This window comes from Nocardia sp. NPDC004340 (assembly GCF_053602575.1).
Window position 1 is genome coordinate 112,874 of sequence record NZ_JBSGDW010000006.1, and the last position, 113,565, is coordinate 226,438.

Annotated in this window: 104 protein-coding genes, 3 tRNA genes and 1 pseudogene (2 of these 108 only partly in view); 42 read left to right on the forward strand and 66 right to left on the reverse strand. The window is 68.9% G+C overall.

Features of this window, described 5'->3' with window-relative positions; all coding sequences use genetic code 11:
• Positions 1 to 339: the start of a YegS/Rv2252/BmrU family lipid kinase gene (locus ACWEOI_RS24465; RefSeq protein WP_433671716.1), read on the reverse strand. 588 nt of this gene lie to the left of the window's left edge; the window shows 339 of its 927 coding nt (coding positions 1-339); the start codon lies at positions 337 to 339; the stop codon falls past the left edge of the window.
• Positions 336 to 1,904, reverse strand: a complete 1,569-nt coding sequence (locus ACWEOI_RS24470; RefSeq protein WP_452361231.1) for an FAD-binding oxidoreductase — start codon at positions 1,902 to 1,904, stop codon at positions 336 to 338. The genes ACWEOI_RS24465 and ACWEOI_RS24470 overlap by 4 nt, the downstream gene beginning before the upstream one ends.
• Before the next feature lie 128 nt (positions 1,905 to 2,032).
• Here ACWEOI_RS24470 and ACWEOI_RS24475 point away from each other — a divergent pair, with 128 nt between their 5' ends.
• Positions 2,033 to 2,635: a TetR family transcriptional regulator gene (locus ACWEOI_RS24475; protein ID WP_433671715.1), complete on the forward strand. Its 603-nt coding sequence runs from the start codon at positions 2,033 to 2,035 to the stop codon at positions 2,633 to 2,635.
• A 38-nt stretch (positions 2,636 to 2,673) separates the two neighbouring features.
• Positions 2,674 to 4,212, forward strand: coding sequence for an FAD-dependent oxidoreductase (locus tag ACWEOI_RS24480; RefSeq protein WP_433671714.1), 1,539 nt, complete (start codon positions 2,674 to 2,676; stop codon positions 4,210 to 4,212).
• Positions 4,213 to 4,314: 102 nt separating this feature from the next.
• Here the strand turns inward: ACWEOI_RS24480 and ACWEOI_RS24485 are convergent, their stop codons facing one another.
• Positions 4,315 to 4,725, reverse strand: coding sequence for a hypothetical protein (locus ACWEOI_RS24485; protein ID WP_433671713.1), 411 nt, complete (start codon positions 4,723 to 4,725; stop codon positions 4,315 to 4,317).
• Positions 4,726 to 4,967: 242 nt separating this feature from the next.
• Between ACWEOI_RS24485 and ACWEOI_RS24490 the strand changes: the two genes are divergently transcribed.
• Complete coding sequence (locus ACWEOI_RS24490; protein ID WP_433671711.1) at positions 4,968 to 6,383, forward strand: FHA domain-containing protein; 1,416 nt, start codon at positions 4,968 to 4,970, stop codon at positions 6,381 to 6,383.
• 3 nt (positions 6,384 to 6,386) lie between these two features.
• Here ACWEOI_RS24490 and ACWEOI_RS24495 read toward each other — a convergent pair whose 3' ends face one another.
• From ACWEOI_RS24495 to ACWEOI_RS24515, 5 genes are all read right to left on the reverse strand, one after another.
• Positions 6,387 to 9,479 (reverse strand): FAD-dependent oxidoreductase, encoded by a 3,093-nt coding sequence (locus tag ACWEOI_RS24495; protein WP_452361125.1) that lies wholly within the window; start codon positions 9,477 to 9,479, stop codon positions 6,387 to 6,389.
• 131 nt (positions 9,480 to 9,610) lie between these two features.
• Positions 9,611 to 11,776 carry a protein kinase domain-containing protein gene (locus ACWEOI_RS24500; protein WP_452361126.1) on the reverse strand — a complete coding sequence of 722 codons (2,166 nt, stop codon included), beginning with the start codon at positions 11,774 to 11,776 and terminating at the stop codon, positions 9,611 to 9,613.
• The gene (locus ACWEOI_RS24505) at positions 11,773 to 13,401 is read right to left on the reverse strand and encodes a hypothetical protein (RefSeq protein ID WP_452361127.1); all 1,629 of its coding nucleotides are present in this window, start codon (positions 13,399 to 13,401) and stop codon (positions 11,773 to 11,775) included. Before ACWEOI_RS24505 ends, ACWEOI_RS24500 begins: the two co-directional genes overlap by 4 nt.
• Complete coding sequence (locus tag ACWEOI_RS24510) at positions 13,398 to 13,847, reverse strand: hypothetical protein (RefSeq protein WP_452361128.1); 450 nt, start codon at positions 13,845 to 13,847, stop codon at positions 13,398 to 13,400. The genes ACWEOI_RS24505 and ACWEOI_RS24510 overlap by 4 nt, the downstream gene beginning before the upstream one ends.
• 163 nt (positions 13,848 to 14,010) lie before the next feature.
• The gene (locus tag ACWEOI_RS24515) at positions 14,011 to 14,202 is read right to left on the reverse strand and encodes a hypothetical protein (protein ID WP_452361129.1); all 192 of its coding nucleotides are present in this window, start codon (positions 14,200 to 14,202) and stop codon (positions 14,011 to 14,013) included.
• 717 nt (positions 14,203 to 14,919) lie between these two features.
• Here ACWEOI_RS24515 and ACWEOI_RS24520 point away from each other — a divergent pair.
• The 4 genes from ACWEOI_RS24520 (at position 14,920) to ACWEOI_RS24535 (ending at position 19,138) form a co-directional block, all read left to right on the forward strand.
• A complete protein-coding gene (locus tag ACWEOI_RS24520; RefSeq protein WP_452361130.1) occupies positions 14,920 to 17,223 on the forward strand; it encodes an FdhF/YdeP family oxidoreductase in 2,304 nt (767 codons plus the stop codon).
• A gap of 13 nt (positions 17,224 to 17,236) precedes the next feature.
• The gene (fdhD, locus tag ACWEOI_RS24525) at positions 17,237 to 18,049 is read left to right on the forward strand and encodes a formate dehydrogenase accessory sulfurtransferase FdhD (protein ID WP_452361131.1); all 813 of its coding nucleotides are present in this window, start codon (positions 17,237 to 17,239) and stop codon (positions 18,047 to 18,049) included.
• Between the two features lie 102 nt (positions 18,050 to 18,151).
• Positions 18,152 to 18,523: a nuclear transport factor 2 family protein gene (locus tag ACWEOI_RS24530; protein ID WP_357090235.1), complete on the forward strand. Its 372-nt coding sequence runs from the start codon at positions 18,152 to 18,154 to the stop codon at positions 18,521 to 18,523.
• Between the two features lie 72 nt (positions 18,524 to 18,595).
• On the forward strand, positions 18,596 to 19,138 hold the full coding sequence (locus ACWEOI_RS24535) for a hypothetical protein (protein ID WP_433671698.1): 543 nt from the start codon (positions 18,596 to 18,598) through the stop codon (positions 19,136 to 19,138).
• Between the two features lie 336 nt (positions 19,139 to 19,474).
• Here the strand turns inward: ACWEOI_RS24535 and clpX are convergent, their stop codons facing one another.
• The 6 genes from clpX to ACWEOI_RS24565 form a co-directional block, all read right to left on the reverse strand.
• Entirely contained in the window at positions 19,475 to 20,755 is a 1,281-nt protein-coding gene (gene clpX / locus ACWEOI_RS24540) for an ATP-dependent Clp protease ATP-binding subunit ClpX (RefSeq protein WP_357090239.1), read from the reverse strand.
• A gap of 309 nt (positions 20,756 to 21,064) precedes the next feature.
• Positions 21,065 to 21,739 carry an ATP-dependent Clp protease proteolytic subunit gene (locus tag ACWEOI_RS24545; protein WP_357090241.1) on the reverse strand — a complete coding sequence of 225 codons (675 nt, stop codon included), beginning with the start codon at positions 21,737 to 21,739 and terminating at the stop codon, positions 21,065 to 21,067.
• Positions 21,740 to 21,776: 37 nt separating this feature from the next.
• Positions 21,777 to 22,367 carry an ATP-dependent Clp protease proteolytic subunit gene (locus ACWEOI_RS24550; protein ID WP_357090243.1) on the reverse strand — a complete coding sequence of 197 codons (591 nt, stop codon included), beginning with the start codon at positions 22,365 to 22,367 and terminating at the stop codon, positions 21,777 to 21,779.
• Between the two features lie 236 nt (positions 22,368 to 22,603).
• The gene (gene tig / locus ACWEOI_RS24555) at positions 22,604 to 24,013 is read right to left on the reverse strand and encodes a trigger factor (RefSeq protein ID WP_433671696.1); all 1,410 of its coding nucleotides are present in this window, start codon (positions 24,011 to 24,013) and stop codon (positions 22,604 to 22,606) included.
• Between the two features lie 184 nt (positions 24,014 to 24,197).
• A complete protein-coding gene (locus ACWEOI_RS24560; protein WP_379270731.1) occupies positions 24,198 to 24,773 on the reverse strand; it encodes an FKBP-type peptidyl-prolyl cis-trans isomerase in 576 nt (191 codons plus the stop codon).
• 126 nt (positions 24,774 to 24,899) lie between these two features.
• Complete coding sequence (locus tag ACWEOI_RS24565; RefSeq protein ID WP_452361132.1) at positions 24,900 to 26,114, reverse strand: DUF7373 family lipoprotein; 1,215 nt, start codon at positions 26,112 to 26,114, stop codon at positions 24,900 to 24,902.
• 187 nt (positions 26,115 to 26,301) lie between these two features.
• On the opposite strand from ACWEOI_RS24565, the gene ACWEOI_RS24570 reads away from it, so the two are divergent.
• Both ACWEOI_RS24570 and ACWEOI_RS24575 read left to right on the forward strand, forming a co-directional pair.
• Positions 26,302 to 27,831: a 3' terminal RNA ribose 2'-O-methyltransferase Hen1 gene (locus tag ACWEOI_RS24570; RefSeq protein ID WP_452361133.1), complete on the forward strand. Its 1,530-nt coding sequence runs from the start codon at positions 26,302 to 26,304 to the stop codon at positions 27,829 to 27,831.
• Positions 27,831 to 30,410, forward strand: a complete 2,580-nt coding sequence (locus ACWEOI_RS24575) for a polynucleotide kinase-phosphatase (RefSeq protein WP_452361134.1) — start codon at positions 27,831 to 27,833, stop codon at positions 30,408 to 30,410. Before ACWEOI_RS24570 ends, ACWEOI_RS24575 begins: the two co-directional genes overlap by 1 nt.
• Before the next feature lie 41 nt (positions 30,411 to 30,451).
• Here ACWEOI_RS24575 and ACWEOI_RS24580 read toward each other — a convergent pair whose 3' ends face one another.
• Positions 30,452 to 30,925, reverse strand: a complete 474-nt coding sequence (locus tag ACWEOI_RS24580; protein ID WP_452361135.1) for an NUDIX domain-containing protein — start codon at positions 30,923 to 30,925, stop codon at positions 30,452 to 30,454.
• A 213-nt stretch (positions 30,926 to 31,138) separates the two neighbouring features.
• On the opposite strand from ACWEOI_RS24580, the gene ACWEOI_RS24585 reads away from it, so the two are divergent.
• Entirely contained in the window at positions 31,139 to 31,843 is a 705-nt protein-coding gene (locus tag ACWEOI_RS24585; RefSeq protein WP_452361136.1) for a hypothetical protein, read from the forward strand.
• Positions 31,844 to 31,875: 32 nt separating this feature from the next.
• Here ACWEOI_RS24585 and ACWEOI_RS24590 read toward each other — a convergent pair whose 3' ends face one another.
• Both ACWEOI_RS24590 and ACWEOI_RS24595 read right to left on the reverse strand, forming a co-directional pair.
• Complete coding sequence (locus ACWEOI_RS24590) at positions 31,876 to 32,571, reverse strand: GAF domain-containing protein (RefSeq protein ID WP_452361137.1); 696 nt, start codon at positions 32,569 to 32,571, stop codon at positions 31,876 to 31,878.
• A gap of 111 nt (positions 32,572 to 32,682) precedes the next feature.
• Positions 32,683 to 33,276: a TetR family transcriptional regulator gene (locus tag ACWEOI_RS24595; protein ID WP_433671682.1), complete on the reverse strand. Its 594-nt coding sequence runs from the start codon at positions 33,274 to 33,276 to the stop codon at positions 32,683 to 32,685.
• Between the two features lie 114 nt (positions 33,277 to 33,390).
• Between ACWEOI_RS24595 and ACWEOI_RS24600 the strand changes: the two genes are divergently transcribed.
• Positions 33,391 to 34,332 carry an alpha/beta fold hydrolase gene (locus ACWEOI_RS24600; RefSeq protein ID WP_433671680.1) on the forward strand — a complete coding sequence of 314 codons (942 nt, stop codon included), beginning with the start codon at positions 33,391 to 33,393 and terminating at the stop codon, positions 34,330 to 34,332.
• On the opposite strand, the gene ACWEOI_RS24605 is transcribed toward ACWEOI_RS24600, so the two are convergent.
• Positions 34,269 to 35,105 carry a DUF1542 domain-containing protein gene (locus tag ACWEOI_RS24605; RefSeq protein WP_452361138.1) on the reverse strand — a complete coding sequence of 279 codons (837 nt, stop codon included), beginning with the start codon at positions 35,103 to 35,105 and terminating at the stop codon, positions 34,269 to 34,271. The genes ACWEOI_RS24600 and ACWEOI_RS24605 overlap by 64 nt on opposite strands.
• Before the next feature lie 68 nt (positions 35,106 to 35,173).
• On the reverse strand, positions 35,174 to 36,187 hold the full coding sequence (locus tag ACWEOI_RS24610; RefSeq protein WP_433671678.1) for a diguanylate cyclase domain-containing protein: 1,014 nt from the start codon (positions 36,185 to 36,187) through the stop codon (positions 35,174 to 35,176).
• A 393-nt stretch (positions 36,188 to 36,580) separates the two neighbouring features.
• Between ACWEOI_RS24610 and ACWEOI_RS24615 the strand changes: the two genes are divergently transcribed.
• The 4 genes from ACWEOI_RS24615 to ACWEOI_RS24630 all read left to right on the forward strand — a co-directional run bounded on the left by ACWEOI_RS24615 (position 36,581) and on the right by ACWEOI_RS24630 (position 39,653).
• Positions 36,581 to 36,651: transfer RNA gene (locus tag ACWEOI_RS24615), tRNA-Gly, on the forward strand.
• Positions 36,652 to 36,688: 37 nt separating this feature from the next.
• Positions 36,689 to 36,765, forward strand: a tRNA-Pro gene (locus tag ACWEOI_RS24620).
• 219 nt (positions 36,766 to 36,984) lie between these two features.
• Positions 36,985 to 38,307: a phosphatase PAP2 family protein gene (locus ACWEOI_RS24625; protein ID WP_452361232.1), complete on the forward strand. Its 1,323-nt coding sequence runs from the start codon at positions 36,985 to 36,987 to the stop codon at positions 38,305 to 38,307.
• Positions 38,308 to 38,369: 62 nt separating this feature from the next.
• A complete protein-coding gene (locus ACWEOI_RS24630) occupies positions 38,370 to 39,653 on the forward strand; it encodes a glycosyltransferase family 87 protein (RefSeq protein WP_452361139.1) in 1,284 nt (427 codons plus the stop codon).
• Between the two features lie 46 nt (positions 39,654 to 39,699).
• Here the strand turns inward: ACWEOI_RS24630 and ACWEOI_RS24635 are convergent, their stop codons facing one another.
• Complete coding sequence (locus tag ACWEOI_RS24635) at positions 39,700 to 40,299, reverse strand: dihydrofolate reductase family protein (protein WP_452361140.1); 600 nt, start codon at positions 40,297 to 40,299, stop codon at positions 39,700 to 39,702.
• 154 nt (positions 40,300 to 40,453) lie between these two features.
• Here ACWEOI_RS24635 and ACWEOI_RS24640 point away from each other — a divergent pair, with 154 nt between their 5' ends.
• Complete coding sequence (locus tag ACWEOI_RS24640) at positions 40,454 to 41,452, forward strand: sigma-70 family RNA polymerase sigma factor (RefSeq protein WP_452361141.1); 999 nt, start codon at positions 40,454 to 40,456, stop codon at positions 41,450 to 41,452.
• Between the two features lie 13 nt (positions 41,453 to 41,465).
• Here ACWEOI_RS24640 and ACWEOI_RS24645 read toward each other — a convergent pair whose 3' ends face one another.
• The 7 genes and pseudogenes from ACWEOI_RS24645 to ACWEOI_RS24675 all read right to left on the reverse strand — a co-directional run bounded on the left by ACWEOI_RS24645 (position 41,466) and on the right by ACWEOI_RS24675 (position 47,974).
• On the reverse strand, positions 41,466 to 41,963 hold the full coding sequence (locus ACWEOI_RS24645; protein WP_452361142.1) for a hypothetical protein: 498 nt from the start codon (positions 41,961 to 41,963) through the stop codon (positions 41,466 to 41,468).
• Between the two features lie 82 nt (positions 41,964 to 42,045).
• A pseudogene (locus ACWEOI_RS24650) lies at positions 42,046 to 42,123 on the reverse strand (zinc finger domain-containing protein); the annotation flags it as partial.
• Between the two features lie 24 nt (positions 42,124 to 42,147).
• Positions 42,148 to 43,440, reverse strand: coding sequence for a DUF1254 domain-containing protein (locus tag ACWEOI_RS24655; RefSeq protein WP_433671669.1), 1,293 nt, complete (start codon positions 43,438 to 43,440; stop codon positions 42,148 to 42,150).
• Between the two features lie 247 nt (positions 43,441 to 43,687).
• Positions 43,688 to 44,521: a DUF389 domain-containing protein gene (locus ACWEOI_RS24660; RefSeq protein WP_433671667.1), complete on the reverse strand. Its 834-nt coding sequence runs from the start codon at positions 44,519 to 44,521 to the stop codon at positions 43,688 to 43,690.
• Between the two features lie 258 nt (positions 44,522 to 44,779).
• Positions 44,780 to 46,450, reverse strand: coding sequence for a hypothetical protein (locus ACWEOI_RS24665; RefSeq protein WP_452361143.1), 1,671 nt, complete (start codon positions 46,448 to 46,450; stop codon positions 44,780 to 44,782).
• A 237-nt stretch (positions 46,451 to 46,687) separates the two neighbouring features.
• A complete protein-coding gene (locus ACWEOI_RS24670; protein WP_452361144.1) occupies positions 46,688 to 47,500 on the reverse strand; it encodes an Fpg/Nei family DNA glycosylase in 813 nt (270 codons plus the stop codon).
• A gap of 3 nt (positions 47,501 to 47,503) precedes the next feature.
• Positions 47,504 to 47,974: a ribose-5-phosphate isomerase gene (locus tag ACWEOI_RS24675; RefSeq protein ID WP_379167202.1), complete on the reverse strand. Its 471-nt coding sequence runs from the start codon at positions 47,972 to 47,974 to the stop codon at positions 47,504 to 47,506.
• Positions 47,975 to 48,298: 324 nt separating this feature from the next.
• Between ACWEOI_RS24675 and ACWEOI_RS24680 the strand changes: the two genes are divergently transcribed.
• A complete protein-coding gene (locus tag ACWEOI_RS24680) occupies positions 48,299 to 49,300 on the forward strand; it encodes a M48 family metalloprotease (RefSeq protein WP_433673268.1) in 1,002 nt (333 codons plus the stop codon).
• Positions 49,301 to 49,373: 73 nt separating this feature from the next.
• Here ACWEOI_RS24680 and ACWEOI_RS24685 read toward each other — a convergent pair whose 3' ends face one another.
• On the reverse strand, positions 49,374 to 50,018 hold the full coding sequence (locus ACWEOI_RS24685) for a mycothiol-dependent nitroreductase Rv2466c family protein (protein WP_357090284.1): 645 nt from the start codon (positions 50,016 to 50,018) through the stop codon (positions 49,374 to 49,376).
• A 183-nt stretch (positions 50,019 to 50,201) separates the two neighbouring features.
• Here ACWEOI_RS24685 and ACWEOI_RS24690 point away from each other — a divergent pair, with 183 nt between their 5' ends.
• From ACWEOI_RS24690 to ACWEOI_RS24700, 3 genes are all read left to right on the forward strand, one after another.
• Entirely contained in the window at positions 50,202 to 51,398 is a 1,197-nt protein-coding gene (locus tag ACWEOI_RS24690; protein ID WP_404204497.1) for an NAD(P)/FAD-dependent oxidoreductase, read from the forward strand.
• 103 nt (positions 51,399 to 51,501) lie between these two features.
• Positions 51,502 to 51,903: a YciI family protein gene (locus tag ACWEOI_RS24695; protein ID WP_433671660.1), complete on the forward strand. Its 402-nt coding sequence runs from the start codon at positions 51,502 to 51,504 to the stop codon at positions 51,901 to 51,903.
• A complete protein-coding gene (locus ACWEOI_RS24700; protein ID WP_452361145.1) occupies positions 51,903 to 53,303 on the forward strand; it encodes an RNA polymerase sigma factor in 1,401 nt (466 codons plus the stop codon). The genes ACWEOI_RS24695 and ACWEOI_RS24700 overlap by 1 nt, the downstream gene beginning before the upstream one ends.
• A 9-nt stretch (positions 53,304 to 53,312) precedes the next feature.
• Here ACWEOI_RS24700 and ACWEOI_RS24705 read toward each other — a convergent pair whose 3' ends face one another.
• Entirely contained in the window at positions 53,313 to 54,263 is a 951-nt protein-coding gene (locus ACWEOI_RS24705; protein WP_452361146.1) for an AraC family transcriptional regulator, read from the reverse strand.
• 118 nt (positions 54,264 to 54,381) lie between these two features.
• Between ACWEOI_RS24705 and ACWEOI_RS24710 the strand changes: the two genes are divergently transcribed.
• A complete protein-coding gene (locus ACWEOI_RS24710) occupies positions 54,382 to 55,068 on the forward strand; it encodes an NAD(P)H oxidoreductase (RefSeq protein ID WP_452361147.1) in 687 nt (228 codons plus the stop codon).
• Here the strand turns inward: ACWEOI_RS24710 and ACWEOI_RS24715 are convergent.
• On the reverse strand, positions 55,065 to 55,895 hold the full coding sequence (locus tag ACWEOI_RS24715; RefSeq protein WP_433593268.1) for a phosphoribosylaminoimidazolesuccinocarboxamide synthase: 831 nt from the start codon (positions 55,893 to 55,895) through the stop codon (positions 55,065 to 55,067). The genes ACWEOI_RS24710 and ACWEOI_RS24715 overlap by 4 nt on opposite strands.
• A 142-nt stretch (positions 55,896 to 56,037) precedes the next feature.
• On the opposite strand from ACWEOI_RS24715, the gene pepN reads away from it, so the two are divergent.
• From pepN to ACWEOI_RS24730, 3 genes are all read left to right on the forward strand, one after another.
• Complete coding sequence (pepN, locus tag ACWEOI_RS24720) at positions 56,038 to 58,629, forward strand: aminopeptidase N (RefSeq protein ID WP_452361148.1); 2,592 nt, start codon at positions 56,038 to 56,040, stop codon at positions 58,627 to 58,629.
• 159 nt (positions 58,630 to 58,788) lie between these two features.
• The gene (locus tag ACWEOI_RS24725) at positions 58,789 to 59,391 is read left to right on the forward strand and encodes an ATP-dependent Clp protease proteolytic subunit (protein ID WP_433671652.1); all 603 of its coding nucleotides are present in this window, start codon (positions 58,789 to 58,791) and stop codon (positions 59,389 to 59,391) included.
• Entirely contained in the window at positions 59,388 to 59,975 is a 588-nt protein-coding gene (locus ACWEOI_RS24730; RefSeq protein ID WP_379270767.1) for a ClpP family protease, read from the forward strand. The genes ACWEOI_RS24725 and ACWEOI_RS24730 overlap by 4 nt, the downstream gene beginning before the upstream one ends.
• Positions 59,976 to 60,042: 67 nt before the next feature.
• Here ACWEOI_RS24730 and ACWEOI_RS24735 read toward each other — a convergent pair whose 3' ends face one another.
• From ACWEOI_RS24735 to ACWEOI_RS24755, 5 genes are all read right to left on the reverse strand, one after another.
• On the reverse strand, positions 60,043 to 60,456 hold the full coding sequence (locus ACWEOI_RS24735; RefSeq protein WP_452361149.1) for a helix-turn-helix domain-containing protein: 414 nt from the start codon (positions 60,454 to 60,456) through the stop codon (positions 60,043 to 60,045).
• Between the two features lie 142 nt (positions 60,457 to 60,598).
• Entirely contained in the window at positions 60,599 to 61,066 is a 468-nt protein-coding gene (locus ACWEOI_RS24740) for a DUF5130 domain-containing protein (RefSeq protein ID WP_433671648.1), read from the reverse strand.
• Positions 61,053 to 61,331 (reverse strand): aa3-type cytochrome oxidase subunit CtaJ, encoded by a 279-nt coding sequence (ctaJ, locus tag ACWEOI_RS24745; protein ID WP_357090307.1) that lies wholly within the window; start codon positions 61,329 to 61,331, stop codon positions 61,053 to 61,055. Before ctaJ ends, ACWEOI_RS24740 begins: the two co-directional genes overlap by 14 nt.
• A 101-nt stretch (positions 61,332 to 61,432) precedes the next feature.
• Positions 61,433 to 63,010 carry a glycoside hydrolase family 13 protein gene (locus tag ACWEOI_RS24750; protein ID WP_452361150.1) on the reverse strand — a complete coding sequence of 526 codons (1,578 nt, stop codon included), beginning with the start codon at positions 63,008 to 63,010 and terminating at the stop codon, positions 61,433 to 61,435.
• A 133-nt stretch (positions 63,011 to 63,143) separates the two neighbouring features.
• Entirely contained in the window at positions 63,144 to 63,548 is a 405-nt protein-coding gene (locus ACWEOI_RS24755; RefSeq protein ID WP_213557400.1) for a globin, read from the reverse strand.
• Positions 63,549 to 63,808: 260 nt separating this feature from the next.
• On the opposite strand from ACWEOI_RS24755, the gene ACWEOI_RS24760 reads away from it, so the two are divergent.
• On the forward strand, positions 63,809 to 64,537 hold the full coding sequence (locus ACWEOI_RS24760; protein WP_357279914.1) for an HNH endonuclease: 729 nt from the start codon (positions 63,809 to 63,811) through the stop codon (positions 64,535 to 64,537).
• Between the two features lie 3 nt (positions 64,538 to 64,540).
• Here the strand turns inward: ACWEOI_RS24760 and ACWEOI_RS24765 are convergent, their stop codons facing one another.
• The gene (locus tag ACWEOI_RS24765) at positions 64,541 to 64,996 is read right to left on the reverse strand and encodes a MarR family transcriptional regulator (RefSeq protein WP_433671644.1); all 456 of its coding nucleotides are present in this window, start codon (positions 64,994 to 64,996) and stop codon (positions 64,541 to 64,543) included.
• A 52-nt stretch (positions 64,997 to 65,048) separates the two neighbouring features.
• On the opposite strand from ACWEOI_RS24765, the gene ACWEOI_RS24770 reads away from it, so the two are divergent.
• Positions 65,049 to 65,420 (forward strand): hypothetical protein, encoded by a 372-nt coding sequence (locus ACWEOI_RS24770; protein WP_452361151.1) that lies wholly within the window; start codon positions 65,049 to 65,051, stop codon positions 65,418 to 65,420.
• Positions 65,421 to 65,450: 30 nt separating this feature from the next.
• Here the strand turns inward: ACWEOI_RS24770 and ACWEOI_RS24775 are convergent, their stop codons facing one another.
• Positions 65,451 to 66,071: a helix-turn-helix domain-containing protein gene (locus ACWEOI_RS24775; protein ID WP_433671640.1), complete on the reverse strand. Its 621-nt coding sequence runs from the start codon at positions 66,069 to 66,071 to the stop codon at positions 65,451 to 65,453.
• A gap of 93 nt (positions 66,072 to 66,164) precedes the next feature.
• Between ACWEOI_RS24775 and ACWEOI_RS24780 the strand changes: the two genes are divergently transcribed.
• Together ACWEOI_RS24780 and ACWEOI_RS24785 are read left to right on the forward strand one after the other, a co-directional pair.
• On the forward strand, positions 66,165 to 66,875 hold the full coding sequence (locus tag ACWEOI_RS24780; protein WP_452361152.1) for an AzlC family ABC transporter permease: 711 nt from the start codon (positions 66,165 to 66,167) through the stop codon (positions 66,873 to 66,875).
• A complete protein-coding gene (locus ACWEOI_RS24785; RefSeq protein WP_433671636.1) occupies positions 66,872 to 67,189 on the forward strand; it encodes an AzlD domain-containing protein in 318 nt (105 codons plus the stop codon). Before ACWEOI_RS24780 ends, ACWEOI_RS24785 begins: the two co-directional genes overlap by 4 nt.
• Positions 67,190 to 67,225: 36 nt before the next feature.
• On the opposite strand, the gene ACWEOI_RS24790 is transcribed toward ACWEOI_RS24785, so the two are convergent.
• The 8 genes from ACWEOI_RS24790 to ACWEOI_RS24825 form a co-directional block, all read right to left on the reverse strand.
• Positions 67,226 to 67,957 (reverse strand): dienelactone hydrolase family protein, encoded by a 732-nt coding sequence (locus tag ACWEOI_RS24790; RefSeq protein ID WP_452361153.1) that lies wholly within the window; start codon positions 67,955 to 67,957, stop codon positions 67,226 to 67,228.
• Between the two features lie 105 nt (positions 67,958 to 68,062).
• Positions 68,063 to 68,737: a hypothetical protein gene (locus ACWEOI_RS24795; protein WP_452361154.1), complete on the reverse strand. Its 675-nt coding sequence runs from the start codon at positions 68,735 to 68,737 to the stop codon at positions 68,063 to 68,065.
• Positions 68,738 to 68,750: 13 nt separating this feature from the next.
• Entirely contained in the window at positions 68,751 to 69,185 is a 435-nt protein-coding gene (locus ACWEOI_RS24800) for a thioesterase family protein (protein WP_433673267.1), read from the reverse strand.
• A 38-nt stretch (positions 69,186 to 69,223) separates the two neighbouring features.
• The gene (locus ACWEOI_RS24805) at positions 69,224 to 74,125 is read right to left on the reverse strand and encodes an NAD-glutamate dehydrogenase (protein WP_452361155.1); all 4,902 of its coding nucleotides are present in this window, start codon (positions 74,123 to 74,125) and stop codon (positions 69,224 to 69,226) included.
• A gap of 456 nt (positions 74,126 to 74,581) precedes the next feature.
• Positions 74,582 to 76,258, reverse strand: a complete 1,677-nt coding sequence (gene ettA, locus ACWEOI_RS24810) for an energy-dependent translational throttle protein EttA (protein WP_433671628.1) — start codon at positions 76,256 to 76,258, stop codon at positions 74,582 to 74,584.
• A 10-nt stretch (positions 76,259 to 76,268) separates the two neighbouring features.
• Complete coding sequence (locus ACWEOI_RS24815; RefSeq protein ID WP_433671626.1) at positions 76,269 to 76,718, reverse strand: single-stranded DNA-binding protein; 450 nt, start codon at positions 76,716 to 76,718, stop codon at positions 76,269 to 76,271.
• 146 nt (positions 76,719 to 76,864) lie between these two features.
• Positions 76,865 to 77,809, reverse strand: a complete 945-nt coding sequence (locus tag ACWEOI_RS24820; RefSeq protein WP_357090332.1) for a threonine/serine dehydratase — start codon at positions 77,807 to 77,809, stop codon at positions 76,865 to 76,867.
• Positions 77,810 to 77,820: 11 nt separating this feature from the next.
• Complete coding sequence (locus ACWEOI_RS24825; protein ID WP_433671623.1) at positions 77,821 to 79,887, reverse strand: cytochrome c oxidase assembly protein; 2,067 nt, start codon at positions 79,885 to 79,887, stop codon at positions 77,821 to 77,823.
• 176 nt (positions 79,888 to 80,063) lie between these two features.
• Here ACWEOI_RS24825 and ACWEOI_RS24830 point away from each other — a divergent pair.
• Positions 80,064 to 80,137 (forward strand) — tRNA-Arg (locus ACWEOI_RS24830).
• A gap of 150 nt (positions 80,138 to 80,287) precedes the next feature.
• Here ACWEOI_RS24830 and ACWEOI_RS24835 read toward each other — a convergent pair.
• From ACWEOI_RS24835 to ACWEOI_RS24850, 4 genes are read right to left on the reverse strand one after another with little or no spacing between them, the layout of a single operon-like run.
• Positions 80,288 to 81,538, reverse strand: a complete 1,251-nt coding sequence (locus ACWEOI_RS24835) for an HAD family hydrolase (protein WP_452361156.1) — start codon at positions 81,536 to 81,538, stop codon at positions 80,288 to 80,290.
• Positions 81,539 to 81,569: 31 nt separating this feature from the next.
• Positions 81,570 to 83,087 carry an APC family permease gene (locus tag ACWEOI_RS24840; protein ID WP_452361157.1) on the reverse strand — a complete coding sequence of 506 codons (1,518 nt, stop codon included), beginning with the start codon at positions 83,085 to 83,087 and terminating at the stop codon, positions 81,570 to 81,572.
• A 16-nt stretch (positions 83,088 to 83,103) separates the two neighbouring features.
• A complete protein-coding gene (eutC, locus tag ACWEOI_RS24845) occupies positions 83,104 to 83,940 on the reverse strand; it encodes an ethanolamine ammonia-lyase subunit EutC (RefSeq protein WP_452361158.1) in 837 nt (278 codons plus the stop codon).
• A complete protein-coding gene (locus ACWEOI_RS24850; protein WP_452361159.1) occupies positions 83,937 to 85,346 on the reverse strand; it encodes an ethanolamine ammonia-lyase subunit EutB in 1,410 nt (469 codons plus the stop codon). Before ACWEOI_RS24850 ends, eutC begins: the two co-directional genes overlap by 4 nt.
• Positions 85,347 to 85,596: 250 nt before the next feature.
• Between ACWEOI_RS24850 and ACWEOI_RS24855 the strand changes: the two genes are divergently transcribed.
• The 3 genes from ACWEOI_RS24855 to ACWEOI_RS24865 all read left to right on the forward strand — a co-directional run bounded on the left by ACWEOI_RS24855 (position 85,597) and on the right by ACWEOI_RS24865 (position 88,793).
• On the forward strand, positions 85,597 to 87,054 hold the full coding sequence (locus ACWEOI_RS24855; RefSeq protein ID WP_452361160.1) for an APC family permease: 1,458 nt from the start codon (positions 85,597 to 85,599) through the stop codon (positions 87,052 to 87,054).
• A gap of 3 nt (positions 87,055 to 87,057) precedes the next feature.
• Positions 87,058 to 87,780, forward strand: coding sequence for an IclR family transcriptional regulator (locus ACWEOI_RS24860; protein ID WP_452361161.1), 723 nt, complete (start codon positions 87,058 to 87,060; stop codon positions 87,778 to 87,780).
• Between the two features lie 116 nt (positions 87,781 to 87,896).
• Positions 87,897 to 88,793, forward strand: coding sequence for a D-alanyl-D-alanine carboxypeptidase family protein (locus ACWEOI_RS24865; protein ID WP_452361162.1), 897 nt, complete (start codon positions 87,897 to 87,899; stop codon positions 88,791 to 88,793).
• Here ACWEOI_RS24865 and ACWEOI_RS24870 read toward each other — a convergent pair.
• From ACWEOI_RS24870 to ACWEOI_RS24880, 3 genes are all read right to left on the reverse strand, one after another.
• The gene (locus tag ACWEOI_RS24870; RefSeq protein ID WP_452361163.1) at positions 88,790 to 89,863 is read right to left on the reverse strand and encodes a glycoside hydrolase family 43 protein; all 1,074 of its coding nucleotides are present in this window, start codon (positions 89,861 to 89,863) and stop codon (positions 88,790 to 88,792) included. The two genes, ACWEOI_RS24865 and ACWEOI_RS24870, sit on opposite strands and share 4 nt — an antisense overlap.
• A 105-nt stretch (positions 89,864 to 89,968) precedes the next feature.
• Positions 89,969 to 90,601: a glyoxalase gene (locus ACWEOI_RS24875; RefSeq protein ID WP_452361164.1), complete on the reverse strand. Its 633-nt coding sequence runs from the start codon at positions 90,599 to 90,601 to the stop codon at positions 89,969 to 89,971.
• A gap of 80 nt (positions 90,602 to 90,681) precedes the next feature.
• Positions 90,682 to 90,927: a hypothetical protein gene (locus ACWEOI_RS24880; protein ID WP_452361165.1), complete on the reverse strand. Its 246-nt coding sequence runs from the start codon at positions 90,925 to 90,927 to the stop codon at positions 90,682 to 90,684.
• 250 nt (positions 90,928 to 91,177) lie between these two features.
• On the opposite strand from ACWEOI_RS24880, the gene ACWEOI_RS24885 reads away from it, so the two are divergent.
• Positions 91,178 to 91,546: a hypothetical protein gene (locus ACWEOI_RS24885; protein ID WP_452361166.1), complete on the forward strand. Its 369-nt coding sequence runs from the start codon at positions 91,178 to 91,180 to the stop codon at positions 91,544 to 91,546.
• Positions 91,547 to 91,587: 41 nt separating this feature from the next.
• On the opposite strand, the gene ACWEOI_RS24890 is transcribed toward ACWEOI_RS24885, so the two are convergent.
• From ACWEOI_RS24890 to ACWEOI_RS24905, 4 genes are all read right to left on the reverse strand, one after another.
• Positions 91,588 to 92,313 (reverse strand): hypothetical protein, encoded by a 726-nt coding sequence (locus ACWEOI_RS24890; protein ID WP_452361167.1) that lies wholly within the window; start codon positions 92,311 to 92,313, stop codon positions 91,588 to 91,590.
• Between the two features lie 309 nt (positions 92,314 to 92,622).
• Positions 92,623 to 92,898, reverse strand: a complete 276-nt coding sequence (locus ACWEOI_RS24895) for a hypothetical protein (protein ID WP_433671598.1) — start codon at positions 92,896 to 92,898, stop codon at positions 92,623 to 92,625.
• Positions 92,899 to 93,124: 226 nt separating this feature from the next.
• The gene (locus ACWEOI_RS24900) at positions 93,125 to 94,033 is read right to left on the reverse strand and encodes a LysR family transcriptional regulator (RefSeq protein WP_452361168.1); all 909 of its coding nucleotides are present in this window, start codon (positions 94,031 to 94,033) and stop codon (positions 93,125 to 93,127) included.
• 63 nt (positions 94,034 to 94,096) lie between these two features.
• Positions 94,097 to 94,660 (reverse strand): HD domain-containing protein, encoded by a 564-nt coding sequence (locus tag ACWEOI_RS24905; RefSeq protein WP_452361169.1) that lies wholly within the window; start codon positions 94,658 to 94,660, stop codon positions 94,097 to 94,099.
• A 299-nt stretch (positions 94,661 to 94,959) separates the two neighbouring features.
• On the opposite strand from ACWEOI_RS24905, the gene ACWEOI_RS24910 reads away from it, so the two are divergent.
• The gene (locus ACWEOI_RS24910) at positions 94,960 to 95,727 is read left to right on the forward strand and encodes a glucose 1-dehydrogenase (protein ID WP_452361170.1); all 768 of its coding nucleotides are present in this window, start codon (positions 94,960 to 94,962) and stop codon (positions 95,725 to 95,727) included.
• Positions 95,728 to 95,736: 9 nt separating this feature from the next.
• On the opposite strand, the gene ACWEOI_RS24915 is transcribed toward ACWEOI_RS24910, so the two are convergent.
• From ACWEOI_RS24915 to ectB, 6 genes are all read right to left on the reverse strand, one after another.
• Positions 95,737 to 97,416, reverse strand: coding sequence for a bifunctional metallophosphatase/5'-nucleotidase (locus ACWEOI_RS24915; protein WP_452361171.1), 1,680 nt, complete (start codon positions 97,414 to 97,416; stop codon positions 95,737 to 95,739).
• 125 nt (positions 97,417 to 97,541) lie between these two features.
• Entirely contained in the window at positions 97,542 to 98,687 is a 1,146-nt protein-coding gene (locus ACWEOI_RS24920; protein ID WP_433671593.1) for an LLM class flavin-dependent oxidoreductase, read from the reverse strand.
• Between the two features lie 10 nt (positions 98,688 to 98,697).
• Positions 98,698 to 99,693: an ABC transporter substrate-binding protein gene (locus tag ACWEOI_RS24925; RefSeq protein WP_452361172.1), complete on the reverse strand. Its 996-nt coding sequence runs from the start codon at positions 99,691 to 99,693 to the stop codon at positions 98,698 to 98,700.
• On the reverse strand, positions 99,690 to 100,514 hold the full coding sequence (locus tag ACWEOI_RS24930) for an ABC transporter ATP-binding protein (protein WP_452361173.1): 825 nt from the start codon (positions 100,512 to 100,514) through the stop codon (positions 99,690 to 99,692). Before ACWEOI_RS24930 ends, ACWEOI_RS24925 begins: the two co-directional genes overlap by 4 nt.
• On the reverse strand, positions 100,487 to 101,299 hold the full coding sequence (locus tag ACWEOI_RS24935) for an ABC transporter permease (RefSeq protein ID WP_452361174.1): 813 nt from the start codon (positions 101,297 to 101,299) through the stop codon (positions 100,487 to 100,489). Before ACWEOI_RS24935 ends, ACWEOI_RS24930 begins: the two co-directional genes overlap by 28 nt.
• Positions 101,300 to 101,546: 247 nt before the next feature.
• Positions 101,547 to 102,809 carry a diaminobutyrate--2-oxoglutarate transaminase gene (gene ectB / locus ACWEOI_RS24940; RefSeq protein WP_452361175.1) on the reverse strand — a complete coding sequence of 421 codons (1,263 nt, stop codon included), beginning with the start codon at positions 102,807 to 102,809 and terminating at the stop codon, positions 101,547 to 101,549.
• A 192-nt stretch (positions 102,810 to 103,001) separates the two neighbouring features.
• Here ectB and ACWEOI_RS24945 point away from each other — a divergent pair, with 192 nt between their 5' ends.
• From ACWEOI_RS24945 to ACWEOI_RS24955, 3 genes are read left to right on the forward strand one after another with little or no spacing between them, the layout of a single operon-like run.
• Positions 103,002 to 103,805, forward strand: coding sequence for an ABC transporter permease (locus tag ACWEOI_RS24945; protein ID WP_452361176.1), 804 nt, complete (start codon positions 103,002 to 103,004; stop codon positions 103,803 to 103,805).
• Complete coding sequence (locus ACWEOI_RS24950) at positions 103,798 to 104,613, forward strand: ABC transporter permease (RefSeq protein WP_452361177.1); 816 nt, start codon at positions 103,798 to 103,800, stop codon at positions 104,611 to 104,613. The genes ACWEOI_RS24945 and ACWEOI_RS24950 overlap by 8 nt, the downstream gene beginning before the upstream one ends.
• A complete protein-coding gene (locus ACWEOI_RS24955; RefSeq protein WP_452361178.1) occupies positions 104,610 to 105,617 on the forward strand; it encodes an ABC transporter ATP-binding protein in 1,008 nt (335 codons plus the stop codon). Before ACWEOI_RS24950 ends, ACWEOI_RS24955 begins: the two co-directional genes overlap by 4 nt.
• Here ACWEOI_RS24955 and ACWEOI_RS24960 read toward each other — a convergent pair.
• Positions 105,581 to 106,222, reverse strand: a complete 642-nt coding sequence (locus tag ACWEOI_RS24960; protein WP_452361233.1) for a DUF4389 domain-containing protein — start codon at positions 106,220 to 106,222, stop codon at positions 105,581 to 105,583. The genes ACWEOI_RS24955 and ACWEOI_RS24960 overlap by 37 nt on opposite strands.
• A 281-nt stretch (positions 106,223 to 106,503) precedes the next feature.
• Between ACWEOI_RS24960 and ACWEOI_RS24965 the strand changes: the two genes are divergently transcribed.
• The 4 genes from ACWEOI_RS24965 to ACWEOI_RS24980 are packed head-to-tail and all read left to right on the forward strand — an operon-like array spanning position 106,504 to position 110,759.
• On the forward strand, positions 106,504 to 109,302 hold the full coding sequence (locus ACWEOI_RS24965) for a nitrate- and nitrite sensing domain-containing protein (RefSeq protein ID WP_452361179.1): 2,799 nt from the start codon (positions 106,504 to 106,506) through the stop codon (positions 109,300 to 109,302).
• A gap of 11 nt (positions 109,303 to 109,313) precedes the next feature.
• A complete protein-coding gene (locus ACWEOI_RS24970) occupies positions 109,314 to 109,742 on the forward strand; it encodes a roadblock/LC7 domain-containing protein (protein ID WP_357090392.1) in 429 nt (142 codons plus the stop codon).
• Entirely contained in the window at positions 109,739 to 110,176 is a 438-nt protein-coding gene (locus ACWEOI_RS24975; RefSeq protein WP_452361180.1) for a DUF742 domain-containing protein, read from the forward strand. Before ACWEOI_RS24970 ends, ACWEOI_RS24975 begins: the two co-directional genes overlap by 4 nt.
• A gap of 22 nt (positions 110,177 to 110,198) precedes the next feature.
• Complete coding sequence (locus ACWEOI_RS24980; protein ID WP_379270903.1) at positions 110,199 to 110,759, forward strand: GTP-binding protein; 561 nt, start codon at positions 110,199 to 110,201, stop codon at positions 110,757 to 110,759.
• Positions 110,760 to 111,116: 357 nt separating this feature from the next.
• Here the strand turns inward: ACWEOI_RS24980 and ACWEOI_RS24985 are convergent, their stop codons facing one another.
• Positions 111,117 to 111,437, reverse strand: coding sequence for a hypothetical protein (locus ACWEOI_RS24985; protein ID WP_433671583.1), 321 nt, complete (start codon positions 111,435 to 111,437; stop codon positions 111,117 to 111,119).
• Between the two features lie 463 nt (positions 111,438 to 111,900).
• On the opposite strand from ACWEOI_RS24985, the gene ACWEOI_RS24990 reads away from it, so the two are divergent.
• Positions 111,901 to 112,506, forward strand: coding sequence for a DUF4254 domain-containing protein (locus tag ACWEOI_RS24990; protein ID WP_404204666.1), 606 nt, complete (start codon positions 111,901 to 111,903; stop codon positions 112,504 to 112,506).
• A gap of 9 nt (positions 112,507 to 112,515) precedes the next feature.
• On the opposite strand, the gene ACWEOI_RS24995 is transcribed toward ACWEOI_RS24990, so the two are convergent.
• Both ACWEOI_RS24995 and ACWEOI_RS25000 read right to left on the reverse strand, forming a co-directional pair.
• Positions 112,516 to 112,863 carry a hypothetical protein gene (locus ACWEOI_RS24995; protein WP_452361181.1) on the reverse strand — a complete coding sequence of 116 codons (348 nt, stop codon included), beginning with the start codon at positions 112,861 to 112,863 and terminating at the stop codon, positions 112,516 to 112,518.
• Positions 112,864 to 113,565 carry the 3' portion of a fatty acid desaturase gene (locus ACWEOI_RS25000; protein WP_433671581.1) on the reverse strand. 447 nt of this gene lie beyond the right edge of the window, so 702 of the gene's 1,149 nt are visible here — the last part of the coding sequence; the start codon falls outside the window, past its right edge; the stop codon is at positions 112,864 to 112,866.

Sequence of the window (113,565 nt, forward strand, 5' to 3'; positions counted from 1 at the left end):
GGCGGCGGTGTCGTCGGGGACGCCGAGTTCGCGGGCCAGGTCGTTGCCGGTGCCGCCCGGGATCAGGCCCAGCGGGATGCCGGTGCCGACCAGGGCCTGCAGCACGACGCCGACCAGGCCGTCGCCGCCCGCGGCGACGACGGCGTCGGGGCGGGCGTCCGGGTCGGCCAGGGCCTTGCGGACCAGCCGCTCGCTGTCGGCGGCGGAGTCGCCGAGGATCTCGGTGACCTGGACGCCGAACTCGGCGAACCGGTTGGCCGCCTCGACGGCGACCATGGCGCCCTTGCCGTGCCCGGACAGCGGGTTGGTCACCAGGGCGATGGAGCGGATGGTTCTCACGGAATCAGCTTCCCAGGGTTGAGGATTCCGGTGGGGTCGACGGCGTTCTTCACCGCGCGCAGCACCTGGACGCCCAGGTCACCGATCTCGTCGGTCATCCACGGGCGGTGATCCGCGCCGATGGCGTGATGGTGGGTGATGGTGCCGCCGGCGGCCACGATGGCGTCGCCCGCGGCCTTCTTGGCCACGGCCCAGCCCGCGATCGGGTCCTCGGCCTGCTTGGCGACGATGGTGAAGTACAGCGACGCGCCGGTCGGGTAGGTGTGCGAGATGTGGCACATGACCAGGGCCGGCTGGCCGAGCGCCTCGACCAGCGCCGCGGTCACCCGCTCCTTCAGGTTGGCGAGATTGCTCCAGGTGGTGGCGGTTTCCAGGGTCTCGCACAGCACGCCCACGTCCAGCAGCGCGTCCCGCAGATAGGGGGCGGCGAAGCGGCCGTGCTCCCATTCCTTGGCCGGGCCCTCGCCCAGCGCGGTGCCGCCGGCGGCGGCCAGCAGGGCGGCGGCCTCGGCGCTGCGGGCGGTCACGTGCGCGGCGGTGCCCTCGAAGGTGGTGACGGCGAGGCAGCCGCCGACGGCCGCGCCGCCGATGTCCCCGGCGCGAGCCAGGTTCAGGCCGGTCTCGGCCTCGTCGGACAGCCGCATGACGGTCGGGGCGGCCCCGCCCTGGATGACCGCGCGCAGGGCGTTGGCGCCGGTGGCGAAGTCGGGGAAGGACCAGGCCTGGTAGCCGGTGGTCTCGGGGACCGGGTGCACGCGCAGGGTGACCTCGGTGATGATGCCGAGCGCGCCCTCGGAGCCGGAGAACAGTTCGCGCAGATCGGGTCCGGCGGCGGAGGCGGGGGCGCGGCCCAGGTCGAGATCGCCCGCGGGGGTGGCGATCCGGAAGCGCTGGATCATGTCGTCGAAGCGCCCGTACCCGGCGGAGGCCTGGCCCGAGGACCGGGTGGCCGCGAAGCCGCCGATGGTGGCGTATTCGAAGCTCTGCGGGAAGTGGCCGAGCGACAGGCCGTGGCGGGCGAGCAGTTCCTCGGCCTGCGGACCTGACAGGCCCGCGCCGAGGGTGGCGGTGCCGCTGATCGGGTCGACATCGGTGAGGGTGTCGAGGCGGCGCAGGTCGAGCGCGAGGACGGCGCCGAAGCCGCCGCGCGCGGGGTCGAGGCCGCCGACGACGCTGGTGCCGCCGCCGAAGGGGACGACCGCGATGGCGTTGGCGGCGCAGTACTTCAGGACCGCGAGGACCTGGTCGTGATCGGCGGGGAAGACGACGGCGTCGGGCGCGTCCTGTTCCCCGTCGGCGCGGCGGCGCAGCAGGTCGGGGGTGGATTTGCCGCCGGCGCGGAGCAGCCGGTCGCGGTGGTCGATGGAGAGGTGCTCGGCTCCGACCACCGCGACGAGCCCGGCGTGCTGGTCCGGGGTGAGTGCGGAGGCGCGCAGCGGCACGTCGCCCTCATCGCGACGGGTCACCGGCTCGCCGGACACCCCGAAAACCTGCGTGAGCAGTCCCCGGATCTGCTCGGACAGTGGTTTGTGTCCGGCCGGGGAGCCCCAGGCGTCCCACACCATACTCGGGCGGACCTGCGGCTCGCCCGGGTTCGCAATGGATGCGGAAGCTGCTTGTGTGTCGACCATGCGTTACAGTGTGACATAGAATGTCAAGCAGTAACGGCAACTACTCTCCCATGGTGGCAACCATGAGCTCTACCGAACCATCTTCCGCCGTCGACCGGGCGATCCTGGACGCGGCGCGCGCCTGCGTGGCCGAATTCGGCGTCCGGCGCACCACCCTGACCGAGGTGGCCCGCCGCGCGGGCGTCAGCCGGCCCACCGTGTACCGGCGCTGGCCCGACACCGGTTCCCTGGTGGCCGACCTGCTGGTGCGGGAACTGCGCGAGATCGTCGCCGACACCGCCCCCAGCACCGGCACCGCCCGGGAACGCCTGGTCGGCGCGATCGTCGGCGGCGGCTCCATGATCCGGCGGAACCCGCTGTTCGCCAAGATCTTCCGCGCCGACGCCGACGTCATGCAGACCTACGTCTTCGAACGCCTGGGCCGCAACCAGCGCGCCCTCATCGACCTGTTCGCCGGAGGCATCCGGGAAGGCCAGGCCGACAACTCGATTCGCGACGGCGATCCGGCACACCTGGCCGCCATGCTCCTGCTCATCGCCCAATCCGCGGTCCAGTCCGCGTCCGCCTTCGCCGTGGTGGTCGACAGCGACCACCTCGACGCCGAACTGACCCACGCCCTGCACGGCTACCTCGCACCCGCCCCCGGCGACTCCGGACCGCGATAACGCGTCCGGCGATCGACACCGCACCGAAAGGCCCTGACATGACCAGCAATCCGGCTCCGTCCCATTCCGCGCTCAATCGCGAGCGGCGGCAGCGGGAGCTGACCGCGCTGGGCGACGGGTCCGCGATCGACATGCTGGTGATCGGCGGTGGCATCACCGGTGTCGGTGTGGCCCTGGACGCGGCCGCGCGCGGGCTGCGCACGGTCCTGGTGGAGAAGCACGACTTCGCGTTCGGCACCAGCCGCTGGAGCTCCAAGCTGGTGCACGGCGGGCTGCGGTACCTGGCCAGCGGCGGCGTCGGGATCGCGCACGAGAGCGCGGTCGAACGCGACATCCTGCTCACCCGCACCGCCCCGCACCTGACCCGCGCCCTGCCGCAGGTGGTGCCGCTGCTGCCGAGCATCGGCACGGCGCAGAAACTGCTGGTGCGCACCGGATTCCTGGCCGGTGACGTGCTGCGCCGGACCGCCGGGACCCCGGCCTCGGTGCTGCCGCGCTCGCGACGGGTGGCGGCCGCGGAGGCGCTGCGGCTGGCCCCGACGGTGCGGCGGTCCGGGCTGCGCGGCGGATTGCTGGCCTGGGACGGGCAACTGGTCGACGACGCGCGACTGGTGGTGGCCATCGCCCGCACCGCGGCACGGGAGGGCGCGACGGTGCTGACCCGGGTCGAGGCCGTCGACGTCACCGGCACCTCGGCCACGCTGCGGGACACGCTGACCGGTGAAACCCTGTCCGTGACAGCGCGTTCGGTGGTGAACGCCACCGGCGTGTGGGCCGATCAGGTGGATCCGAGCATCGAGTTGCGGCCCTCGCGCGGCACCCACCTGGTGTTCGACGCGGCCGCGTTCGGCGGCCTGACCGCCTCACTGACCGTGCCGATCCCCGGCAGCACCAGCCGTTTCATCTTCGCGTTCCCGGCCGCGCACAACCGCGTGTACCTGGGCCTCACCGACGAGGAGGCGCCCGGCCCGGTGCCGGACGTCCCGCACGCCACCGACGGCGAGATCGACTTCCTGCTCGACACCGTCAACACCGTGCTGCGGGAGCCGTTGCGCCGCAGCGATATCCGCGGCAGCTTCGCTGGCCTGCGGCCGCTGCTGCGCACCGGCGACGACAGCACCGCCGACATCTCCCGCGAGCACGCGGTGCTGACCTCCCCCACCGGCGTGATCACCGTGGTCGGCGGCAAGCTCACCACCTACCGGAAGATGGCCGAGGACGCGGTGGACGCGGCCGTCGGGCACGCGCGGCTCGCCGCCGCGCCGTGCCGCACTCGCGCGCTGCCGCTGGTGGGCGCGGTCTCCGGTGCGGAACGCGACGCCATCGAGGCCCCGCCGCGGCTGGTCGAGCGCTACGGCAGCGAGGCGGCCGCGGTGCTGGAATTGTCGCGCCGGCATCCGACGCTGGCGGCGGAGGTCGCCCCCGGCATGGATGTCACCGGGGCCGAATTCGCTTACGCGGTCAGCCATGAGGGCGCGCTGGACGAATCCGATCTGCTCGACCGCCGGACCCGGATCGGCCTGGTCGACACCGACCGCAAGGCCGCCGAACCGGCCGCGCTGGCCGCCTTCCTGTAATCCAGAGCCGCCGTCCGGCACGTCTCCGCTGTCCGCCCATACGAGGCGTTTCTCTTGGACGTGCCGCATGGGCGCGAGCAGCAGGCAGGCACAGCGCGGCGATCAGCCGGTGACAGCGCAGCCCGAGCCCGTCGGCAGTCCGGTGCCCACCTGGATGTCGACGTAGGGGAACACATCCGGGGAATCGGCATGGCGCTGCCAGATCTGGAGGCGGTGCGGTCCGGGCGTGGTGGGCGTCCAGCGGGCCTGTGCCAGCGAGCCGGAGGGGTTGGCGACGGCGAAGGGAACGCTGTTGTCGTAGAACACGACCGGGGTGACCGGGTCGTCGACGATCCCGTCGATGTCATAGGAGCAACCGGTCCCGTAGTTGGTGGCGGGGCCGAAGCTGATGCCCGGATCGATGCCGACCCGGGTGCCGGTGGCCTCGGCGGGAGCGGCCAGTGCGGCGAGCGCGGCGACGGTGGCGAGGGTGGCCGCCGAGGCGGTGGTGGTCCTGATGATCGAGCCCGTCATGGTTCGGTCCTCATCGGGTGCCGCCGGAGCCGAATGCCCCGGCACGATGCCTCGATCCTGGCCCCCGGATTGCCGCTTCGTGCCGCATTGTCGCAATCCGCCGATCACGTGTCGCCGCGATCGGCTTGTGGACCTGCCGGATACGCGGCTGTGGTCCGGCCATATGCACGAGTGTGGAACGGTCATATGCTTGGCTGCGATGTTCCGAGCGCGGGGAGAGGCGCGGGCAGAGGGAGGCGCGGATGGGTCGGATTCCGACGACGGTCGGGGTGATACCTGGGGCCGGGCTGGTCGCCCGGTTCGGAAACGTGGTGATCGTCCTGCACGGCGAGAGCCCGTCCACGGACCGCATCCTCGGCGCGGCCGAGACCGCCGCGAACGCGGCCGACCCCGGCATGGCCATCGCCCAGCGCCTGGCCGCCACCGTCTTCACCAGCAGCACCGCCCAGCCCCCGGCCTTCGGGGTGGTCGCCCCCACCGCGGGCGGCATCCTGATCCTGCTGCGCGGCTCGGTCAGCGCCACCGTCGACGGCCCCGAGGGCCACCGCGTCCTCTCCGGTCAACGGGCCATGACCTGGGCCGACGAGATCATTCAGGACCCGATCCGCCGTCTCACCCTGTCCGCCGACCGCGCGACCGGCGAGACCCCGCACAGCGACCTGCGCGCGGGCGTCGTGCCCGGCGGCGGCGTAGTCCTGCACGCGCCCATCTCCGGACTTCCTTCCCAGCGCGGCGGCGACTCACCCGCGAAGGCGGCGCACGCTCCCGCACAGGACTCCGCTCCCCCGCAGAACCGCGCCCCCGATCAGCGGCCCCTGGCCAAATCCGGCCCGGCGACACAACACCCGTCAGGTCCGGTCGTCGCGTCCGGTCCCGCCTCGGCGTCGAGCCCTGCCATCCAGCGCGGGTCCACACCGCCTCCCACCCAGCACGCCGCCGCGCCACCCACCCCGCACGCGCAGGGGCCAGGTTCCGAGGCGAATGCGGAGGTGACCCGACGGGTCACACCCACGCAGTCGCAGACCGGCTTCACCCCCGCCCCATCGGCGGGCGCGGAAGCCGATCGCGGACAGGCGGTTTCCCCGTCGGCGGCCGATTCGATGCCCAAGGCCGGGCCGGTGCATCCCCGGAACGCGGCGACGACTCCGCGGGCCGGTGGCCCGGATATGACGAAGAAGCCCGCGGCCCCGTCGCAGCCCGCCGAGCGGCGGGACGATCGGCCGGATCCGGAGGATCAGCCGCCGACGGCCGCCTATGTCTCGGAGCCCGAGGTCGCCGAGACGCGGGCGGCGGGCACTCCGCCGTCCACGTCCACGCTGGCGGGTCCGGGCGCGTCGCTCACGAGCGCGGAGGGTGAGACCTATCCGCTGGATCGCCCGTATGTGATCGGGCGCGACCCGATGATCGACGAGGCAGTGCGGCGGGCGGTGGCCTCGCCCATCGTGATCGCGCGCGATCGCCACGTGTCCCGGGTGCACGCGCGCGTGTTCGTCGAGAAGGGCCAGGTGTTCGTGCGGGACGCGGGCACACCGGGCGGCACCTACGTGGCGGCGCCGGGTGCGGCGGACTGGGTTCGGGTGGGTCAGCAGCCGATGGAGTTGAAGGCGGGCTGGAGCCTGCGGATCGGCGAGCGGGTGCTCACCTACCGCACGGCGTGAATCTCATTGCAGCGCTGACCAGTCCCCGCGTTGGAGGGCGTCGCGCGCGTTCGGCGGGATCGTGAGGCGGGCGCGGACGGCCTGCTGGGCGGCGGCCACATCGGTCGGGTGGTGGCCGAGGACGATCGCGCCGACCACCCGGCCCTGGGACAGGATCAGGCGCCGGTAGGAGGGCCGCGGCGACCCGTCGACGACGATCACCTCGTCGTGCTGCTCGGGTTCGACCCGGCCGATGCCGAACAGTTCCAAGCCGACGCCCTTGAGGATGGTGGCGGGTGTCTCCGCGGTGAGCACCTGCTGTCCGCCGAGCGCGTTGACGGCGGCGGCCTGCGCCTGTTCGGCCGCGATGGGCCACAGGCCGAGAACGCGGTCACGGTGTTCGGCGACGTCGCCGGCGGCGTACACGTTGGGCGCGGCGGTACGCATCCGGTCGTCCACGAGAATGCCACGACGGCAAGGGATTCCGGCGCGCACGGCCAGGTCGGTGTTGGGTTTGATGCCGGTGGCGGTGAGGAAGACCTCGCAGGGCAGCACGGTGCCGTCTTTCAGAACGACACCGCGAACCGGGTCCGCCCGGTGCCGGTCGGCCGCGGATCCACCCGGGCCGCCGGGACCGGAATCGCCTGTCAGCGCGGCTGTTTCGGCCCGGTACCGGACTTCGATCCGCGCCCGGGTGAGGTGGTCGGCGACCATGGCGGAGGCGCGCGCGTCGAGCTGCTTGCTCAGCAGCCGGGAACCGCGCTCCAGCACGGTGACCCGTAAACCCAGCTGATGCAGCGCGTACGCGGCCTCGAGCCCGAGCAGGCCGCCGCCCGCGACCACGGCACGGGTGCAGGACCGCTGCTGGGCATAGGCCCGAATGTCGAGCGCGTCCCCGGCTTCCCGAAGCACGAAGCTGCCCGGCCGGTGCAGGCCCTCGATCTCGGGCAGCGCGGCGGACGCGCCGGTGGCGAGGATCAGCCGGTCGTAGGGCAGCACATCGCCGGTGCCGAGGTGCACTCGTTGTGCACGCGGATCCAGGTGTGTGACAAGAGTATTCAGCCACGGCGTGATCCGGTGGTCCTCGTACCACTGCTCGGGTTGCAGATAAAGCCCCTGCATGGCGGAGCGGCCGGGGATGAGCCGGGAGATGCCCATGCGGTTGTAGAAGTCGTGGGATTCCCGCCCGATCAGGTGGATCTCGCAGTCGGGGTGGCCGCGGCGCAGGAAGTCGGCGGCGGTGACGCCCGCGATGCCGGTGCCGATGACGACCAGGCTCACCAGGGAGCGGTCGAAGTGGGCGGGCCGGTCGCCGGTGGCGCGACCGGGCTGCGGGGTGAGCGAGACGCGCACACCGCCTTCGTTGATCCGCGCGCAGCAGGCCATGCGGGTGTTGTCGGCGAATCCCAGTCGGCGCAGGGTGTTCTGCTCGTCGCCGGTCGGTGCGCACAGTTTCTCGCCGCCCTCGAGGATGGCGACCGGGTCCGCGCCGCAGACGCCCATGCGGCAGCCCGACTCCAGCGGCAGGTTCGCCTTCTCGGCCAGGTCGAGCAGGCTGACACCGATCTCGGCGGCCACGGTGCGGCCGTCGAACTCCACCGAAGCGCCGGGAGCCGTTGCCTTCTCGGCCTCGCGCGGGCGCGGGAACGGCAGCAGCACGGGTTCGGTGCGCGCCCCGGTGGTGAGCGCGTACTGGAGTTCGCTGACCCGGGTACGCGCCAGGAACAGCAACGTCGCCGCCAGGACGAACAGACTGATCGGCCACCGCAGCCAGGCCACTCCCCCGGCACCGGTGACGGTGGTGAACGCCCCGAGCAGCACCGGCCCCGCGAACCAGTAGAAGCCGTTCAACGCGATGGCCGCGTACACCGCCGACAGCACGGCCGCGCTCACCCCGGTCAGCGCCTCGACCGCGAAGTAGACGCCCACCGCGACCAGCACGGCCGCCCCCAGCGCCAGATACCGTTGCGGCACAGCGACACCCGGATACCCGGCCAGCACCATGAATCCGAGGACGAATCCGGGCAGCGCGGCGGCGAACAGTTTGCGCGGCGCGCTCCAGCCGGGATCCGGGTCGGCCATATCGGCTTGGTAGGCGGCGCGCGGTTTGAAGTCGAAGCAGTTCTTGGCGCAGCCCAGGCACGGCTGACAGTGATTGTTGGCGATGGTGACGAACGGCGTCTGCCCGTAGGCGCGCTGCAACGGGAACAGCGGGCAGATGCTGGAGCACCACCCGCTCTTGCCCTTGAACGCGATGCCACCGGTGAACGCGGCCAGCAGCACCGTGGAAAGCACTATGCCCGTGGCGATTCCGCTGCGATCGAGTCCGGCCACCCGGGATCCGGCGATGCCGAAGAACAGGGCGACCGCGATCAGATACCCGCGCTGCTGCAACCAGGCCGGTGCGGTGGCCCCGCGGGTGAAGCGCAGCAGCCGGGGCAGCTGATTGGTGGCCGCGAGCGGACAGGTGTTGCGCCACAACCCCGGTGCGATCAGGAACAGCCCGGGCAGCAGCGGCACCACGATCTTGAAGAAGACGAACAGCCCGCCCGCCGGCCGCACGAACAGCGTGACGATCAAGGCCAGGTACGCGGTGATGCTCAGCACGCGCACGCCCTGCCAGACCCGCAGCGGGATCCGGCTGGGCAGTTCGGTGAAGGCGGGGAACAGGTTCCGCTGTCCGGTCGGGTCGAGGCCGAGGACCCGGTTGGCGACCGCCACCCAGCCGGGCGGCGGGGTGGGTTCCGCGCCGGGTGGCCGGGGAATCACGCCGGAGGGCCCGAGTACGGTCTCGGATCCGTCGAAGCCGTCGGGTTCGGCGGTGGGCATGTGCAGCACCAGGATCTCGCAGCGTCCCAGCCGCACCACGTCGCCGGTCATCAGTTCGCGCCGCCCGGTCAACGCCACCCCGTTGACGGTGGTGCCGTTGCGGCTCCCCAGGTCGACCACGGACAGCGCGGTCGGTGTGGGCACCAGCCGCAGGTGCTGCCGGGACACCCCGCCGTCGGCGAGCACCTCGTGGCTGCCGTCGCGTCCGAACACGATGGGCCCGTCCAGCATGCGCCGCCGCGCGGGCCGTCCCCATTCACGGATCTCGATGACCGGCCGACCAGCCATGCTCCCACCCCTTCCCCTGCGCGGCCGCCGATCGCGCCGCGCTCGTGCTTATATCGCCGATTTCCAGGCTCACCATTACCGTCGAGGCGCGGTGTCCCGCATCCGAACCTGTTCGCGGCGAACCGCGATTTTCAGGCGCGCTCCCGTAGTCGCTGCACCCGCACGTAGCGGTACCGTTTCCCGACCCGTCTGCACCCGGTCGCGAGCGCCAGTCCCGTCACCGCACCGCCTGCGGCACAGGCGATCACGCCGAGCGGGGTGGGTTCCCGCCCGAGCAGCACCCACGCCGCGCCGACGGCGGTCACCCCCAGCAGTCCCATACTGATGGCCAGCCCGACGGTCGACGCGAACCGGGCGCTCCCGCGCCGCAGCGTCCGCGCGTTCGATTCGGCGTAGGCCGCCGCGAACAACAGCAGCAACGCCAGCCCGACCCCGGTGGCCGTGGTGGTCGCGGGCTGCTGTGTCCGCACCCCGAACCGATAGGCGGCCGTCTCGGACCCATTGCGGGACAATGACAATTCCCCGGTCAGCCGTCCGGCGAGGACATACCGGTTCACCGGCGCGGCCGCCTCCCCCGCGCCTCCGGCCAGCGTCGTCTCCTCGCCTCCGGCCCGCAGCCCGAGCACATTCACCGACAGCTTCGCGCCATCGGCCGACCCACCCGACACCGTGATCGGCACCGGCTTGGACAGATCCAGCACCACCGTCTCGGCTGCCGGATCGACCCCGCCGATCCGCACCATCCCCACCGGCGGCGCCTCCCGCCCGACGGCCCCGATCCCGAGCACCGCGGCCCCGCCGGTCACCACCGCCAGCAGCCCCGCCACCAGGAACGGAACCCGCGGCGACGGCAAGGTCACCACCTGCTGCACCGGCACCAGATCCGCCCGCGCCACCTCCACCAACCGCACCCCGCCGTGCTGAATCGGCTCCCGGGGCCGAACCCGCTCCATCGGCTGGGTCGGCCCGAACCCGAGACCCGCGTCCCCGCGTTCGTCTCTCCTTCCGCCACCTCCCGGCCCGGGAACCGGTCCCCCGGGCCTCGGCCCACCATGACCTGAGGGAGGAGCCCCGCCGGGCGCGGGTCCTGGGCCCTGCCCCGCCCGCATCGTCGGCGCCGAGCGTCGATCGGCGGGAGTTGCCGCGCGAGTGGCGTCGGGCGGCCGCTGCGATCGGACAGGTTGCGGCCCAGGGGTTATCGGACCGGATCCGGCATCCCGGGTGCGCGCGCCCGGCGGCATGGTTCCCGGCCCGGTTCGCGTCCCCGGGCCGGTGGGCATCCGGGGGCCTGGCTGCGGGGTGAACGGTCCCTGGGGGCCGCGCATCGGGGGTGGGGTGAAGGGGCCCGGGCCCGAGCGCGGGGTGCCCGTGGCCGCGGCGACGATCGTGTCGGCGCCGATGACCGGGATGCCCACGGGGGTGAGCCAATTCGTGCCCCAGAAGTGGGCGGCGGTTTCGGCGATGGCGATGCCGAAGGTCTCGGCGGTGTCGTAGCGTTTGGCCGGGTCGGAGGCGAGGCCGCGCATGACGGCCTCGGCGATGGGGTGAGGGACGAAGGGGGCGACCTCGGTGAGGGGGACGGGGTCGGAGTAGGCGTGGGCGAAGAGCAGGGCCAGCGCGTCGGATCCGGTCGAAAAGGGCAGGACGCCGGAGAGGAGCTGGTAGAGCATGGTGGCGAGGGCGTAGACGTCGGTGGCCGGGGAGAGCCCTTGGCCGCGAACCTGTTCGGGGGCGATGTAGGAGGGGGTCCCGATGATCTCGCCCGCCTTGGTGACCAGGGTGTCCTCGCCGCCGACGATCTTGGCGATGCCGAAGTCGGTGAGTTTGAGCGCCCCGTTGGCGGCGAACATCAGGTTGGAGGGTTTGACGTCGCGGTGCAGGATGCCGCTGCGGTGCGCGGCGTCCAACCCGGCCGCGCAGGACAGCGCGACCGCGACCGCGGCGGTGGCCTCGAATCCCGCTGTGATGAACCGGTTCTCGACGGTCCCGCCGGGTAGGTATTCGAGGACCAGCAGGCACAGGTCGTCGTGTTCGATGTAGTCGTAGACCGGCACCACGTGCGGATGGTCGAGCGCCGCCATCACCCGCGCCTCGTCGACGAAGCGCCGCCGCACCTGCATATCGTCGGCGAAGTGCGGCGGGATCTGTTTGATGGCGACCCGCCGGTGCAGTCCGCGATGCACCCCCGCCAGCACCACCCCGCATCCACCGCGCCCGATCTGCCCGCCGATCTCGTACCCGGGCAGCGCGGCCCGCACACGCGCCACATCGGCGCCGCTGAGATTCCCCGCGCTCATCTCCCCGGGCCCTCCGACCGGAATCCGGTCCCACCGGGATCACTGCGTAGCGTCGGCTCGTCGTCGGGATCGGACGTGCCCGGTCGTTGCACACCCGCCGGATACCCGGCGGTCTGCTCACCGGTTCCGGCCGGACTCGCCCCGCCACCGGGCTCGCCGACAGCGGGCGCCCCGCCCGAGGGCAGCAGCGTCTCGGCTCCGACCTCCGGTCGCCCACCCGACTGCGGGGAATGCACCGTGGTGGTGGCGTTTTCGCCGGTGTCGGGCAGCATGGCGGAGGCCAGTGGCCCGCCGCCCGGATACGCGCCGCCGAATCCTGACTTCGAGATGCGGGTCGTTTCACCGCTCTGGAACGCGGCGGGATCGGGCGTGGGCGCCGGGGTGGGTCCACCCGGGAAGACACGCATCGGCCCCTGCGAGGCACCCGGTCCGGGCTGCGCCGCCGTGCCTGACCCTGCGGGCCCATAGGGAACGAATTCCGTTGCCGCACTGGACGTCTGGTTCCTGATATCGAGGTCGGGATAGGTGCCGCCCGGCCCGACCGGCCGCAGGTCGCGGAACGTGCCGCCGTAGGGCGGATTCGGGCCCGCCTGCGCGGCCTGGTGCTCCGGCTCGGGCGGGCCGGGGAACGGCATCGGCGCGCCACTCGCCTGGGGCGCGCCCATCCCGTGCCGCCCGCCGCCGAACGGCACCCCCATTCCACGCGGCGGCGCACCGATCCCGACAGGCGCTCCGATACCGAGGGGCGAGCCGGACCCGGCGGGGAAGCCGCGGGCATCGAGTTCCTGTGCGGCGGCGAGATCTTCGGGATCCAGCCCGAGGTCATCGGATTGCCGCGGCGTGGGCGAGAGGTACCCGGCCAGGAAGAACACGGCCGCCAGCACCCCGGCCAGCGACAACCACAGCACGGTCCCCGGCACCCACCACCGGGCCACCGACCCGGTGAACCCGATCATCAGTCCGATGCCGATACCGGGCGCGAGCAGCCGCAACCCGCGCTGCCAGCGGTTGGCCGAGAGCCGGTGGCGCGCAACCGTCAAGGCCGCGTCGGCGATGGCGAGACCGGTCAGGACGGCGATGATGATCCCGAACAGTCCGTACACCGAGGCCAGGGACCCACGCACGTCGACGACGGTGTGCACGGCGGCCAACGGCTTGCCGTCCTGGCCGATGAGGGTCAGGTCGGAGCCGATCAAGCCGGTCGCCTGCCCGTCCAGTCCGGCCGGATCCAGCCGGTAGGTGAGTTTCTCGGTCTTGCCCGCGCCCACCGTCAATTCGACTGTCGTGGAATAGGAGTAGAAGTTCAGTCCCAGCACGTGCCCGGCGAGGTCGACCCGCCGGATCGACACCGAACCGGACGACTTGTTGGTCACCTCGACGACGACCAGGGACACCTTCTTGGGATCGAGGCGCACCGGATTCCCGGCGTCCGCGCCGCCGATGGCCCGCCCGTCCAGCGTGGCCGTCGCGCTGACCCCGCCCGCCGCGCTCGCGGGCGGGGCCGCGAACAGTAGTACGGCGAAGGCGAATACGACCGCGGCCAGCCCGGCGTACACCGCCCGGCCCGGTCCCCGCATGCTTCGGGCACCGCGCGCGGTGAGCGGCGGTGCGGTGCGTTCGTTCATCGGGGCCTCCGTGCGGGGAGATGGGAGATCATCCGGTGGCCGTAGAACCAGCCGCCGATGAGCAGGAAGAACACCAGCACCGTCATGGTCGCCGCGCCGCCGCCGACCTGACTGACCAGCACGATGTCCAGGGGCGCGGCCAGCTTCCTGCCGCACTCCGCGGTGACCTCGTGCTGACCGATCTCGGTCCCGCCGGTGGTGAGCGTGGCCTGGAACCCGCCGTCCGCGCCGGCGGTGGTGTCGGCCGCGGCGGCTCCGCCGATCGAAAGCCGCACCGCCGCACCGGGATCACATCCGCTGCCACTGGCCACCACGGGCGCGCCGGGCGGGACCGCGGGCGGATTGAGCTGCAGTCCGGAAACCTGCGGAGCGACAGGCGGCTTGGTCTCGGTGGTCGGCGGTGTGGTGGTGGTCGTGGGCGGCGGTGGCGGTACGGCGGTCGTCACCGAGGTGATGGGCGGCGGATTGCCGCCGCCGGTGGCGCATTGACCGTTCGGGGGCTTGACCGAACCGTCGGGACATCTCGGTGGCTGGGTGGTCGGGCAGTCGCCGTTCGCCGGTTTGACCGATCCGTCCGAGCACGTGATCGGAGGATTCGTGGTGGGACAGTCACGATTCGGGGGTTTGGTCGAACCGTCCTTGCATGTCACCGGTGGCGGACAGGTGCTCCCGGCGGGCTTCGTCGTGCCGTCCGAACATCTCTCGGTTGTCGGACACGACCCACCGGCGGGCTTCCAGGAACCGTCCGGGCACCTGGTCGGACACTCCCCGCCCGCGGGCTTCGTCGAACCGTCGGGACACTTCGTCGGGCAGTCCCCGGTCGAGGGCTTCTGGGTACCATCCGGGCAGGTCGGGTGTGCAGGGCACTGGCCACTCGGCGGCTGGACCGAACCGTCCCAGCAGTACGTGATTCTCTTCGACGGGCACACGCCCGACGGGGGTTTCGGAGTGCCGTCATCGCATAACACGGGCGTGTTGCAGTCGGTGCCGCAGCCGTCGCGGGTGCCCGTGTCGTCACAGCTGTGGCCGCACTGCTGCTTCTTGGTGTCGCCGCCGCAGTTCTCGGCGACGGCGCATCTCGGTGGATTCGTCGTGGTAGGTGCGACTTTCACCGGCGGGCCGCCCTGGGGTGCGGGCTGCGGGACGGTGGTGGTGATCGGCGCCGGGGCGCTGATTCCCGGGTTGGCCCAACCGATTCCGGCCGGGAGCCCGAGCGCCAGGAGCGCTGCGAGCAGGAGAACAAGGTGTAAGGTCCGGGGTGAAAATCTCACCGCGCGGGCCAGTTTCGCGTGCCGGTCCCCACCAGCACGCCGAGTGGAATTCAGTGAAGTATTCATTCGGCGTGACCTCGCTTGTTCGATGGTAAGGCCAACCGCGCCCCCGCCGCCCTTCTATCGCAGTGGCGATCACGCCCGTTCACACTCGGGACCGACCGGTCCGCTGGGTCTCGGGTACCGCGCCCTACGATGGCGATGACCGACTGGGACGCTCCATCGCGCCGAGAGGACAATCGTCACCATGCATCGAGCCGCGCCTGTGAGCGATATCGACGAGTCCGCGCTCCAGGTCACCGCTCCGAAGACCGAGGCCGCGGGAGTCAAGGCGGTCACCGTCGCACTGGAGCGCGCGGTCGAGGAGATGGGCGTGGTGCGCACGGCGCGCACGCTGGCCCGGGTGAATCAGCGCCACGGCTTCGACTGTCCGGGATGCGCCTGGCCGGAACCGACCGGTCGGCGTCGCCCCGCCGAGTTCTGCGAGAACGGCGCGAAGGCCGTCGCCGAGGAGGCGACCCTGCGCACGGTCACCCCCGAGTTCTTCGCCGCCCACTCCGTCGACGACCTGGCCGCCAAGTCCGGCTACTGGCTCGGCCAGCAGGGCCGCCTCACCCATCCGATGGTGCTGCGCGAGGGCGACACCCACTACTCCCCCATCGCCTGGGACGACGCCTACCGCCTGATCGCCGACGCCCTGCGCGGCCTGGACTCCCCCGACGAGGCCGTCTTCTACACCTCCGGCCGCACCGCCAACGAGACCGCGTTCCTCTACCAGCTGCTGGTCCGCGCCTACGGCACCAACAATCTGCCCGACTGCTCGAACATGTGTCACGAGTCCTCGGGCACCGCCCTGGTCAGCTCGATCGGCATCGGCAAGGGCTCGGTCACCATCGATGACTTCACCAAGGCCGACCTGATCATCGTGGCCGGCCAGAACCCGGGCACCAACCACCCGCGCATGCTGTCGGCGCTGGGTGAGGCGAAAGCGCACGGCGCGACCGTGATCGCGGTCAACCCGCTGCCCGAGACCGGCCTCATCGGTTTCAAGGATCCGCAGACCGTCAAGGGCTTCACCGGCGGCATCAGCATCGCCGACGACTTCCTGCAGATCCGCCTGGGCGGCGATATGGCCTTGTTCCAGGGCCTGGCCAAGCTGCTGTTCGACGCCGAGGACCGCGCGCCCGGCACCGTGGTGGACCGCGCCTTCGTGGACGCGCACACCGCGGGCTTCGCCGACTACGAGAAGCACATGCGCGCCGTCGATCTCGACACGGTCGTCGAAGCCACCGGGCTGACGCGCGAAGACCTCGACCGCACCGCGGCACTGCTGGCCGAGTCGCAGTCGACCATCATCTGCTGGGCCATGGGCCTGACCCAGCAGGTGCACGGCGTCGCCACCATCGAGGAGGCCACCAATCTCCTGCTGCTGCGCGGCATGATCGGCAAGCCCGGTGCGGGCGTGTGCCCGGTGCGCGGCCACTCCAATGTGCAGGGCGACCGCACCATGGGCATCTGGGAGAAGATGCCCGAACCCTTCCTGGCCGCCCTGGACCGCGAATTCGGCATCACCAGCCCCCGCACCCACGGCTTCGACACCGTGAACGCCATCCGCGCCATGCGCGACGGCCGCGGCAAGGTGTTCTTCGGCATGGGCGGCAATTTCGTCTCCGCCACCCCCGACACCGAGGTCACCGAGGCCGCGCTGCGCACGTGCGCTCTCACCGTGCAGGTTTCGACGAAACTCAACCGCAGCCACGTGGTGCACGGACACACCGCGCTGATCCTGCCGACGCTGGGCCGCACCGACGAGGACGTCCAGGACGGTGTGCGCCAACAGGTTTCGGTCGAGGACTCCATGTCCATGGTGCACCTTTCGACCGGCCGCCTGACCCCGGTCAGCGATCAGCTGCGCAGCGAGGTCGCCATCGTGTGCGAGCTCGCCCAGGAGCTGTTCGGACCCGAGCACGCGGTCCCGTGGGGCGCGTTCCGCCGCGACTACGACCGGATCCGCGACGCCATCGCGCAGGTCGTGCCCGGCTGCGCCGACTACAACGCGAAGGTGCGCGGCCGCAACGGATTCCAGCTGCCGCACCCGCCGCGCGACGCCCGCGAGTTCCGCACCGCCACCGGCAAGGCCAATTTCGCGGTCAACGACCTGCACTGGCTGCCCGTCCCCGCGGGCCGCCTCATCCTGCAGACCCTGCGCAGCCACGACCAGTACAACACCACCATCTACGGCCTCGACGACCGCTACCGCGGCATCCACAACGGCCGCCGGGTGGTGCTGGTCAACCCCGCCGACATCACCGCGCTCGGATTCGCCGAGGGCGACCTGGTGGACGTCGTCTCCGAGTTCGAGGACGGCAGCGAGCGCAGCGTCGCCGGGTTCCGGCTGGTCGGCTACCCGACCCCGCGCGGCAATGCCGCCGCCTACTATCCGGAGACCAACCCCCTGATCCCCCTGGACCACGTGGCGAAACGCTCCAACACGCCCGTCTCCAAGGCCGTCACCATCCGTTTCGAACCGCACACCCACGTCACCGCATGAACCGGGGCCCCGCATGAGCCGAGTCACCGCACGCCGCCGCACGCTGCGCATCTCCCCGCACGGCACCATCACGCGGCCGGACACCCTGGCCGTCGAGGAGCCCCTGGAGATCCGCACCGGCGGGCAGTCACTGACGGTCACCATGCGGACGCCGGGCGCGGACATCGATCTGGTGCACGGCTTCCTCTACGCCGAGGGTGTCATCGACACGGCCGAGGACATCGTCAGCGCCCGCTACTGCGCGGGCACCGACGAGAACGGGCAGAACACCTACAACGTCCTCGACGTCCAGCTGCGGAATCCGGTGCCGATCCAGCCCAGGCCGTTCCTGACCAACAGCTCGTGCGGCCTGTGCGGGAAGACGGCCCTGGACGAGGTCCGGACCCGTATCCGCCACGAGATCCCGGCGGGCGCGCCCCGCATCGATGTGCACACCCTCGCCAAGCTCCCGGCCGAACTCCGTTCCCGCCAGCAGGTTTTCGACGCCACCGGCGGCCTGCACGGCGCGGGCCTGTTCACCGCCGACGGCGAGGCCGTGGCGGTGCGCGAGGATATCGGCCGGCACAATGCCGTGGACAAGCTGGTCGGCTGGGCCTTGCGCGAGAATCGGCTCCCCGCAAGCGATCTCATCCTCATGGTGAGTGGCCGCGCCTCCTTCGAGCTGGTCCAGAAGGCCGTCATGGCGGGCATTCCGGTGCTGGGCGCGGTGTCGGCCCCCAGCTCGCTGGCGGTGGATCTGGCCGCCGATTCCGGCCTGTCCCTGGTCGGTTTCCTACGCGGTGAAACCATGAACATCTACACCGGCGAGGACCGCATCGCACTGTGATGCCCGCGGTGTTCCACAGGGTGAGGCAGCGGGGTCCTTTCCGCCGCTCCGGCTGCTAGTCTCCGCAATAGAACACGTTTCAATTCTGATGGGAGAACCCCTATGGCAGCGCAGCCCCGGGATGTCGTGGAGCAGTACGTGAAGCTGGTCGCGACCGGCCCGACCTCGGCGATCCTCGACCTGTACGCCGAGGACGCCGTGATCGAGGACCCGATCGGCAGCCCCGAACGTCGTGGCCACGAGGCCATCGGCGAGCTGTACAAGGCGCTGGAGAACCTCGAGCGCGAGACCGAGCTGCACACCGTCAAGGTGGCCGGCAACCACGTCGCGGCCCACTTCACCCTGGTCACCGTGTCCAACGGGCACCGCATGACCCTGGCGCCCATCGACGTGATGGAGCTGAACGACGAAGGCAAGATCATCAAGATGCGCGCCTACTGGGGTCAGGACGACCTGAAGATGGAGCAGATCTAGCCACAGGCTTGCCCCTCACCCCCGCCCGAATTACGGTGACAGCACAGTGATTCGGCGAGGGTGGGAGGGCCTGTGCGGATCTCGTTGCGCGGCACCGGTGACGGGGTGCGGATCAGTATGCGGCTGGAGATCAACCGGCGGCGCTGGATCGCCCTGCTCATCATGCTGGGGGTGCTCACCGCGACCGGCCTGGTCACCGGACTGTGGGCGGTGATCGCCCCGGAATCGTTCTACGACAGCTATCCGGGATTCGGGCTGCGCTGGGTGCGCGCCGACGGGCCCTACAACCATCACCTGGCCGCCGACGTGGGGGCCTTCTTCCTCGCGCTGGGCGCCGTCTCCGCCGCCGCGCTCTACTACCGCGACAGCGTCATCGCCCGGGTCTCCGGACTGGGCTGGCTGGTCTTCGGCCTCCCACATTTCCTGTACCACGCCTTCCACCGGCCGGACGCGCTCAGCGGCCTCAGCTACGGCCTGTCGCTCTTCGCGGCCCTGCTGCTCCCGGCGCTCGCCCTGGCCGTCCTGCTGGTAGCCCCGCGTGAGCGGTTCCCGGTCCCGGAACCGGCCCCCTTCACGTTCAAATTCCCCCGCCGCGGCAATACCGCCCAGCGATGAATTCTCCGTGGTCGCGTCGTCGTAACAGGTGACCCGAACGCACCGATTTTCGGAGTAGCGGAGTAAAGGTTCAACGGCGAACCACGGAGGATCAACGGCGATTCTCGACACGGGCACAGTCGGCTCACCCCGACCGTCACCGACTCCACGGCTATCCGGAAACGGACGGAGCCCACAGCAGAACACCAACGAACTGTCGGTCGGGTTCGCGCACGGCGGCTGGTCAGCGCCCGGCGCAGCGACCTACGACGACTTCTCCGCCGACCGAACCACAACGGCACAAAGGAACCGGCTCCGCGAGAGGAATCTCGCGGAGCCGGTGTCGTTCGGGTCGGGCTACGCCGACTTCTCGCGGCGCTCGGGGGCCGAGCGCTTGCGCGGCACGATGGTCGGCAGCACATTGTCGTTCACCGTGTCGGCGTTGACGACCACCTTGGCCACGTCATCCCGGCTGGGGATGTCGTACATGACCGGGAGGAGGACTTCCTCCATGATGGCGCGCAGACCGCGGGCGCCGGTGCCACGCAGGATCGCCTGATCCGCAACGGCTTCCAGGGCGTCCTGGGTGAACTCCAGATCCACGCCGTCCATCTCGAACAGGCGCACGTACTGCTTCACCAGGGCGTTCTTCGGCTCGGCCAGAATCCGGACCAGGGATTCCTTGTCCAGGTTGGTGACCGAGGCGACGACGGGCAGACGGCCGATGAACTCGGGGATCAGACCGAACTTGATCAGATCCTCGGGCATGACCTCGGCGAAGTGGTCGGCGGTGTCGATCTCGGCCTTGGACCGGACCTCCGCGCCGAAACCGATGCCGCGCTTGCCGACCCGGTCCTGCACGATGCGCTCCAGGCCGGCGAACGCGCCCGCCACGATGAACAGCACATTCGTGGTGTCGATCTGGATGAATTCCTGGTGCGGGTGCTTGCGGCCGCCCTGCGGCGGCACCGAGGCCTGGGTGCCTTCCAGGATCTTCAGCAGCGCCTGCTGCACGCCCTCACCGGAGACGTCGCGGGTGATGGACGGGTTCTCCGACTTGCGGGCGATCTTGTCGACCTCGTCGATGTAGATGATGCCCGTCTCGGCGCGCTTGACGTCGTAGTCGGCGGCCTGGATCAGCTTGAGCAGGATGTTCTCGACATCCTCACCGACGTAGCCGGCCTCGGTCAGCGCGGTGGCGTCGGCGATGGCGAACGGCACGTTCAGCATCTTCGCCAGCGTCTGTGCCAGGTAGGTCTTGCCACAGCCGGTGGGGCCGAGCATCAGGATGTTGGACTTGGCCAACTCGACCGGTTCACCCCGGGAGTCGCGGCCCTTGTCGCCCGCCTGAATGCGCTTGTAGTGGTTGTAGACCGCCACCGCGAGCGTCCGCTTCGCGGAATCCTGCCCGATCACGTACTGCTCCAGGAAGTCCCGGATTTCCGCGGGCTTGGGGAGTTCGTCGAGCTTGACCTCGCTGGATTCGGCGAGCTCTTCCTCGATGATCTCGTTGCACAGGTCGATGCACTCGTCGCAGATGTACACCCCCGGTCCCGCAATGAGCTTCTTGACCTGCTTCTGGCTCTTTCCGCAGAACGAGCACTTCAACAGATCGCCGCCATCACCGATGCGCGCCATCTCCTGGGTCCCTACTTCCTTGTCCGCGTGCAACCGTCTGTCCCCGGTTGTCGGCGAGCTGCCTTCTTCGAGCGTATGCCGCGACCCCTGATTTTGCGGATCCGGCGATTCGGCTGTCTATCCAAACCTGATTTCGAACGAAGAGCAGAGCCGACAACCACGAGCAAAGGTCCCTAGAGTGACCGTACCCGTTTCGCGTGACCGAGGTCGACAACTTGGGCACGTTTCTCGCCGGACATGTGCGTGGACTCACCTCTGCCCGGGTGGCGGGACGTTCGCGGCACGCCGCGACCCCGCCACCCGCCCAGCTCACTTCTGGGCGCTGAGCTTGCGGTACTCGAACACCGTGTCCACGATCCCGTAGCCCTTCGCCTCTTCGGCGGTGAGGATCTTGTCGCGGTCGGTGTCCTTGCGGATGACGTCCGAGTCCTTGCCGGTGTGGCGAGCCAGCGTGGTCTCCATGAGGCGACGCATGCGCTCGATCTCGGCGGCCTGGATCTCGAGGTCGGAGACCTGGCCCTGGATGCCGCCCGAGGTGGACGGCTGGTGGATCAGGATGCGGGCGTTGGGCAGCGCGGCGCGCTTGCCGGGGGCGCCGGCCGCGAGGATGACCGCGGCGGCCGAGGCGGCCTGGCCCAGGCAGACGGTGGCGACGTCGGCGCGCACGTACTGCATGGTGTCGTAGATGGCCATCAGCGCGGTGAACGAGCCGCCGGGCGAGTTGATGTACATGGTGATGTCGCGGTCCGGGTCCTGGGACTCGAGCACCAGCAGCTGCGCCATGATGTCGTTGGCGGAGACATCGTCGACCTGGTTGCCCAGGAAGATGATTCGCTCCTCGAACAGCTTGTTGTACGGGTCCGAGGTCTTGACGCCGAAGCTGGTCTGCTCGGTGAACTGCGGCAGGATGTAGCGCGACTGCGGCAGGTTACCGGCGGCGGCGAAAGTGATGCCCGCGGCCCGCGGATCGATCATGTTGGACATAAACGTCTCTCCAAAGTCTGTGTGGTGGGCTGCGGAACTACTTGCTGCTGCTGCCGTTCGCCTGGCTGGCGTGGGTGACCACATGGTCGATGAAGCCGTAGTCGAGCGCCTCTGCGGCGGTGAACCAGCGGTCGCGGTCGGCATCGGCGGTGACCTGCTCGATGGACTTGCCGGTGTGCTGGGACTGCAGCTCGTTCAGCTCACGCTTGGTGTAGGCGAACTGCTCGGCCTGGATGGCGATGTCGGCGGCCGAACCACCGAGACCGGCCGACGGCTGGTGCATCATGATCCGCGCGTGCGGCAGCGCGTAGCGCTTGCCCTTGGTGCCCGCGGCGAGCAGGAACTGGCCCATGGAGGCGGCCAGACCCATGCCGACGGTCCGGATGTCGCATTCGGCGAACTGCATGGTGTCGTAGATGGCCATGCCGGCGGTCACCGAACCACCCGGGGAGTTGATGTAGAGCGAGATGTCCTTGGTCGGGTCCTCGGCCGTCAGCAGCAGGATCTGCGCGCACAGCTTGTTGGCGATGTCGTCGTCGACCTGAGTGCCCAGGAAGATGATGCGCTCGCGCAGCAGGCGCTCGTACACCGAATCACTGAGGTTCAGACCAGCAGTCGCGGATGTCATGCGCACCCCTGCCTGATGAATTGTCACGGATACCTGCCCTCTCTCAACGGCTCGGTTAACAAGCCCCTACTGATTCGCTGACACAAACCCTAACGAAGCAGGGCGGCACCGAACTCCCGGTACCGCCCTGCTTCGCTCACAGCGCAAACTTACGTCAACGCTTCGCGTTCCGGTGTACGGGGGTTCTCGGGGGTGTCACCCCGAGAACCCCCGTACACAGGGGTGCGATGAAATTCTTACTTGGCCTCGGCCTCGGCCTCGGCGGCCTCGGTGGCGTCGGCGACGGTCGCCAGCTCCTCGGCGGAGACCTCCTCGGCCTCGTCGGCCGGGTTGCCGAACATCTCGGCGGTGTCCACGGTGTTGCCGGCGGTGTCGGTGACGGCGGCCTGGACCACGACACCGGCGAGGGCCTTGCCGCGACGCACGTCGGCGAAGACGGCGCCGAGCTGGCCGGCCTGCTGGATCTGCTGGATGAACTGGTCCGGGCTCATGCCGTAGCGCTGCGCCTGGAAGATGATCCGCTCGTACAGCTCGTCCTGGCCGACCTGGGTGTTCTCGGCCTCGGCGACGGCGTCCAGCAGCAGCTGGGTCTTGACCGACTTCTCGGCGGCCTGCTTGGTGTCGGCCTTGAACTCCTCGAGCGAGGAGCCCTGCGCCTCGAGCGCCTCGGCCAGTTTGGCCTCGTCGTGGTCGAAGCCGTGGACGGCGTCGTGCTCGACGGCGTCGATCTCGGCCTTGACGACGCCCTCGGGCAGCGGGATCTCGACGGTCTCGAGCAGCTGCTCGAGCACCTTGTCGCGGATCTCGCCGGCCTGGGTGACCTTCTTGACGCGCTCGACGCGGGTCTTGAGGTCTTCCTTCAGCTCGTCGATGGTGTCGAACTCGCTGGCCAGCTGGGCGAACTCGTCGTCGGCCTCGGGCAGCTCGCGCTCCTTGACCGACTGCACGGTCACGGTGATGACGGCTTCCTTGCCCGCGTGCTCACCGGCGACCAGCTTGGAGGTGAAGTCCTTGGACTCGCTCTCCTTGAGGCCGATCAGGGTCTCGTCCAGGCCCTCGATGAGCTGGCCGGAGCCGACCTCGTGGGACAGGCCGGTGGTGGAGGCCTCCTCGACGGCCTCGCCGTCGACGGTGGCGGACAGGTCGATGGAGACGAAGTCACCGTTCTCGATGGCCCGCTCGACCGCGGTCAGGGTGCCGAAGCGCTGACGCAGCGACTGCAGCTGCTCGTCGATGTCGGCGTCGGTGATCTCGATCGGGTCGACGGTGACGGCGACGGCCGAGAAGTCCGGCAGGGTGATCTCCGGGCGGATGTCGACCTCGGCGGTGAAGGCCAGCTCCTGGCCGTCCTCGATCTTGGTGATCTCGATCTCCGGCTGACCGATGACCTTCACCTCGGTCTCGATCACGGCTTCGCTGTAGCGCTTGGGCAGCACGTCGTTGACGACCTGCTCCAGCACGGCGCCACGGCCGACACGGGCCTCGAGAAGCTTGGCCGGCGCCTTGCCCGGACGGAAGCCGGGGATACGGATCTGCTGCGCGAGAGCCTTGTAGGCGCGGTCGAAGTCCGGCTTGAGCTCCTCGAAGGGCACCTCGACATTGATGCGGACCCGAGTCGGGCTCAGCTGCTCGACGGTGCTCTTCACGGACATGCTCCTTGTTCGTTGTTCATGGTTGACGTCTAGGTTCCCCCCGAACGCATCCCGACCAGGTTAGTTGACGGCCCGGGGGGCCGTGTAACCGGTCGTCGCGCAGGGGGCGCCCGAATGCCGCACAGGGCACCGGGGCGGCCGGTCGGTGGACCGGTCGCCCTGGTACTGGCGGTTTATCTCAGCTACCGACCTTGACGGCGTCGGTCACGAAGACCAGCGTCTCGCCCGGCTTCATGCCGCTCGGCGGGCGGTCGCCGTAGCCGAGGGCGGGCGGGATGATGAGCAGCCGGCGGCTGCCCTCCTGGATGCCGACCAGGCCCTGGTCCCAGCCCTTGATGACCTGGCCCGCGCCCAGCGTGAGGGGCAGCGGCTTGCCGCGGTCGAAGGAGCTGTCCAGCTTCTTCTGGTTGGACCAGGTGATCAGCGTGTAGTTGGTGCTCAGCTTGTCCCCGGCCTTGGCCTCGGGGCCACTGCCCACGACCAGGTCCTTGGTGATGAGCTCCTTGGGCGGATCGCAGTCGGCGGGCAGCGTGATGGTCGGCGCGGTGCCGAAGCCGCCGTCCACCTTGATGTCCTCGGCGGTGCACTCGCGGCCCTTGCTCGCGGCCGTGGTGGCGGCCGCGCTGGTCGAAGCGGCGGCGGTCGTCGTCGTGGTCGACGACGCCTTGTTGTCGCTGCTGCCACCGCAACCGGCCGCCAGCATCGTGGCGGCCGCGACCGCACCGATCACACCGACCTTGCCCACCAAGCGCATTCCCGCTCCTGTCCGTCGAGTCCGGTTGCCGCACAGATTGCGACGCCGCGCCGAACCTACACGGCTTCGGGCGGTCGAGCCGGTCGGGGCGCGCCCGCAAGGGTTTCGGCGGCGCGCCGGGTGTGGTCAGCGGGCGCTGACGAGGATGGCGTACTGGGCGGCGGCCATCTGGTGGACGGCCGATTCGGTGGGGCCGGATACCGAGGCCAGATAGCGACCGTCCAGTACAAGGCAGGTGTATTCGTTGTGCGCCGCGGCATCGGCATCGCGCAGGCAGACGGCTTCCGGGACGCCGTCGGGCGCGGGTACGACGGTTCGGGTGGCGGTCGGCTCCGAGAGCCGCCGCAGCGCGTGCCGTGCGCTGACGGCATCGGAAAAACGCAGCAGCCGTGTGGAATCCGTGACGGCCGCGGCCTGAACCGCGAGGCTGTCCTCACCAGGACGGTCGATCAGCAGCCCGGCGACGACCGGACCGTAGACGACTCCGGTGGCGCGCCGCGGCCCGCCCCAGCCCGCGATGAGGCCGTATTCGTCCTGGAACAGCGTGGGATACGGCCAGTGTCCGGGCTGGGCGGGCAGCAGGCGCGACAGCATGCCGTCCGGGTCGAGGGTCAGCGCCGAGAGCGCCTCCGGCGCGGTGGCCGTGAAGGCCTCCAGCCGTGGGAGTTCCGCGTCGAAAGCGCGAGCGGCGAGGGTCTTCATGGCGGCGCGGTCGGTGGTCCGATCGACGATGAAGAGGCTCACGACGTAGGGGCCGTGGGCGAGCGTGACGGCCATGGTCGGAACCATCGGACGCCAATGCCCGTGTGTCGCAAAGTATTCGGCGAACTGGACCCTGACATTGTCGCGATTGACCGCGGCGTCGGCGGCGTCGATCTCGCGGGCGGTGTCGATGGCCGCCATGGGGTCACGCATGCGCAGCACCGTGATCCGCAGTCCGGTGGCCGCGCCCTCCGTCGGGGTGCCACTCGGGTCGTCGGTGCCGCCGATGCTGAATCCGGCCAGCATGCCGTGCGCGGTGAGGGTCGGCCGGGTCGCCTCGGCGAGGATGCCGACCGCGTCCGTCGGCGTCGGCACCGGGATGGCCGAGAGCCGGGACAGGGCGGGGTCGACGTCGCGCGGCGAGACGACGGCGTCGGCCATGCGGACCGATTCCAGCAGCCGCGTATAGGTTTCGCCGGTGTCCCCGGGGGCCGCGAGTGGCCGGCCGCTGTAGCCGCCCAGATCCAGGGAGCGCAGTTCCGGTGTGGCCGCGCGCGGTGCGCCCGCGATGGCGCAGGCGCTGACCAGCACCGCGACGGACACCAGTGGAAGTCGTCCGGCATTCCCCCGCCGGTTCATCGGATCACTTCGGCGCATACCGCCACCCCCGTAGCCGCTTGATTTCCGAGTGTGGGCGCACCGATTACCCGCGGCAACCGGTTATCGGGACATCGCGACCGGTCCGTGACAATTCGGGCCCGCCGCAACGGCTTCCGTAGACGGAAAATTGTTTGCGACCGCCCGTGGCCTACGGGAGCATCTCAGGATGCTGGTGACGATCTCTTGTACGCGCCCCGTGGGAGCCGAATGGCCCGCCACCGATCTGGGGTATCTGCTGCACAAGAATCCTTCGCGCAGACAGACTTTCGAGCAGTCCTACGGTGTCGCGCACGTCCTCTACCCGGAGGCGAGCGACGGCCGTTGCACCGTGGCGCTGCTGCTGGAGATCGACCCGGTGCGGCTGGTGCGTGGAAAGTCCAAGGGCACACCGGACTTCAGCCTCGGCCAGTACGTGAACGACCGGCCGTACGCGGCGTCGTCGCTGCTGTCCGTGGCGATCTCGACCGTGTTCGGCTCCGCGCTGCACGGCCGCTGCGCCCAGCGTCCGGAGCTGGCCGAGACGCCCCTGGACCTGCGCATCGAACTGCCGGCGGTCCCCTGTAAGAGCGGGCCCGAGTACGCCGAGCGTGTCTTCGCGCCGCTCGGCTGGACGGTCGTGGCCACTCCCCTGCCGTTGGATCCCGCTTTTCCCGAGTGGGGCGACTCCCACTACGTCCGTATCGAACTCACCGGCACGCTGCGCCTGGCCGACGCGCTGGCCCATCTGTACGTCCTGCTCCCCGTCCTCGACGGCAGCAAGCACTACTGGCTGGACGCCGCCGAGATCGACAAGCTCCTGCGCTTCGGCGAGGGCTGGCTCACCGGTCACCCGGAACGCGAGTGGATCACCCGCCGGTATCTGACGCGCCGCCACACCCTGGTCCGTACGGCGCTGGCCCGCTTGGCCGAGCTGGACGACGCGGCCCCGGAAGAGCTCGACGCGATCGAGGTGGATGCTGACGACGCGGCGGATACCGCTGCCGAAGCGACGGGCGATGCCGCTGCCGGAAGCGACGGCGATGCGGCCGAGTCGGCCGAAACCGAGGAGCACGCCCCGTCACTGGCGGTGCTGCGACGCGCCGCCGTGCATCGGGCCGTGCTGGCGACCGGGGCGAGCCGGGTGCTCGATCTCGGATGCGGTCAGGGCGCGCTGCTGCTGGAGCTGGCGACGGACCGGGCGTTCGGCGAGATCGTCGGCATCGATGTCTCGATGCGCGAGTTGAAGATCGCCGCGCGACGGGTCCGCCGACTGCCGGAGTGGCAGGCGCGGCGGGTCACGGTCCGGCAGGGCGCGCTGACCTACACCGACGCCGCGCTGAAGGGGTACGACGCGGCGGTGCTCATGGAGGTGATCGAGCACGTCGACGCCACCCGGTTGAAAGCGCTGGAGCAGGCCGTGTTCGGGGCGGCGGCCCCGGGCGCGGTGGTCGTGACCACGCCGAACAGCGAGTTCAACGTCCGCTACGACGGTCTGGCCGCGGGTGCGTTCCGGCATTCGGATCACCGATTCGAGTGGACCAGGGCAGAATTCGCGGACTGGGCACTCCGGGTCGGTGCGGCGTACGGGTATGCCGTGCGCTTCGAGCCGGTGGGGCCCGTGGATGTGGAAGTGGGGGCCTCGACACAGATGGCTGTGTTCACCAGGAACAACGGGTTCACCGAGAACCACGACGGCGACGAGAAGGGAGCCGCGTAATGGCAGAACTGTCCGTCCCGGCGCTGTCGCTGGTCGTCTTGATCGGCAGCAGCGGTTCGGGCAAGTCCACGTTCGCGCACAAGCATTTCCGGTCGACGGCGGTGCTGTCCTCGGACGCCTATCGCGGCCTGGTCAGCGATGACGAGGCCGATCAGTCGGCCACCGCGGCCGCGTTCGAGTTGCTGCACCACGTGGCGGGCGTACGGCTGCGGCGCGGCCTGCGCACGGTCATCGACGCCACCAATGTGCAGCCCAAGGCGCGGCAGTCGCTGGTGGAGCTGGCGCGCGCCCACGACGTGCTGCCGGTGGCGATCGTGCTGGACGTCCCCGAGAACGTCTGCGTGCAGCGCAATGCCCAGCGGGTGGACCGCGCGGATCTGGGCCCGCACGTGGTCGGCCGCCACCAGCGCGACCTGAAGCGCTCGCTGAAGTTCCTGGAGCGCGAGGGTTTCCGCACCGTGCACGTGCTGCGCGGCGTGGACGAGGTCGAGGCGGCGACCATCCGCGACGAACGGCTGTGGAACGACAGGACCGATCTCACCGGCCCGTTCGATGTGATCGGTGACGTGCACGGCTGCCGGAGCGAACTGGAGACGCTGCTGGGCGAGCTCGGCTACGTCCTGATCCGCGACGACGCGGATCGCCCGGTGGACGCCCGCCACCCCGACGGCCGCACCGCGGTGTTCGTCGGCGACCTGGTCGACCGCGGGCCCGACACCCCGGGCGTGCTGCGCCTGGTGATGGGCATGGTGGCGTCCGGGAACGCGCTGTGCGTCACCGGCAACCACGAGTTCAAACTGGTGCGCGCCCTCGACGGCCGCCGCGTCACGGTGAAGCACGGCCTGGCCGAGTCGCTGGCGCAGCTGGAGGCCGAGGACGCCGAATTCCGCAAGGCCGCACAGGAGTTCATGCGCGGTCTGGTCAGCCACTATGTGCTCGACGGCGGCGACCTGGTGGTCGCGCACGCCGGCCTGAAGGAGGAGTACCAGGGCCGCACCTCGGGCCGGGTGCGCGAGTTCGCCATGTACGGCGAATCCACCGGCGAGACCGACGAATACGGGCTGCCGGTGCGCTACCCGTGGGCCAACGACTACCGCGGCAAGGCGCTGGTGCTCTACGGCCACACGCCGATGACCGAACTGGTGTGGGTGAACAACACCCTGTGCCTGGACACCGGCGCGGTGTTCGGCGGCCGCCTGACCGCCCTGCGCTACCCGGAGCGGGAGCCGGTATCGGTTGCCGCCGAACAGGTCTGGTTCGAACCGGTGCGCCCGCTGCAAGCCGCCACCTTCGCCACGGGTGAGGCCGTGGTGCGGCGGGATCCGGGCGTCCTGGACCTCGACGACGTGCTGGGCCGCCGGGTGGTGGAGACCCGCCACCTGGGCCGGGTCACCGTGCGGGAGGACGCCGCGAGCGCCGCGCTCGAGGTGATGAGCCGCTTCGCCGTGGATCCGCGCTGGCTGGTGTACCTGCCGCCGACCATGTCCCCGTGCGCCACCTCCACCCTGGACGGCTATCTCGAGCACCCGGCCCAGGCCTTCGAGTACTACCGCTCCGAGGGCGTGGACACCGTGGTGTGCGAGGAGAAGCACATGGGTTCGCGTGCGGTGGTGGCGGTTTCGCGGTCGGCCGAGGCGGCCCGCGACCGGTTCGGCGTGGAGGACGGCAGCACGGGCGCGGTGTACACCCGCACCGGCCGTCCCTTCTTCGACGATCCGGAGCGCACCGAGGCCCTGCTCGCCCGGGTGCGCGCGGCGGCCGAAACTGCCGGGCTGTTCGAGGAATTGGGCACCGACTGGCTGCTGCTGGACACCGAGCTGCTGCCGTGGTCGGCGAAGGCGCTGGGGTTGTTGCGCTCCCAGTACGCGGCGGTCGGCGCGGCGGCTCGCGCCTCGCTCGCCGACGCCTCGGCCGTCCTGGCGGCCGCGGCCGAAAGAGGCGTGGAGGTAGGCGATCTCGCCGCGCGCACCACCGCGCGCCTCGAGGACGCCGACGCCTTCACCGCCGCCTACGGCCGCTACTGCTGGCCCACCGACGGCCTGGAGGGCGTGCGTCTGGCCCCGTTCCAGCTGCTGGCCGCCTCGGGCGCGAATTACGCCGGGCGCGACCACACCTGGCACCTGGAGCGCATCGACCGCCTGATCGCGGCCGACCCGGAGCTCTTCACCGCGACGGCCCGCCGCGTGGTGGACCTGTCCGCCCCGGAGACCGAGGCCGCCGCCACGGCCTGGTGGACCGAGATGACCGCGGCCGGCGGCGAGGGCATGGTGGTCAAGCCGCTGGGCTCGCTGGTGTCCGGCGCCGGCACCCGCAGTGGCAGGCCGGTGCAGCCGGGCGTGAAATGCCGTGGGCCGGAATACCTCCGGATCATCTACGGCCCGGAGTACCTGCGCCCGGATCAGCTGGACCGGCTGCGGCAGCGCGGGCTCGGCGGCAAACGGTCCATGGCCCTGCGCGAGTACGCGCTGGGGCTGGAGGCCCTGGACCGCTTCGTCGCCCGGGAGCCGCTGTGGCGGGTCCACGAGGCGGTGTTCGCGATCCTCACGCTCGAGACCGAGCCGGTGGACCCACGACTGTGAGTGGCGTCGCGTGGCACGCATCCGCGTGCCACGCGACGTGCTCAGCCCAGCTGGTCGCGGAGGAGGTCCAGGTAGGGCCGCTGCCCCTTGCCGAGCTTCTCGTGCGCGGTGTCGAGGTCGAACCAGTCGACGCGGTCGATCTCCGGGAATTCCGCCATGCGCCCGGAGCGCGGGGGCCATTCCATTTCGAAGGTCCCGGGCACGACTCGCGCCGGGTCGAGATCGGCTTCCACGGCCCAGACCGTGAGTTGTTTCCTGCCCCGGCCACTCCCGTATTCGACGTCGCCGAGGGCGATCCACTCGCCGTCGGGCACCGGTAATCCGAGTTCTTCGTCGAATTCGCGCCCGGCGGCCGCGCGCGCGGATTCCTCGTCGGGCTCGTATTCGCCCTTGGGGATGGACCAGGCGGAGGCGTCCTTCTTCGCCCACAGCGGGCCGCCCATGTGCCCGAGCAGCACTTCGAGGCCGGTGGTGCGGCGGAAGAGCAGGACGCCGGCGCTGTATCTGAGGCTCATGGAGAGGAGTTTGCCGAATCGGCGGCGCGGGGCACACTTCGGGCACTATGGTGAGCCACACTGCGGCAACCCGGACGTTAGGGATCATTTCCCGATAACGGACGAATAATTCCCAGCGTGGCCTCTTGCGCCCGAAACCTGTTCGGCACCATCGAATTCCATTAAGCTCCTGGGTTCGTATCGCCCCACACCTGTTGACGGATTGGATACCGCATGCAGTTCCGCAGCGCCGCCGCGGCTACCACCCTGGTGATCGGAGCTTTTGTCACCCCGGCAGTCCTACCGCCGGCAACCGTCCCGGCGAACGCCCAGCCCGCCGACGCCCCCGGCCTCGCCTACTCGACCAAGCTGGTGAACGGCGCGGTGGTCACCACCCTCAAGGGCGGCACCTTCGAGCTGACCCAGGGCCCGGACGTCGTGAACGTGAAGGACGGCGACGGCAAGGTGCTGCTGTCGCTGCCGCTGGCATTCCATCTGGGGCAGACCGACATCCCGGTCCAGCCGGAGGTGCAGAAGGACGGCACCGTCCTGTCCCTCACCCCCGCGAAGCCCGACGGAGTGTCGCTGTCGCAGCCGCTGGCCGTGAAACCCGTTGCCTCGCAACTGGAGAACGACCGCGCCACGAACAACTTCAGCAGCCAGTTCGGCCTGGCCACCACCATCGGCACCTTCGTCGGCACCGCCATCGGCGCGACCATCGGCTGTGTGGCCACGCTGGCGCTGGGCTGCCTGCCGGGCTTCATGACCGGCGCGACCGTCGGCGGCATCATCGGCTCGATCGCCGTGGGTGGACCCACCCTCATCGCGAATGGCATCGACCTGCTCACCACCATGCAGGCGGCCGACGGCACCACCAAGTGGGCCGACAAGACCACGACCGCGCCGATTCCGGCCGCCCCGGCGCAGCCCGCCAACTGATCCTCAGGCCCGCGGAATCGGAACCCACCACATCAGCGCGGTTCCGCGCCCGTCGAATCCCGGCCCGAGTTCGAGGGTGCCGCCGAGTTCGGCGGCGCTCCGGCGGCGGACCGGAGCGAGAAGATGGTGGCCGAATCCTGATGCCGCTGTACGGCATCGCGCCGCACCTGGTCGTGCATCCGGACATTGGTGATCTTCACGGCGGCGGTCACGGCGAGCGCCTCGATGATCCGCTCGTCCTCGTCGCTGAACGGCCCGCCGCGCTTATTGGTGAAATACAGGTTCCCGAGGACGGTATCGCGATAACGCACCGGCACCCCGAGGAAGCTGCGCATGCCCGGATGCCCGGCGGGCCAGCCCTCGAAGGCCGGGTGCTTGGTGAGATTGGCCAGCCGCACGGGGTGGTCCCCGGACAGCACGAGGCCGAGCAGCCCCCGCCCCCGCGGCCAGTGCCCGATGCGGCGAATCGTCTCCTCGTCCATGCCGACCGCGATGAAGCGCGCCGGCCGCTGCTCACCGCTCCCGTCATCGGCTTCCAGCAAACCCAGCGCACCGTATTCGGCGTCGACCAGCCGGGCCGCCGCCGTAACCAGCTGGTGCAGCACGAGTTCCACGTCGACGGCGGAGACCACGGTATACACGGCCTCGACGAGCGCGTGTAGCCGTTCCCGGGAGGCGTTCAGCTCACGCACCTCATCCGGGACGACACCCCACCGCTCTTCGGACATGCGCAAAGGCTACCTACGAGCAATGGCGGGATATGTATCTCTCGGACCGGGTGTCGCGGCGGAGAACCTCCGCCGCGACCACGGCGGCAACCGGGCCGACGGGTGCGCCGACTAGACCCGCAGGCCGTCGACCAGTGCCAGCACCGCGGGTTCGGTTCGGGCGCGGGCGGATTCGGGGTCGTCGGAGTTGGCGATGAACATGGCGGCCTCGCCGAGCGCGGACAGGATCATCAGCGACAGCGGCCGGATGTCGAGATCGGCGCGCAGCTGCCCGGTCTGGATTCCGGATTGCAGGCCCGCGACGATCAGGCCGAGGCCGTACTTCTCGTCGACCTCACGCCACTCCTGCCAGCCGAGCACCGCGGGGGCGTCGATGAGGGTGATGCGGACGCGTTCGGGGTCGACGCAGGAGAGCAGGAAGTTGTGCAGGCCCGCCTCCAGCACGGCCATGGCGTCGGTGGGCGGGGCCTCGGCCATGGTCTCGGCGACCTGCTGCAGGATCGCCTGCTGTTCCTGCTCGTAGACCGCGCGGAACAGGTCCTTCTTGTCCTTGAACTGGTGGTACAGCGCGCCGCGGGAGCTGCCCGCCCGCTCCACGATCTCGGGCGTGCTGACCGCGGCGTACCCGCGTTCGGCGAACAGTTCGCGCGCTGCGGCCATCAGATTCGCGCGGGTCGACTCGGATCGTTCGGCTTGCCTGATCATCGACGCCTTTCTGAGCGGGTAGGTGGATCGTAACGCCGAACCATTGAAAACAGGCAGCCTGTTTGTTAGTTTGAGAAGGTCTTCACCATCTCCACTCCAGAGGGAGTTCTACAGATGACGAACACCATCTCCCCCCAATCCCCCGCGGCCTGGCGCGATCCGGCACTGGGCGCCCGCCGCGAACTCGCGCTCCCGCAGGGCACGCTGCCCGTCTTCGACAGCGGCAGTGGCGATCCCATCGTTTTCGTGCACGGACTGCTGGTCAACGCCAACCTGTGGCGCAAGATCGTCCCCGCCTTCTCCGGCGAATACCGCTGCGTGGCAATCGACCTCCCGTTCGGATCGCACACCACGGCCATGCCCGACGCGGACCTGACCCCACCCGGCCTGGCCGAACTGGTCATCGCGGCCATCGAGGAGCTCGATCTGGGCCCGGTCACCCTGGTGGGCAACGACTCCGGCGGCGCGGTCAGCCAGCTGGTGCTCGCCGCCCGCCCCGATCTCGTCGCCCGGCTGGTGCTGACCTCCTGCGACGCGTACGAGAACTTCCCGCCGTCGTTCTTCGACTACCTGGGCCTGGCGGCCCGCACCCCGGGCGCGCTCACCTCGCTGGCCGCGACCATGCGGCTGCGCCCCGTCCGCCGCCTGCCCATCGCCTACGGCTGGCTGGCCCGCCGCCCCATCGACCGCGCGGCCAGCGACTCCTACGCGCTACCGGTCGGCGCGAAGGGCATCCGCGCGGACGTCCGGCGCGCGATCACCGGTCTCGATCGCCAGTACACCCTGTCCGCCGCACGGACTTTCGCGGACTTCAAGAACCCGGTGCTGCTGGCCTGGTCGGCGGGTGACCGCTTCTTCCCGGAGCGGTACGCCGAGCGATTGGCCGTCGACTTCCCGGACGCGCGCATCGAGTGGATCCACGATTCGGGCACCTTCTCACCCGAGGATCAGCCCGAACAGCTGATCCGGGCGATCCGGGTCTTCCTGAACGATCAGAAGTCGCCGCCGTCGAATCCGCCGAAATCGCCGAAATCGGTGCCGCCGCCGAAGTCCTGACCACCGAAGTCCTGGGTGCCGGGGTCGTAGCCGCCCTGGTCGTAGCCACCCTGGTCGTAGGAGCCCTGGTCCGAGCCGCCGTCGGCATATCCGCCGTCGGCGGCGTCGAGGCCGTCCTGATAGCCGTCGCCGTAACCGCTTTCGAAGGCGGACGCGTCATAACCGACGCCGGACATGCCGCTGAACAGGGAATTGAACAGCAGTGCGGACCCGACGCCCCAGGCCCCGGCGACCAGGGCGGTCTTCCACCACGGTTCGGAGTACCAACCGGCAGGTACCGGCCGGCCCGCGACCCGGCCACCCGGGTAGTAGTTCGGCGTGGCCGGCGACGGCATGGGCGAGGCCTCGACCCGGCGCCCCTCGAATTCGATGGCCCGATCCTCGGTCACCCGACCCGCGGTGCGCTGCCCGTCCAGTTCGGGCACGGCCGGGCCCGGATCCATTCCCATGGCGGTGCGGGCCGCGCGCACGTAGTAAAGCCCTTCGAGCGCCGTCTCTTTCGCGAGCCGCGCCTGTGCGGCGGTCCCGGCCTGCTCGATCTGCGCGCCCGCGGCGTTGAACCGCTCCCCCGCGTCGGCGAGCGCCTGCTTGGAGGCGTCGTCACCGCCGGTGAGGTTGTAGACCTGGCCGCCGAGACGCTCGATCACCCGGCGCGCGTCCGCCTTGGCGTCGGCCAGTTCGGTCCCGGCCCGCGAGCGTTGCCCGCGATTGACCGCGACCACGGCCAGCAGCACGACGACGATGATCAGCAGGAGAACGGCGACGGTAGACACGCGACCAGCCTACGCGGCGAAATTCGCCAGCCAGTTGCTACTCGCTCCGGGCTCGCTGAATCCTCGGCCTATCCGGCTACCGCCGCGAAACGGGTCGTATGACCGGCTGGATCAACCTCCTCTTCGTCCGGCTCCGACACCGCGAACTGTCGTTTGCCAGCGGTTTTCGCCGAGTACATGGCCCGATCCGCACTACGCAGCAGGTCCGAGAAATCGCACTCGCGACCGGGCGGGCAGAAAGCGGTCCCGACACTCGCCGACGCGGGCACGAATCCGGCAGCCGTGGGCACCGGCTCACACAGCGCCGCCAGCACCCGCATGGCCAGCTCACTGAGCGAATTGCGGCGCGCGGGCAGCGCCACCACGAACTCGTCGCCGCCGTAGCGGGAGATCACGGTCTCCGGCGGACAGGCCGCCCGCAGCCGCTGCGCGATGCTGACCAGCACCTCGTCACCGACGGTGTGGCCGTAGTTGTCGTTGATCGCCTTGAAATCGTCCAGGTCGATGAGCAGCAGCCCGACGCCGCGCGCCGGATCGGCGGCCATCACCCGCACCCGCTCCTGCAGCAGCGAGCGGTTGGCCAGATCGGTGAGCGCGTCGTGGGTGGCCTCGTGCCGCAGCCGGGTCTGCAGGGCCGCGATCTCCTGCACCCGCACCGACACCGCCTCGGACAGGCTGCGCTCCTGCTGGACCAGGGCGCGCTGCTGCAGCGCCTCGGCGTAGGCGTCGATGGCCTGGCTGGCGATGAACGACCAGCGGGTGGCGATCAGCGATCCGCGCACGCCCGGTGCGAGTCCGAGCAGCGCTCGGCTGGCGGGGGCGAGCATGCGGGTGCGCTCGAACGGAGCGTCGGCCAGGCTGCGGCCGATCCGGCGGGCCGAGCGCACCGGAAACGGTTCGGAGCCCGCCAATTCCAGCAGTTCGCCGATGACGCCGCCGAAGATGCGCTCGAGGTCAGCGGAGGGAACGCTGGGCGCCTGGCCCAGCGCGGCGCTGCTCGCGCCGGGGTGCACCGACCGCACCCATTCCCGGATGGTCGCCGCCACGATGGCGGAGGTTCGGGTATCGAGACGGATGGGCATGCGCGCTCACCCTGCGTACGTGATGCCAGGACCGGCGTGCGCGCCGGTCACGCCCTTCGGATCGAACTCACTACTACGCGGTCGGCCACACCAGTGGTGCATGCTCACCGCCCCCTTTCCAGATACCCCCGTCCGGACAAAAAGGATCCTAGCAAGCCACCCGACATCGAAAACCCCTGATTCAGAACAGGTTCCCACTGTCTCGCGAATGGCGATCGGATGTCTCATCGCTGGCCGAGCTCCGGTGTTACACCCGATTTCGGCATGTTTTCCGCGACGCGCCGGAGGCCGGTCCCGACCGGCCGCGACGTGCGGAGACGCGACCTGATTGGCATTCCGGGAGTGAGGTTCGGTACAGTGCTGACGCACACGGCATCCACGGATGCGGTGACTGCGGGTGTAGTTCAATGGTAGAACCTCAGCCTTCCAAGCTGATGGTGCGGGTTCGATTCCCGTCACCCGCTCTTTCCCGTTCTGCGGGAGCGTCGGTCCGACGCGCAACGGGGTGTAGCGCAGCTTGGTAGCGCATCCGCTTTGGGAGCGGAGGGTCGCAGGTTCAAATCCTGTCACCCCGACCATTTTTCGAGCCGCTCCACCCCGATTTCACTGGTAGAAGCGGACAATTCACTCCACTCGCACGGCGATCGTGGCGCGTCGCGCCGTCCGCCGTCGCGGCTGTGTCCTATCTCTCTCATCGCCCGGGTGTGTCGAGTCACCCGGAAGCCGGATTCCGGTAACCGGATGTTGTGCCTCCGTTTGCACTGTGTTATCGATTTACGGTGCTGGTCGACGACAAGATGAACGTTTCCGGCTCGGTGCTGTCCGGCCGCGAGACCCGTTCTCGACTCGTCCCGGCCGCCGGGCTGGGTGTCGCGGTGCTTTTGCTGGCCATCGCGCAGGCGTGGGCCTCCGCCCACGGCGTGATGGGACCGCTGCGCAGCCTGATCGACGACTACTTCGCCAATCCGCAGTCGGCGGCGGTGTCGTGGGCCGGACTCGGGCTCGCCTGCATCGGGGTGCCCGCGCGCACGCGCATGATCGCGCTGGTTGCCGCGGGAGTGCTGGACCTGCTGACTTTGGGGCTGCAGATGGCCTGCGGCTGGCATGTGTCGATCGGGACCGGGCCGACTCTCGCGCTCACCGCGCTGACGGTGGTCGTGCTCCGATGGGAGGGTGAGCGTCGCCGGACCGCCTTGCAGGCCATCGCGTTCGGCGTGTTGCTCGTCATGGCGTCCAAACTCGCCGACACCTGGCTGATGGTGAGCATCGTCGCCGGGCCGCGGGTGCTCGATCAGTATGTGCAGCTCGCGGATCGGGCGCTGGGGGAACCGGCGTGGGTGGTCGGGCGGCTGCTGGACACGCTCGGTCCGATCCCCTCGCATGTACTGCATGTCGTCTATATCCAATTGCCGGTGGCGGCGGTGGTCGTGGCCGTGTGGCAGTTGCGTCACGTGTCGACGAGTTCGTGGCCGCGGCACCACCTGGTGCGAACGTTCTTGCTGCTGGGCGTGATCGGGCCGCTCGGGTACGTGCTGTTCCCGGTGGTCGGCCCGGTGTTCGCGTACGGGCCACTCGGGCACGGGCTGGAGATCGGGGACTGGCCGCAGGTGTGGCCGGCGTTCACCACCGATCCGCAGCCGATGCTGTTCGACTCCGAGACGGCCCGCAACTGCATGCCGTCCATGCACACCGCGTGGGCGACCGCGCTGTTCATCCACTCCCGCCGCGGGCCGCGATGGCTGCGCTGGGCGGGCACGTTCTGGCTGGTGTGCACGCTGCTGGCGACGCTCGGATTCGGATACCACTACGGCAGCGATCTGGTCGCGGGCGCGGTGCTGTGCATGACCGTGGAGTCGGCGCTGCGCGATCCCCGACGCGGGTGGGAGCATCCGCGTGTCCGCATGGTGTCGCTCGGCGCGGCGGTACTCGCCGGATTGTTGCTGGCCTATCGGTTCCTGGCCAACACCATGGCCGCGTATCCGGTCGTCGCGGGGGCGATGGTGCTGGGCTCGCTGGCGGCCGTATCGTTCCTCTTCTACGCGACCTGGTTCGCGCGTCCGGGCAGCCGGTTGGCGCACTGGGGAGGCCGAACACCCGTCGACGGATTTGCCGTCGATTAACCACTCCCCCAACGCAATCCGGACATCTTTGCCCGAACCTTGAAAGGGTTACCCTCTCCCTGATGATCACAACGCGGGCGGGGCAACAGAGCTTGCTGCGCACTCTCAAGTCTGACGGCCGCGCGGGCCTGCCTCGCATTCCGATCGTGATCGGGATTCTGCTGACGCTGGCGATCACGGCGATCTTCTCCGCCATGCACGGCTTCCTCGACCTGCAGGTGTATCGCATCGACACCCGCGGCTGGCTCGAGCACGGCACCCTCTACGGCCCGACCCTTCCTGTCGCCGGCCACACCGACCTGCCGTTCACCTACCCGCCGTCGGCCGCGGTCCTGATGATCCCGCTGGCGATCGTCCCGCTCTGGCTGGCTGAACTCCTGGTGACCGCCAGCTCCCTGGCCTGCCTCGGCGTCACCCTGTGGCTGGTCATGTCCCGTGTCCGCCCCGACCTGGACTCCCGCCTCAAACTGACCCTCACGGTGTCCGCCGTGGTTCTCATGCTGGCCGTCGAACCGGTCCGAACCACCCTGTGGTTCGGCCAGATCAATCTGGTCCTGATGGCCGCGGTAGCCCTCGACTGTCTCACCGAGAAGCCCCGCTGGCCCCGAGGCGTCCTGGTCGGCATCGCCGCCGTCACCAAACTCACCCCCGCCGCCTTCATCCTCTACTTCCTCATCCGCCGCGACTGGAAGGCCGCCGCCACCGCGGCGGCCACCGCCCTCGGCGTCGTCGCCGCCGGGTTCGTCCTCCTCCCCGACGAATCCCGCGACTACTGGTTCCACGCCGTCATCGACACCAACCGCATCGGCTCCCCCGACTACGTGGGCAACCAGTCCATCAAAGGCATGTCCTTCCGCCTCTTCGGCTTCTCCTCCTCCACCGCCACTGTCGTCTGGCTGGGCCTCGCCCTCGTGGTAGCGGCAGCGGGCGCGTACCTGATGCACCACCTGACCCGCCTCGAGCGCAAGGACGCCGCCGAAGCAGGCGTCCCCGCCCCCGCCCCCATGACGGTCCTCACCGTCGCCACCCTCCTGGTGAACGCGGCCGTCCTCCTCCTCGTCTCCCCGGTGTCCTGGACCCACCACTGGGTCTGGGCAGCCCCGGCCCTGGTAGCCGCCATCGCCTGGGCCACCACCCGCCCGGCCCCCGCCACCTACGCCCTCATAGCGACGGTCGCCCTCTTCTTCCTGATCGGCCCCGGCATCGTCCCCAACGGCAGACACCAAGAGCTCCACTGGCACTGGTGGCAACACCTCCCCGGCGACATCTACATCCTCGCCACCGCCGCCCTCCTCACCCTGGCCCTGGCCCGGCTCCTCAAGCGCCGCACCCCGGCCGTTTCCTAGGATCGGGCCTGGACGCGGCGCAGGCCGAGGCGATCCGGCTCGGGCGTCAGTCGCGAACGAATTCGTAGGTGTGGAACACCAGGCCGGCACCCATCTTTCGAGTGTTGGTCAGGTGTAGCGGCTTCTTGTCGCTGATCTCGTCGAAGAGCCGCAGGCCGCTGCCCAGGACGACCGGGAAAACTACCAGGCGCAGTTCATCGGCCAGGTTCTGTTCCATCAGGGTTCGGACGAGCTGGTAGCTGCCATAGACCAGGATGTCACCGGCGACGGCGCGCTCGAGCTCCGAAATCTCCTTTGCCGCGTCGCCGTCGAGGATCGTGGTGTTGGTCCATCGGGGCGGTTCGAGGGTCGACGACACCACGTACTTGGGGATGCTGTGCATTCGGTCCGCCCACTCGGGGCTCACGCGGTCGGCCGCCCCGCCGCCCGGTTGTATCCGGGACTCGAACCACTCGCTGGTCCGCCTGCCCAGCAGGAGCGCATCGACGCTCCGCAACTCCTCCGTCTCGCGGGCGGCCCAGTCTCGGAGGTCCTCGGTTTCGACGAACCGGTGGAACCAGCCGCCGAGTTCGAAGCCCTCCGCGCCGTCCGGGTCCTGGACCACTCCATCGAGGGTGATGTTCGAGCTGATGACGATCTTTCCCATTTCCTGCTCCTTGGACGTTGTTGTCGGCTGTCACAGGTGTGGACGGTGCGGCATTGTCGAAGGGGGCGCTCCGCGACCGACCCTTTCGCGCCGCCGCCGACGTCCATACCGGATGGGACTGCACACAGGGAATGAGGTGGCGAGAGTGGAGTCGGTGCGAACGGACCTGCTGTCGAGGGCGCGGGGCGGGGACGGCGAGGCGTTCCGGGCGCTGACCGAGCCGCATCGTCGCGAGCTACAGGTGCACTGCTACCGGATGCTCGGATCGTTCCAGGACGCCGAGGACGCGCTGCAGGACACGATGCTCGCCGCGTGGCGAGGTCTCGAACGGTTCAACGGCCGCGCCTCGCTGCGCACCTGGCTGTACCGCATCGCCACCAACCGGTGCCTCGACGCGCTGCGCTCCGCTCGCCGACGCCCCGCGCGGCAGTGGGACGTCCCCGGAATCGACCTGCCGGAACCCACCGGACTCGGCGAAATCCACTGGCTCGAGCCCTATCCCGACGCCCTGCTGGACGGTGCGATCAGTGTCCCGCTCGGCCCGGAAGCCCGCTACGAGCAAACCGAATCCATCTCCCTGGCCTTCGTGACCGCCCTGCAGATCCTGCCGCCCCGCCAGCTCGCCGCCCTCATCCTGCGCGACGTCCTCGGCTTCCACGCCACCGAGGTAGCCGACATGCTCGACACCACCGTCGAATCGGTCAAGAGCGCCCTCAAACGCGCACGCGCCGGAATGCAGGACCGGCTGCCGGTGACCACCGCCCCGCGGCCGCCCGCCGACTCACCCGCCGAGGACGCGATCGTGGCGAAGTTCGTCACCGCCTACGAATCCGCCGACATCGAAGCCTTGGTCGCACTCCTGACCGACGACGTCTTCATGTCGATGCCACCGATCCCGCTGGAATACCGAGGCCGAGACCTGGTGGCTCGCTTCCTCACCCTCGTCTTCGACTCGGCACACCGATTCGAACTGCTCCCGACACGAGCCAACGGTCAACCCGCCTTCGCCGTCTACCGGCACCCCTCCCTCGGCACCCACGGATCCGGCCTCTTCGTCCTCACCCTCACCGGCGACCGCATCAGCGCCATGACCCGATTCGAGAACACCGTCCTCCCCGCATTCGGCCTACCGCAATCCCTCCCCGGCGCATGAGCGCCGTCGCCGATCACGACGTGTAGGCGACAAGCACCAGCACATTGCCCGAAACTTGCAGGTAGGCACGGGGTTTGAACTCGGGAGTGACGAACTCCGCATCAAGCTCACGACTCGTCCGGAATTCGCCGCCGGGCAGCGACGACGCGAGCTCCGCGCGGAGCTTGGGACCCGAATCCGAGGCCACGGCAGCGGGTTCGTTGCCGATGGTCCGCGTGCGCAGCGCTTCGGCCACCGCGGGGTCGAGCGAAATGATGGCCTGCAGCCAGTAGTCCGACGGACCGGGGACATCGATGCGGGAGGGCGTGGTCTCCATACCCTGAACGCCCGCGGCCCAGATCGCGGACACAGGTTGCGTGATGGCGGGCCACCGCGATGTCAGCGGCTCGAGATCGTGCCGGAGCGCTTCGGCGGGCGCGGGTGCCTCCGGCGGGTTCGCGCATGCCGACACCGCGGCCACCAAGGTCGCGCCGGCCACCAGCCCCAGCAGCTGCCGTCTCGTTCTGAGCATGCCGCCCAACCTAATTCACTGGCCGGAGCCGAAAGGCACTCGATACGTGGCGTTTCGCGCGACGAGAGTCGAGACGCAACGCTCAGTCGGCCTGGCAGGCGGGGCACCAGAAGAGGTTTCGGCCGTCCATCACCGTGCGGACGACGGTGGCGCCGCAGGGACGGCAGGGTTCGCAGCGGCGCTCTCAGCTGGTCTTCTTGACGGGAGGAAGGTACTTGCCGAGGGTTGCGGGATCCTTGGCGTCGCCGGCGGGTAGGTAGATGCGGTAGTTCAGTCGGAACAGTCCGCTGGGCGGCGAGGGCAACCAGTTGCTCGCGTGGTCCGCCGGTTGCTGGTTCTGGATGTGGATATCCAGTGAGCCGTCGGGGTTCTTGGTCAGGCCCGGGGTTCGGTCACCGATGGAGAACCGGTTGATCGGATTCTTCACCAGCTGAAAGTCGGAGCCGTACATGGTGATCGACCAGAATCCGTTGGGCAGTGTGGGTGGGAGCTGGTCGGCGTTGAAGTGCAGCACATACTGCTGTGATCCGTCGAGTAGAGTCGCGTCTCCGTCCTCGTACGTACTGAAGTACTCGGCCTCGTCACGGTCGTGAACGAACAATCCCTCCAGTGCCCCGGCGGCACGGTCGAAGTAGTTGACCCCGTAGGTTCCCGGCTCGAGGTTGTTCCAGCGCGTGGGGTACGGGGTGCCGCGGTACTTCACCTTCCACGACATGACATTCGGACCGTCGACTGCCGCGCGCGCCAAGCCTTTTCGCATCGGTTCGCTGAGTGTATTGATGTCCATGGGCTTGCCGAGGGTGACCCCACCCCGGCGTAGTAGTTCGATGGCCGCGTCGTTCCCCGGTGCCGGTGGGTTCTCGGCCGCCAGATCAGCGACCGTCTGGAAGAACGCCAGATCGCCTTGGTAGTTCGGGCGCGGGCTCAGATCCGGCACGGTGACCTGGCCGTGCTTGGCCGGGTCGTTCCAGTTGGACAACGCGGTGGTGGTGAACTTCTCTTGCAGCGCATTGACTTCGGCGAGATCGGCGGCGTTGTCGGGCAGCACGCCGATGCGGATCGCCACCATCGCGCTGTTGTTCGGTAGCCGATGCTCGATCACTCCGGGCGGCAGTTCGCCGTGCCAGTTCGGTCCCACGAATGCGTGGTCACCGCCCTTGCCGCCGGTCGCCCGGGTGCCGAGGTAGAACACATTGTTGGTGTAGGCGTCGGCGACCTCGACCGACCAGTATCGGTCCGTGATGTCAGGGGCGGTCAGGATCATCGGCTCATCGCGAAGCTCCATCCCCACGCCGCTGTACACGGTGTCATTGTTCGGCGTGTACGGCATGACATCGTCTGCCGTGGCCAGGGTCTTCATGTGGCCGATCTGGTTGAGCGGAGCGGCCGGCGCGTACGCCTTGGCCTTCTCCAACGCGACCGGATCCAGCCGCAGCTTGCGCTCCCGCTCGGTGATCGTCAGCGGGAGTCCGAACACGTAGTTCTGAATGCCGACCGAATAGGCCCACTGTTCCTCGGACTGTGCATCCGCGGCACGAGTGTCGGAACCTTGCGGCGAGGCATTCTCCTTCGTACCGGTCGCACATCCGAGCAATAGGGCAGAGACCCCCAAGAACAGCACGGGTACCCGAACATAACCCGGTAGCCGTCGTAGCGAGCGGGGAAGATTGACATGGCGGCTCATGAGGCAATGGTGACACCCAATAGCTAACTTATGGCAACTATCAGTGGGGGGTGTTGGCCGCCGACTCCTCGTCGTGGCGGTCGGCGAGCTGTAGTAACAACAACACGGCCACACCGGCCACCACGATCCCGATCAGGTTGACGCCGAGCTGAACGAGCGAGCTCAGTGCCGCATGCCATTTGCCCGCGAAAGCCGCGACAGCCGCCAATCCGGCGGCCGGCACCGTCGTCACCGAAATGAACACACCCACCAGCACGGCGGAGCTGGAGGTGACCACGGCCAGCATCCCCGCTACCCCTGCCAGCAGGGCGACCACCAGTGAGAACGGCCCAACTTGGTAGATGAAGTCGAAGGCATGGGCGCTCTCGACATTGCCGACCCCGATCCAGCCGAGGCGGACCCACACCAGCGTGGCCAGCACGGTGATCGCCATCGCGGCCGTAAACGAAATGGCCAGGGTGCGCACCGAAGCCCGCACCAGCCGCGGATCGCGGCGCACCAACCCCACCGAAAGCGCTGCCAGCGGCCGGAATTCGGGCCCGACCACCATCGCGCCGACCAAGGTCAGCGGCGATGCCGTCGTCACCCCTACCGCCGACAGCAGAATCGCGATCGTCAGAAACGCGAGAAAGGTGGGCGTGAAGCGGGCCCCTTCGCGCGCCTGCCCGAGCAACTGCGCCCATACCACCACTCTATCGGCAGGTGTCGGCGCCGCGGCGTCGGCGCGTTCCCCTGCACTGGAGAGCATGGTTCCCGACGACGCGAACGAAATACTGCCCGTCCGAACAAGATCCAGAGCACTCAGCGCGGAGATCGCGGCATTGACGGAGGCCCGCGCCAGATCGGCTTCGATCACATCGCCGGGCGGATCCACGGACCCACCGCATGCAAGGGTCACATTGGTGGCACCGGGTTCCGCGACCAGGATTTGTACTACTTCGCCGCTCCGCTCACTCGGAGAAACGACGCGTAGATGTAGCACAGCACGGCCTCCTTCAGCCCGGCGGTGGGCTGAGTTCAAGCGGTGGCAGCAGCCCAGTTCATCATCAGCAACCATAACGGCAGCGGGACCGGATGCGTCGCGGCCTGCCCCGGTGGGATCGGGGCAGGCCGTCGGGGTCGTTGCGTGGGGCTACTTGACGATCTTGGCGCGGAAGGGTCCGCCGATGCTGTTGAACAGCAGGTCGCCGTTGCGGAGTGCTTCGATGACGGCGTAAGCGCCGTTGCCGAGGTTGGATTGGCCGAAGATGGTGCGGTGCACGGTCTCTCCTGTCTTCCAGTCCAGGCCGGTGACCTCCCAGCCGTCGGCTTTGCTGTAGCCGTTGACGAACACGATCCCGGTGGCGGTGGAGACGGCCGGGACCATGGAGGTCGAGGCGACATCGCCGCGTGCCCACACCGAGTTCCAGCGGTGTCCGGCGGGGTCCCATTCGAAGCGTTGCATGCCGTGGGGCGGGGTATCGACCGGGCCGTTGGCGAGTACGTCGATGAGCCGGTCGGGTTGGCCGCCACTACCGATATTCTGGACCACGAACGCACCGTTCCCGCTGACCACGACCGACTGTTCGGATTGCACGAATTCCGGGAGCGGGTCGGGCAGCCCCGCGGTCACCTGGACCTGATCGGCGATGCGATTGGACTTGGTGCCGGGCTTCTGCTGAAAACCTTCGGGAATCTTGTTGCGCCAGAACGCGACCAGATGCATCTGGTCCGCGCCGTCGGTGATCACGACCAGCTCGTCGGACTCGCCGTCGAATCCCATCAGGGTGGGGGTGGACCCGGTGCCGGTGCCGAACTTCACCGCCGGGGGGCGACGACCGGTGTCATAGGGTGAGGACCAAGCGCCGTCGGCTTCGTCGGTCGAGAGTTTCGAGCCGGTCCACACGATCTTGCGCATGACCTTGTTCGAGGCGATATAGATACCGTTGTGCTCGTCGACCGACATCGAGTTCGACACGGTCTCGTCGTCACCGAAACGCACCCGCTGCGGGGCGGCGTCGAGGTTGGTGCGGTCGAAGGCCAGCAACTCACGCGTGGAGCCCACGAGCAGATGCCCGTCGTAGGTCAGGTTCACCCCGACCACGTTCTCCGGCAGGCCCGTGGCGGTCGTGCCGGCACCCAGGAACGGCTTCAGGTCGAGGTGTTTGATGACCTTGACGCCGTCTTCGGGCTTGTCGTTGTTCTCGAGCCCGAAGACGTACAGCTGGGAGTCGTTTGTGGTGTAGTAGACGCGATTGTCCTTGTCCACCAGGCTGTAGACGCCGTTGGCGATACGCGTCCAGTTGATCCCGCCCCAGTCCTGATCCACCGCGTTCTGGATCTGGGCGACGTCGGTGAAGTTCTGATTCAGCACCGCGTCCAGCGCCGGTGCGGGGATCGACGCGATGCCGGGGGCGTCCATTCCCGCGACTTCCTTGAAACCGCCGCCGGAGACATCCACATAACGCACGCCCGCGGACGAGGAGATCCACCGATACTTCGGGTCGGTGCCGGCCAGGGTGATGATGCTGACCGGACCCACCGCGACGCGCGGCATCTGCGCCGGATCGATGTGGAAGGTGCCGCGCGGCACCGGATCACCGAAGCTGTCGGACTGGCCCGAGTCCAGATGGGTGACCGCGTACTTGTCCGCGGCCAGATAGGGATTGCGCGCCGGGCCCTTCCCGGCGGCGGCCGTCGGCGACGAGGTACCCGACGAGCCGCTGTCCGAAGAGTTGCTACTGCAGGCCGAGCCCACCAGTACCATGGCCAAAGCCAATGCGGCGGCAGCGGTTCCCGTGCGCAGATATCGAGGCGTACTCACCCGTGCATCACTCCTGTCCCTCGCGGCCGAAAGAACGCGAACTCACAGCTGGAAAGCCAGAAGCCGCTGCCGCTCGCCCGTCGAGGGCAGCGATCACAACCGGGCAGAACGAACAGAAGGCTCCAAAGCCCAGCGAAGGTAACACGCCTGTTCAGCGGGCCGGGAAATTAGTAGCCAGCGTGTTGCCATCGATGTTCGAGTACTCGAGGCAAGTCTGGCCGACGTCTGAATGACGGCTCAGGCAGGCTGACAGGTCGGGCACCAGAAGAGGTTTCGGGCTTCCATCACCGCGTGCAGAACGGGAGTTCCGCACACACGGCAGGGCTCGCCCACACGACGGTAGACATAGGTTCGAGGGCGGTCGGCCGCGTAAGAAGGGGCGCCGTGATCGTGTTCGGGCCGGACCACATGCATCTTTCCGCGGCGGACGCCGATGGGCATCAACTCGGTCAGGTCGGTCCACATGGCATCCCATTCGATGCGGGACAACGACTTTCCGGCGAGATGCGGTGAAATGCCCTGGCGGAAGAGGACTTCGGCACGATATACGTTGCCCACTCCGGCCAGGACCTTCTGGTCCATGAGCAGGGCGCCGATGGGGCGCTGGGAGCGCTGGATTCGCGCGAAGGCCCGGTCGGGGTCGGCGTCGCGACGCAGCGGGTCGGGGCCGAGGCGAGCGGTGAGGGCGGCCACCTCCGGGTCGTGGAGGATTTCGCAGGCTGCCGGTCCGCGCAGGTCGGTGCCGTGTGCTTCACCGGTACGACCCGCGCCGATCAGGCGCATGCGGACCTCGCCGACGGGGGCGTCCATGGGGACGGCGGATTCGGTGAACTTGCCGTACAGACCGAGGTGAATGTGCAGCGTGACGCCCGAATCGTAGTGGTGGAGCAGGTGTTTACCCCACGCTTCGGCGCGGGTCAGGACGCGGCCGTCGATGAGGGCCGCGCCGTCGGCGAAGCGGCCCTGGGGGCTCGAGACTCGGACCTGACCGCCGGCGAAGCGCTTGTCGTGCAGCTTCGCCAGGCGGTGCAGCGTATGGCCTTCCGGCACAGGTCAGTTCGGCAGCGCGGGGGCGACGCCGGTCTTCTCGTACTCGGCGAGGATGTCGATGCGGCGCTGGTGGCGCGGCTCGTCCGACCACTGGGTGGTCATGAAGGCGTCGACGATGGCGAGGGCTTCCTCGGTGGAGTGCATGCGGCCGCCGATGCCGAGCAGCTGGGCGTTGTTGTGCTGGCGGGCGAGCTGCGCGGTCTCCACGCTCCAGCCGAGGGCGCAACGCGCGCCGGGCACCTTGTTGGCGGCGATCTGCTCGCCGTTGCCGGAGCCACCGAAGACGAAGCCCAGCGAGCCGGGCTCGGCGACGACGCGGCGGGCCGCCTCGATGCAGAAGGCCGGATAGTCGTCGAGGGCATCGTATTCCAGCGCGCCGCAGTCGACGACGTCGTGGCCCTGGCCCTCCAGGTGAGCCTTGACGTGGTTCTTCAGTTCGAAGCCGGCATGGTCGGCACCCAGGTATACGCGCATGGCTGCGATTCTGTCAGCCCGCGCGCGACCGCCCGCGCAGGGGGCTGTCACCACCGGAATACGAGGTGTGAGCCACTCGCGGCGAGGCCGACCCGCCGACGCGCGCGAACGTACTATCCAGGCATGACGTCCGACGACAGTTCATCCACGCCGAACGCCTACGGGGGGCAATCCGCTGGAGGAGATCAAGGGCAGCCGCCGAGCGGCGAACAGCCCACCGCCGTCCATCCCAGCCAGCCGACCGGCGGGTACGCCCAGCCGACGACTTCCTACCCCGCCGCGCAGCCCACCGGCGCCCAGCCCGCGTGGAATCCCGTCACCGGCATGTCCGGCTGGGATCCGCGGGTGGGCCCGCCGGGATGGGCTCCGCAGCAACCGTATTCGCCGCCGCCCCCGCCCGTGGTGCAGACCGGCATCCGCGGCCTGTCCCCGTTCGGGATGCCCGCGCGGCACAGCTGGGAGATCCCGCTGCTGGTGATCGTGATCATCGCCACCGTGCTGGCGTACCTGCTGGCGCTGCTCGCACTGGTGTCGGGTAGCTCCAACCAGATCGTGCTGGTCCTGGCGTTCGCGCCGCTGCTGGTCTACCTCGGCCGCGGTATGAACTACGCCGCGCAGCGGGTGAACGGCGTGAGGATGTCGCCGACCCAGTTCCCCGACGGCTTCCGCATGGTGCAGGAGGCGGCGGCCCGCTTCGGCATGACCAAGGTGCCGGACGCCTACGTGGTCACCGGCAACGGCCAGATCAACGCCTTCGCCTCCGGGCACGGCTTCCGCCGCTACGTGGTCGTCTACAGCGACCTGTTCGAAGTCAGCGGCGCGGCACGCAATCCCGAGGCGCTGGCCTTCATCATCGGCCACGAGGTCGGGCACATCGCGGCGGGCCACGTCTCGTACTGGCGGCAGCTGGGCATGTTCCTCGCCCCGTTCCTGCCGATCCTGGGCAGTTCGCTGATCCGCTCGCAGGAGTACACGGCCGACAATCACGGCTTCTGCAACCGCCCGCAGGGCGCGCCGACGGCCATGCAGACGCTGGCGGCGGGCAAGTACCTGAACAATCTGGTCAGTTTCGACGAGATGGCGGACCGCGCGCCGCAGGAGAAGGGCTTCTTCGTCTGGATGGCGAATGCCACGGCCAGCCACCCGGTGCTGACCTGGCGCATGTGGGCGCTGCGCGACCGCAGCCGCCACGGCAAGCTGTTCTGGCGTCCCGACGCCCCGCCGCGTCCGCCGGTGGCCGGGCCCTACGGCGCTCCGCAGCCGTACGGCGGCCCGCCACCCCAGTACGGCCAGACCACCACGTATCACGAGTACCGGCCGCAGTGATCACCCGATCGGGTGGGGTCTGTTCCCACGGACCCCGCCCGATCTGCGTCTACAGCGCCGAAAACCCTGTGCCTCAGTCGAAGGCGGGGTCCTCGGTGCGGGTCCGCTTCAGCTCGAAGAAGTGGGGGTAGGAGGCGAGCGCGACGGCGCCGTCCCACACCTTGCCCGCCACCTCACCGCGCGGGATCCGCGAGAGCACCGGACCGAAGAAGGCCACGCCGTTGATGTGGATGGTCGGCGTGCCGACATCCTGGCCGACCTTGTCCATGCCGGCGTGATGCGAGGCCTTCAGCTCTTCGTCGTATTCGACGGAGGTGGCCGCGGCGGCCAGCTCGGCCGGCAGCCCGACCTCGGCCAGCGACTCGGCGATGATGACCTCGATCAGGTCGGCGCGGGGCCCGTCCTGCTCGTATTCGGCGCGACGGTTGTGGAAGCGCGTGCCCATGGCGGTGTACAGCGGCGCCAGCACCTTGTCGCCGTGGTCGCGGGCGGCGGCGATGGCGACCCGGACCGGGCCCCAGGCGGTGCGCAGCAGCTCCACGTACTCGGGCGGCAGGCCCTCGCGGCCGTCGTTGAGCACGCCCAGGCTCATGACATGGAAGTTGACGTCGATATCGCGGACCTGCTCGACCTCGAGGATCCAGCGGGAGGTGATCCAGCACCAGGGGCACATCGGATCGAACCAGAAGTCGACCCGGTCCTTTTTGGTGTCGCTCACAAGGAAGTCCTTTCACAGTCGACGGCCGACACACGGCCGTTCTCCTAACGCAACGCCCGGGATCGTTGCCGATATTTCCGCTCCGCCCGACTCGCCCGGGTCTAGGGTCGAAAGATCGGCCTCGCCGGGAGGACGGCCACATCCGGTGCAGCGATCCCGGCCGCGTGAGCAGGGAGGTTTCGTATGACCAGTTCCAGGTTCGTCATCGCGGGAGGTGGGCTCGCCGCGGCGAAGCTCGCGGAAGCCTTGCGGGCCAATGACTTCGACGGCGCGGTGACCCTGGTCAGCGCCGAGGAGCATCTGCCGTACGAGCGTCCGCCGCTGTCCAAGGAGCATCTGCTGGGCAAGAAGTCGCTGTCCGACTTCACCGTGGACCCGTCGCAGTGGTATCGCGACCATCACATCGAATTGATGCCCGGCACCACCGTGACCGGACTGGACCGCGGCGCCAAAACCGTTGCGCTGCCGGATGGTACGACGCTGCCCTACGACAAACTGGCGCTGGCCACCGGCTCGCGCCCGCGCATGCTGCGCATGCCCGGGGTGGACGCGCGGGGCGTGCACGTGCTGCGCACCATCGAGGATTCCGACGCCCTGCTGGCCATGTTCGGCGAGGTCCAGCGGCTGGCGGTGATCGGCGCGGGCTGGATCGGACTCGAGGTGACGGCGGCGGCGCGGGCGGCGGGCGTGGAAGTGACTGTGCTGGAAGCGGACTCGGTCCCGTTGCGGGCCGCGCTCGGCACCGAGATGGGCGAGGTGTTCGCGGGCCTGCACCGCGCGCACGGCGTGGACCTGCGCACGGACGTGAAGGTCAGCGAGATCACCACCGCCGACGGCCGCGCGACCGGTGTGCTCCTGGACGACGGCACCCGCATCGAGGCGGACGCGGTGCTGGTCGCGGTGGGTGCGCGCCCCAATATCGAGCTGGCCGCCGATGCCGGGCTGGCCGTCGACGGCGGTGTCCTCGTCGACGAGAGTCTGGCCACCTCGGACCCCGATATCGTCGCGGTCGGCGATATCGCCGATCAGCAGCATCCGGTGCTGGGTCGGCGAATCCGGGTGGAGCACTGGGCGAACGCGCTCAATCAGCCCGCCGTGGCGGCCCTGACCATGCTCGGCAAGCCCGCGGTGTACGACCGGCTGCCCTACTTCTTCACCGATCAGTACGACCTGGGGATGGAGTACACCGGCTACGTCTCCCCCGAGCAGCGGGCGCGCGTGGTGGTGCGCGGTGATCTGGCCGGACGCGAGTTCGTGGCGTACTGGCTCGATCCGAACAATCGGGTGCTGGCCGGGATGAACGTGAACGTATGGGATGTCACTGACAAGATCAAGGAACTGATCCTGAGCGGCCGGGCCGTGGACCCGGACGCCCTGTGACCACCGTCACACCTGATGGGCTGCGCGATACGTCGATCCGGCGTGCGGGGCTCCGACCTGTATGCGAGAGCGCCACCGCGGCGCGCCGACGAAGGAGCCGACCATGAAGTACATGCTGATCAAGTCCTACACCCCGGCCGCTTTCTGCGACACCCCGATCCACCAGTGGGCGCCCGAGGAGATCCGGGCGCACATCGACTTCCAGCGCACCCTGGGCGAGCAGCTGGCCAAGTCCGGCGAACTGGTCGAAGCCCAGGGCCTCGCCGACCCGGGTCAGGCGATCACCGTCAGTTCCGACGGCCGGTCCGCGCCGGTGGTCACCGACGGCCCGTTCCCCGAGACCAAGGAGCTCCTGGCCGGCTACTGGATCATCGATGTCGACACCCCCGACCGGGCCGTCGAGATCGCCGCGCAGGCCTCGGCCGCACCCGGCCCCGGCGGCAAGCCGATCGGCGAGTACATCGAGGTCCGCCAGATCATGTGCGCCCCCGCCCCCGAACTCTGATGCCGCACACCGCGATCGAGGACCTGCTGCGCGAACTCGCCCCGCAGGTCCTCGGCGCGCTCGTCCGCCGCTACGGCGATTTCGACGCCGCCGAGGACGCCCTCCAGGAAGCCCTGCTCGCCGCCGCCACCCAGTGGCCCGCCGAGGGCCTGCCCGACAATCCGCGCGGCTGGCTCATCCAGGTCGGCGCGCGCCGCATGGTCGACGCCATCCGCGCCGATTCCGCCCGCCGCAACCGCGAGACCGCCGACGCGATCCGCGACCCGGAACGCCTGGGCACGGCGACGCCCGACCCGGCCGACGCGGTGATCACGGCATTGTCGGAGACGGGGCTCGACCAGCTGGCCGCCGCACCCGGTGCGCACAGCGCGCCCGCGACACACGGGGTGTCCGGCATTCGCGGCACGGCCGATCCGGGCGGCGCGGTCACCGGCCGCACCGCCCGCGATACCGGGACCGAGGACCGGGACGACACGCTCACCTTGTTCTTCCTGTGCTGTCACCCCGCCCTGTCGCCCGCGAGCGCGATCGCGCTGACCCTGCGTGCGGTCGGCGGGCTCACCACCGAGGAGATCGCCCGGGCCTTCCTGCTGCCGGAACGCACCATGGCGCAACGGATCACCCGCGCCAAGAAGCGCGTCGCGGAGGAGGACCGCCCCTTCGCCATGCCCGCGGAGTCGAACGGTCAACGCGGGGAATGGAATACGCGCCTCGACAGCGTGCTGCGGGTGCTGTACCTGATCTTCACCGAGGGCCACACCAGCGGCGGTGAGCGACTGCGCCGCGGCGACCTGTCGAGCGAGGCCATTCGCCTGGCGCGGGCGCTGAACCGCGTGCTGCCGGACAATCCCGAGGTCACCGGCCTGCTGGCGCTCATGCTGCTCACCGATGCCCGGCGCGCCGCCCGGACCGGGGAACACGGCGAACTGGTCCCGCTCGCCGACCAGGATCGCGGGTTGTGGGACCGCGAAATGCTCATCGAGGGCGTGCGATTGGCGACCGCCGCGGTGCGGAGCGGGCTGATCGGCCCGTATCAGATCCAGGCCGCCATCGCCGCCCTGCACGCCCAGGCGCTGCGGCCCGAGGACACCGACTGGCCGCGAATCCTCCTGCTGTACAACGCCCTCGAACGCCAGTCCCCCAACCCCATGGTCACCCTCAACCGGGCCGTCGCCACCGCCATGGTGCACGGTCCGCAGGCCGGGCTGGACCTGACCGACACCCTCACGGAGTCGCTGGCGGGCCATCATCGTCTCGACGCCGTACGCGGCCATCTGTACGAAATGGCCGGGGAACCCGAGGAAGCCATCGCGGCCTACACCGCCGCCGCGCGCCGGACCACCAGCCTGCCCGAGCGCGACTACCTCACGATTCGGGCCGCCGGCCTGCGCCGCGGCTGACGCGCCACCTCAGGCGGCGGCGGTCCGGAAGGCGGTCGGGCTGACGCCGCGGTGACGTTTGAAGGCGGCCGAGAACCCGAACGGATCGGCGTAGCCGACGGATCGGGCGATGGTGGCGATCGTCAGGTCGGTGTCGGTGAGCAGTTCCTCGGCCTCGTCCATCCGTGACTCGGTGAGGTAGGCCAGCGGCGGTTGCCCCATGACAGCGGTGAACCGTTTGGCGAAGAGCGCCCGGGAGACACCGGCTTCGGCGGCCAGCGAGGCCACGGTCCACGACGTGCCGGGCACGGTGTGGATGGCTTGCAGCGCGGGCGCGATGACCGGATCGGCCAGGCCGTGGAACCAGGTGGGGGCCTCGGATCCGGCCTGATCGAACCAGGTGCGTAGGGTGCAGACCAGGCTCCAGTCGAGCAGGCGGTCCATCATGGCCTGCGAGCCCGCGCTCTGCGCGACGGCGGACACGGCGGCCGATTCGAGCCAGTCGCAGGAGTCGGCGTCCTCGCGGACCACCAATACCGGTGGGAGCGTGCGCAACAGGCGCTCGTGGCGACGGAAGGAGGTGCGGTAGGCCCCGACCATCAGCGCGGTGGCGTCGGCGTCACTGCCCCAGTGGATTCCGCCGAGTTCCTCGACCGAGCATTCGGAATCGCTGGTGAAGCAGGAGATCTCGTATTCGGTCGGCGCGAGGGCACGATTCGATCCCCGGGCCGCTTCGGCATCGAGATCACCTGATACGAGCCGGAATTCGCCCGGACCGCGCACCAGCGCCGTGTCCCCGGCGTCGAGCTGCCAGGTGCTGCCGCCGGGCAGCAGGAGCGTGCCGCCGCCCCGCATCACGGTGACCATGGTCAACGGCGCGCGGTCGGCGAATCGAATCGTCCACGGCGCGGGCATGACCGCGTGCGTGACCACGGAGCCTTCGGCTCGAATGCCGCTCAGCAGTTTGCTCAGAGGATCCACTCCACCGAGGGTAGACGAATTCCTATCGAAGGGAGCGTTCCACCCATGGATCGTCTACGCCGAGGCGGGTGTACTGGGTTCACAGCATGAACAACCGCCCCGATCCAGGAGGAACCCCTTGTCGCACGACACGCTCGACCGGCACACCCGCACCGCCCTGGTCGTGGTCGCCCACCACCGATCCGATTCCCTCACCGCCCATCTGGCCGCCCGCGCGGTCGCCCGGCTGGAGACCGACGGCTACCGCGTCGACCTGCTGGATCTGCGGGCCGAGGGCTTCGATCCCCGCATGATCGAGGCCGACCAACCGGATTGGGGCAATCGCGAGAAGCTCTACTCCCCCGAGGTCCACGAGCACATGGACCGCATCCTCGCCGCCGACGTGGTGATCGCGGTCTTCCCGGTCTACTGGGCGAGCGTGCCCGCGCTGCTCAAGGGCTGGATCGACCGCGTGTGGAACTACGGATTCGCCTACGGCCGCAGCAAACCTCGCCTGGCCGGCAAGCGCATCCTGTGGCTCGGCCTGGCCGGGATGGCCGGGGGCGACCCGCTGGTGGACTTCCTCCAGCAGTCGCTGGAGGGCCAGCTCAATATGGGAATCGCCTACTACTGCGGCTTCTCCCACTCCGCCGTCGGCCTGCTGCCCGACGCCGAGGAACGCCGTCAGCGGCTCGACGCCGACGGGCGACTGCTCTTCGACCCGGTCACCGTCGGCGCCGAACGCGTGGCCCAGTACGCCGGACTGGAGCGCCGGGCCGACGAGTTCGTCACGAACTTCCTTGCCGCCGAGGCGGTTCCGGTCTAGACTCCGGTCCAGGCGTTGCCGGTGATGAGTTCGTAGGCCTGCTTGTACTTCTGGCGGGTCACGTCGATGATGTCGGCCGGGATCTCGGGGCCCGGGTACTCCTTGTTCCACCCGGTGGAGGTGGACCAGTCGCGCACGAACTGCTTGTCGAACGACTTCTGCGGGCGGCCCGGCTCGTAGTCGTCGGCGGGCCAGAAGCGCGAGGAGTCCGAGGTCAGCACCTCGTCGCCGACGGTGAGAACGTCACCGTCCCAGCCGAGTTCGATCTTCGTGTCGGCGATGATGACACCGTTGGCGGCGGCGTGGTCCGCGCCGCGCGAGTACATCTCGAGGGTCAGGTCGCGCAGCTTCTCCGCGACCTCCTTGCCCTCCTGGTTCACCACGTCGGCGAAGCTGATCGGCTCGTCGTGGCCCTCGTCGGCCTTGGTGGTGGGGGTGAAGATGGGTTCGGGCAGCTTGTCGCCGTCGCGCAGGCCCGGCGGCAGCGCGATGCCGGACACGGTGCCGGTGCGGTTGTACTCGGCCAGGCCGCCGCCGGTCAGGTAGCCGCGCGCGATGCACTCCACCTTCACCATCTTCAGCGGCTTGACCCGTACGCCGCGGCCCGCGAACTCGGCGGGCACGTCGGTGGTGGACAGAATGTGGTTGGGCACATCGGAGAAGAAGCCGAACCACCAGTTCGACAACTGGGTGAGCAGCGCGCCCTTGTCCGGGATCGGGGTCGGCAGCACCACGTCGTACACCGACACCCGGTCGGATGCGACCAGGATCAGCGAATCGCCGTCCTCGTACAGGTCGCGCACCTTACCGGCGTGGATGTGCTTCAACGGTCCTCCTCATGCTGGGCGATAGCTGCCGTCGCCCAGCCTAGTGGGTGGCCGTCCTCGCATCGGACACGCCCAACCGCCCGACCCCGGGCATGGCAAGCTGGCTACTGCCGCACAGTTCTCCGAGAGCTAAGGAGCCTCCTTGTCCGCACCGAATCTCACCCGCGAGCAGGCCATCGAACGCGCCGCCACGGTCCAGGTGGAGAACTACAAGGTCGAGCTGGACCTCACCGGCCAGCCCACCAGCGCCGACGCGCCTCGCAGTGAGACGTTCCACTCGAAGGCGACGGTGACCTTCACCGCGACGCCGGGTGGGCAGACCTTCATCGACTTCGTGGGCGCGGGCCTGCGCTCGGCCGTGCTCAACGGCGTCGACCTGGACGTGAGCGGCTACGACGAGGAGCAGGGCCTCACCCTGCCCGACCTGGCCGCGAACAACGAGCTGGTGATCGAGGCCGACGGCGAGTACTCCAACACCGGTGAGGGCCTGCACCGTTTCGTCGACCCCACCGACGACAAGATCTACCTGTACTCGCAGTTCGAGACCGCCGACTGCAAGCGCATGTTCGCCTGCTTCGACCAGCCCGACCTCAAGGCCACCTACGACATGGTCGTGACCGCGCCCGAGGACTGGGAGGTCATCTCCAACGGGGCCGTCACCGGCACCCACCGGCTCGGCGCCGTCGTCCGCCACACCTTCGCCACCACCCCGCGCATGAGCACCTACCTGGTCGCCCTCATCGCCGGACCGTACGCGAAATGGACCGACTCCTACCAGGATTCGCACGGCGAGATCCCGCTCGGCATCTACTGCCGCGCCTCGCTGGCCGCGTTCATGGACCATGAGCGGCTCTTCACCGAGACCAAGCAGGGCTTCGGCTTCTACCACGCCAATTTCGGTGTGCCCTACGCCTTCGGCAAGTACGACCAGCTGTTCGTGCCCGAATTCAACGCGGGCGCCATGGAGAACGCCGGCGCCGTCACCTTCCTCGAGGACTACGTCTTCCGGTCCAAGGTGACCCGCGCGTCCTACGAGCGCCGCTGCGAGACCGTGCTGCACGAGATGGCGCACATGTGGTTCGGCGACCTGGTCACCATGAAGTGGTGGGACGACCTGTGGCTGAACGAGTCGTTCGCCACCTTCGCGTCGGTGCTGTGCCAGGTCGGCGCGACCGAATACACCAACGCCTGGACCACTTTCGCCAATGTCGAGAAGTCGTGGGCGTACCGGCAGGACCAGCTCCCGTCGACCCACCCGATCGCCGCGGACATCCCGGACCTGGCCGCCGTCGAGGTCAACTTCGACGGAATCACCTACGCCAAGGGCGCTTCCGTGCTCAAGCAGCTGGTGGCCTACGTCGGCGAGGAGCCGTTCCTGGCCGGTCTGCGCGACTACTTCACCGAACACGCCTACGGCAACGCCACTTTCGACGATCTGGTGGGCGCGCTGGAGAAGGCGTCGGGCCGCGACCTGTCCGACTGGGGCGCGCAGTGGCTCAAGACCACCGGCCTCAACATTCTGCGTCCCGACTTCACTGTGGACGCGGACGGCGCCTTCACCTCCTTCGCGGTCGTGCAGGACGGCGCGGAGCCCGGCGCGGGTGAACGGCGTGTGCACCGGCTCGCCATCGGCATCTACGACGACCAGGACGGAAAGCTGGTGCGCACCAAGCGCGTCGAGCTCGACGTGGACGCCGCCGCGCGCACCGACGTGCCCGAGCTGATCGGTGTCGGCCGCGGCAAGCTGGTGCTGGTCAACGACGACGACCTCACCTACTGCTCGGTCCGCCTCGACGCCGACTCGCTCGACACCGTGGTGGCGCGCATCGCAGACATCGCCGAACCGCTGCCCCGCACCCTGGCCTGGTCCGCGGCCTGGGAGATGACCCGCCAGGCCGAGATGAAGGCCCGCGACTTCGTGGCGCTGGTGCAGCGCGGCGTCGGCGCGGAAACCGAGATCGGCGTCGTGCAGCGGCTTCTCATGCAGGCGAGCACCGCGCTCAGCGCCTACGCCGACCCGGAGTGGGCGCGCACCGAGGGCTGGCCCGCCTACGCCGACCGGCTGCTGGAACTGGCCCGCGCCGCCGGTGCGGGCTCGGACCACCAGCTGGCGTTCGTCAACGCGCTCACCGGCGCGCTGCTGTCCGAACAGCACATCCAGGTGCTGCGCCAGCTGCGCGCGGGTGACCCGGAAGGCGTGGACCTGCCAGGTCTGACCGTCGACACCGACTTGCGCTGGCGGATCACCCAGGCGCTGGCCGCCGCCGGAGCCATCGACTCCGACGGCATCGAAACCCCGGTCATCGACTCCGAACTCGCCCGCGACGACACCGCCGCGGGCCGTCGGCAGGCCGCCGCCGCCTCCACCGCCCGCCCGCAGGCGGCGGTCAAGGAATCGGCGTGGGACACCGTCATGGGTGACGACACGGTCGCCAATATCACCGCGCGCGCCATCGTCGCGGGCTTCGCGCCCGCGGGCCAGTCCGAACTGCTGCACCCGTATGTGGAGCGGTACTTCGCCGATATCGCCGGGGTGTGGGACCGCCGGTCCAGCGAGGTCGCCCAGACCGTCGTGGTCGGCCTCTACCCGCACTGGGCCGTCAGCGAGGAAGCCGTCGCCGTGGCCGACAAGTTCCTCGGCGGCGACCACCCGCCGGCGCTGCGCCGCCTGGTGGTCGAGGGCAAGGCGGGCATCGAACGCTCGCTGCGCGCCCGAGCCTTCGATCGCGGCTAGAAAGCACTGTCAGCAATACATTTCGCCAGCGGCCCCCTTCCGGAAATTCCGGAAGGGGGCCGCTTCCCGTTGTCGTCGCTCGGCGAACGCTGCTGTGAGCGGATCTGCTCACGGCAGCGTGGCGGGACTTCCCGGGCCGGGCTGCGGCACCGTGAAGGCATGGCAGACAACAAGACTCCGATGTTCAACTGGAGCACCAGGGAACAGCTCTTCGCCCGGCGGGTCCTGGTGCTGGACGGCGGGCTCGACGACGACAACGGCACGCTGCTCATGACCCAGCTGCTGACGCTGGCCGCGGAGGACCCGGAGGCGCCGATCTCGCTGTGGATCCACTCGCCCGGCGGTTCGGTGCCCGCCATGCTCGCCATCCGCGACGTGATGCGGCTGGTGCCGTGCCCGGTCTCCACCCTCGCGCTCGGATTGTCCTGCAGCGCCGGGCAATTCCTGCTCTCCGCCGGCACCCCCGGCCACCGCTACGCCCTGCCGCACGCCCGCATCCTCATGCACCAGGGCTCGGCGGGCATCGGCGGCAGCGCCGTCGAGGTGGAAGTCCAGGCCGACGACCTGCGCTACACGGTGCAGACCGTGCTCGGCCTGATCGCCCAGGACACCGGCCAGCCCTACGACCAGATCTTCGAGGACTCGCTCCACGACCGCTGGTTCACCGCGGAACAGGCCCGCGACTACGGCTTCATCGACCACATCGTGGACTCGTTCCACCAGGTGGTCCCCGCGCGACAGAAACTGGGGATCTCGGCATGAGCACCTACACGATTCCGAACGTCATCACTCGCGACCCGCGCGGCGAACGGATCATGGACGTCTACTCGCACCTGCTCAGCGAGCGCATCGTCTACCTCGGCACCCCCATCGACTCCGGCGTCGCCAACGCCCTCATCGCCCAACTCCTGCACCTGGACGCGGAAAGCCCCGGGCAGGACATCAACCTCTACATCAATTGCGAGGGCGGCGAACTGCCCGCCATGCTCGCCATCTACGACACCATGCAGCACATCTCGTCGCCCGTCGTCACCACCTGCGTCGGCCAGGCCATCGCCGTCGGCGCGGTCCTGCTCGCCGGTGGCGCGAAAGGCCGCCGCAACGTGCTCCCCCATTCCCGAATCGTCCTGCACCAGCCCGCGATCCGAGGCCAGGGCACCATCCCCGACCTCATCCTCCAAGCCGACGAAATCGTCCGCATGCGCGCCCAGATCGAAGCCATCCTCACCACCCACACCGGCCAAACCCCGGAAACGCTCCGCCGCGACACCGACCGCGACCGCGTCTTCACCGCCGAAACCGCCATCGACTACGGCCTCGCCGACCAACTCCTCGGCCCGCGCTGAATTCCGGAACGCCCGCGCCGGCAGTGTCGGCGCGGGCGTAGCGCGAATCAGCGTGTCGCGGCGCGGGTCAGGCGGCCAGCGACAGCATGACCTGGCCGGCGTAGCGGTGCGGCACGGCGGGCGGCGCGGTGGGGGTCAGGCCGGTGCGCAGGAGCTCTTCGGCGACCTGGCGGGTGAGTCCGCCGACACTGATGCCGAGGGCTCCGGCCAGGGCGGCGATCATCTCGCTGGAGGGTTCCTTGCGGCCACGTTCGATCTCGGAGAGGTACTGCGGCGAGATACCGGCTCGCCCAGCGGTTTCGGTGAGCTTCTCGCCGAGATCCAGCCGCATCGAGCGCAATCGGTCGCCGAGCGCCTCGCGCAACAGGGGTTCCCGGTCCGCGCGCTCGCGGGCAGGCGCGGGCGATGCCGTGGGGCGTACCGACCGGCCCGCTCGATCCAGACCACCGGGAAGCGCCTTCAGGCGCGGATGCTCGGACATACACCGAGCGTAAAGTGCCTGGCCCGGCCGTCGCGCCTCGATCTGCTGAGAGCGAACTCCTCGGCGAACTTTCGAAGCGCCATACACACGAAAGGACGCCCGGGGCTCGAGCCCCGGGCGTCCCTCGTCAGATCGGAACCGGCTAGACGCGGCCGATGGCGGCGGCCATCACGCGCACCGCGGAGACCAGGCCGTCGATCAGCTCACCCTGACGGAAGGAGCTGGTGGCGGCGGTCGCGCCGAGCTGGCAGACGCGGTCGTTGGCGCGCTCGGCGATCTCGTGGCCGGAGCGGACCTCGACGGAGCTGGTGTTCGGGTCCACCGCGATCAGGACCGAACGGGCGGCCTCCGGGGTGGCCGGGAACAGCGCGTCCACGCCGGCGGCGGAGTCGGCGCCCAGGTCGCCGATGTAGACGTTGAAGCGCACCTTGGTGGCGCGGGTGGCGTCGGTGAGGGCATTGTCCATGAGCAGCCGCTCACGGTCGTTGAACGGCGCTTCCTTGAAGACGTCGCCGGCCTCGTGCACGCCGGAGACGCGTCCGCTGGAGGTGAGGGCGTAACCGTGCGGAAGGTCGGCCTCGTTCACCGCGGGCCAATTAGAACTTGCCACTTGCCCGGCCTCCGATCAGCTCCGCGTTCGCGGTCTCGATAGCCGCATGGTGTCCATGCGAATCAGCAGTGTCGTGGTGGCCGGATCCGGTCACCTCGTCGGTCGCGCTCCACAGCACCGGCGGCTGGGTCCACTTCGCACCGAGTTCGTAGTGTTCCGGCTTCTCGCCGGGCAGCGGCTTGCCGAGGAACGACAATCCGGCGATCGCCAGATAGATCGCGACCGGGATGCCGACGTAGATCAGCACTGTCTGGAGAATGCTCACGGGCCAACGGTAGTCGATCGCGCCATGACTACTACGACCGGTAAGGGTTAGTGCGGCCGTGTCGTGACATTCACCTTTCGGACCGGCCGGAACCTCACCGATCAGACCAACCAGGCCGTCGAGTTCGCCGGAAGTTTGCGATCGGCCAGCGGCGCGCTGGTCAGCAACACCTCCCCCGTCGGCAACAGAATCGGCGAGTCGGTGGCATTGAGCACGCACAACAGTCCACCCTCGCGCCGGAACGCCAGACAACCCGGCGGGCTCCCGTACCACTCGACGCCCGACCCGGCGAATTCCGGACAGACAGCCCGCAATTCGATCGCCATTCGGTACAGCGACAGCATGGAATCCAGCCGTTCCAGCTGCCGCTCCACGCTCATCCCCGCCCACTCCCGCGGCATCGGCAACCACGGCTCACCCGTCGTGAACCCGAACGGGGGCCACGGGCCCTCCCACGGCAGCGGCACCCGGCAGCCGTCGCGGCCGCGCACGGTGTGACCGGACCGCTCCCAGGTGGGGTCGCGCAGCGCCGACTCCGGCAGATCGTCCACATTGGCCAGGCCCAATTCGGCTCCGTTGTAGACGAATACCGCACCCGGCAGCGCCAGCTCCAGCATGATCATGGCCCGCGCCCGGGCCTGCCCGACCGGGCCGTCACCGTAGCGGGTGACCTCGCGTTCGATGTCGTGATTGGACAGCGTCCAGGTCGGCGTCGCGCCGACGCCCGCCACCGCGTGCAGCGAATTGTCCACGGCCGTGCGGATGCGGTCCGGGTCGAACGGCGTCTGGGCGAGGCGGAAGTTGAAGGCCAGGTGCAGTTCGTCGGCGCGCACGTACTCGCCGAAGCGGGTGTTGTCGTTGACCCACACCTCGCCGATGGCGACCGCGTGCGGATACTCGTCCATCACCTTGCGCACACGCCGGTGGATCTCGTGCACCCCGGCGTTGTTGAAGCGCGGATCATCGTCCTCGAGGTGCAGCATGCGGGTGTCGATGCGCGCCATGTCCGGCAGGCCCGGGGGTTTGGCCATGCCGTGCGCGACATCCAGGCGGAAACCGTCCACGCCGCGATCCAGCCAGAACCGCAAAGTCTGTTCGAAATCGATTGCGACCTCCTGGTTCTCCCAGTTCAGGTCCGGCTGCTCGGGCGCGAAGATGTGCAGGTACCACTGCCCGGGCCTGCCGTCGGGTTCACGCACCCGGGTCCAGGCCGGGCCGCCGAAGATGCTCGGCCAATTGTTCGGCGGCAGTGCGCCATCCGGGCCGCGGCCGTCCCGGAACCAGTAGCGCGCCCGCTCCGGACTGCCCCGCCCGGCCGCCAGCGCCTCCTGGAACCACCGGTGCTGATCGCTGGTGTGATTCGGGACCAGGTCCATGGTCACCCGCATGCCCCGATCGTGCGCCTCGGCGATGACCTCGTCCAGGGCGGCCCGACCGCCGAACAGCGGGTCGATGTCGCGCGGGTCGGACACGTCGTAGCCGCCGTCGGCCATGGGCGAGCGCATCACCGGGCAGATCCACAGGGCGTCCACGCCGAGCAGCTCCAAATAGCCCAGCTTGTCCCGCAATCCGCCTAGATCGCCCACACCGTCGCCGTCGGAGTCCGCGAAGGAACGGGGATACACCTGGTAGAACACGGCCGACCGCCACCAGGGGTTTTCGGCGAGATTGTCCGTCACAGCGGTAATGGTGCCAAAGCACAGCGGCTTTCGCGGGTCCGTCGGAAGGACTTGTCCAGTTTCAGCAAATGATCAGCGGACAGCCACGACCGACCGGAATCCCCGTGGGAAGCTGCGACTTCTGGGTGCGAAATCAGAAGGGCGAGTTCATGAGCGAATTGGCGGCCATCTCGAAGTAGTCGAGCAACTGCTTGCGATGCGCGTCGTCGAGCACCTCCGGCTCGATCTCCGCCACCGCGATGCGCATGGCCCGCAGCCAGGCATCCCGCTCGATCGGACCGACCTTGAACGGGTGGTGCCGCATCCGCAGCCGCGGGTGGCCACGCTCGTCGGAGTAGGTGCGCGGGCCACCCCAGTACTGCTCCAGGAACATCCGCAACCGACGCTCGGCCGGGCCGAGGTCCTCCTCCGGGTACAACGGCCGCAGCACCTCGTCCTCCGCCACCTCGCGGTAGAAGGCGGCCACGATCCGATGGAACGTCGCCTGGCCGCCCACGGCCTCGAAGAAGGAGATTTGAGTCTGCTCGCCAGAAGTCACGCCCCCATTCTGCCGTGTCCGGTCCGGCCCGCACCCCGTCCGGGTCGGATCCAGCGCCGCCCAGGACACCGGTGAGCTACCGAAAAATGCCCTGTCAACGCCCGGAAACCCCGGTCCCAGCGATTGTCACGCGGTGTTCATCCGAATGTGTCTGACAATGTGTCGAAAGAGATGGCATTGTGCGCCGTTCCATGGTCAACTGGGTGGCAGTCTGCCGAGATACCACACAATCGGACGAATACGAAACCGGGGTATGGCCCATGAAGCAGCGGCACGGCGCCCGTGAGGCGCGGACGCATCGACAACTCCAGCCCGCCGATGTCCACAATCGTGGGTCGGGGGCTACTCCGCTGCACTTACTGTCCGAACATTCTCATGCCGAGCATCATCCGGGCGCTCATCCCGAGCCCGCCCATCCGGGCGACCACCGCGAACACTCGCATCACCCTCCCACCGCAGCACCCGTCCCCGCCTGGGCCAAACGCCGCGTGCTGCTGCTCAACGCCACGTACGAGCCACTCACCGCCCTGTCCGCGCGCCGCGCCATCGTGCTGCTGATCTGCGACAAGGCCGATACGGTGCACGACAATCCGGAAGGTCCGGTCGTGCATTCCGCCGGGACCTCGGTGTCGCTCCCCTCGGTCATCCGACTACGCAACTACGTGCGCGTTCCGTACCGGGCACGGGTACCCATGACCCGAGCCGCGCTCATGCATCGCGACCGCTACCGCTGCGCCTATTGCGGCGGCAAGGCCGAAACCATCGATCACGTCATTCCGCGCAGCCGCGGCGGAGCCCATTCGTGGGAGAACTGTGTGGCGTCCTGCGCGCCCTGCAATCACCGCAAAGCGGACAAGCTGCTGAGTGAACTGGGCTGGGCTCTGCACCATCCGATGGTCGCGCCCAAGGGCCCGCACTGGCGGTTGCTGTCGGCCAGTTCCGAGCTGGACCCGACGTGGTTGCAGTATCTGGGCGAGGGCGCGGCCTAGCCGTCACTCGCCCGTCGGCAGCCCGGCGTCGGCGGCCAGTACGCCGAGCGCACGCTGTAAGGCCGTGCGCTCGTCTGGCCGCAATCCGGCGGTGAGTTCCGTGTCGAGCTCCCGCGCGGCCTTCTCACACGCCGCGAGCAGGGCATGTCCCTGTTCGGTGAGCGTGAGCACCTGCCGTCGGCGATCCGCGGGGTCCCGCACGCGTTCGATCGCGCCCAGCCGTTCCAGGTGATCGGCCAGCGCCACCACCAGACTCGGCGCGACGCCGAGCCGGCCCGCCAACTCCTGCTGCGAGGCGGCTTCGCCGTGGCTCAGCGCGGTCATCAGACCCGCGTGCTTGGGCTTGAGGTCGAGCGGTTCGATGCGCGCGGCGAAGCGGTCGGCGACCACCGCGCCGACGGTGCCCAGGCGGAACGCGACGGTCTTCGGGAGCCCGGTCGACTTCTTGACATCGTTCACGGGTCCGATGATACTTCTGCTCGAACCATTCAGAGTGTGAATGATTATTGGAGTGAACGATATGGACGCGTACACGGGAATCGCCATCGCCAATGGAGCGGTCGCCTTGATCTCCGGAATCTCCAGCGTGGTGGGCATGGCGCGGCCCGCCCTCGCGGTGCCGGACGGCGGCCAGATCAACGCGGGGACAAGGTTTTTCGCCTACGGATACGGGGCGCGGGCGGTGCCGCTGAGCATCGTGGTGCTGATCCTGCTCGCGGTCGGTGCGCGCTCAGGGCTCGCGCCGGTCCTCATCGTGGCCGGGCTGGCTCAGATCGGGGACGCGATCATCGGTGCCGGGCGGCGCAATTGGCCGATGGCCGCCACCTGCGTCGGACTGGCGGCGGTGCATCTGCTGTCCGCCTGGTGGCTCACGATGCAGTGAAAACCCCTCGGCGACAAGGTTGTTCGAGGATCAGCTGTATTCGCTGACGAGCAGCGCCCAGGTGCCCGGTTCAAGGGCTTCGAAGACGTGCGGCATATCGCCGGGGTAGCAGATGTAGTCGCCGGGTTCGAGCTCGACCGGATCCTCGGCGAGACCGACCTTGGCGCGACCGGCGCACAGCACGATGTGTTCGACGACGCCGCGCGAGTGCGGGACCGAGTCACGGGGATGGCCGGGCTCGGCGGTGACGCGATACACGTCACGGCGCGCGGCGGGCGGGGAGGCCGCGAGCAGCGTGGTCCGATACTCCGATTCGGCCGAGGCGAGCACCGGGCCCTCGCCCGCGCGAATCACCTGCACCTGCGGCGTCGGCGGATCCAGTAGCCGCGAGAACTGGATGTCGAGCGCGATGCACAGCGCCCACAGGGTTTCGATGCTGGGATTGCCCGCACCCGATTCCAGCTGGGACAGCGTGGATTTCGCGATCCCGGCCCGCTTGGCGACCTCGGTCAGCGAGAGCCCGGAACGGGCGCGCTCCCGGCGCAGCGCGGCGGCGATCGCCTCCTGCGGAGACGGCGGGATCGCGTCCGGCGGGGACGCCGCGGCCCCCGCGGGAGACGCCGGTGCGGAGCGGTCGGGCTGCTGGGTCATGGTGGCGTTCACAGTACCGGCCCGGGCGGCCGCACCCTTTCCTCCGGCACGCCCCTTTGACGAACCCGGCCGGGTGTGTTCATTATAGAAAACATGCGTTCGGCATGGCGAACACTCGATCGGGGTGTGCTCACAGGAATCGCGGCGATCTGCCTGGCAGTCGCCATGATCGGCGTACCCTACGGCGCTACCGCCGTGACCTCGGGACTGCCCGGCTGGCTGCCGGTTCTCCTGAGCGTGGCCGTGGTGGCCGGGGGCTCGGAATTCGTCTTCATCGGCATCCTCACCGCCGGCGGCGGGCTGGTCGCGGCCGTGCTGGCCGGACTGCTGGTCAATGCGCGGCATGTGCCCTACGGGCTGTCCCTGCCCGATGTGGTCGGCACCGGCTGGCGGCGACTGCTCGGGACCCACGTCATGAACGACGAATCGGTCGCCATGGCCTTGGCCCAGCCCGACCGCGACCGCCGTCGCGCCGCCTACTGGCTGTGCGGGCTGGCCGTTCTGGCCGCTTGGCCGCTCGGCGCGGCCGTCGGCTCGATCCTCGGCTCGGTCGTGCCCGACCCGAACATCTTCGGACTGGACGCCGTCTTCCCGGCGGTGCTGTTCTCCCTCGTCCTTCCGGCCCTGCGCGACTCCCTCACGCGCACCGCCGCATTGGCCGGTGCGGCGGTGGCGGCCGCGACCACGCCGTTCCTCGGCGCGGGCCTGCCCGTGCTGCTGGCGCTGGGCGCGGTGCTGCTGGTCGCCCGCCGTGCGGGGACCGACGACGCCACCGCGGATTCGACCGTGAGCGCAGCCGGATGACCAAGACCCTGTTGATGGCCACCATGGCACTGGCCCTGGGCACCTTCGCGTTCCGGTTCGCCGGGCCGCTCCTGCGGAGCCGCATCCGGATCTCGCCGCGCACCGTCCGGCTGCTCGAGATCGCCTCGGTCGTGCTGCTCACGGCGCTGGCCGTGACCACGCTGATGCCTTCGGGCGGAAGTCAATTCGGGTGGGCGATGCCCGCCGGTGTCCTTGTCGCTGCCGTGCTGGCCTGGCGGCGAGCGCCGCTGATCGTGGTGATCCTGTCGGCCGCGGTCGTCACCGCCGGGCTACGGATGCTCGGCGTGCACTGATCTCCACTCGGGAATTCAGCGCTCCGCTCGGGAACCTCAGCGGCCGAGCAGGTCCGCGATGCGGGTCCAGGAATCCTCGGCGAGTTCGGCGCGGTACCAGTCCCGGCCCGGGTAGACGTAGCCGTGCGGGGCGTCCTCGTAGACCACGATCTCGTGCGGAATGTCATTGACCGTCAAGGCTTCTTCGAGCTCGTCACGCGCCTCGGCGTCGATCAGCGGGTCCAGGCCGCCGAAGAACAGCAGGATGCGGCCGGTGATGCCGGGGGTGGCCTCGATGGTCGGCTCGGGGGTGGACAGCGGGATATCGGTATTGGTGAGCCAGCCGGGATAGAAGGCGGCGGTAGCGGCCAGCGGGAGTTGCGTCGCGGCGTAATAGGCGACGTGGCCGCCCGCGCTGAAGCCGACCATGTTCAGGGAGGTGGCCTCCCGGCCGCGCAGTTCGTCGAGGCACGCGGAGATGTCCGAGAGCACGTCGGGGCGGCTCAGCGTGCGCAGCAGTGCCAGGCCGCGCTCGCGACCCTCTCCCCCGAACTCCAGGTCGGCGCGCGGCGCCTCGCGATGGAACAGGTCCGGCAGGATGGCGATCGCGCCGAGGGCCGCGATGCGCTCGGTGGCCTGCTTCGCGGTGGCGTGCAGGCCGTAGATCTCGTGTCCGACAACGACTCCCGGGTAAGCGCCGGGCTCGGCGGGGTGAGCCACGTAGGCGCTCATCACGGTGTCTCCGACCTTCAGGTCGACCCACCCGGTCTCGATCGCGACAGCTGTCATATGCCAAACGTAGTGCGGCTGGCGGGGTCACGGGCCGTCGAACCGGCGATGTGTCCCATCGAACAGCCGATGGGACACATCATCTTTCGAAACTAGCCGTGGAGCTCAGTGCGTCAGCAGCGGCAGAGCGGGTCCGCGGCGGCGGGCCACCGACCCGTAGCGGGCGTCCAAGCGCAGCCAGGTGCGGGCCGCGCGGACCCGCACGATCTCGTCGACGGAGATGCGCCGGGAGTCGGTCTTCTCGCCGCCGTGCGGAATGAAATCCATGGCGGCCAGCGCGAACACCACCCGCATCGGCACCTCGACCCGCTCACCGGCATTGGAGACGGTGAGCACGGTCTGATCCAGCAGTGCGGCGGGCGGGCCGTGTTTCCCGCCGTGCTCCTGGGCGACCTCCGCGCCGCGCTCGGCCAATTCCACGAGCATGCGTGCGGGCACATCCTCCACGTGGACGAACCCGTTCTCCGGCGGCAGGGCCCCGTGCCAGGCGGAATCCATGGCGAAGCCCAGTCCGAACGCGGCGCTCGCATCGGGCCCGTGCAGCCCGGCGAGGACGGTGTCCGCGCTGACGGTCACGTCGTCCATCCCGAGTTCGGCGACCACGGTGCGTACGGCCAGCGCCTCGAATCCGGTGGCGGCCCAGGCGGAGACGAAGCGGTCCCCGCGCCGGCGCAGGCGGATGACCGCGGCCGGGTCGAGCCGGACGGCGTGGGTGAGGAAGGTGGCCAGGTTCTCGCGTTCCGCGGGATCCGGAACGTACAGGGTCAGTTGTCCCGACAAGACGGTTCTCGGGTCAGTCGGCCAGCCACAGCGACAGGTAGTCGCGTTCCTCGGTGGTGAGGCGGCGTAGGCGCTGGGTGTCGATGTCGAAGGCGGCCAGCTGGGTGGAGGCGACCACCGCCGGCGGGGAGTCCGGGGACGCGCCCGCGGCCCGCACCTCGTAGCCGACGGTGAAGTCCACCGCGCGCAGCCGCTCGACCCACATGGAGACGTCCAGCGGCGAATCCTCGTGGCGCAGCTGACCCTTGTACTGCACCCGCAGGTCGGCCAGCACACAGCCGGCCCGCAGCTTGACGGTCGGTCGCTCGTCCAGGAACAGCCACGGGATCCGGGCTTCCTCCAGCAGGGTCACCATGCGGGCATGGTTGATGTGCTGGAAGGCGTCCATATCCGACCAGCGCACCTCCACCGGGGTGTGGAAGCGGCCGGGTGTGGCCGTGTCCGTCACACCCGGGCCTGCTGCCAGGTCGTTCAGCGAACCGATCGTCAACGCGGTACCTCCGATTGCGCACCCACCCCGCTCACCATGCTGCGCACCTGCCGCGCCGCAACCGACAGCGTGGCCAGGTCGTGGGTTCCGGACTCGAAAAGTTCCGACAGGGCCGAGCGTGCGCGGCCCAATCGGGACTGATTCTTCGACTCCCAGTATGCAATCTTCTCCTCGGCGGTCTCCTCCGGGTCGCCGGCGGAGAGCACGTCGAGGGTGAGCGAGCGCAGCGACCCGTACATGTCGTCGCGCAGCGCGAGCCGGGCCAGCGCGTGCCAGCGGTCGCCGCGTTCCAGGTGACTGACCGCCTGCAACAGCCAATCGATCTTCAGGTGGTCGTTGAGCGCGTAGTACAGCGCGCCCACCTCCTCACCACTGCGATCGGTGATGTCGGCGATGTCGAGCACGTCCAGCAGTGGGAACTGGTTCAGCAGCCCGAACACCGTGATGGCCAGCTCGGCGGGCACGCCCTGCTCGGCGATGGCCTGCGACTGCTCGTTGAGCGTGTCGATGTGGTGCCCCCGCAGCCAGCTCGGCACCTTCGGCGCGAGCGTGCGCACGCCCTGCGAGTAGCGGTGGATCTCCGCGCCCACCGCGACCGGCTGCGGACGGTTGTTGAGCAGCCAGCGCGAGGCCCGGTCCAGCGTGCGCTTGGTCTCCAGCTCCAGCGCGTCCTTCATGCCCGTGGAGACGTCCGCGTCGCGGATGGTCTTCCACACCGTGTGCAGATCGAAGATCTGGGTGGCGGCGGTGAAGGCGCGCACCGCGTCCGAGGCCGACGCTCCGATCTCCTCACCCAGCCGGAAGGCGTAGGTGATGCCGCCCAGATCGACCACCTCGTTCACCAGCATGGTGCTGGTGATCTCGCGGCGCAGGCGGTGCCGCTTGATGGCCGTGCCGAACCGGGTGCGCAGCGGGGTCGGGAAGTACTGCGACACCCGCGCCGCGAAGTACGCGGTATCGGGCAGGTCGCTGGCGAGCAGGTCGGCCTTGAGCGAAAGCTTCACGTGCGCCATCAGATTCGACAGCTCCGGCGAGGTCAGGCCCGCACCCTCCTCGATGCGCTGCTTCAGTTCCGTGTCCGCGGGCAGCGCCTCGAGCTCGCGGTCCAGGCCGCGGCGGTCCTCGAGATCCTCGATGAGCCGCTGGTGCACATTCAGCATGCGCGGGGCCTCGGCGCGGGACATGCCCATCAGATAGTTCTGGGACACGTTGTCCTGCAATACGAGCGCCGACACCTCGTCGGTCATCGACGCCAGCAGCGGATTGCGCTCGGCCTGGGACAGTTCGCCCGCCGAGACCACGCCATCGAGCAGGACCTTGATATTGACCTCGTGGTCGGAGCAGTCCACACCGGCGGAGTTGTCGAGCGCGTCGGTGTTCATCTTGCCGCCGTGCTTGCAGAACTCGATGCGACCGTGCGCGGTGACGCCCAGGTTGCCGCCCTCGCCGATCACATTGACGCGCAGGGCGTTCGCGTTCACCCGGACCGCGTCATTGGACTTGTCGCCCACCTCGGCATTGGTCTCCGTGGAGGCCTTGATGTAGGTGCCGATGCCGCCGTTCCACAGCAGCTGGGCCGGGGACATCAGGATGGCGCGGATCATCTCCGGCGGGGACAGCGAGGTGACGTCGGCGGCCAGGCCCAGAGCCTCACGCACCTGCTCGCTGACCGGAATCGACTTGACCGTGCGGTCGTAGACGCCGCCGCCGGTGCTGATCAGCAACCTGTCGTAGTCGGCCCACGACGAGCGCGGCAGGGCGAACATGCGCTCGCGCTCGGCGAACGAGGTGGCGGCGTCGGGATTCGGGTCCAGGAAGATGTGCCGGTGGTCGAAGGCCGCGAGCAGGCGGATGTGCCGCGAGAGCAGCATGCCGTTGCCGAACACGTCCCCGGACATGTCGCCGACGCCGACCACCGTGAAGTCCTCGGACTGGGTGTCGATGTCCATCTCGGCGAAATGCCGTTTCACGCTCTCCCACGCGCCCTTGGCGGTGATGCCCATGGCCTTGTGGTCGTAGCCCACCGAACCGCCCGAGGCGAAGGCGTCGCCGAGCCAGAAACCGTACTGCTGGGCAACGTCATTGGCGATATCGGAGAAGGTGGCGGTGCCCTTGTCGGCGGCGACCACCAGGTAGGTGTCGTCGGCGTCGCGGCGCAGCACCCGGGCCGGGGGCAGCACCGCGCCGGTGGCGCGATCGACATTGTCGGTGACGTCGAGCAGGCCGGAGATGAAGGTGCGGTAGCAGGCGATGCCCTCGGCCTGCAGCGCCTGGCGGTCGGCGACCGGGTCGGCGGTCGCGGCGGGCGGCTGCTTCACCACGAATCCGCCCTTCGCGCCGACCGGCACGATCACGGCGTTCTTCACCGCCTGCGCCTTGACCAGGCCCAGGATCTCGGTGCGGAAGTCCTCCAGGCGGTCCGACCAGCGCAGACCGCCGCGCGCCACCGGGCCGAAGCGCAGATGCACGCCCTCGACCCGCGGCGAGTAGACGAAGATCTCGAATTGCGGACGGGGCTTGGGCAATTCGGTGATCTCGCGCGGTTCCACCTTGAACGACAGGTAGTCCCGCGACCGGCCCTCGGCGTCGAGGACGTAGTAGTTGGTGCGCAGGGTGGCCCTGATCAGGCCGAGGATGGCGCGCAGGATGCGGTCGGCGTCCAGACTCACCACGTCGTCGATCCGGCGGCGGACCGCGGCCTCCAGCTCCGCGGCATGCTCGGCATTGGCCGAATCGGGATCGAAGAGCGCGGAGAACAGGTCGGCGAACATGCTCGCCGCCTCCGGGTACGCCAGCAGCACGCGGGTGATGGCGGCCTGGCTGTACGGGAATCCGGCCTGCTGCAAGTACTTCGAGTAGGCGCGCAGGATGGAGACGGCGCGCCAGTTCAGGCCGCCGCGCAGCACCAGCTCATTGAGACCGTCGGCCTCGGCGCGGCCGTACCAGAGCGCCTCGAACGCCTCGGTGAAGCGTTGGCGCATCCCGCGGACCTGGGCGTCGAGCACATCGAGGCGGCCCACGGACTCCACCAGTTCGGCGTCCATGTTCCGGTCCAGGGCGCTGCGCAGCAGTTCCGGGCGAGCCAGCAGGCCGAAGTCGTAGATCCACTGTTCCGGGCCGTGGTCACCGTCGACCTGGTGCGGGCGCTCGTCGATCACCTCGACGCCGAGGCTCTGCAGCAGCGGCAATACCTGGCTCAGCGAGATGCCGCCGCCGCCGACATAGAGCGTGAAACGCCAAGAGCCCGGGGCGGAATCGGGCCAGCGGTACAGGTGCTGATCGATGCCGCCCTCGGCCAGACCCTGCAGGCGCAGGATGTCGGCCATGGCGCGGGTGGGATCGAAGTCCTCCTTGTAGCTCTCCGGCAGGGACTCCGCGTAGCGCTGCGCCACGGCCGGATCCAGCACCGACGAGGTGGCCACCTCGTCGCGCAGGTGGTCGTCCCAGGTGCGGCTGGCCTCGGACAGCAGGTGCTGGATGCGCAGCCGATTGGTCTCGGTGGTGTCGACCGCGGTGCCCTCATCGGGCAGCCGGACGGTGAAATACACACTGGCGAGGTCGCTTTCGGAGACCCGCGCCGAGTAGTCGATGGAGACGCCGCCCAGTTCGCGCACCAGGATGTCCTGCATCTCGAGGCGCACGCGGGTGGTGTAGCGGTCACGGGGCAGATACACCATGCAGGCCACGAAGCGGCCGTAGCCGTCCAGGCGCATGAACAAGCGGACCTGGCGGCGCATGCCGACATTCAGCACCGCGCTGGCGGTGCGGCGCAGCGCGTCGCCGTGCGAGGAGAACAGCTCGGTGCGAGGGAAGGACTGGATGACCTCGAGCATCTCCTGGCCCGAGAACGAGTCCAAGTCGAAGCCGCTGGACTCGATGATGGATTTCACCCGGCGGCGGATGATCGGGATGTCGAGCACGTTCTCGTGCAGGGCGGTGACGGTGAAGACACCGATGAACAGGTGTTCACCGATGACCGCACCCGATTCGTCCATCTCGGCGACGCCGACGAAGTACGGGTAGACCGCGCGGTGCACGGTGGCCGGGACCAGGCCCTGGGTCAGCATGAGCAGCGATTGGTCACCGCTGTTGTCCGGGACGCGGAAGTCGGTGCCGACATTGGGGCGCAGCACGCCCAGACTGGTCTCCGGGACGATGATCGACTTGGCCTGGCCGTCCACGGTGCTGCGTTCGTACCGGGCGTAGCCGAGCACGGTGAAATGACCGTCGGCCAGCCAACGCAGCAGGTCGGCGCACTCGGTGAGATCGGTTGCCGGGAAGCCCGATCTACCGGCGGCCGCGGCGCTGTCGAGTTCACCGGCGACCCGCTCGTGGGCCTGGCGCATGGCCTCGGTGTCCTCGATGACGCGGCGCACGTCGGTGAGCACGTCGGGCAGCGCGGACTCGATGCGCTCGAGCTGCGCGCGGCTGGTCGCCGGATGCAGCTGCACGTGCATCCAGGATTCGCGCAGACCGGTCGCGCCATTGCCGTCGACCTCGTGCGGCAACGCCGTCTCCAGGCTACCCGTGGCGTCTCGGGTGACCTCGAAGATGGGGTGCACGACCTCGCTGACACTGACGCCGATGCGACTCAGGAAAGCGGTGACGGACTCGACGAGCAGTGGCATGTCGTCGGTGACCAACTGGATGGCGACGCCGAGCCCGGCCTCGTCATCCGCCTGGTACACATGGACATTCGCGGTGCCGGGGGTGCGCTGCACGGCCAGATCGACGTGGCAGCGGAAGATGTGGGTGGAGGTCGCGGGAATGGCGCAGTCCGCGTCGCCGGCGTCGACGTGACGGAAATATGCCTCCTCGAGGGACACGAGGTTGCCGCCCAGCGACTTGGGCAAACTCGCAGCCCAGGCCTTGCTGGACAATTCGGACGAGACCGTCATTTCGCCAACTCCTCGGATTCGGTTCCGTAACAAAGTGACGCCGATGCGAGAGTAGCTGGACACAACAGGTACCGGGTCGAATTCCTGTCAATGCCACGCCGCGTCTCATAATACCGACAAACCGGACGGTTCGATGAGTGAGATGTTCGCCCGATATCGCCAGGTCGTCTCCGACAAACCTTGCACCAAAACAGTTTTCACGCACTAGTGCGAATGCGAAACCGCTGAGTTCGCTGTTCGATAACCGTTCACTTCCGCGGCCACCGCCCGCCATCCAGCGAACCGTAAACCGTCCAGCAAACATCGTCGAGCCAGGCAAAAGTGGTCAACCGACCGCTCGCCCACGGGCCGGATCGGGACCCGAGCCCGCGGTAGCCGGCCGATGACGGCACGGTCCGGCTACCCCACCCGGATCTCCGAGTGGGGGCGAGCGGCGAATTCGGTTGGGGTGGTGCGCTATCCGCGGGTGAGCTTGCGGTGGGTCACCCGGTGCGGACGGGCCGCTTCCGGGCCGAGGCGCTCGATCTTGTTGGCCTCGTAGGCCTCGAAGTTGCCCTCGAACCAGAACCACGCGGCCGGGTTGTCCTCGGTGCCCTCCCACGCCAGGATGTGCGTGCAGGTGCGGTCCAGGAACCAGCGGTCGTGGGAGATGACCACCGAGCAGCCCGCGAAGTTCTCCAGCGCGTTCTCGAGCGAGCTCAGGGTCTCGACGTCGAGGTCGTTGGTGGGCTCGTCGAGCAGGATCAGGTTGCCACCCTGCTTGAGGGTCAGCGCGAGGTTCAGGCGGTTGCGCTCACCACCGGAGAGCACGCCGGCCGGCTTCTGCTGGTCCGGGCCCTTGAACCCGAAGGCCGAAACATAAGCGCGGGAAGGCATTTCCACCTGGCCGACCTGGATGTGGTCCAGGCCGTCGGAAACGACCTGCCAGACCGTCTTCTTCGGGTCGATGCCGCCGCGGTTCTGGTCGACGTAGCTCAGCTTGACCGTGTCACCGACGCGCACATTGCCGCTGTCCGCGTTCTCCAGGCCGACGATGGTCTTGAACAGCGTCGACTTACCGACACCGTTCGGGCCGATGACGCCGACGATGCCGTTGCGCGGCAGGGTGAAGGACAGATCCTTGATGAGCTGGCGGTCGCCGAAGCCCTTGTCCAGGTTGTCGACCTCCACGACCACGCTGCCCAGGCGCGGACCCGCGGGGATCTGGATCTCCTCGAAGTCCAACTTGCGCATCTTCTCGGCCTCGGCGGCCATTTCCTCGTAGCGGCCCAGACGCGCCTTGTTCTTGGCCTGACGCGCCTTGGCGCCGGAGCGGACCCACGCCAGCTCCTCCTTGAGGCGCTTCTGCAGCTTCTGGTCCTTCTTGCCCTGCACCTCGAGGCGCTCGGCCTTCTTCTCCAGGTAGGTGGAGTAGTTGCCCTCGTAGGGGAAGGTCCGGCCGCGGTCCAGCTCGAGGATCCACTCCGCGACATTGTCGAGGAAGTACCGGTCGTGGGTGACGGCCAGCACGGCGCCCGGGTAGTTGGCCAGGAACTGCTCGAGCCACAGCACCGACTCGGCGTCGAGGTGGTTGGTGGGCTCGTCGAGCAGCAGCAGGTCGGGCTTGCTCAGCAGCAGCTTGCACAGCGCGACACGACGGCGCTCACCACCGGAGAGGTTGGTGACCGGCTCGTCCGGCGGCGGGCAGCGCAGCGCGTCCATGGCCTGCTCGAGCTGGGAGTCGACATCCCACGCGTCGGCGTGGTCCAGCTCCTCCTGGAGCTTGCCCATCTCCTCCATCAGCTCATCGGAGTAGTCGGTCGCCATGAGCTCGGCGATCTCGTTGAAGCGGTCCAGCTTCACCTTGATCTCGCCGAGGCCCTCCTCGACGTTCCCACGCACGGTCTTCTCTTCGTTGAGCGGCGGCTCCTGCATGAGGATGCCGACCGTCGCGCCCGGCGCGAGCCAGGCATCACCGTTGTTCGGCTGGTCCAGTCCCGCCATGATCTTCAGCACACTGGACTTACCCGCGCCGTTCGGGCCGACGACACCGATCTTCGCGCCGGGAAGGAAGTTCAAGGTCACATTGTCGAGCACGACCTTGTCGCCATGCGCCTTTCGCACCTTCACCATCTGGTAAATGAACTCAGCCATATCGGCAAGCCTAACTGTGTGTAGTAGCGGGTTCTCCGGCAGTGTCCGCATCGGCGGACGGCCGTTCCACGGGGTCGGTCCGGTCGGGTCGACCGAAGGTTTTGCGCACCACCGGGGCGGTGCAACGACCCAGGTCGGGACCCACTGCCAGGGCCCGCATCTCGAGATCGGTGCGCTCCGCGCCGTCTCGGGTGGTGTACTCGTTCGAGCGCAGCTGCCCGTACGCGATGACCGGGTCACCTCGCTGCAGCGACGCTTCGACTCCCTCGATGATCCCCCGTCGCCAACAGCTTACGGTGAGGTACAACGTGCCACCGTCCACCCAGTCCCCGGCGGCCTGATCGTAGCGACGGGCGGTGCTGGCCATCCGGAAGCTCAGCAGCTGATCGCCGTTCTGCAGCGCGCGCAGCACCGGTTGGGTGACGACCCGGCCGATCACCGCGGTATTCGCCTCGTACATCGCGCTCCCCCTTGTCGATTCGAGCCCGTCGCCGCGGGCCCTGCGTTCGGTCCGGGTTCCAGCTTCGCCGGGGAGCGCGCACGAGGGCAGACCCCACCTCGGCGAGTGTGGACAACTCGCGGGGTGGGGATGAATTTCGCGATGGACTACAGGGTCGCCAGATCGGTGTTGGCCCCGCACAAGACGATTACCGGCCGTTCCCCCGGGCCCGGCACATACGCCCCGCACTGGATCGCGGCCACCGCGGTCGCGCCCGCGGGCTCCACCACGATCCGGAACTCGCGCCACAGGTACTCCCGGGCCATCACGATCGCGTCATCGGTGACCAGCGCCGATCGCACGGCGTAGCGCTGCGCCACCTCCATGGCGATCTCGCCGATCCGGTTCGCGCCCAAGGAATCCGAGGTCACGCTGGACACGTCGACGTCTACCGGGTGCCCGGCCGCCAGCGCCGCGTGCAGGGTCGGCGCGCCCACCGGCTCGACCCCGACCACCCGGCCGCGCAGCCCCAGCGACACCGCGACCCCGGCCACCAGGCCACCGCCGCCGACCGCGGCCAGCACTGTCGGTCTGCCGCGCACCTGCTCCTCGATCTCGAGCCCGACCACACCCGCACCGGCCACGATCTCGGGCAGGTCGTAGGCGTGCAGCGGCATGGCGCCGCGCTCGGCGGCGAGCTGACGGGCGTACTTGTGCGCTTCGGCGTAAGTGGTTCCGTGCCACAGCACTTCGGCCCCGTGCGACCACATGGCCGCCACCTTGGTGTGCGAGGCCGACTCCGGAACCACCACCGTGCACGACATTCCGCGCACCGCGCTGGCCAGCGCCGCCGCGATCCCGGCATTGCCGGCCGAGGCCAGCACCACCTGGGTCTGATCGCCGCGCGCCTGCAAGAGCGCGTTGAGGCAGCCGCGCACCTTGAAGGTGCCGCCGTGCTGGAGATGCTCGAGTTTCAGCGTCACCGGGACCGGGCCGTGCGGGCCCAGGATCTCGGTGTGGAAGACCGGCGTCTTGCGGGTGTGTCCGCGCAGCAGCCGGCGGGCCTGGCGCACGTCGGATCTGTACAGCCGCTTCACTTTCCGGGTCGCCATGGCGACATCCTTCACTTGCGCACCTCTCCGTCGCGCCGAGCGAGCTCGGCGAACATGGCGTTGTGCGCGGTCAGGTCCGCGTTGTCGTCACGCTCGGCCTTGCGGTCGAGGCGGTTCGCCAGCCGTTGGTCGCTGCGCGACCACTGGATGAGCAGCGCCAGCATCACCACGACCAGCGGCACCTCACCGCTGGCCCAGGCGAGGCTACCGCCGGTGTGCTGATCGCCGAGCAGGTCCTTGTTCCAGGACAGGCCCAGGCCGCGGTAGAACCAGCCGCCCATCACGGTGTTCATGCTCATCAGCGCGATGCCGAAGAAGGCGTGGAACGGCAGCGAGCCGAAGACCATGCCCAGCTTGGTGAGCGGCTCCACCGGGCGCGGCTTGGGATCGATGCCGATGACCACCCAGTAGAAGAGGTATCCGCTGAGCAGGAAGTGCACATTCATCAGAATGTGGGCGCCGTGCGTGCCGACGTACTTGTCGAAGATGCCGCCCAGGTAGAGGGCGTAGAAGCCGCCGACGAACAGCACCGAGGCGACGACCGGCTGGGTCAGGAAGCGCGACACCGGGTTGTGCACGGCCGCCAGGATCCATTCGCGCGCGCCGGGCGGCTGATTCCGACCGGCCGGTTGGATCGCGCGTAGCGCCAGCAGCACCGGACCGCCCAGCGCGAACAGGATCGGGGCCAGCATCGACAGCATCATGTGCTGGGCCATGTGCACGCTGAACATGGCCGGCGCGTACCGGCCCACACCCGAGCTGGTGGCGAGCAGCAGCGTCAGGCAGCCCGCGAGCCAGGCGATGGTCCGGCCGATCGGCCAGTCGTCGCCGCGCTTGCGCAGCCGCAGCACGCCGCGCAGGTACAGCCCGGCCATGACCAGGGCGAGGGTGCCGAAGATCAGGTCGAAACGCCAGTCGAACAGCAGCCGCGCCACGGTCGGCGGGCCGGCCAGGTTGTAGCCGATCTCGACCTCGGTCGGCGTCGGCACGGTCCGCTGGTCCGGCGGCGGGGTGCGGCCCAGGCCGACGGCGAGGCCGACGGTGGCCGCGAAGATGAGCGCCTCGACACCGGCGAGGCGGATGAGCGCGCCGCGATCCTGCGGGTCCTTCTCCAGGTCCGGGATGGCGTTGCGGCGCTGCAGGTAGCCCATGACGCCGAGCAGGATCAGCGCCGCGGTCTTGGCGAGCACGAGCTTGCCGTAGGTGGTTCCGAGCAGTTCCGACACGGGCAGCCGGACCAGGGCGTTGATCACACCGCTGATCGCGATCACCACGAACGAGACGGTCGCCACGATCGAGAACCGGCGCACGGCCAGTGCCGTGTATTTGCCGTCACGCAGCGCGTAGGCCAGCACCGCGAACAGTCCGCCGACCCAGAAGCAGGCCGACAGCAGGTGCAGGATCAGGCTGTTGGTGGCCAGGTCGTGGGCGCCGCCCGAGGACGAATGCCCGGTCAGCGCCACCGGCAGCAGTGAGAGCACCGACAGCAGGAGCAGCACGGGCGTCCAGCCCCAGCGCAGCGCCACCCGGCACGCGACGGCCAGCGCCAGCACCATGAACACGGTGAACCGCCAGGACCCCGCGACCTCGACCTGATCGGCGGCGCGCCACACCTGCTCGGGCCGCAGCGAGTTCAGCAGCGGTTGCCCGGTGGTGTCCGACAGCGTCAACGGCACCAGCAGCGCCGCCGATCCGGCCCACACCACCGCCGCGTTCCCGGCCCGCCGCAGCGCCCGATATCCCCCGACGTCCAGTACTCCGTTCTCCTGCGGCGGCACGAAGAACGCCGCGAACAGCAGCGAACCGATGGTCAGCGCCGCCGAGAAGTCCGCCACCGCGCGCACCGCGGGCAGCCCGTACGTGGTCAGCGGACCAGGATCGGGAATCCCCAGCAAGGTCAGGGCCTGCGCCGCCGACAACGCCACGACCAGCGCCGCCACCAACGCGGCCGCCGCCCCACCCAGTGCCGTGACCGCAGCGAACGTCACCCCCGAACCCGACCGATTCGCCGAAACATCCGATCCTGCGGGCGGGTCCTGCACTGACGACATACGCCCAGCGTAGTTCGGAGCGCCCATCCAGACTCCCCTGGGGTTTCCGGTCCTCCGGTCTGCACAACCGCCCCGACGCGCCGAACGGTTGCTAAGCGAGGAAGCATTACTAACCTGGACGCTCGCTATACTCAACCCGCTGGACACCGAGATCGATTTGGGTCAAGGTGTTTGGAGCCCGCATCACCGCCGATGCCCGCACTGCCTCCGTAGCTCAGTTGGATAGAGCAAGGGCCTTCTAATCCCTAGGTCGCAGGTTCGATTCCTGCCGGGGGCGCACAAGGGTGACTGACCAGCGACAACGCTGGCAGTACCACCAATACCCGAGCTGGGCGGGGCTCAAACACCCCGGAAACTCGCACGGCGAGGACGAACGGCCGGTGACCTCCGAGGGCACCGGCCGTTGTGCTGCGAATGTGTCTTCGAGTCAGTAGACGCTGTCCTGTTGGTCGGGGATGACGGTTCCGTTGGTTTGGGTGAGGGGTTTGTGGTCACCGGAGGCGGTGGTGAAACCCGTTGTCGCGCAGGGGTAGGGCTGGTCCTTGTGCTTCTTGGGGTTGATGAACATCGGGTTGATCAGCCATTTGCCGTCGGGGTTGGCGTAGGCGTGGCACATGAGTTCGGTCTTGTTGCGGTTGATGACCAGGTGGAGGGCGGTGGCGTCGGCGACGAAGACTACGTCGGTGTCGGAGTCGCCCGCTGCCAGGGCTGGGCGTTTGTCGGGTGGTTGTCGGTCGAAGGCGGCCGGGCCGGCGATGCCGAAGATGCGTTCGTTGATTGCGCAGCGTTTGCCCTCCATATAGGTGATGACCTGGTCGGGGGCGAGGCCGCCGCAGGATGCCAGGTGGCCGGTGTAGGTGCCGTGGTCGGTCAGGGGGACGATGCCGATCACGTGGTCCGTGGGGACACCGAGTTCGGGTGACCAGACCTTGATCACAGGCTCGGCCGAGGCGGTGACGATGCGGACGTCGAATCCGTTGGCCTGCAATGTTGTGACCAGGTCCTGTTGCTGCGGGTAGTAGCGGACCCAGCCGTCGACCTTGGTGGTGCCAATCACTTGTTCGGTGCCTTCCGGGGCGGTGAGGTTCTGGGTGCGGGCCTGGCCGGCGTAGTCGGTCAGTTCGGCGGGGGTGTGTCCGGCCAGGAGCTGGACCTGCCAGGCATAGGCGGGTTCGAGTCGGCGGTGGTCGTAGCCGTCGAAGGCGGAGGCTCCGGACTTGGTTTTGCCGTTGTCGCCGATGGCGAGGATCTCGTCGGCGCAGGCGGTGTTGGTGGAGGTGGGCAGGAGGGTTCCCGGTGCGCTGGTGCCGCAGGCGGAGTGCAGGGCGGCGCTCGCGGCCGGGGTCAGGTACGGGCTGGTGGCCGACCAGTCGACGGGTTGGAGGATCTTGTCGTGGGCGAGCAGCCAATAGAAGGTGGCCTCGCCGGCGTCGTTCTTGACCAGGGTGTTGTCCCAGTCGAAAAGGGCCAGGGGCTTCGCGTCGGTGTTCTTGCCACAGGTTCCGGTGGCGGCGATGAAGGTCGACAGGGTGTCCTTGTTGGTGCCGTACCACGCCTGGCTGGCGTCCAAGGTTCGGCACGGGGACGCGACGGCGCCGCCGGGGTCGGAGCCGCAGGCGGTCAGTGACAGCAGCGCGCCGACTGCCCCGATCGCGGCCACGAGTGATCGTGTCTTCATAGGTGCGCCTTCCGTAATCGGCCGGGCTTCTTCAGCGTTCGTGAGATTCTTCGAGCACGGTCCGGCCGAGCAGGGCGTAGCGGGCGGGATCGCGCAGCCTGAGATAGAGGGCGTAGCCGATGCCGGCGGCGCCGACCAGCCCGACCAGCCACGGCGTGGCCCGCAACACCAGGGATCCGGATTCCGCACCGGCCGCGGTGCTCATGTTGGTCACCAGCAGCGCCACCACCCCCAGCATCGCCAGCCCACCGGTCAGCGGTGCGACGAGGGTCTTGAACCAGTGCCTGGTCTCCGGGTGGTTGTTGCGGAAGTAGGCCAGGACGGCGAAGGAGCACAGCGATTGCACGACCAGGATCGCCATGGTGCCCAGAATCGCGAGCAGCGTGTAGGTGCCGGTGTAGGGATCCTTCCCCGCGATGCCGAAGCCCGCGATCAGCAGTCCGGCGATGATCGTCTGCACCAGACCGGCGATGTGCGGCGATCCGTGCCGCGGGTGGGTGCGGCCGAGTGTGCGCTGCAGCACCGGCAGGACGCCTTCGCGGCCGAGCGCGTACAGGTAGCGGGCGGCGCAGTTGTGGAAGGCCATGCCGCAGGCCAGCGAACCGGTCATCATCAGCCATTGCATGGCGGTGACCGCCCAGTGGCCTACGTAGGTGGTGGTCGGGTTGAAGAACACAGCCATCGGGTTGTCCGAGCCGGCCAGCGCCACCGATTCGTCGATACCGTTGCCGGACATCGCCATCCACGACACCAGCACGTAGAAGACGCCGACGCCGAGGACGGCGATCATCGTGGCCTTGGGGATGATCTTCTTGGGGTTCTTGGACTCCTCGCCGTACATGGCGGTCGACTCGAAACCGACCCAGGACCAGAATGCGAAGAACAGACCCAGCCCCGCCGAAGGCCCCGTGAACGCGTTGACCGGGTTGAGCGGCGTCAGCGAGAAACCGTGCGGCCCGCCACCGTGGATCGCCACCGAGACGGCCATCACCGCGAGCACGGTGATCTCGGTGAAAAGCAGGATCACCAGCAGCTTTTCGGCCACCGCGACTCCGAACCAGGTGCCGACCGCGTTGATCGCCAGCATCACGATCGCGAACACCCACCAGGGAATGTGCGTATCGAACTGCGCGAGCACGGTATTGGTGCCGAAGCTGGCGAAGATCCCGATCAGCGAGGGCTCGAACACCATGTAGGCGAAAGCCGCCAGCAAGCCCGAGGCCAGACCGATGGTGCGGCCGAGGCCGTGGGAGATGAAGCCGTAGAACGCGCCGGTGGCGGTGATGTGCTTGCTCATCGTGGTGAAGCCCACCGAGAACACGGCCAGCACGACCATGGCGATCAGGAAGGCCGCGGGTGTCCCCTTGCCGGTGCCGGCGGAGATCATGAACGGGACGTTGCCGGTCATGGCGGTGATCGGCGCGGCGGTGGCGATGGCCATGAACACCACGCCGAGCAGTCCGATGGCATTGGGCTTGAGCCGGTGGACGACCGTATCCGACGTGGTCGGCGCGCCGTCCACGATCGCACGGGTTATCTGCTGCGTCATCGAAATACTCTCTCTACTAAACAATTTCGCTGTCGGACGGGATGCCGAGCGGCCGACCCGGGAGCGGGATGGAAGAGGCTCGGGGTTTGATCGAGACGCCGGAGCGACCGGCGCGGAACATCTGGTCGACCAGGTCTCGGGCGACGGCGGCGGCATCGGTATAGCTCAGACCGTGCGGCGGCCGGATATTGGAGATGCAGTTGCGCTCGGAGTCGGCGCGGCCGGGCCGCGGCGCGAAGGTCAGATAGATGCCCAGGCTGTCGGTGACCGACAATCCGGGCCGCTCGCCGATCACCACCAATACCGCTCGCGCACCGAGGTTTCGGCCGATGTGGTCGCCGAGTGCCACCCGCGCCTGGGTGGCGATCACCGGCGGCGCCAGGGAATAGTCCGGCGCGAACGCCTCGGCCAGCGCGGCACACAGCCCCGCGGCATGCGCGGCGACCGCGGTGGCAGACAGCCCGTCACACACCACCAGCGCCAGATCGGCTCCGAAGGAGGAGAATTCGAGCGGTCCGGACGGAATCCGGCCCAGATCGGGGCGGCGCAGGTACTCGTCGCGGTCGCCCGCGGCGCTGGTCACGTGAACGGGGGCGCCCAGTTCCAGCTCGCTCAGGGCGGTGTGCACGGCGGCCACGTCCAGTGGCGTCCGCACCGCGTCCCGGGCGAGCGCGTGGGATGCGTGGAGCGCCAGTACTTCCGGCGTGGCGAGGGTATCGCCGGCCCGGCGCAGCCCGATCCGGGCGAGGGTGTGTGCCCGCATCCGATCCCAGGGATCGCGACTGTCGACGGTCTCGTCGTCCTGGGTGCCGGGTTGCGCGGATCGCGGCGCGTCGATGCGCCGGTGGGTCATCGGTTCGCCGCCAGCGCGCGCAAGGGAGATCCGGCCGGTCCGGCGGGGAGCACGCGACCACGGTCGTCGGCCATGTCCATCCGTTGCAGCCACGCCTCGAATTCGGGTGCGGGCCGCAGCCCGCAGACGCGACGCAGGTACAGCGCGTCATGGAAGGACAGGCTCTGATACCCGAGCATGGTGTCGTCGGAGCCCGGGACGGTGATCATGAACGCGGTCCCGGCCACCGCCAGCGCGGTCGCGAGCAGGTCCATGTCGTCGCCGTCGGCCTCGGCGTGGTTGGTGTAGCAGACGTCGACCCCCATCGGCAGGCCGAGCAGTTTGCCGCAGAAGTTGTCCTCCAGGCCCGCACGGGTGATCTGCTTGCCGTTGTAGAGATATTCCGGGCCGATGAATCCGACGACGGTGTTGACCAGCAGCGGATCGAAAGCCCGCGCCACGCCGTATGCCCGGGCCTCCAGGGTCTGCTGATCGACCGCCTGCCCGCCCATGCCCCGGTGCGCGTCCGCTGACAACGCCGAGCCCTGGCCGGTCTCGAAGTACATGACGTTGCGCCCGACCGTTCCGCGCCCCAATTCGCCTGCCGCCGCGGCGGTTTCCGCCAGCAGGTCCAGGGTTATCCCGAAGCCGGTGTTGGCCGCCTGGGTACCGGCGATGGACTGGAACACCAGATCGACCGGCACCCCTTGCTCGATCAGCTCCAGCGTCGTCGTCGCGTGGGTGAGCACACAGGACTGCATCGGAATGTCGAAGCGCAACCGGACGTCGTCGAGCAGGTGCAGCAGCCGGGCGATCGCGACCGGATCGTCGGAGGCGGGGTTGATGCCGACCACCGCGTCGCCGCAACCGAGCAGCAGGCCGTCGAGTATGCCCGCCGCGATGCCGCGCGGATCGTCGGTGGGATGGTTCGGCTGCAGTCGGGTCGCCAACCGGCCCGTCGCGCCGATGGTGGTGCGGAATGCCGCCTGCGGCGACAGCACCCGGGCGACCGTGATCAGGTCCTGGTTGCGCATGAGCTTCGACACCGCCGCCGCCATCTCCGGAGTGAGGCCGCGCGCGAGGGCCGGGATCGTGAACTCGGCTGTCCCCGAAGCCACTTCGGTGAGCAGCCAGTCCCGGAACTCGCCGACGGTCATCCGGGCGATGGGAGCGAAGGCGGCTCGATCGTGGGTGTCGATGATGAGCCGGGTGACGTCGTCGGTTTCATAGGGCACCACCGGTTCGTTCAGGAACACCGCCAGCGGAATATCGGCGAGCACCCATTTCGCGGCGGCGCGCTCGGCATCCGATTCCGCCGCACACCCGGCCAATTCGTCTCCGGACCGGGCCGGGCCGGCCTTCGCCAGAACGTCGATCAGGCTCTCGAACACGTATGTCCGTCCACCGATCTGCTGACGGTAAGTCATTGCGGGAAACGCCCTCTCACGCCCGGCTCGAAAGCCGTTGAATTCCAATGGCGACAGACGCTAATCGGGTTCTGTTACGGCAGCGCCGTTCCCGGATAACCGGCGATGAGAATTCCGGCGGAGAATTTTCTCACGCGCGGAAATACGAAAGTAACTGAACGTAACAGCCTCGCTACAACCACCTGGCTACTCTGAGGCTCTTTCGCGGACGAGGCCCGGTCCGCGGCGGCAGTAGAAAGGCTGTTTCCGTTTGACCGTACCCACGCCGACGCCACCGCTGGTGGTCGAACGGTCGTCGATCAGCGGACTCCGGCGGCGGCGGCTCGCCTTCGCCCCCGTGTTCGCGCAATCGGTGGCGGCCATCGCGCCCGCCGGGACTGCCGCGGTCACGCCGCCGTTCGTGATCGCCGCGGTCGGCGGTGGACCGAGCGTGCTGGCCTTCCTCGGCGCGGCCCTGCTGACCTGGTGTGTCGCCCTGGTCGTGCGGCCGATGGCACAGCGGATCGCGGTCACCGGTGGGCTGTACACCTACGCGGCCAAGAGTGTGGGGCCGACCTGCGCGATCCCGGTCGGCTGGTCCGCGATCGTCGGGTACGCCGCGGTGAGTGTGGCGGGATTGGTGGCGGTCGGCACCTATCTCGGCCGGGTCGCGATGCTCGCCGGGATCGATGTCCCGGTCACGGTGACGATGCTGCTGTCGGTCGCCGCGGCGGTAACCGCGATGGTGCTGATGACCCGGGGCATCCGGCCGTCGGCGGTCGCCACCCTGCTCATCGAATGCGTTTCGGTGGTGGCGATTCTGACGGCCCTGGGCTATCTGCTCGTCGCCGAGCGGCACGGCATCGATCCGGTCCAGGCCATGTCCTGGCACGGCGACGCCGGGGACCTCGCCATGAGCGCGGTGGTGGCGATCAGCGCGTTCGTCGGCTTCGAGAGCGCGACCACGCTGTCCGCCGAGTCCTTCCGCCCGTTCCGCTCGGTGCCGAGAACTGTGCTGTGGACACCGCTGGCGGCGGGCGTCATCTACCTGCTCGCCGTCGGCGCCGAGGCGGTGGCGCTGTCGGCGGATCCCGCGGCGGGCAGCGGCACCCCATTGTCCGATCTACTCCTGCACCATGATTCGCGGCTGCTCGCGGTCGCCCTGGATCTCGGCGTCGCGGCCTCGTTCTTCGCCTGCACCGTGGCATCGATCAATGCCCTGGTGCGCGTGCTGTTCACGATGGGCCGGGAGGGCATCGCGCCTCGTGTGGCCGGGCACGCGCATCCGCGTTTCCACACCCCGGCCGCCGCCATCGCCGCGTCCATGACGGTGGTGACCGGGTGCGCGATCGCGGTGCTGTGGGCGGGCGTGGCGCCGCAGGACGCCATCCGTTCGTTCCTCACCCTCAGCGCCTTCGGTTACCTGGGCTCGTATCTCCTGGCCTGCCTGGCCGGTCCGATACTGCTGCGGCGCATCGGGGAATCGAGCCGGGCGCTGACGATTCTCGGTGGCACCGCCGCGACGATGATCGGGCTGTTGATGGTCACGGCCGCGTTCTCGGGGCAACCGGGCAATGTCGCGGTGGTGGCGATGTACGTCGCGGTCATGGTGGCGGGCATCGCGTTCGCTGTCGCGCTGCGCCGATTCGCGCCGGACCGGCTGCGCGGTGTCGGGATATTCGATGAACCACAGCGCGACGACCTGTTGCTGACCTCATTGTTCCGGTAGCCCATGAGCACACGCGGCACTTCGGTCACCAATACGCTCGCGATTATCGAGATCGTGGCGGAATGCGGTGTGGGAATCACCGCCAAGGAAATCGCGCAACGCCTCGGACTCCCGCCCGCGACAGCGTATCGGCTGCTCAATTCTTTGGTCGCCGACGAATACCTGGTACGGACGGCCGATCTGCGCGGTTTCGGTCTCGGTGCGCGGCTGCGCGGGCTGGCGACCGCCTTGAACACACCGACCGTATCCCGGGCGGCACGACAATGCCTCGCCGAATTCCGCGCATCCACCCGGTTCGCGGTGAACTTGATCGGCTTCGGCGCCAGCACAGTTCAGGTGATCAATCAGGACCCGGACCATCCGGTGCCGGCCGAACGAGAACTGACCCGGAACCTGCATGCCTCCGCCGCGGGGAAACTGCTGCTGTCGACCCGAAACGACTGGCCGACCCTGGTTCCGGCCCCCACCCGCTTGACCGCCGGCACCCGGGTCACCCCCGCAGCCCTCGCTGCCGACATCGCCGCCATCCGATCCACCGGCCACGCCCGCGCCGTCGACGAACTGCTCCCGGGCCTGACCTGCTTCGCCTATCCCATCCACAACGAATCCGGCACTCCCGAGGCCGCCCTCTGCATGGCGGGATCGACCACCCGCTTGGACGCCATGACCACCTTCGACGAGGCTGCACGGACATGTGCCGCGCAGCTGGAATCACTGCTGTTCTGAGCAAGACGAACCACTATCCGTATGAGGCACACGGAGGCATGCGCGTCGGGTGGCCAAATACCGCTGGTAGAGGGGGTGGCGGGGCAGAATGTGGCGCCATGCAGACATTTGCCCGAGTGTTGCAAGCTGTGGTTGTCGGTGCTGTGGTGGTGGCGGGGAGTCAGGGGGTGGGGGCTGCGCCGGTGCGGGCCGCGCCGCAGATTCAGTTGCCGTTTCTGAATGGGGAGCCGGAGGGGGTGCAGGCTCAGGGGGCGGCGGTGGCGGATGGGTTCACCGGGACGTTGTTGTGGTCTCGGGAGGCCAATACGCCGGTGCCGATCGCCAGTATCGCGAAGGTGATGACGGCGATGGTGGTGATCAATGCGAACAGTTTGGATCGGGCCGTCACCGTTCCCGCCGAGGCGATTTCGTATTGCTCGCGGAATGACGGGAGTACGGCGGGTCTGGCGGCGGGAGAGGTGCTCAGTACTCGGCAGTTGCTGTATGCGCTGATGTTGCCGTCGGGGTGCGATGCGGCGTATACGCTCGCCGAGGCTTATGGGCCGGGTCAGGATGTGTTTCTGGGGAGGATGAACGATACGGCTCGGCAGATGGGGTTGGGGGCAACGTATTTCGCCGATCCGAGCGGGTTGCCGGTGCCGGAGGACGGTTCGACGTTCTCGACGCCGGCCGATCTGATCGCGCTCGGGCTGCGGGCCATGGGGCACCCGGTGTTCCGGGAAGTCGCGGGGACGCGGAGTTTTCACGTGCCCGCGGCGGCGGGGAATCGGGATCACGTGTGGGAGACCACGAATCAGCTGCTCAAGGAGTACCCGGGCGCGATCGGGATCAAGACCGGGTCGACCGACGCCGCGGGGGCGTGCCTGCTGTTCGAGACGGTGCGGGCGGGGATTCCGATGATCGGTGTGGTGCTGCACAGCTCGGCGTGGAGCGGGGCGGTCGCCAAGGATGACGCCTCACGCATGCTGAACTGGGCTTACCGGCCGATCACGGCCATCATGCCGGGTAGCTAACGCTGGGCCGGGTCCCGGCCCTCGATCACGATCGGGGCGTCGGGACCGAAGGCCATGCCGAAGCGGGGGCGGCCGTCGGGGCCGAAGTTCATGGGCTGGACGCGGACACTGCGGCCCTCCCAGCCGGTGCCGGGTTCCAGGCGGGCGTGGTAGGTGATCCACGGGTGGCCGTCGATGGTGAGGAATCCATTGTGGCCCGGCGCGATCGCTCCCGGGCCGCCCGGCAGGAGGGGGCCGCCGGATTTGGTCCAGGCCGCCGGGTTCATGGGATCGCCGCCCTTCGCCAGTTCGAGCAGGCCGATCCGGTAGGTGTCGTCGAAACTGGCGTTGGCGGAGAAGGTTACGAACAGTCGGCCGTCGGGGCCGATGAGCGCCTCGGGCGCCTCGTTGATCTTCAGATCGGCGTCGTTCGGCACGGTCTCCCACTCCGCGGTCGGCGTCGCGATACTCACCCGCTCACCGACCGGCGTCATCGGATCCGACATCCGCACCGCGCAAATGTCCTGCACCCGTGTGTCTTCCGGGTCGCGCAGACACGACCACAGGTAGTACCCGGCGTTCTGATACTGCATGTAGGTGCCGTCGATCGCCCATCCCCCAGGCAGATTCATCTTCCCGAGGTACTCGTAGGGCCCGGCCGGATCATCCCCCACCGACCGCAACGCATACATCCGATGCGTCTCGTTGCGGTCGTCCTCCTGCCCCGCGAAATAGATCCACCACCGATCCCCGATGTGCTGCAACTCCGGCGCCCAGATCTTCGTGCACGCCTCCCCCGGGCACTCCCCGTGCTCCCACACCACCTTCGGCTCGCTCTTCCCCAGCCCGCCGAGCGTGTCCGAAGTCCGGATGACGACATTGTCGCCGTTGTAGAAGTCCCCCTGCACCAGAGAGAACCGGCCTTGGTAGTAGGCCATGCTCGGGTCGGCTCCCGCGGCGACCACTGGGTTGGCGAATTCCTCGCTATGCGGTCCGGACCCGCGCTGCTCGGCCGTTCCCACCCCCGCGACCGCGGTTCCGAGTCCCACGGTCAGGATGCTCACCAGCCCGAGCGCTCTCCGCCAACCCACCAGCCTCACCTCCAGCGACAGTCGAGAGTCAAGTTTCGACGCCGCCGCCCCCGAGTTCAATCAACACCCGCGAAACCCCAGCACCGCACAGCGATTCGCGGGGCGTCAGGCGGCGGCCCAGGCGAAGCCGTCGGGGTCGGCGAAGGCGCCGAGGGGGCCGGTGACGACGAGGCCGTGCGAGCCGGAGCCGGTGACGGGGACGCCGGCCTCCTTGGCGGCGGCCTTGCGGGGGTAGAGGGCGAGCTTGATCGGGGACTCGGGGAGGTCGAATTCGGCGTACTTGCCGCCGAAGCTCTTGGAGACGGTCAGGCCGCGATCGACGTAGAACTGCTTGCTGGCCTTCACGTCGTCGACGCCGAGGAGCAGGACGACGCTGTCGACCTCGCGGGTCACGGGGGCGGTGTTCTTCTTCTCGGAGGTGGTGACCTTCCAGATGGTGCCGTCGGGGCCCTGGATCACGCCGCCGTAGCCCCAGAAGCTCTTCTTGGCGGGCTTGATCACGGTGAAGCCGTGCTGGAGGGCGCTGGCGATGAGGCTGTCGGCATTGCCGGGCTGGGCGACGACCAGCGACATGATGAATCCGCGGAAGCCCTCCGACGGGGCCGACACGGGAGCGAAGGAGAGCTGGTCGCCGAGACCGAAAGCGGCCTCGTAGGCGGCGGCGACAGCGGTGGGGTCGGTGGCCTCGAGGGTCACGTCGAGGGCGGTGGAAGCGGCGGCGGAAGCGGTGTTCGTCATGGCTATAACGCTAAATTTCGGACCGGCCGGCGACATCCGTGGTGACCACGGAACCGACCACGGAGAACACCCACGGACCCCTACCGACCACCGCCCGGCAGCCGGGCGACCACGAGGCGGTAGACGAGACAGGCCGGGACGATGACCAGCACGATCACGCGCAACGCCATCAGGATCGCGGCCACGGCGAGGTAGCCGAGACCCATGCCGTCGGGCGAACCGAATCCGTGCCGCGCCGACATCAGCGCCATGACCGGGCACAACACGAGGTACATAACGACCGGGATCAGCGGGATGCGGACGAGCCGCCCACCTCGAGCAGCCACGCGGGGGTTCTCATCGCGCCAGCTCCGGCCAAGAGGTGAGGAACCAACAGCGCTGGATTCCCGAGCGAATGGTGCGAGGCGCACGCCAGATGCCCTGCGCGGCGGGCGCTTTCATTTTCCCGAAAAGGGGGCTGACAATTGTCTCCCGCGCGGAGTTCGAGTTTTCCGGCAATTGCTCTCGCGTAGCCCCGTCGGCAGGTGCATTCTGGAGAGAAGACAGGAATTTCCGCTGCTCGAGGGAGGTAGGGACATGGTCAGGGTGACGGCGGTCGAAGCCAACGGCGAACACTGGCATCCGCATCCCGGCGACGCTATCGAGGATCCGCGGGAAGGGCCGGCGCTGATTATGTGCCTGCTCGGAATCGCGGTGCTCGGGATGACGATCGTGGCGGCCGCGTCCAAGTTCTACGGCTGGACCATAATCGGGGCGATTGTCGCTGCGGTGCTTATCGTTTCGGGTCTGCTGTGGATTCGGTTCGAGTACTTCCGCGAATTCCGGCGGGAACAGAAGAGCGGACGGCACGGGCACAATCCCCTGGTCCACGGTGAGTGGCGGGGACGCCAGCTCAGCTCGTGGCAGGTCCGCAAGGGCGAGGGCCTCGAGAGCCTGGAGTCGTGACCGGCTGACCGGCCACGACCCCACGGTCCTCGGGTCCCGGGCTACTTCGCCGGGGCCGGAGCCGGGGTGAACGGCTGGTTGATGGTGGTGAAGTACTGGATCGCGGCGGCGATGGCCACCGGGGCGGTCACCAGGATCAAACCGCCGACAGCGCCGAGCGCGCCCATGGCCGCGGCGCCCGCGAGGCAGCCCACGACCGCACCCGGCAGGAACGAGAACAGGCCGCCGATGATGCCGGTGGCCAGCGTGGCGCCGCCGCCGACCGCGATGCCGCCCAGGGCGCAGCCCACGGCCGCGCCGCCGATGCCGCCGACCAGGGTGCCGATGGTGGCGCCGACGGAGATGGTGTCCTTCATGCGGTTCCACGCCGCCTGCTCGCGGTCGTAGGGGGTCTTCCAGGGCGCGGTGTCCTCGAACGGGAGCGCGACCGGGTGATAGGCCGCGTGGCCCAGATCGAATTGCGGCGTCAGCGTGACCGTGCGGTTCCGGATTTCGGCCGCGATCGGGAACACGAAATCGTCCACCCGGAAAGTCAGTTCGGTTCCGGCTACCACCGTGCCATCGGCGGCTTTGATCTTGAAGACGCCGTTCTCGACATTCATCGTGCCGATATCGGTGGAAATGATGGCCGATCGGTCGGTGGCGGACGCCGAGTAGTGAATGGCGCCCACGTCACCCGTTTCGGGCTGGGCATTTGCCGTACCTGCGGTGATTGCCGTGACGGTGGCCACCAATGCGGTGACCGCCGCGATTCCGCTCTTGCGCATGTGATTTACCTCGATTGAGTATGCCCGCGGAAAAAGAACTCATCGCAGGATCAGTTACTGACAAGCAGACTCTAAGTTGGTTCTCAGCGCATCGGCAATGCATATTTGCCATAAGTGACTCGTAACACAAACGAGATGTCTTCTAGGTGTCTCGTTGTGCGCCAAGGTATTCCGCTATTCACCTGAATGGATTGAAAGTGTCCAGAAGGTGAACACAACGCGATCGGGCCATCGGCAGCCGGACCGGACAGGCCGTCGAACAGCCCGCACAGCGGCCGGCGCGGGACCTCCGCGACCGGCCGGCTTCCGTCAGAGCTCGTCGAGCTCCGGGATCGGAGGCAGGACCGGCTCGGGCCACTCCTCGAGGGTCGCCACCTGCAGGTGGATGAAGGCCGCGATGCGGTGGCGGGCCGAGGACGGGAGTCGCTCGATATCGGCCGCGCTGAGGACGTGTGCGCCGAAGGAGTGGGTCTGTGACGCTTCGGAGTCGGGCGTTTCGGGAACAACCTCTAGCTTTGGCCGCGCAGCAGTAGCCGGGATGACAGGCTCATCCGGGTCTGCGGCAGCGGCGGTGGTTCGCACCATTCCGTGACCATAACCCTTTGGTAACACGCGCGGGAGCCGTTGGCGCACTTGTGTCTTCGCGCTGCGAATTCAGCGAAGCCATTGTAAAGAGAGTTTGAATGTGCAGGCAGACATGGCCATCCGGAAATCGGGTTCGCCTGCGCCGGAACATTAAGGTGATCGGCGTCACTCTGTCAACACTTCGGACAAATCTCCCCGAAGTGACAGGGAAACTCCCCTGAATGCCTCAGATCGGTCGGCTCGCAATGACATACAAGTCACGCGCCGGGCCCGTCGGCTTCTGGCCGATCGGCCATACCGCTCGCAACTGGCGTTCCAAATCCAGACCGGCGACCCCGGGCGACACCAGAATGCCGTCGGCCAATTCGGTCGCCACCGCGAGTGAACTGAGCACCGCGGGCGCGAGGCCGTCGGCGACCGCGGTCTTGATGGCGGTGGTGGAGGACAACTCCAGCGCGATCTCCGGCCACCACCCCGGAACACCCGCGGTCATGGCGCGCTCGAACGACGTGCGGGTGCCCGAGCCGGGCTCGCGGTAGATGAGCGGGGTGCGGGCCAGTTCGGCGGCGTCGATCTCCGGCCGCCGCGCCCACGGGTGGCCGGGCGCGACCACTACGACCAGCCGATCCCGCGCTACCACATGGCTTTCCAGCTCGCGGGGCAGGTGCGGGCTCTCGACGAATCCGATCCCGGCCCGGCCGTCGAGCACCGCCTTGGCCACCTCGGTCGAATTGCCCGATTCCAGGGCGATGGAAGTGTCCGGCATCCGCGTGCGCAGGGCCATCAGCCATTTGGGGAACAGGTACTCCGCCACGGTCTGACTGGCCGCGACCCGCAACCGCGAATCACGTTGCGCGCGCAGGCTGTCGATTCCGGCGTCCAGGCGCGCGGCCGCGTCCACCACGTCCCGCGCCCATTCCGCGATCAGCGCCCCCGCCGCGGTGGGCCGCGATCCGAGCGTGGTCCGTTCCAGCACCGGAACGCCGACCAGCTGCTCGAGGTAGCGGATGCGCGAGCTGGCCGACGGTTGACTGATCCCGTGCGCTTTGGCCGCCCGCCCGAGACTGCCCAGCTCGATCACCGAGAGCAGCAGGTCGAGCGCGGACAGATCCGGGACGCGGGGGGACAACGGCATAGATCGAGTCTATGCACAGACCTCACAGGGGCCCGACGAGCGGGGAGAGGTCGGACGAACGGGTCAGCGAGCGGCGGCGACGCGCTCGATGACCGGCAGCCAGAAGTCGAGCGGCCGCACGGTCAGCCCGACGACCTTGCCCGCGTCGTCCGCGCGGCGCAATGCGATGGCCGCCGCGAAATCGGGGTCGTGCTCGAAGGCGGCTGTCTCGGCTGCGGTCATCGGGCCACCCTGCGCGACCAACGTGCGCCGACTGGACTCCGACAAGCCCGCGGCGTGCGCCGAATCCGTCGCTGCCAGATACCGTTTCGCGACCACGTGCAGCTCGACCAACCGTGCGACGCGTTCACCCAGCAGGCCGCGGACGGCAGCGGCGCCATGCTCCCCGTGGCCCGCGTCGTCGCCGGGCACCAGCTTGTGCCCGATGTCGTGCACCAGCCCGGCGACCTGAAGTTCCGCATCGGCGGGATGGTCGCGGCGCAGCAGTTCGGCGCACTGCCGGTCGTGGTCGAGGATGTCGACCGGATCCCCGCTGCGGTCTGGCATGTCCCAGGCGTCGTGGCAGTCGGCGAGCAGTGCCATGAGGTCGGCGACGGTGTCGAGCGGGGCGGCGGGCGCGCGGTTCACGCCCGCACCCTACGGCGGGGTGCCGGGGCTCGCCACCGCACCGCCGCCACGAGCTGTGCGGCGTTCTTCACCTGCGCATGTTGTCGGCCACCGCGATGGTGCCGAGGTCCGGTCCACCTCCGTCGGGGAATACCCGAACCAGACCCCCGGTTGAATTGGTTGACATATCCACAATATGGATTCGGGTGCGACTCCGGACCAATCCGGAACGCATTGGACAATATTCAGCAAACCAACTGTGTGTGACCGGTGAGCGGGTCACCGTGCCTGCGCGCCGGATCCTTCGGAAGGAGCCTCCCATGCACGACCTGTCCGGCAAGACGATCCTGATCACCGGCGCGGCCCGCGGCATCGGCGCCGAGACCGCGCGGCAGGCGATCGGGGCCGGGGCCAATGTCGTGATCGCGGACGTCCTCGACGACGACGGCGAGGCCCTCGCGGCCGAGCTCGGCGCGCAGGCCGTCTACCAGCACCTCGACGTCACCTCCGAGCCCGATTGGGTGGCCGCGCCGGCCGCCGCCCGCGACGCCTTCGGCGGGACCGTGAACGGCCTGGTCAACAATGCCGGGATCTCCACCGGCGAGCTGCTGGCGAACGAGTCGGTCGAGCATTTCCGCAAGGTCATCGACATCAACCTGGTCGGCGTCTTCCTCGGCATGCGGACCTTCATTCCGGCGCTGAAGGAGGCGGGCGGCGGGTCGATCGTCAATATCTCCTCCGCGGCCGGGCTCATGGGTCTCGCGCTCACCGGCAGCTACGGCGCGTCCAAGTGGGCGGTGCGCGGCATGTCCAAGGTGGCCGCCATCGAGAACGGCGTCGATCGCATTCGAGTGAACTCGGTGCACCCGGGCATGACCTACACGCCGATGACCGCGCAGGTCGGCATCCAGCAGGGTGAGGGCGGCTACCCGAACACTCCGATGGGCCGGGTCGGCGAGGCCGACGAGATCGCGGCGGCCATCGTCTTCCTGCTCTCGGACGCGGCCTCCTACGTCACCGGCGCGGAACTGGCCGTGGACGGCGGCTGGACGGCCGGACCGACCGTGAAATACGTGATGGGCCAATAAGTCCGGGCGTCAGCGCTTCTCGATCCGGCCCCCCGGCGGGGCGACGGCGCCGCGGGTCCGCAGGTATGCCTCCAGGGCGTCGAGATCGATGGGCCCGACCAGGGTTTCGGTGTTCTGCGTGAACACCGAGAAGCCGTCGCCGCCGGCGGCGAGGAAGCTGTTGGTCGACACCCGGTAGACCGCCACCGGATTCACCGGCTCCCCCGCCACCCGGACGCTGCCGTCGATCACCTTGTGCCCCTTGGGCGCGGCGTCGGAATACGAGTAGGTGATGCCCGCGACCGACAGCACGCCGGGCTTGCTCACATTGTCCCATTGCTGTTCCAGCAGATTCAGGATCTGCTGTCCGGTCAGCGTCACGGCCACCACCTGATTGCCGAACGGCTGCACCGTATATGCCTGCGCGTAGGTGATGTTCCCGCCGGACAGGCCCGCGCGGACGCCGCCGGGGTTCATGAACGCGGCCACCGCCCGCACCGAGGCCATGGCGTCGAGCATGGAGTCGGCGATGACGTCGCCGAGCGGGGAGTCCCCAGCGGGCGCGGGTTCGGCGGGCAGGGGCGCGGCCGCCGAGCCGATGACGCGTTCGGCGCGCGGTTTCGATTGCGCGGCGAAGAAGTCCACCAGTTTCGCGGTGGCCGGGTCGGGGGTGATGTCGCGGGTGACGACCCGGTTGACGGCCGAGGCCTCCACCTTGCCGTCATGGAAGCGCAGCGTCACATCGGTGACGAGGCGCCCGTAGGAGGCGGCCTGGGTGACCACTTTGCCGTCGAGGGTGCAGTTGTAGGCCTGGTGACTGTGCGCGGTGAGCATCACCGAGACAGCGGCATCGGCCTTGTGCGCCAGGGCTTTCACGCCCGCCGAGATGCCGTCGCAGCCGTTGTAGTCCAGCGGTCGGCCCTGGGTCTGCTGGGTCCCGCCATCGTGCAGCAGCGCCACCACGGTTTCCGCGCCCGCGGCCTTCATGGCGGGCACGTATTTGTTGATGGCGTCGGCCTCGTCGCCGAAGCGGTAGCCGCGAATGCCTTCCGGCATGACGATGTTCGCGGTGTCGGGGGTGACGACGCCGACCACACCGATCTTGTGTCCGCCCAGTTCCAGCATGGTCCACGGCTTCAAGCCCTGCGGCTGTTGTCCGTCGGCGTCGGTGACATTGGCGGCCAGGTACGCGAACTTCGCTCCGGGGAACGGCTCGCCCGGGCCGCACCTGTCCGGCGCGCAGCCGCCGTGCTGTAGTCGGCGCAATTCGACGACGCCGTGGTCGAATTCGTGATTCCCGACCGAGGAGGCCGCGACGCCGACCGAATTGAGGAACTCGATGGTCGGCTCGTCGTGGAACAGCGCCGAGATGAGCGGGCTCGCTCCCACGTCGTCCCCGGACGCGAGGACCGCGCTGTCCGGATAGGCCGCCTTCAACCGGGCCAGGTGCGCGGCCAGATACACCGCTCCCCCGGCCTGATACGCGCCCACCTTGCCATTGGATCCGTCGGGCGGCTGGAGGTTGCCGTGCAGGTCGTTGAGGCCGAACAGGTGCACCTCACCGGGTTTCGCCTGCGGCAGGTCCGACGTCGAGACCAGGGGCACGGCGCTCGGAGTCGCGGGCGCGGTGTCCTCCGCTCCCCCGCACCCCGCCACCAGGGCCAGGCTCAGCACCGTCGCGCACACACCGAGAACACGCCGACCGCTCATGGTTGTCGACTGTGTCAGACGCCGTCGACGCACGCACGACGGTGGGGTGAATTCCGCCGTCACCGCCCAGCGCGCACACGCCGACGACCGCCCACCGCTCGGGCGGGGCCGTCGAGACGAACGGTCTAGCTGCTGGACGCGCTCGCGAACGGGGTCACGGCGGGGACGGACGGACGCCGGATCGGGTGCTGCCACAGGCCCTTTCGCTCCAGGATGGGCAGCACGCCCTCACCGAACCAGTACGCCTCCTCCAGGTGCGGGTAGCCCGAGAGCACGAAGTGGGAGATGCCCGCCTTCGAGTACTCGACGAGCCGCTCGGCCACCTCTTCGTGCGAGCCGACCAGGGCGGTGCCCGCGCCGCCGCGGACCAGGCCGACGCCCGCCCACAGGTTGGGGGCGATCTCGAGCCGGTCGGTGCTGCCGTTGTGCAGTTCCGACATGCGGCGCTGCCCCTCGGATTCGCTCTGCGCCAGGGCGGCCTGGACGCGTTCGATATCGGCGGGGTCGATGCCGGCGAGCAGCTTGTCGGCGACCGCCCACGCCTCCTCGGAGGTGTCACGGGTGATGACGTGGATGCGCAGCCCGTAGTCGAGCTTGCGGCCCGCGTCGACGGCCAGCCCGCGGATCCAGTCCAGTTTGCGGCTCACCGCGAGGACCGGTTCACCCCAGGTCAGGTAGGTGTCGGCGTAGCGGGCCGCGACCGGTCCGGCCGGGCCCGAGGACCCGCCGAAGAAGATCGGCGGCACCGGGTCGGGCCGGTTGCTCAGCAGCGCGTTCTCGACGCGAATGTGCTCGCCGTGGAAGGTGACGGGCTCATGCGAATTCCACAGCGCCCGCACCACATCCAGGAATTCGCCGGTCCGCGCGTAGCGGGACTCCTTGTCGGCGAAGTCGCCGTAGGCGGCCTGCTCACGCGGTTCGCCGCCGGTCACCACATTGAGGAACAGTCGTCCGGCCGAATGCCGTTGGAAGGTGCCCGCCATCTGCGCGGCCAGGGTCGGGCTCATCAGGCCGGGCCGCAGCGCGACCAGGAACTTCAGCGTCTCGGTGGTCTCGACCAGCATGGCGGTGGTCAGCCAGGCGTCCTCGCACCAGGAGCCGGTGGGGGTGAGCACGGCCTCGAAGCCATTGCTCTCGGCGGCCGCGGCGATCTGGTTGAGGTAGTGCAGCGAGGCGGGCCGGTCCCCGGACATGGGGGTGCCGTGCCCGCCGACCACCAGGCCGCGGGAGTCGCCGGAGGTGGGCAGGAACCAATGGAACGACAAGCTCATGCGGGGACTCCTAGGAGGTGAATCGGTCGTTGAAACGGGTGTCGATGAAGTCGGCGATCCGGACCTTGCCGGGGATCAGCTTGGCGTCGGCGAAGCCGTCGGCCACTTGCTGTTCCGCGGCGATCGTCGCCTCATCGAGCGGATGGTCCTGGTAGTTGGCGCGATTCACGGCCAGTAGGGTGACGTCGTAGGGCACGCCGGTGATGCCGGAGGACTGCTTGGCCCACTCCTCGCGGTGCCCGGTGATCCACACGTGCGCCCGCCGCAGCCGTTCCAGCAGATCCCGTACGGCGGCGGCATTCGCCTTGTTCTGCAACGTCTTCGAGCCGGCGACGTAGAAGCTGTCCGGCTTCACGTAGCCGGTGCCGTCGACCAGCACGCGGGCCCCGCCGATCTCGGCCTGCGCGGCATACGGGTCCCACACCGCCCAGGCGTCGACACGGCCGGTGGACAGGGCCGCGAGCGCGTCGGCGGGCTGCAGGTACTGCGGCTCGATATCGCTGAAGCCGAGCCCGTTCTTGGTCAGCACCGACAGCAGGTGGTAGTGCGCGGAGCTGCCCTTGGTGACCGCGATCTTCTTGCCGCGCAGGTCCTTCGGGTCCTTGATGGCCGAATCCTTGGGCACGATCACGGCGTTCGCGGCGACGCCGGAGTCGTAGGAGCCCACGATCTTGATCTGCGATTTGGCGGCCGCCGCGAACACCGGCGGCGCGTCACCGACGCCACCGAAGTCGACCGATCCGGAGTTGATGCCCTCCAGCAGCGGCGGTCCGGCGGTGAAGGTGGACCATTCGATCTTGTACGGCAGATTCTTACTCTCCCCCGACACCTCCAGCTGGGCTTGCAGCGCCAGGCCCTTCTGGTCGCCGACGTGCAGGGTCACCTGGGACAGATCCACCGAACCGTCCGCGTTCACGCCCTTGGTGTCGTCATTGCCCGAGGAGCACGCCGCGCCCGCGAGGGTCGCGGCGACCGCCAGGGCGGCGAACAGGCGCTTGGTCTTCATTCGGTGGTTCCTTCCGGGGTGACGCCCAGCTCGGCGAGCAGTTCCGCTCGCAGCGCCTGGAATTCGGAGTGGTCGCGCCGCCGGGGGCGCGGCAGGTCGATGGGCAGCTCGCGGCCGATGCGCCCGCCGTCGAGCACCAGGGCGCGGTCGGCCAGCAGCAGCGCCTCGTCCACATCGTGGGTGACCAGCAGAACACCGGGCCGGTGCCGGGCCCACAGGTCCAGTACCAGGCCGTGAATCGTGATGCGGGTCAAGGCGTCCAGAGCGCTGAAGGGCTCGTCGAGCAGCAGCAGGTCCGGTTCCCGGACCAGGGCGCGGGCCAGCGAGGCGCGCTGGGCCTCGCCGCCGGAGAGGGTCAGCGGCCAGGCCTCGCCACGCTCGGCGAGTCCGACCTCGGCCAGCGCGGCCGCGGCCGCCGCCTTGGAGTCGGCGCGGCGCAGGCCGAGGACCACGTTGTCGCGCACCCGTTTCCACGGGACCAGCCGCGGTTCCTGGAAGGCGACCGCGACCTCGCCGGTGACGGAGAGCTCGCCCTCGGTCTCCCGATCGAGGCCGGCCAGCGCGCGCAGCAGGGTGGATTTTCCGGAGCCGCTGCGGCCCAGCAGGGCCACGAACTCGCCGGGGCGGATGTCGAGATCCAGGCCGTGCAGGACTCGGCGTGCGCCGAAGTCCTTGACCAGACCGCGAATTCGCACGACCGGGGTGGTGGTCGCCGGGGTCCGGACGACCGCGGGAGCCTCCGCGCGGACGGTCTCCTCCAGTCCGGCCAGGGTCTCCGCGATGACCGAATCGGTCAGGGTGCCAGGAAGCCGCGTCGCCATGACAGCGCTCTCCTCTCGATCGAACGGACGAGTGCGTCGGTGAGCAGCCCGAGCACGCTGTAGACGAGCAGCCCGACCACGATCACGTCGGTGCGCAGGAATTCGCGGGCGTCGTTGATCATGAAGCCCAGGCCCGCATCGGCATTCACCTGTTCGGCCACGATCAGCGCCAGCCAGGCCACGCCCAGCGACTGCCGCAACCCGACCAGGGTCTGGGGCAGCGCGCCCGGCAGCACGATGTGCCGGATCAGTCCCGCGCGGCTGAGCCGCTGCACCTGCGCGAGCTCGGCCAGTTTGCCGTCCACGCTGCGGATGCCCGCGAAGGTGTTGAGGTACAGGGGAATCGCGACGCCGAAGGCGACCAGCACGATCTTGGGCAGCTCACCGATGCCGAACCACAGGATGAACAGCGGGATCAGGCCGTAGAACGGCAGCGTCCGCAGCATCTGCATGAGCGGGTCGACGAGGTACTCCCCCGCTCGGCTCAGTCCGGCCACCAGCGCCAGCGCGATACCGGCGGCCGCGCCGATGGCGAAGCCCAGCGCCGCACGACTCGAGGACACCGACACGGCCTTGGTCAGCGTGCCGTCCTTGATCAAGTCCACCGCCGTCTCGACGACCGTCACCGGGGAGGCGAGCAGTCGCTCGGGCAGCACCCCGGTCGCACTGGTCAGCTGCCAGGCCACGACCACCAGCAGCGGCGCGACGAAGCGGGCCAGGACGGAAACGTTCGGCAGGCGTGGCCGGCCCACGACGGGCTGGACCTGCACGGCAATGGAGGACACGAAGCACCCCTCGGGCGAACGGGACGGGGACCGTGGCGGCCGAGGGCCTTTCGAGCGCCACCTGTCCGACTGTGCCGTTCCCGGCCCGGCCGGTCACCGGTTGGAATCCCCGTGATTCTGGGATCCCGAGGGCCTGGGAGCTGTGCGTCAGATGCTGCGGGTCAAGGAAAAAGGGGTGGTGCCGGGTTCCCTCCGCAGCTGGGAACCCGGCACCGGGTCGGCACCGGTGTGGGCGGTGGCCGACGTCTTAGTGGCCGTCGCGGACGATCTCCACGGCGCGGGCGAGAATGCCCAGGCCGTGGGTGATCTCGTCATCGCTGACGGTCAAGGGCGGGAGCAGCTTCACGACCTGCTCGGTGGCTCCGGAGGTCTCGACCAGCAGGCCGAGTTCGAAGGCGACCTGGCAGACCTTCTCGGCCTGCGAGGCGTCCTCGAAGACCAGGCCGTGGACCAGACCGCGGCCGCGGGTGGTGATGCCGCCGAAGGACTCGGTGAGGGTGACCAGCTGGTCGTGGATGCGGGCGCCCTTGGCCAGGGTGGACTGCTCGAGGGCGTCGTCGGACCAGTACTCGCGCAGCGCGACCTCGGCGGTCACGAAGGCGGTGTTGTGGCCACGGAAGGTGCCGTTGTGTTCACCGGGCGCCCACTGGTCCAGTTCCCGGCGCATGAGCACCAGCGCCATGGGCAGGCCGTAGCCGCTGATGGACTTGGACACCGCGACGATGTCGGGGGTGATGCCGGCGATCTCGAAGGAGAAGAACGGGCCGGTGCGGCCGCAGCCCATCTGCACGTCGTCGACGATGAGCAGAATGCCGCGGGCCGAGCACAATTCGGACAGGGTGCGCAGCCATTCGGCGCGGGCCACATTGACCCCGCCCTCGCCCTGCACGGTCTCGACGATGACGGCGGCGGGCTTGTCGAGTCCCGACGAGGTGTCGTCGAGCGCGCGGCGCATCCACGAGAAGTCCTCGGGCTCATCCAGATAGCCGTCGAAGGGCATCGGCGTGGTGTGCACCAGGGGGACGCCCGCGGCGGCGCGCTTGGCGGCGTTGCCGGTGACCGACAGCGCGCCGAGCGTCATGCCGTGGAAGGCGTTGGTGAAGTTCAGGACGGTGGTGCGACCGGTGACCTTGCGGGCCAGCTTGAGCGCGGCCTCCACGGCATTGGCGCCGGTCGGGCCGGGGAACTGGACCTTGTAGTCGAGGCCGCGCGGGGTGAACACCAGATCGCGCATGGTCTCGAGCAGGCGGCGCTTGGCGACGGTGGACATGTCCAGGGCATGGGTGATGCCGTCGGCCATGATGTAGTCGACCAGGGCCTTCTTGAAGACCGGATTGTTGTGACCGTAGTTGAGGGTGCCGGCGCCGGCGAAGAAGTCCAGGAACTCCTTGCCGTTCTCGTCGGTCAGCCACGCGCCGCGGGCGGTGTCGAAAACGGTCGGCCAGGAACGGCAGTAGCCACGCACATTGGATTCGAGCGCCTCGAAAACGGTCGTCTCTGCAATGGTCATCGTGTGGTTCCTAGCGTCGCAACTAAGTGAAACGCTGTTGTTTCTATCACATGGGCGCCGAAGCGAAATCATTTTCTTTCGAATCGGGCGGCCATACCCGCTGCCTATGACCACGTGACGCACACCGCAACAGACCGGCACACAGCATAACTCGTTGCGGGACACCGGCCGCATCCGTAGGGTCACACCCTTGTGCGCGGCGACGTGGGGGTCTACTGGCAGCTGGTCAAAGCAGGGTTTCGCAGACAATCGCACTATCGGCTGGCGATGGCGGCGGGCCTGCTCACCAATCTCGTGTTCGGCTTCGTCCGCGCGGCCGTACTGATGACGGCCGTCCGCGAGAACAATGGCTTCGGCGGCTACGACCGCGGCACCATCGGTGCCTACATCTGGCTCTCCCAGGGACTGCTGGGGGCCATCGCCTTCTGGATGCTGCCCGACATCGTGGAACGCATCCGCACCGGCGACGTCGCCGTCGACTTCCTGCGACCAGTCGACATCCAGTTCGCGCACCTCGCGGAATACCTGGGCCGCGCGGGGTTCTCACTGCTGCCGCGCGGGCTGCCCAGCATCCTGGCCGGGGCGCTCACCTTCGGACTCGCCTTCCCTGCCACGCCCGGCCCCTACGCGCTGGGCGCGATCAGCCTGCTGCTGGCCATGGTCCTGTCGTTCCTGTCCATGTTCGCGGTCAGCCTGGCCGGGTTCTGGCTCATCGAGACGCGCGGACTGCGGTCCCTGCACATGATCTGCGGGACCTTCCTGGCCGGACTGTTCGCGCCGGTCCACCTGTTCCCGGGCTGGCTGCGCGCCGTCGCCTACTCCACCCCGTTCCCGTCCATGCTGCAATGGCCGGTCGATCTGCTGTCCGGCCGCACCACCGGGTGGGCTGCGGTGGAAATCCTTGCCGTGCAATGCTTCTGGTTGGTGGTTCTGGTCGGGCTCGGGCAACTGCTGCTGCGGGCCGGACGCCGCAAGCTGGAGGTGCAGGGTGGGTGAGGCGATCCCCTCACGTCTGGCGCCCTACCGCGCGGTCCTCGGATCCCGGCTGCGCGCACAACGCGCGTACCCGCTGTCCTTCGCCACGGATGTGCTGAGCGCCTTCCTGATCGGACTGATGGAATTCGCCGAAATGTGGGTGGTCTTCCATAATGTGCGGCAACTGGGCGGGCTCGATCTGAACGGCATGCTGCTGCTGTTCGGCATGAGCAATACCTGTTTCGCCATCGCCGACATGGTGGTCGGGCACGCCGACACGCTGCCCACCTATATCCGGATGGGCACCCTCGACGCGTACTACCTGCGGCCGCAACCGCTGCTGCTCCAGCTCATGACCAGTGATGTGCAATTGCGGCGGCTGGCGCGCATCGCGGTGGCCGCTACCGTGCTCGCGTTCGGCCTGGTGCGCAACGACATCGACTGGTCCGCAGCGCATCTGGTGCTGTTCGTGGTCACCGTGGCCGCCGGAATCGCCATCTTCGCCGGGCTTTTCGTGTGCGCGGCCGGGGTGCAGTTCTTTCTGATCGACGGTGCGGAGCTGACGAATTCCTTCACCTACGGCGGCTCCTACGCCTCGATGCAACCGACCTCGGTGTTTCCCACCCCGATGAAACTCGTGTTCGGATTTCTGATTCCGGTCGCCTTCACCTCCTATCTGCCCGCCATCGCGTTGCTCGGATTGCCCGGGCCCGCGCCGCTGCCGGGCTGGCTGGCGTGGGCGGCCCCGGTGGCGGCGGCCTGGGTGTGGGCGGTGGCGCTGTTCCTGTGGCGGCTCGGGACCAGGCACTATCAAGGAGGCGGCGGATGAGCGGGACCCGGACCGGCGAGCGGGCCATCATCGAGATCGAGGGCCTGACACGGACTTTCACGGTCAGCAAGAAGGAGGGCCGCCGGCGACGGCGGCGCGAGGTGCTGACCGCGGTGGACGACATGAGCTTCCGGGTGGAGCCCGGCGCGGCGGTCGGATATATCGGCGCGAACGGCGCGGGCAAGTCCACCACCATCAAGATGATCACCGGCATCCTGGTGCCCTCGGCCGGACGGTTGCGGACCTGTGGCCTGGACCCGGTGCGGCAGCGCCGCGAACTGGCCTCACGGATCGGGGTGGTGTTCGGACAGCGTTCACAGCTGTGGTGGGATCTGCCGCTGCGCGAATCGTTCTCGATCCTGGCGGCCATCCACCGGCTCGAACCGGCCGCCGCGCGGGCCCGCACCGCCGAGCTCATCACGCAGCTGGAGATGGGCGGCACCCTCGACACCCCGGTGCGACAGCTGTCGCTGGGGCAGCGCATGCGCGCGGAAGTCGCGGCGGCGCTGCTGCATTCGCCGGAACTGGTCATCCTCGACGAGCCGACCATCGGCCTGGACGTGTTGTCCAAGCAGCGATTACGCGAATTCCTGCGGCACGAGCGCACCCAGCGCGGCACCACCCTGCTGCTCACCACCCACGACATGGGCGATATCGAGCGGCTGTGCGAGCGGGTGCTGGTCGTCGATCACGGGCGGCTGATCTACGACGGCACCCTGGCCGGGCTCGGCGCGACCGTCGGCGCGCAACGCGTGCTCACCGTCGACCTCGCCGAGCCGACCGCGGACCTCGACGACCTGCCCGGGGCGAAACTGCTCGACAGCGCGGGCGCGGGCATGCGGCAGCGGCTGGCCTTCGATACCGAGACCACCACCGCCGCGCAGTTGCTCGCGGCCGTGTCGGCGCGCGCCGAGGTCCGCGACCTGTCCATCGAGGAACCCGATATCGAGGACGTGGTGCGGCGGCTCTACGAGGCCGCGGCGTCGGGCTCCCTCGCACCCTGATCGAGCCGGAACGGCGGGTAGACGTCGGTCATGAGCGAGGCGTAGGCGCGCACCCGCAACGACCAGCGGTTGATGCCCATCAGGAAGTCGTACAGGCCCTGTGGGTAGACGCCGGTGAACAGCAGCGCGATCACGGCGACCAACACGAGAATCGCCATGGGCGCGAACGAGTTCCGGCCGCCGTACACCAGCGCCGCCACGATCAGATACTGCGGAATTGCGAGCAGCCACCATTTGATCAGGACCAAGCCGCGGCTGAACCGCTCGGGATAGTCGACCTCCAGGTCCGCCGGATATGCCGGATCGGGTTCCAAACTGAACGGTGGGTATTTATCGGTGCCCAGCTGCGAGAGGGCATAGAAACGCACCCGCCAACTCCAGCGCAGCACGCCGACATTGAAATCGAACAGCACTCTCGGATACTGCTCGGTAATGAGGATGGCGAAGAAGGCGACGATACTGACCGCGAGATAGGCGATGCTCAGAAAGAGCAGGACGATCAGGTGTGGAATAGCAAGTATCCACTTGACTATCCACAGCCAGCGGGAGACCACGGGATCGAGATCCCCCCGTACACGAACCGGATAAACAGGACTTGGCTGCATGGCCGTCACTCCTCTCGAGCGGCGGCGCACACCTGGCGACCACCGCGCGAACAGCGGTGAGCCGTTGTTCACCCCATTGTTTCCCCTGCGACGCGAAGATCACATCTGCTTCTCACACATTGTGACCAGATTCGTAATAGCGCGCGCGACGGCGAGTTCCGCACACCACATCGGCGTCGTTCGAATTGCGGACCAGGGTCGGGTGTGCGACGTTGCTGACTATTCTCCATGTGCTCGGCCCGGGTCGGCACGCCAGCTGATAATCGGGAGACGGAGTGAAGGTGGGTTCGGCAAGAATGTTGCCGCCGGGTAACGCGAAGCTCACGCCGCCACGGGAATTGATCCGGCCGCGCACCATCGCGGCGCGCCTGCGCCGCATCCTGATCTTCTCCGTCGCGCTGGTGCTGGCCCTGCTGGCCGTCATCATCACCCACCAGGTCAACAGTTTCCGCGACACCGGCGAGACCGCTCGGGCGGTGCGCCTCGCCCTGGACGTCCAGGACCTGGTGCACGAGATCCAGCGCGAACGCGGCCTCACCAACGGCATGCTCGGCGGCGACGCCGCGGCCCGGCCCGCCATCGGCAACCAGCGCCTGGCCACCGATACCGCACTGCAGCAACTGAATCAGACCCTGAGCGATCAGCCGCCGGGCGCCGATCAGGTCCGCTCGGGGCTGTCCCAGTTCTCCGGCGTCACCGTCAACCGGTCCGACGTCGACGCCGGGCGCATCGACCGCGCCGCGTCGTTCACCTTCTACACCAATGCCATCGCCGCGCTGAACCAGGCGCGGCCGGGCTTCGACCACGCGCCCGACCCGCAGCTGTGGCGGGGCCTGCAATCGCTGCACGACCTCGGCGACGTCAAGGAGTTCACCGCCCAGGAGCGCGGCTTCCTCGCGGGCGTCTTCGCCGCGGGCGAGTTCGGCCCCGGCGAGTACGTGAAGTTCCTCGACATCCGCGCCGCCAAGCAGGCCGCCATCACCGGATTCGAACGCGACGCCACCCCCGCGCAGCGGTCGAAGCTGTACGCCGCCATGCAGACCGACGAGTCCATCCGGGTGAACACCGCCGAGGCCGTCGCCATCGCCTCCACCCGCGGCCCCCTCACCGAACCGGTGAACCCGGCCGACTGGTGGCGCGAGATGAGCTCGGTCATCGACGGCGAACGCACCGTGCAGCGCAGCATCGGCGGCGAGATCACCGGCCGGGCGAGCGACCTGCGCCGCGACGCCACCGTGGTGCTCGCGCTGTACCTGCTGGCCGCCGCGCTCGCCATCGCCGCCCAGGTGTGGCTGGTGGTGGCCACCGTGCGCGCCATCGTGCGTCCGCTCGCCGACCTCGCCGAGGAAGCCGACGTGGTGGCCGGGCGGCGACTGCCGCAGCTCATCGAGGCCTGGCAGAACTCCGACGACGCCGACCCGGAACCGCCCGAACCGGTCCGCGCCGACGAGAGCGCCGGCGCCGAGATCGCGTCCGTGGCCACCGCCCTGGACCGGGTGCAGACCACCGCCTACGAACTCGCCTCCGCCCAGGCCCGGCTGCGCCGCAATTCCACCGAATCCATGGCCAACCTGGCCCGGCGCAATCAGAACCTGGTGCGCCGCCAGCTCGGCCTGATCAGCGAGTTCGAGCGCGAGGAACTCGACCCCAACGCGCTGTCCAACCTCTTCGAACTCGACCACCTGGCCACCCGCATGCGCCGCAATGCCGAGAGCCTGCTGGTGCTGGTCGGCGAATCCAGCCCGCGCCGCTGGTCCAAGCCCATCCCGCTGACCGACGTCATCCGGGCCGGACTGTCCGAGGTCGACGACTACCGGCGGGTGGTGCTGCGCCGGGTGGACGACACCGCCATCGCGGGCGCGCACGTCAGCGAGGTCGCGCACATGCTCGCCGAACTCATCGAGAACGGGCTGTCGTTCTCCCCGCCCGACCTCGAGGTGGAGATCTACGGCCGCCGCCTGGGGTCGCGGTACATGATCGCGGTCGTCGACCACGGCGTCGGCATGCCGCCCGACCAGCTCGCCACCGCCAATGCCCGGCTGCGCGGCGAGGCCGACTTCCTGGTCGCGCCCACCCGGTTCCTCGGGCACTACGTGGTGGGCCGGCTGGCGCGGCGGCTCGGCGTCGAGGTCGAGCTCACGGTGTCGCCGACCAGCGGTGTGGTGGCCCGCATGCTGCTGCCGACCGAGCTGCTCGGCGACCCCACCGCCGGCCGGCCCGCCGCGCCGCAGGACTCGAAACACGCGGCGGGAGCGCAGCTTCCGACCGTGGTGGACACCATGCCGGAGTCCAAGCCCGGTCGTCACAGCTCCACGCCTGCGGTGACACCGGCTGCCCCCGCCGAGACACCGGTGGACGAGTCGGAGCCCCCGGCCCCCGCCGCCACCGACCCCGTCTACGACACGGCCGCCGCGTTCGCGGCCCTCACCGAGATCATCGGCGACATGGGCTCCGCGGCCCCGAGCGAACCCACCGGCGGCAATGGTTCGCCGGTGCGCCCCACCACGATCAAGCTCGTTCCGCTGCCGGACAAGGATCAGCAGGCCCCGACGCCGACGCCCACGGTCTCACGGCCCGCGCCGACCGGCCCGGCCACCGATCCCGCCGCGCTGCCGCCTGTTCCGGCACCGCCGATCACGACATCCGGATCGGCTGTCGCACCCGGCGTTCCGCAGGCAACCGCCCCCGCGGGCACGACGGCCGCGACCGAGAACCCCGGCACGGTTTCGGCAACCGCCGTCAAGCCCGCCGGGACGACGGGCGGCGGCACCGCGGCCGCCGCGCCGAAGACCGCTGCCGTGGAGCCGGTTTCGCCGGGCTCACCGGCGGCGGGGCCGGACGTTTCGGGAGCCGTCCCGGAGGTGCAACGTACGCGAAACGGTCTCGTCAAGCGCAACCGGAAGACTCGCGGGCACACGGGCGCCACTCCGGGTGGTGCTCAACCGGCAGCCGGGCGGCCAACCCCGACGCCGGTCGCGGACCGTTCACCCGACGAGATACGCAGCATATTGGCCGGATTCCGATCCGGGCATCAGCGCGGGCAGGGCGGCGAACCGCCCCGACCCGGAACGCGAGCATAGGAGGACACCGGGTGACCACCCATTACACCGATACCGATCCGCACACCTTCAACTGGCTGCTGGCGGATTTCGTGCGCACCACCGACGGCGTCCGTGACGCCGTGGCGGTGTCCTCCGACGGGCTACTCATGGCCATGTCCCAGGGCTTGGACCGCAATGGCGCCGACCGGCTGGCCGCCATCGTCTCCGGTCTCACCAGCCTGGGCCGAAGCGCTTCCCGCAGTTACGATTTCGACGGCCTGCGGCTGGTCATGATCGAGATGGGACGCGGGTTCCTGCTGGTGTCGGCCATGGCCAACGGCAGCTGCATCGGCGTCATCGCCGACCACAACGCCGATGTCGGGCTGGTCGGCTACCAGATGGCGGTGCTGGCCGACCGGGCCGGCGCGCTGCTCACCCCGGCGCTGATCAGTGAACTGCGAGAATCGTTGAGCCGATGAATGATTCGCATCGGCTGCCGGACGCGCGCATGATCGCACCGACCCGCCCCAGCGGCTGGTCCGGCGCGACCGCGCCCGCGCCCGGCGCCCGGCCGACAGGATTTCACGACTCCGACGAACCGGTGGTTCGGCCCTTCATGATCACCTCCGGACGCACCACCCCCGTGGTCGACGGGCTGCGCATCGAGGCCTTGGTACGCGCCACCCCGGCGGCATTGTCCGCACCGCTACGCTTCGAACTCGAACGGGTGGCCCGACTGTGCCAGCGCCCGCATTCCATCGCCGAAATCGGTGCGGCCCTACGGGTACCGATCGGGGTGGCGCGCGTGCTGGTCAGTGATCTGGTGTCGGCCGGGCACGTGTCGGTGGGACGCACCGACGAACTCTCCACCGCTGCTCTGGAAAGGATCCGGGACCTTGTTCGGAACCTCTGATATATCCGGCGATCCGCTGCCGCTGGCCTCCTCGGTGAAGGTGGTGACCAGCGGCGGATTCGGGGTCGGGAAGACCACCTTCATCGGGGCGATCTCCGAGATCGAACCGCTGTCCACCGAGGCCGCCATGACCGAAGTGTCTGTGGGACTGGATGATCCGGGCCTGGCCACCGGCAAGACCACCACCACGGTCGCGCTGGACTTCGGGCGCATCACCCTCGACGCCGGCCTGGTGCTCTACCTGTTCGGCACGCCCGGCCAGGAGCGCTTCGAATTCCTCTGGGACGATCTGCTCGACGGTGCGCTGGGCGGCATCGTGCTGGTCGACACCGGCCGAGTCGAGGACTGCTACCCGGTGCTGGACTTCTTCGAACAGCGTGGGACGCCGTTCGTGGTGGCGGTCAACCGATTCGAGTCCGGATCACGCTTCGAGCTGAGCGAGGTCCGCGAGGCGCTGGACCTGTCCCCCGCCATCCACCTCATGGACTGCGACGCCCGCGATCGGGAGTCGGTGAAGCTGGTGCTGGTGGCGCTGCTGGAGCAGATCCTGCAAACGCGCCGCGCCCCGGCGCTGGCCGGCTGAACCGGCCGCGGGACCGGAACAAAAATCGCCCCGGGTGCGAACGCACCCGGGGCGATTGCCCGAAAACCCTTCGCGGAAATGCGAATTAACGGCCGAACGAACCCGTCCACAGCGTGTTCAGCAGACCACCCAGGGCGGCGCTGCCGGTGTCCAGAACGCCGTTCAGAGCAGCGGAACCAGTGTTGATGATAACCGGGATCATTTTTCAGCCTCTCTACTGTTGTCGCCGCCGTCCGGGATTTCCGGCCGGCGACGGGACCCACACTGCCGAGGGAGACTTAGGCGAACCTTGCCTATCGCTGAGAGGTAGCTGAGACGGCCTGTGTCACCCATCACAGAGAGAGGACCGTCCAGTTCCTACTGCGGCGGTGCGACACCCGCCGAGTAGAGGCTGATCTCACCATCCTCGCCGAGAAACGCGTTGACCAGCATCGTTCCGCTGGAATGCAATTCGTCCGGCTCCGGCGCGGCGGTCGTGATGGCGATCTGCGGCAGGGCGGACCAGTTCACGACAAACCGATCGGGCGGTCCGTTGTCGTCGGACAGATGCGCGAGCCGGAACACCGACACCGTTCGGCGAACGATCAGGTTCCGGACGACTTCGGCAATTCGCTCCGGATCTTCCAGCGCGAACATGAAACCGAACCGCAGCTCCGGCGAAGAGGCATAGGCGGGCATGAATATCGAGGCTAACCGACTTCGGCGCGTCGCACCCTCGGCGCGCCGCAAAGATAGCTATTCATAAGCTTCGGTAACCGAACCGGCCCCGGACAACCTCGACCCGGCGGCGAAGCACCCCCGGAGCCGTCCCACACACCGCCCGCGCAGGTGTCGATCAGCCTTCAACCGCAGCGCCCATGTGACCGTCTTGTAATGCTGTATAACGATTTTCAGGCAGCTTCGCCGATCACGCGCCGGATGGTTGCGCCCCTCCGACTATCGCGCTTTCCTGAATATGTCCCGCATTATCGGACAGTCTTCTCATCGCATCGTCGCGGATTTCCCGGTTACTTCACCGTGTCGCTGGTGGTGGGCTGTTGCGTTCCGGGTGCGGGGCTGCGCCGGAGCCGAGGGGAGCCCCTCCCCGAATCCCCCTCGGCCCTGGCGTATCCACACGCATGCGCGGCCGAGGGTGGGAAACATGTCAATCGACTACACGGGAGCGGGTTTCGGCGCCGAACTTCCCTCGCCGGACACGCTCCTGCGTGCCTTCCGAGAACCGATAGACACCGCCCGCCGCGACCGCGACGTCCTGGAATCGGCCCATGAGCTGGTGCGATGCCACGAACGCCGGCAACGCGCCCTGGACTCCGCCCACGCCGCCGACGCCACCCCCGACGATGTCGCCGCCAGCGCCCACCACATCGACCGGATCGACACCCGCCGCGCCGAGTTGGTCTCCCGCATCGACGACTGGGTCGCGATCAATATCCCGCACCGTGCCGGGGCCTCCCTGCACACCGAGACCCTCGGCGCCGTCATCGACCGCATGGCCGCGAAATGGGTTGCCGCACAACAGGCCCTGGGCAACGGTGGGCCTCCGGCCCCGGCCAACGGCGTTCCGAAAGCCACCGACGGACGAGCCCGGCGCCGCGCCAAGGCGCACCGGGTGAGCGAGGACCGGCCCCACCGCGGGGTGGACACCGAGGCCCACCTGCAGTGGTACCGGCTGGCCGAGCTCGCCGACGGCTATCGGGATCTGATCACGGAAGTCGCCCAGCACCGGCGGCGACTCCCCACCTGGTAGAAACCCCGGCTAGCGGGGGTCGACGACCTCGGCGTCGATGACGTCCGACTGCGTCACACGCTCGCTCGGAACCGGCTTGGTCGCCGAATCCTCCTGTGCGCGTGGCTGTTCCGGGGCCTCGTCGAGATCGTCGTCGAGGTCGTCGGACAGGTCCGCGGCGCGCTGCGCGGCGGCGTCCTTCTCGGCGGCGGCCGCGGCTTCACGCATCTCGATGGCGTCGGTGATCCAGTCACCGATCTCCCGGGTCACCTCGGCGACCGTGCCGGTGATGATCGATGCGATATTGCCGACGTGCCGTGCTCCCGACGACGTCAATTCCTGGATCAGATCCTTGTTGCTCTCGAATTTGGAAATCATCTATACGCCCACCTCACTCGCCTGCCCCCGGCGCATCACGATAACACCGGCCTGCCCTGAATTCTTGACCAGGAACGGCGGCAGCGCCAGCTTGAAGAGTTTCGCCCACACCGAACCGATCTGCTTCGAGAAGCGGCCGGTGTTGTACGGCAGACCGTGCTTTTCGCACAGCGCCCGCACCTCGGGCGCCATTTCCGGGTAGCGGTTGGCCGGAATGTCCGGGAACAGGTGGTGCTCGATCTGATGCGACAGGTTGCCCGACATCACATGGAACAGCTTGGAGCCCTTGATGTTCGCCGAACCCAGCATCTGGCGCACGTACCACTCGCCCTGGGTCTCCTCGGCGGTCTCATCCTTGGTGAACGTCTGTACGCCGGAGGGGAAGTGCCCGCAGAAGATGATGGAGAACGTCCACAGGTTGCGCACGATATTGGCGGTGAAGTTGGCCGCCAGCGTGGACAGGAACAGCGGACCGGTCAGCGCCGGGAACACCACGTAGTCCTTGAGGACCTGCCGACCGGCCTTACGCCCCTGCCCCTGGAGCAGGGCCTTCACATCCGACCACTTGCGCTTGCCGGTCAGGATGTTCTCGACCTCGAGGTCGTGCAGCATCACGCCCCACTCGAACAGCACCATGAGCGCGAACGCGTAGGCCGGATTCCCCAGGTAGTAGGGGTTCCACTTCTGGCCCTCGTCGATCCG

Coding starts and splice junctions, on each gene's coding strand:
- ACWEOI_RS24470 (WP_452361231.1), bottom strand. CDS start 1,904: ATGGTGTGGGACGCCTGGGGCTCCCCGGCCGGACACAAACCACTGTCC.
- ACWEOI_RS24475 (WP_433671715.1), top strand. CDS start 2,033: ATGAGCTCTACCGAACCATCTTCCGCCGTCGACCGGGCGATCCTGGAC.
- ACWEOI_RS24480 (WP_433671714.1), top strand. CDS start 2,674: ATGACCAGCAATCCGGCTCCGTCCCATTCCGCGCTCAATCGCGAGCGG.
- ACWEOI_RS24485 (WP_433671713.1), bottom strand. CDS start 4,725: ATGACGGGCTCGATCATCAGGACCACCACCGCCTCGGCGGCCACCCTC.
- ACWEOI_RS24490 (WP_433671711.1), top strand. CDS start 4,968: ATGGGTCGGATTCCGACGACGGTCGGGGTGATACCTGGGGCCGGGCTG.
- ACWEOI_RS24495 (WP_452361125.1), bottom strand. CDS start 9,479: ATGGCTGGTCGGCCGGTCATCGAGATCCGTGAATGGGGACGGCCCGCG.
- ACWEOI_RS24500 (WP_452361126.1), bottom strand. CDS start 11,776: ATGAGCGCGGGGAATCTCAGCGGCGCCGATGTGGCGCGTGTGCGGGCC.
- ACWEOI_RS24505 (WP_452361127.1), bottom strand. CDS start 13,401: ATGAACGAACGCACCGCACCGCCGCTCACCGCGCGCGGTGCCCGAAGC.
- ACWEOI_RS24520 (WP_452361130.1), top strand. CDS start 14,920: ATGCATCGAGCCGCGCCTGTGAGCGATATCGACGAGTCCGCGCTCCAG.
- fdhD (WP_452361131.1), top strand. CDS start 17,237: ATGAGCCGAGTCACCGCACGCCGCCGCACGCTGCGCATCTCCCCGCAC.
- ACWEOI_RS24530 (WP_357090235.1), top strand. CDS start 18,152: ATGGCAGCGCAGCCCCGGGATGTCGTGGAGCAGTACGTGAAGCTGGTC.
- clpX (WP_357090239.1), bottom strand. CDS start 20,755: ATGGCGCGCATCGGTGATGGCGGCGATCTGTTGAAGTGCTCGTTCTGC.
- ACWEOI_RS24545 (WP_357090241.1), bottom strand. CDS start 21,739: ATGTCCAACATGATCGATCCGCGGGCCGCGGGCATCACTTTCGCCGCC.
- ACWEOI_RS24550 (WP_357090243.1), bottom strand. CDS start 22,367: ATGACATCCGCGACTGCTGGTCTGAACCTCAGTGATTCGGTGTACGAG.
- ACWEOI_RS24560 (WP_379270731.1), bottom strand. CDS start 24,773: ATGCGCTTGGTGGGCAAGGTCGGTGTGATCGGTGCGGTCGCGGCCGCC.
- ACWEOI_RS24565 (WP_452361132.1), bottom strand. CDS start 26,114: ATGAACCGGCGGGGGAATGCCGGACGACTTCCACTGGTGTCCGTCGCG.
- ACWEOI_RS24570 (WP_452361133.1), top strand. CDS start 26,302: ATGCTGGTGACGATCTCTTGTACGCGCCCCGTGGGAGCCGAATGGCCC.
- ACWEOI_RS24575 (WP_452361134.1), top strand. CDS start 27,831: ATGGCAGAACTGTCCGTCCCGGCGCTGTCGCTGGTCGTCTTGATCGGC.
- ACWEOI_RS24580 (WP_452361135.1), bottom strand. CDS start 30,925: ATGAGCCTCAGATACAGCGCCGGCGTCCTGCTCTTCCGCCGCACCACC.
- ACWEOI_RS24585 (WP_452361136.1), top strand. CDS start 31,139: ATGCAGTTCCGCAGCGCCGCCGCGGCTACCACCCTGGTGATCGGAGCT.
- ACWEOI_RS24590 (WP_452361137.1), bottom strand. CDS start 32,571: ATGTCCGAAGAGCGGTGGGGTGTCGTCCCGGATGAGGTGCGTGAGCTG.
- ACWEOI_RS24595 (WP_433671682.1), bottom strand. CDS start 33,276: ATGATCAGGCAAGCCGAACGATCCGAGTCGACCCGCGCGAATCTGATG.
- ACWEOI_RS24600 (WP_433671680.1), top strand. CDS start 33,391: ATGACGAACACCATCTCCCCCCAATCCCCCGCGGCCTGGCGCGATCCG.
- ACWEOI_RS24610 (WP_433671678.1), bottom strand. CDS start 36,187: ATGCCCATCCGTCTCGATACCCGAACCTCCGCCATCGTGGCGGCGACC.
- ACWEOI_RS24625 (WP_452361232.1), top strand. CDS start 36,985: ATGAACGTTTCCGGCTCGGTGCTGTCCGGCCGCGAGACCCGTTCTCGA.
- ACWEOI_RS24630 (WP_452361139.1), top strand. CDS start 38,370: ATGATCACAACGCGGGCGGGGCAACAGAGCTTGCTGCGCACTCTCAAG.
- ACWEOI_RS24635 (WP_452361140.1), bottom strand. CDS start 40,299: ATGGGAAAGATCGTCATCAGCTCGAACATCACCCTCGATGGAGTGGTC.
- ACWEOI_RS24645 (WP_452361142.1), bottom strand. CDS start 41,963: ATGCTCAGAACGAGACGGCAGCTGCTGGGGCTGGTGGCCGGCGCGACC.
- ACWEOI_RS24675 (WP_379167202.1), bottom strand. CDS start 47,974: ATGCGCGTATACCTGGGTGCCGACCATGCCGGCTTCGAACTGAAGAAC.
- ACWEOI_RS24680 (WP_433673268.1), top strand. CDS start 48,299: ATGTCCGGCTGGGATCCGCGGGTGGGCCCGCCGGGATGGGCTCCGCAG.
- ACWEOI_RS24690 (WP_404204497.1), top strand. CDS start 50,202: ATGACCAGTTCCAGGTTCGTCATCGCGGGAGGTGGGCTCGCCGCGGCG.
- ACWEOI_RS24695 (WP_433671660.1), top strand. CDS start 51,502: ATGAAGTACATGCTGATCAAGTCCTACACCCCGGCCGCTTTCTGCGAC.
- ACWEOI_RS24700 (WP_452361145.1), top strand. CDS start 51,903: ATGCCGCACACCGCGATCGAGGACCTGCTGCGCGAACTCGCCCCGCAG.
- ACWEOI_RS24725 (WP_433671652.1), top strand. CDS start 58,789: ATGGCAGACAACAAGACTCCGATGTTCAACTGGAGCACCAGGGAACAG.
- ACWEOI_RS24730 (WP_379270767.1), top strand. CDS start 59,388: ATGAGCACCTACACGATTCCGAACGTCATCACTCGCGACCCGCGCGGC.
- ACWEOI_RS24735 (WP_452361149.1), bottom strand. CDS start 60,456: ATGTCCGAGCATCCGCGCCTGAAGGCGCTTCCCGGTGGTCTGGATCGA.
- ACWEOI_RS24760 (WP_357279914.1), top strand. CDS start 63,809: ATGAAGCAGCGGCACGGCGCCCGTGAGGCGCGGACGCATCGACAACTC.
- ACWEOI_RS24775 (WP_433671640.1), bottom strand. CDS start 66,071: ATGACCCAGCAGCCCGACCGCTCCGCACCGGCGTCTCCCGCGGGGGCC.
- ACWEOI_RS24780 (WP_452361152.1), top strand. CDS start 66,165: ATGCGTTCGGCATGGCGAACACTCGATCGGGGTGTGCTCACAGGAATC.
- ACWEOI_RS24785 (WP_433671636.1), top strand. CDS start 66,872: ATGACCAAGACCCTGTTGATGGCCACCATGGCACTGGCCCTGGGCACC.
- ACWEOI_RS24790 (WP_452361153.1), bottom strand. CDS start 67,957: ATGACAGCTGTCGCGATCGAGACCGGGTGGGTCGACCTGAAGGTCGGA.
- ACWEOI_RS24805 (WP_452361155.1), bottom strand. CDS start 74,125: ATGACGGTCTCGTCCGAATTGTCCAGCAAGGCCTGGGCTGCGAGTTTG.
- ettA (WP_433671628.1), bottom strand. CDS start 76,258: ATGGCTGAGTTCATTTACCAGATGGTGAAGGTGCGAAAGGCGCATGGC.
- ACWEOI_RS24815 (WP_433671626.1), bottom strand. CDS start 76,718: ATGTACGAGGCGAATACCGCGGTGATCGGCCGGGTCGTCACCCAACCG.
- ACWEOI_RS24820 (WP_357090332.1), bottom strand. CDS start 77,809: ATGGCGACCCGGAAAGTGAAGCGGCTGTACAGATCCGACGTGCGCCAG.
- ACWEOI_RS24825 (WP_433671623.1), bottom strand. CDS start 79,887: ATGGGCGCTCCGAACTACGCTGGGCGTATGTCGTCAGTGCAGGACCCG.
- ACWEOI_RS24835 (WP_452361156.1), bottom strand. CDS start 81,538: ATGAAGACACGATCACTCGTGGCCGCGATCGGGGCAGTCGGCGCGCTG.
- ACWEOI_RS24840 (WP_452361157.1), bottom strand. CDS start 83,087: ATGACGCAGCAGATAACCCGTGCGATCGTGGACGGCGCGCCGACCACG.
- eutC (WP_452361158.1), bottom strand. CDS start 83,940: ATGACCCACCGGCGCATCGACGCGCCGCGATCCGCGCAACCCGGCACC.
- ACWEOI_RS24850 (WP_452361159.1), bottom strand. CDS start 85,346: ATGACTTACCGTCAGCAGATCGGTGGACGGACATACGTGTTCGAGAGC.
- ACWEOI_RS24860 (WP_452361161.1), top strand. CDS start 87,058: ATGAGCACACGCGGCACTTCGGTCACCAATACGCTCGCGATTATCGAG.
- ACWEOI_RS24875 (WP_452361164.1), bottom strand. CDS start 90,601: ATGACGAACACCGCTTCCGCCGCCGCTTCCACCGCCCTCGACGTGACC.
- ACWEOI_RS24885 (WP_452361166.1), top strand. CDS start 91,178: ATGGTCAGGGTGACGGCGGTCGAAGCCAACGGCGAACACTGGCATCCG.
- ACWEOI_RS24890 (WP_452361167.1), bottom strand. CDS start 92,313: ATGCGCAAGAGCGGAATCGCGGCGGTCACCGCATTGGTGGCCACCGTC.
- ACWEOI_RS24895 (WP_433671598.1), bottom strand. CDS start 92,898: ATGGTGCGAACCACCGCCGCTGCCGCAGACCCGGATGAGCCTGTCATC.
- ACWEOI_RS24900 (WP_452361168.1), bottom strand. CDS start 94,033: ATGCCGTTGTCCCCCCGCGTCCCGGATCTGTCCGCGCTCGACCTGCTG.
- ACWEOI_RS24910 (WP_452361170.1), top strand. CDS start 94,960: ATGCACGACCTGTCCGGCAAGACGATCCTGATCACCGGCGCGGCCCGC.
- ACWEOI_RS24915 (WP_452361171.1), bottom strand. CDS start 97,416: ATGAGCGGTCGGCGTGTTCTCGGTGTGTGCGCGACGGTGCTGAGCCTG.
- ACWEOI_RS24920 (WP_433671593.1), bottom strand. CDS start 98,687: ATGAGCTTGTCGTTCCATTGGTTCCTGCCCACCTCCGGCGACTCCCGC.
- ACWEOI_RS24925 (WP_452361172.1), bottom strand. CDS start 99,693: ATGAAGACCAAGCGCCTGTTCGCCGCCCTGGCGGTCGCCGCGACCCTC.
- ACWEOI_RS24930 (WP_452361173.1), bottom strand. CDS start 100,514: ATGGCGACGCGGCTTCCTGGCACCCTGACCGATTCGGTCATCGCGGAG.
- ectB (WP_452361175.1), bottom strand. CDS start 102,809: ATGACCATTGCAGAGACGACCGTTTTCGAGGCGCTCGAATCCAATGTG.
- ACWEOI_RS24955 (WP_452361178.1), top strand. CDS start 104,610: ATGAGCGGGACCCGGACCGGCGAGCGGGCCATCATCGAGATCGAGGGC.
- ACWEOI_RS24960 (WP_452361233.1), bottom strand. CDS start 106,222: ATGCAGCCAAGTCCTGTTTATCCGGTTCGTGTACGGGGGGATCTCGAT.
- ACWEOI_RS24975 (WP_452361180.1), top strand. CDS start 109,739: ATGAATGATTCGCATCGGCTGCCGGACGCGCGCATGATCGCACCGACC.
- ACWEOI_RS24985 (WP_433671583.1), bottom strand. CDS start 111,437: ATGCCCGCCTATGCCTCTTCGCCGGAGCTGCGGTTCGGTTTCATGTTC.
- ACWEOI_RS24990 (WP_404204666.1), top strand. CDS start 111,901: ATGTCAATCGACTACACGGGAGCGGGTTTCGGCGCCGAACTTCCCTCG.
- ACWEOI_RS24995 (WP_452361181.1), bottom strand. CDS start 112,863: ATGATTTCCAAATTCGAGAGCAACAAGGATCTGATCCAGGAATTGACG.